This is a genomic window from Amycolatopsis sp. MJM2582, assembly GCF_000754115.1.
Lineage (GTDB): Bacteria > Actinomycetota > Actinomycetes > Mycobacteriales > Pseudonocardiaceae > Amycolatopsis > Amycolatopsis japonica.
On the sequence record NZ_JPLW01000006.1, the window covers coordinates 558,545 to 671,743 of the forward strand.

Consider the following 113,199-nt stretch of genomic DNA (forward strand, 5'->3'; position numbering starts at 1 on the left):
CCGGCGAACACCGCTCGAACGAGCGGAACGCGGAACCGCAGACGGTCTCCCTCGGCTTCGAGAACGTGCGCGGCGAGCGCCTCCTCGACCGCCCCGGTGAGCGACCGCGGTTCGCGGCCGGTGACGCCCGCCAGATCCGCGACGGTGAACGACGAGCCGAGCAGCGCGGCGGAATTCAGCGTTCGCTTGCCCGGCACGGAAAGCGTGGCGAGATGGTCTTCCACCACGGCGGCGAGCATGCCATGCGGCGTGGTGTCCGGCTCGTGGCCGTCGGCGAACTCGGCGAACAGCCCGCGCAGATAGCCGACATTCCCGGCGGTGTACTCGGCGGCGAACCGGAGGAAGTCGTCACCTGGAGCCCTGGCCAGGGTCTCTTCGGCGAGCGCGGCGACGGCCGGGCCGTCGAACGGCGGCAGCGGGACGATCTCGCCGTCGAACTCCGAGCGAAGGACGTCGAGCGTGCGGCGCCGGGGGAGCGGGCGTGCCGAGCCGATCAGCAGCAATGGCAGGTGCGCGGTGAGCCGGTGAAGCCGCTGCCAGGCGAGCAGGCTTTCCTCGTCGGCCCAGTGCAGATCTTCGAAGACGAGCACCTGAGGCCCAGATTCGCAGAGTTCGGTGACCGTTTTGCCGAGATCGTCGAGCGCCGCGGCGCCGAGGCAGTCGGCGATGAGGCTCATCGGGACCGCGCCGCTCAGCTCGTCGGCCACGACCCAGCGTGTCCTGCTCCTGGCCGTCGCCAGCGCCTCAGCCAGGAACGCGCTCTTGCCGCTGCCCGCTTCGCCGTCCAGCCAGACCGTTCCGCCGCGGCCTTCGTCCAGCAGGGCGGTGAGGTGCCGTCGCAGGCGGCCGAGCTCGAACTCCCGGCCGACGAACGCGGACGGCCGGGCGGGGACGGCGTGCGTCCGGTGGGGACGTTCCGGCCGTCCGTGCAGTGCCGGATCGTCGTCCAGGATCCGTCGCCGCAGGTCCAGCAGCTCCGGGCCGGGTTCGAGGCCGGACCGCTCGATGATCGTCTCGCGGGCGCGGTCGAACGCGGCCAGGGCCTCGGCCTGCCTCCCGGACCGGAACAACGCGGTGATCAGCATGCGGTGCAGGCCTTCGCGCAGCGGATGACGCTCGACCAGCACGGCGAGCTCGTCCACGAGTTCGCGATGCTCGCCGAGCCGCAGCGCGACCTCGGCCTGACGTTCGAGCGCGCTCAGGCGCAGTTCGTTCAGCCGGGCACGCTGGGTCTCGGCGAACGGGCCGGGGATCCCGTCGAGCGCGGAGCCCCGCCATTGTCCGAGCGCGGAACGCAGCGACTCCAGCTCCCGCTGGTGCGCGCCGTCGAGCCGGTGCGCGCGGGCACGGTCCAGCTCGGCTTCGAAGACATGGACGTCGACCTGCTGCTTCGGCAGGTCGAGGCGGTAGCCCGCGCGGCTGGCGACGAGCGGTTCGCCGGCAGGCTCCAGCGCGCGGCGCAGCGCCGAGACGTAGGTGTACACGATGCCGGTGGCGCTGTCCGGAGGCCGCTCGCCCCAGACGGCGTCGATGATCTCCCGGCGGGAGACGACCTGGCCTGCGTGCAGCGCGAGCGTGGCGAACACCGCCTGCCGCTGGGCAGGACCCAGCGCGATCTCGCCGTCGCCGTGGCGGGCGGGGGAACCGCCCAGCAGCCGCACCGTCAGCGAGGAAACCTCGTCCATGACCTGCCGCCCGCGCTTCCGACCGCCGAAAAAGAGTGTCCCGCCCGGCGAAAAGCCTAGTGGCGCCGATGTGGGTTTCGCAATCAATCGGACACTCACCGTGTGGGTTTGGCCGGGCATGACCGGATTTCGCCGTCCCTTGGACTATCGGATGTCCGTTCATGTGGTTTTCCGCCGCCCGGACGGGTGACGGGCGAGTGGGCAAAGCCGGGCGTTCGCAGGGGCAAAGTGTCGTCCGGCGCTGGTGGCGGGCATCCGTGGCTGTGCATGCTGTGCCGGTGAGCCAGGATCAGGAGCTGTTCGCCGGTGATGTCCTGCTCAGTCTCGCCCAGAACGGCAGGCTGGTCGTCGACGCCGACGTGGCGGAAGCCCGCGTCGCCGAACTTCGCCGGACGCTGGCCTACGGCTACGCCCTCCTCGCCGACCCGGACTACACCGGCCCCGAGGGCAGGCTCCGCGAGCTCCTGGACGAACTCCCCAAGTACGTCGAGGCGTTTCAGCAGGCCATGAAGTCCTTCACACCTCGTTGAGGTCTCGTGGAGACTTCGTGAAGAGCCCCTTCGCACACTGTGTCCCATCCATCCGACTGGGGCCGCGGACAAGCGGAGGGGACGAAGTGGACACGGAAACCCGACAGATCACCGTGGCGGTGCACGCGCCCGACCCGATCACCACGGCGGGCCTGGCCAGCCAGCTGGGCACGCAACAGGGGATCGACATCCGGGACTGGGAGCGGCGCGCCGAGACCGACGTACTGGTGTTCGCCGCCGAATGCCTGACGCCGGAGATCGTGCTCTGGCTGCGGCGGCTCGCCGCCGAGGACGGCAAACCGGTGGTGCTCGTGGTGAGCCAGATCAGCGAGGCGGAGCTCGTGCCCGCCATCGAATGCCGGGTGGTGGCGGTCCTGCCGCGATCGGCCACGACCGGCGAACGGCTGGCGCACGCGGTCCGCGCGGCGGCCACCGGCGGCGGCGTGCTCCCGCCGAGCCTGCTCGGCGAACTGCTCAAACACGTCGAACGGCTGCAGCGCGAGGTGCTCGACCCGATGGGCGTCAACACCGCCGGACTCACCACGCGGGAGATCGACGTGCTGCGGCTGATGGCCGAGGGCAAGGACACCGTCGAGATCGCCGGTGAGCTCAGCTACTCGGAACGCAGCGTGAAGCACATCATCCAGGGCATCACCGGACGGCTGAAGCTGAAGAACCGTCCGCATGCCGTCGCGTACGCCGTACGGGCCGGGGTGATCTGACCGCACGGTTCGCCAGGCGTTCGGCGACGACGGCCAGTTCGAGCGGCTGGTCTCGTTCGCGGGCCAGCCAGAGGCATTCGTCGGCGGGTTCCTCACCGAGGCAGGCCCGGACCAGATGACGATGCAGCAACACGCGTCCCGTCGGCATCGCGGCGGCGAGTGCGTTCAGCGCGTCGAGCGCCTGCCTCGCCGACGCCCGGTCGTTCCTCCGCAACGCGAGCTCGGCGAGATCGGCCCAGGCGATGTCCGTGCCGACGGCGAGCCCGCGGGTCGCCGCGTGGAGGCGCCGGATGGCCCGGTCGGTTTCACCCACCGCGATGTCGACGCGGGCTTCGGCGATGTCGAGCAGATGCGCCAGCGTCGGGGCCGTGGCGCGGGCGGCGGTCAGCAGTCGCCGTGCCTCGGTGGGCCGTCCCTGTGACAGCAGGACCGACACCGTCGACAGGTACATCGCGGACGCGCCGATGTCATGGCCGGGCCCGGAACGGCCGGCCAGGCTGCGGTGCGCGAAGTCGATCGCCAGAGCGGGCCGTCCGCGCATGGCGGCGAGCAGCGAACGTTCGCTGTCCCGCAGGCCGGATTCGGGGAAGGCCTCGTCGGCGAGCAGCTTTTCTGCCCGTGCTCGTTCGCCCAGCACCAGCAACGCGGCGACGTACGAGGTGATCTGGTCGTTCAGGTGTCGCGGTACCGTCCTCGACGGCCACCGCTCGCGCTCGGTCAGATTCGCGCCGAACCGCGCGGAACGGCCGTCCCAGAGCTCGGCCAGGCCGCCGAAGAGCTCGCCGAGCCAGGAATCGTTCCCCGCCAACAGTTCGGCCGCTTCCGTCCACCGGTCCCGCAGGCACAGCGCGATCGCGCGCGAGACCATCGAGTCGGCTTCCACGCGTGCCATCCTGAGCGGCCGGGACGGTGGCGACGTGCCGGGCGGCCACGGTCGGCCCGTATGGACGCGGGGTCCGCCCGAAAGCCGTCAGACGGCCAGCGGGCCGAAGACGAGGGTGCCCGGTGCCTCCGCGTCGTCACCCGCCCAGAACTCCAGCCACAGCGCGGCGAACTCGTCCCGCGACAGCATCCCGTCGCCGTCGGAGTCCAGCAGCGGGAAGGTGGCGTCGGTGTCGGTGGGGCGGCCGTTCCACACCTCGATCATCTGGTGGTACTCCGCCGCGGAGATCAGGCCGTCGCGGTTCTCGTCGACCGCTTCGAACATCGCGTCGGCCGTGGCGGTCACGGCCTCCGGCGTGTCCGGGAGCTTGTCGACCACCATCAGCACTTCGTCCAGGGTGACCTTGTTGTCGCGGTTCAGATCCGAGGCCGCCAGCAACGTCGTCCACCAGCTCAGCATGATGCCGGTCAGCCGCCGTTCGTCGCCCGGCCCGCGCCGCCGCGCCCAGCGGTCGGCCAGGGCCTGGAAGTCCTGCTCTTCAAGGAAACCGTCGCCGTCGACGTCCATCGCGGCGAAGACCCCCGACACCTTGCGTCGCTGCAAGTCGCTTGCCATGCGTCCGAACGATAGAACCGGACGCAGTAGCGGAACAGCGGCCATTCAGGGGCACGGGGAACCACGATCGGGGGACCATCGGGCACGATGGGTGGATGGTGGAGATCAGCTTCCTGACCGAGTCCGATCGCGCCTCCTGGGAAGCGCTGGCCCGTGACAACGACGCGTACTTCGCCGTGGAACGGGACGACGACGCCTACGACCGGACCTGGCGGCGCCTGGTCGACGACGGGCAGCCGATCGGGATCACCGCACGGCTGGACGGCGAGCCGGTCGGCTTCGCGCACTATCTGTTCCACGCGGGGGTCTGGGGAGCGCAGCGGTGTTATCTGGCGGACCTGTTCGTCGACGCGGGCGCCCGGCGGCGGGGTGTCGCGGCCGCGATGATCGCGTGGGTGGCGCGGGACGCCGAGGAGCGCGGTTTCCCCCGCCTGTACTGGAACACGCTGGAGGATTCCCCGGCCCGCGGGCTGTACGACAAAGTGGCCGAGGTCAACGAAGGACTGGTCGTGTACAGCTACCTCCGACGAGGTGTACGGAACTCTCCGCGCGGCTGAGACAACGGCCGAGCCGCGGCAGTGCGGTGGTCGCCGCGCCGTTTCCGTTGGCTGCGAACAGGACATGCCGATTCCGCCCGGGGAACGCCGGCGATACGCGTACCGTATGTACCCGTCAGGAGGTGGAGCATGACAGCCGGAATCGAGCGGGCGGCGCACGCCTACTGCCGGGTCTGCCACCCGGACCCCGGTCTCGGCGAGCCGGTCACCGCGCTCTGCGGAGCCACTCATCCCTACTGGGGCCGTCGTGAGCGGCCGGTGAACAACTGTCCGGCCTGTACGGCGGTCGTCGCCAGGACGGAGTACCCCTGCGGGCACACGGGCGCCGGAAGGTGACGTGGCGGGCGCCACAGCGAATACGCCGTTTTCGGGGCCGTGAGCCGGGTATCCGTCGCTCAGCGGACAACGAAGGAGGCTCCGATGAACGACAAGGCCGAGAACAAGATCGACGAACTCAAGGGCAAGGCCAAGGAGGCCGCCGGGAACGCCACGGACAACGAGCAGTGGCAGGCGGAAGGCAAGGCCGAGCAGGGCAAGGCCAACGTCAAGCAGGCGGGCGAGAAGATCAAGGACGCGGTCAAGGGCGTCCGGGACTGACCTCGTGACCGCCGGGGCCCGCCTGCCGAGGCGGGCCCCGGTACGGTCCGGGGTATGGAGTTGCGGGATTTCGACGGCGTCAAGGTACGGCGGCCTTCGGTCGAGCGTGAAGACCTCGAAAGCGAACCAGCCGTCTTCAGCGGCTACTTCGATTTCGACACCGTCCATCTCGACGGCGGTGAGCAGGACGGCGTTCGCGGTGGCGGCGAGATCGCGCACTCTCTCGTCTCGGAAGTGAGCTTGGCGAACGCCCGGCTCGACAGGCTGACGCTCTCAAACGTGGTCCTCGAAGGCGTCGACCTGTCCAACGCGGCGATCCGCGACCTGTCGGCTCGCCGGGTCGAAATCCTGCGCTGCCGGGCGATCGGGCTCGGCGTGGCGATCACCGCCGCCACCGATCTGTACGTCGAGAACGCGCGGTTCGACTACGCCTCGGTGACGGTCGAGCGGGTGAAGGGCGCGGTCGTGTTCTCCGGATGTTCGTTCCGGGAGACGGTGTTCTCCGGCGACCTCTCCCGGCTGACCTTCGTCGACTGCGAATTCACTGAAACCGAATTCGCGGCGACCTCCGCGGTGGACTGCGACCTCCGCGGCTCACGCCTGTCCGGCGTCCGCGGTCTGCTGACCCTGCGCGGCGCGAAGATCACCGGTGAGCAGGCCGTCTCGGTCGCCGGGATCCTCGCGGCCGAGAGCGGCCTTTCGGTTCAGCCTTCGGGGTAGAAGATGAAGAGCGTGCATCCGGTCGCCGACGCGGGCACGTGCCAGGAGCCGGCCGGAGCGTGCAGGAACGTTCCCGCCGGATAGTCGCGCGCGCCGTCGTTGAAGGTGCCGGAGACGACGAACACCTCTTCGGGGCCCGGTTCGTGGACGTCACGGTGCGGCCAAGAAGTACCGGGATCCATTTCCAGCAGGTTCGCGTGTGCGCCGTCCGCGCCTGTCCACAGTGGACGAAGGCGGATACCGGGGAAGAGCTCGCGCACGGGGGATTCCTTGACGGAGACGGAAGTGTAGCCCTCTTGGGCGAGGATCTCTGGATGCATGACCCCATGCTGCCGGGGCCGTCGGGCCGCCGGACAGTGTCAGGGAAGACACCATGGGGTACTTTCCTGCCATGCATCGGGTGAGGGCACTGGTGCGGCCGGTGCAGTCGACGTTCGAGCTCGGGATCGCCGCCGAGGTCTTCGGCACGGAGCGGGCCGGGGTGCCGCGGTACTACGAATTCGACGTCTGCACGGAGAAACCCGGCCCGGTGCCGACCACGGCCGGGTACGCGATGTCCGTGACACGGGGCCTTTCCGCGCTGGCGGACGCCGACACCGTGCTCATCCCCGGCTGGTCCCCGGTCGAGGCACCGCTGTCGGCGCCCGTGCGCCGGGCACTCCTGCGCGCGCACGCCAGGGGAGCGCGGCTCGTCACGATCTGCTCCGGTGTCTTCGCGCTGGCCCGTACCGGGCTGCTCGACGGCAGGTCGGCGACCACGCATTGGGCGCGCGCCGCTCAGCTGCGGGACGAGTTCCCGCTGATCAAGGTGGAACCGGACGTGCTCTACGTGGACCACGGCGACGTCGCCACGAGCGCCGGGGCGGGCGCGGGGATCGACCTCTGCCTGCACCTCGTCCGGCGTGACCACGGTGCCGCGCACGCCGCCCTCGTCGCCCGGCACATGGTGATGCCGCCGCATCGCGACGGTGGGCAGGCGCAGTTCGTGCCGGCCCCGCCGCCCGGCGACGAGCTGGACGGTCTCCTCGAGTGGGCGGGCGCCCGCCTCGGGACGCCGTTGTCGGTGGGCGATCTGGCCACATACCTCAACGTCTCGCCGCGCACGCTGGCCCGGCGCTTCGCCGATCAGCTCGGCACGACGCCGGGCGCGTGGCTGCTGACCCGCCGGGTGACCGAGGCGCGCACCCTGCTGGAGGAGACCGGCCTGCCGGTGGACGTGATCGCGGCCCGCGTCGGGCTGGCGTCGGCCGTGAACCTCCGCCGCCGCTTCCGAGATCAGGTCGGTACGACGCCGGGCGCGTACCGGCGCGCGTTCCGGGGCCCGGTTTCGCCTTGAGCGGAACGGCGTACGCGGGCCCCGGCCCGGATGTCACGATGACCGTATGGCGGACATCCTCCCTTTCCAGCAGAAGCGTCCCGAGCCGGAACCGCTGTGGCGTGACGTGCTGGGCCGGAGCCTGCGCGCCGCGCGGGAGGAACAGGGTGGCCGCCTCGTCGACGTCGCCGAACGCGCCGGAATCTCGCCGCAGTACCTCTCCGAGATCGAGCGCGGCCGGAAGGAGCCGTCGAGCGAGATGATCGCCGCGGTCACCGGCGCGCTCGGGCTCGACCTGGCGGACCTGCTCTTCGGGATCGCGGGCACGATCAGCCGGGGCGGCAGCACGGGCCTCGCGGTCGGACGGCGTCCGCGAGGGCCCGTGCTCATGGCCGCCTAAGCGGTCACGTCAGTTCGTCGCGGTCGTGAGTGGCGTGTCGGGTTAGATCCGGTCGGGTCCTGGACACCTACCGCCGGGCAGCACGTGTGATCAGACGGACGACACAGGTGATTGAGTGGACGACACGCGTGTCCAGCCGGACGCCTCGCGGCAGGACCGGTCGAGTCCGAGTGCAGTCCGCCCAATCACGCGTGTCGTCCGTCTGATCACACGCGCCGTCCGCCCGGACACGAGATGAAGGGCGCTTTACCCGCGTCGCATGCGGTGAAAGTCCCCTTCATCCGCCTCCGAGAACAGAAGACTTCGCGCTAAGCCCGTTCGTCGAGGACGCGGTCCGCCAGCCCGTAGGCGACGGCGCCCGCCGCGTCGAACACGCGGTCCCGGTCGGTGTCGTGGCGCAGATCCGAGACGGCGCGGCCGGTGTGGGCGGAAAGGATCTCCTCCAGCTGCGTCCGCACCCGCACGACCTCGTCGGCCTGCAGGATGAGGTCCGGGATCGTGCCGCGCCCCTGCGCCGCGGGCTGGTGCAGCACCACCCGGGTGTGCGGCAGCACGAACCGGTGGCCCGCCTCGCCCGCCGCCAGCAGGATCGCGCCCGCCGCGACGGCTTGGCCGACACAGGTCGTCGCCACCGGCGCCTTGATGAAGCGCATGGTGTCGTACAGCGCGAGCATCGCCGACGGGTCGCCGCCCTCGGTGTTGATGTAGAGGTTGATCTCCTGTTCGGGGTTGTCCGCCTCCAGGTACAGCAGCTGCGTGATCAGGGCGTTCGCGACCCCGGAGTCGATCGCGGTCCCGAGGTAGATGATCCGCTCCGACAACAGATGCGAGTAGACGTCCATGATCCGCTCGCCGGCGGGACTGCGGGAGATGACGTTGGGGATGGTGTAGGTGCTCATGCGCTCGCACCCCTTTCCGTGCCGAGGCCGAGTTTGTGGGTGCGGACGGGGACGACCTGGTCGAGGCTTTCGACGATGTGGTCGATGAAGCCGTATTCGCGGGCCTGCTCGGTGGTGAACCAGCGATCGTGCAGCGAATCGGCGAAGATCCGGTCGATGGGCTGCCCGGTGTCGTCGGCGATGAGCCCGAGCACGGTGTCCCGCGTGTAGCGCAGGTCGTCCGCCTGCACCTCGACCTCGACGGCCGAACCGCCGATACCCGCCGAACCCTGGTGCATCAGGATCCGCGCGTGCGGCAGGGCGAACCGTTTGCCCGGGGTGCCCGCCGAGAGCAGGAACTGCCCGGCACTGCACGCCAGCCCCAGCGCGAGAGTCGCGACGTCGCACGGCACGAGCCGCATCACGTCCCGGATCGCCAGCATCGACGGGACCGATCCGCCCGGCGAGTGGATCCACAACGCGATGTCCTTGCGCGGATCCTCGCTCGCCAGTGACAGCAGCTGGGTGGTGAGGACCGTCCCGTTGTCGTCGTCGAGCGGGCCGTCGAGGACCAGCACACGCTGGCTGAAGAACCGTTCCCGTTGCCGTTGGTCGAAGAGTGGCTGCTTCTCGTTGTCGCTCATGCCCCGACCATGCCGCCGTCGCCCGGCCGGCCGCCGGTTTCTCTGCTGTGAGCGGATCAGCCCACAGCAGGGCGTTTCGCCGGCACGAACCACACGGTGATGGTCAAGAGCATGGCGAAGACGAGGGCGAGGAGGTCGAGGGTGAGCCCCGGTTGCAGGGCAAGGCCCAGGTACTCCGCCTCGCCCAGCGCCTTCAGCAGAAGCAGGCTGAGCAGCGTAAGACCGCCGCCGATGGTGATCATGACCTGCCCACGGCGGACGTTGGCGAGCAGGAGCCCGCCGCCGGCCACCGAAAACACACCGGACAAGACGAGGGTGACCTGACAGAGCTGCAGTGGCTCCCAATGCTCGTGCACCAGGTACGCGTGGTGGATCAGCATCGCGTCCGCCAGCACGAAGAAACCGAAGAGCATGCTCGCCACCCCGGCCAGGACCGCGAAGACCGACGGCGGTGTCAGGCCGGGACGCGTCGGCGGGATCGGCACCGGCGTTTCGATCCCGCTCGCCGCCTGGGCCAGCAACGGGAGCGCGTGGTCCGGCAGCAAACGCGCATGCGGCGCTTTCGCCAGCAGCCCGCGCAGCACGTCCGCGAGCGGGCGGGGCGTCCGGTCGATGGCGGGCTGCTCGTTGACGACGGCGTACAGCGTGGCCGCGACGTTCGCCCGCTGGAAGAAGTTCCCGCCTTCGCTCGCGCTGAGCAGTGTCACGCCGAGCGACCAGAGGTCGGAATGCGGTGTGCCGTCGTGCCCGGCGATCGTTTCGGGGGCGAGGAAGGCCGGTGTGCCCGCCGGGTCGAGGGCCTTGGCGATCCCGAATCCGGTCAGCTTCACGGCACCGTCGGGACCCACCAGGATGTTCGCGGGCCGCACGTCCCCGTGCACGACGCCCGCCGTATGCGCGGCGGCGAGCGCGCCGAGCACCTTGCCGCCGATGTCGGCCACGAACCGCGGCGGCAGCGGGCCCGCGGACGCGAGGTCCTCCAGGGTCCGCCCCTCCACCGGGTCCATCACGATGAACGCGTTTCCGTCCGCGACCACGACATCGCGGACGGGCACCACCGACGGGTGATCCATCGCGACGAGGGCTTCCTCCTTCAGCCGCTCCACACGAGTGGGCTCGTGCGTGGGAAGCGGCAGCTCCTTGATCGTGACCCGCGGCCCGTCCGGCCCGTCCTCGCCGCGCCACAGCACGGCCGTCCCGTCGCCACCCAGCTTCTCGAGCAGGATGTAGCGCTCGGCGATCGTGCTGGAAACTGCCGTCACAGTGGGGCTCCTCGAATCGTGAAGGGTCTCCGAGGCACGCTAACCAGGGCTCATGACAAAACGATGAAATGGCCGTTCATCCATAAAGGACCGGTGCGGCTGGATATATTCACAGTCATGCTGACCTTGGCGGCGCTGGTCGAGGACCCGGCCCTGGAACTGCGGGTGGTCGTCCCCGGCCGCGACGGGGCGCTGGCCGGGCAGGTGCTGTGGGTGCACAACACCGAGCTCCCCGATCCGGGGCCGTACGTGCGCGAGCACGAGGTCGTGCTGACCAACGGCCTGTGGCTGGACCGCGTCGATCCGGCGGATTTCGTCGCGAGAGTGGTCGGCGCCGGAGCGGCGGGGATCATCTTCGGCCTGCGCGTGGAACAATGCGAGACCCCTGCCGCGCTAGCCGACGCCTGCCGGGAAGCCGGGTTGCCGTTGCTGGAGATCTCGGTGGCGGTGCCGTTCACGGCGGTCACCCGCGCGGCTGCGGCGATCCAGGCCACCGACCGGCAAAACGCGCTGATGTCGTTGGTGCGCCGAGGCGACGAGCTGACGTCGGCGCTGTCGAGGGGAGCGGGCGCGTCCGGGGTGCTCGCGGTCCTCCGCCGTGAGCACGAACTCCCGCTGGCGGTCGTGGACCGGATGGGCCGGGAACTGGCGTCCGCCGGCGCCGAACTGGACGCCGGGCAGACGCGCGCCGCGGCCGAGGCGCTGGCCGGGCATCCCCCGCCGCTGGAGGCCGATCTCGGCGCGGGGACGCGGGCGGCGTTGTTCCCCGTCGGCGCGATCGGGGACGCCGACGCCGCGCTGCTGTGCCTGCGTCCCGCGGCGGAGCTGACGCGCGAGGAGCGGGACGCGCTGGAGCAGACCGCCCGCTATCTCAGCCTGGAGGTGGCCAGGCACCAGGCGGTGCAGGCGATCGAGATGCGGTTCGCCGTCGAACTGCTGGACATGGTGCTTTCCGGCGCGCAGCGTGCCGCGGAAGTGCCCGGCAGGCTGCGGGCTTTCGGGGTCGATCCGGACGGGCCGCTGGCGGTGATCGCGCTGGCGTTCGCGGGGGATGGAGCCGCGACCCCGCCGGGGATGGCCGAAGCCGTGACGGACTTCCTCCTGGCGGACGGGCTGCCCGCGGTCGTGGCGGCGGGCAGCCAGGACGTCGTCGCGGTGCTGCCGTTCCGTTCGGGAAGGCAGTCGCCCGCGGCCTTCGCGCCGCGGCTGGCGGCGGCGGTGTCGCACCGGCTTTCCGGTGGGCGCGTGGTCGTCGGGCTCGCCGACCCCGCGCCGGGCGCGGCCGAACTGCGGATGCCGTTGTCACGCAGCCGCGAAGCCTGCCGCGTGCTCCGAGGCAGGCGCGGCGGGCCGATCGCGGCGAGTTTCGCCGAGCTGGGCAGCTACCGGTTGCTGCTGGAGTCGCACGACGAGCAGTGGCGGCACACCTTCGCCGACGCCCTGCTCGGCCCGCTGCGTGAGCACGACCGCGTCCGCGACGGCGAACTGGAGACGACCCTGCGGGCGTTCCTCGACCACGACGGCCAGTGGGCGGCCACCGCCGCGGCGTTGTTCGTGCACGTCAACACCTTGCGCAACCGGCTGGCCAAGGTCACCGAGCTGACCGGCCGCGACGTCGGGCGGACCGCGGACCGGGTCGACCTGTTCCTGGCGCTCGAAGCGGCTCAGTCCGGATAAATGGCTGGGTCGACTTCGAGGCGCCGCAACGGTTCCACGGGCAAGGCGGGGTCCGCCAGCGCCGCGGCCGCCACGTCGCGGCAGCGGGCGAACCGGACGTCACCGAGCCCGAGTCCGAACTCGATGAGCGAGCGCACCGCCTCCAGCCGCCCCGGCCTGCCCGAAAGGAACGGGTGCAGGCACAGGTTGAACAGGCACCGATAGCGGCGCATCGCGTCCAGCTCGGCGCGCCACATCTCCAGCACTCGTATCGGCGACGTGATCACCGAGCCGACGTGCGGCGCGGGAAGGAACGCGTACTGCTCCCAATCGTCGAGCGACCAGTGCACCGGCAGCTCGGCGATCCGGCCCGCCCCGGTCTCGATCAGATACGGCCGGTCGTCGGCCATCAGCGACGAGTCGTAGCTCAGCCCGTGTTCGGCCACCAGGGCCGGAGTGTCCCAAGTGGACTCCCAGCCCGCCGCGCGATGACCGCTGATCTCGATGCCCTGTGCGGCGAACACCGCCATGCCCCGTTCGAAATCGGCGCGCTGCTCGGCCGCGGTCATCGCGGTCGGCGGCCGGTGGCTGTAGGAATGGTGGGCCACCTCGTGCCCCCGTTCCACGATCGCGGCGGCGAGGCCGGGCCGCTGCTCGGCGACCCAGCCCGGCACGAAGAACGTCGCGGGCACGGCCAGTTCGTCGAGCAGATCGAGGACGCGCGGCACCCCGACCCGGGGCCCGTACGCCTGATGGGACATGGTCGACAGGTGGTCCGCGTAACCCCGTCCTCGGGCGAGGATCGGGGATTCCGCGTCGACGTCGAAGGTCAGGGTCGCGACCGCGGCCGCGCCGCCGTGCCAGCTTGCTTCCGTCACGCCTGCCGACTCTCCCGCCAACGGCGCGCGTTCGCCACTGTGACCGTCGGGGAGACCATCGCCCGGTCGAACTCGGCCAGCGGTTCCGCCGCCGCGACGCGGGCGGGCAGATCGGGGTTGGCCAGCGCGCCGTGCCCGATCGACAGCAGGTCCGCGTGCCCGCCGGTGAGGACCTCGTGGGCCTGCGCGAGGTCATGCATCCCGCCGTTGGCGATCACCGGCAGTCCGGTGACTTGCCGGGCGAGCGCGGTGATCGTGCCGCCGTCGGCCAGCTTCGCCGTCTCCAGCCAGTTCCGCCCCTCGCTGGCGATGTGGAGATACTGCGCACCCGCCTCGGCGACCGCGGCGAAGATCACCTCGGCGTCGGCGCGGCCGCCAGGCCAGCGATAGGTGAAGTCGTTGACCTTGGTCTGCGACAACCGCACGCCGGTCACCAGCTCCGGCACGGCCTCGGCGACGGCGGTCACGACCTGCGCGGTCAGCCGGATCCGGTTCGCGACCGGGCCGCCGTAGGAGTCGGTGCGCTGATTGGTGTAGTCGGTGAGGAACTGGTCGAGCAGGTATCCGTTGGCCGCGTGCACCTCGACGCCGTCGAAGCCGGCCTGACGGGCACGCACGGCCGCGGCCGCGAAGCCGTCGACGATGTCGTCGATCTCGGCGGTGGTCAGTTCGCGGGGCACCGGCCACGGCCCGGAACCGCCGTACGCGCGCATCTTCTCCCCGCGCGGCTGGACGGCCGAAGGACCGACGGTGTTCGGGTGGCCCTGCGCGATGGCCCCGGCGTGCATGAGCTGCGCGATCATCCGTCCGCCCGCCGCGCGGACTCCGGAGGTGACCACCCGCCAGCCCGCGACGTGTTCGTCCCGCGCGAGGCCGGGCTGGTTGAGGTATCCCTGGCTGGCCTCGCTGTCGGGGTAGGTGCCCTCGCTGAACACCAGCCCGAAACCGCCGCGGGCGAATTCGGCGTAGTAGTCGGCCATTTCGCCGGTCGGGGTGCCGTCGGGCCGCGCGGAGACGCGGGACATCGGGGCGACGGCGTAGCGGTTGCGCAGCGCGAGACCGCCGAGGGTGGCCGGGGTGAGCGCGGGGTGTTCGACGGTGGTCGTCATGACCGGATTCCTCCATTGTGGACGGTTTCGATGGCGAGCGGGGAAAGTCCGGCTTCACTGATCCGGACGAGGTCTTGCGGGCAGGCGGAGACCACGACGACGCAGTCCATCTCGGCCCGCAGAGTCACCACGTCGCCGGGGCGCGAGTTCGCGGTGAGCCAGTTCAGACGTCCGCCCTCGACTACCGGGACGCGCATGAAGACGTTGATCGGCTGCGGGGTCGGGCCGGTGAAGCTCAGGCCCTCCGCTGCCAGCGCCTCTCGCAGGTTCGCCGCGCAGGACCGGTGACCTGGCGCGCCCAGCGCGGTGTACCGGGCCGGGTCACACGCCGGGATGAGCATGTCGTGTTCGCCGGGGGAGGTGTCTTCGACCAGCGTGAGGATCGGGCGGCGCAGGTCGGTCAGGAAGGCCTCGCCGACGGCGGGGAACAGCCTGTCGACCCCGGCGCGGGTGTGCGCCGCGCTGTGGTGCTCGGTCAGTTCGGTCCCGGCGCCGTCGCGGAAGGCGAACACGTCCCCGACCTGGCCGCCGTCGACGTCGATCACGCGGATCAGGTCTCCAGCCGCTACGCGGACTGCCTTGGCGGTGCCTGGTGGCACTTCCGTTCTGCTCATGCCCCCAGCAAACAGGGACGGCTCGTCCGCTCGCCATGGAGAAACCTCCATGATCAAGCACTCCAGATAGACAAACATCCAAGTGCCTATGGTTACTCGTCGAACCCTTGAGGTAGTGAAGGCCTCCTTTCCTACCCTGAAGGTAGGGAAGGAGGCCTTCACGGACCGGGCGATCGCGGCCGCGGCCAAGGCAGGTCCGGAAGGTCGCTCGTGCGGCAATCGTCAAGTCCGTGAAGGCCTCCTTGAGGGACTCTGGGTCCCTCAAGGAGGCCTACATTTACTTCTACCGGCCCCCAATGAGATCGCAGACGCTGCCAAAAGTAGTTTCGACTTTGACCACTTTCGGGAAGCCGGGTTAGTGTTCGCCGATGGAAGACGTGGACGCGGCCGGACTGGACTTCTGGTCGTTCGTGGCGCTGGCGAACCGGCGGCTCGCGCAGGAGTACGGCTTCCGTCACCAGCTGGCGACCGAGGTGCTGCTGACCCTCAATCGTGCCTCCGACCTGGTGACTTACGATCTCGAAGCCGCGGTGCACCGGCCGCGCGGACGGTCCTGGTCGGCGTTCCGGCTGCTGTTCGTGGTCTGGCTCGCCGGACCGCTCGAACCGACCAGCGCCGCCCGGCTGACCGGGATGAGCCGGGCCGCGGTGTCGAATCTGGTCAAGACGCTGGTCGCCGAGGGGATGCTCGACCGGGCCCCGGACGAACGCGACGGACGTTCGGTGCGGTTGTCGCTCACCGAGGCGGGGCAAGAGGAGATGGTCTCGGTCTTCCGCGAGCACAACGAACGCGAATTCGGCTGGACGAACGCGTTGACCGAGACCGAACAGCGCATCCTCGTGATGCTGCTGGGCAAGCTGATCACCAGCCGCGCCGAGTTCGGCACCCGGAGCCGCACGTAGGCCTTCCCGTCGCCCGGAAGACCGGACTACGCTGCCCGATGGATAGTAAAAGCGTGAACTAAATCGGCGAGGAGGAGACCATGGTGGACGGCGGACGGATTCCCGCGCTCTTCGCCGGGCTGTGCGACGACGCCGCGGTGTTCCCGCCGGGCCTGGCCCCACTACCGGACGCCGTCGCCGCCCACGACGAGCACCTCGATGCCTGGTACGCCGGCCTCGTCGGGCCCTTGGTCATCGCCGCGACCGCGCTCGGCGACCTCGCCGAGGTGCTGGATGGCCGCGAGACCCCGTTGCCGGTCTCGGTCACCCTGCCCGGCGGACCCGCGCAGCTCGACGGGGTGAACGAGGCCGTCGCCAAGCTCCCGGTGAAGCTCGAAGCGCTCGAGATCGCCGTCCCGGACGGAATGGGCCCGGACGAGGTGCTCGCCGCGCTTTCCCGCGCCACCGCGCCGGTCTTCGTCGAGATCCCGCGCGACGAGCGGCGCGTCCCGCTGCTGACCGCCCTTTCCGGCACCGGTCACCAAGCGAAGTTCCGCACCGGTGGCGTCCGCGCCGACCTGTACCCCGACGAAGCCGAACTCGCCGCCGCCGTCCGCGCGGCGGTCGCGGCGGGGGTGCCGTTCAAAGCCACCGCGGGCCTGCACCACGCCCTCCGCAACACCGATCCGGAGACCGGCTTCGAACAGCACGGTTTCCTCAACCTGATGCTCGCCACCGACGCCGTCCTCACCGGCGGAGACGCCGAAGCCGTGCTCGCCGAACGAGACGGTGCCGTCATCGCCGAGCGGCTCCGCGCACTGGACGCGGATCGCGTCGCCGCGGTCCGCGCGGGCTTCACGTCGTTCGGCACCTGCAGCATCACCGACCCCCTGACCGAACTGGCCGGACTCGGCCTGCTCGAGGCGCCCCGAGGAGAGGCATGACCACGATCGACATCCCCGCAGGCTCCCTGTTCGGGATCGACAACCTGCCGTACGGCGTGTTCTCTGTCGACGGTGATTCCCCGCGCGTCGGCGTGCGCGTCGGCGATTCCGTCGTCGACCTGGCCGCGGCGCTCGGCGACGACGTGTTCGCCGCGCCGACGCTGAACCCGTTCATGGCGCAGGGATACGACCGCTGGGTGGCGGTCCGCGAGCGGATCCGCGCCCTGGTCTCCGGCGAACTCCCCGACGGCGCGGTCCACGCGATCGGACGGGTGACGCTGCATCTGCCGATCGAGGTCGCCGATTACGTCGACTTCTACGCCTCCGAACATCACGCCTCGAACGTCGGCAGGCTGTTCCGCCCTGACGCGGAACCGTTGCTGCCCAACTGGAAGCACCTCCCGGTCGGTTACCACGGGCGCTCCGGCACGGTTCTGGTCTCCGGTACGGACATCGTGCGCCCGAACGGTCAGCGCAAGGCCCCGGCCGACACGGCGCCGGTGTTCGGGCCGAGCGCGCGGCTCGACATCGAGGCGGAGATGGGGTTCGTCGTCGGCACCGGGACGCCGCTGAACACCCCGATCACGCCGGACGACTTCCCCCGCCACGTCTTCGGCGCGGTCCTGCTCAACGACTGGTCGGCCCGCGACATCCAGGCGTGGGAGTACGTCCCGCTGGGCCCGCACCTCGGCAAGAGCTTCGCGACCTCGATCTCCCCGTGGGTGGTGCCGATCCTGGCGCTGGAAGCCGCCCGGATCCCGCTGCCGGGGCAGACCGATCCGGAGCCGCTGCCGTACCTGCGGGAGAGTGAGCCGTGGGGGCTCGACATCGACCTCGTCATCGAATGGAACGGCGAGGAGGTCAGCCGCCCGCCGTTCCGCGAGATGTACTGGTCACCCGCGCAGATGCTCGCGCACCTGACGGTCAACGGCGCCTCGTCGCGCACGGGTGACCTGTACGGCTCCGGGACGATCTCCGGACCGGAGAAGCGCCAGCGCGGCGCGTTCCTCGAATTGTCCTGGGGCGGCAAGGAACCGCTTACGGTCAAGGGGGAGGAGCGCACCTTCCTGCAGGACGGCGACGAGGTCGTGATCACCGGCACCGCGCCCGGCGCGAACGGCTCGCGGATCGGGTTCGGCGAGGTGCGGGGACGCGTGCTGCCGGCGAAGTGACTCAGCTACCGGGAATCCCGTTCGGCGGCGGAGCGTCGTTCGCCGCCGAGTCGTTCGCCTCGATGGGGGCGTCGCCGAGGTCGGTCACCAGCACCGGGGTCAGATCCTTGCCGGCGCCTCCCTTGAGTTCGACCACCGACATCCCGGAAATGCCCAGGTGGTTGTCGCCGGTGTAGCGGAACGGCGCGAGCCCCGGTCCCTCGAACGCCTTCCCGGACTGCTGCAGCACTTCGACGATCCGTTCCCGCGTCAGGTCCTTTCCGGCCGCCCGCAACGCTTGGACGAACGTGTACGCCTGTGCCATCCCGTAGATGCGGTAGTTCGTCAGGTCGCCGCCCTTGCCGTGCGCCTTCCAGACGTTCTGCCACAGCTTCGTCCACGCGTTGTCCGGCGCGTCGACCCCGGGCAGGTATTCGGTGGTGAGTACGCCGTCGATGAGCGACGCGCCGTTGGTCACCTTGCCTTCGGAGAACCGCGCGAGCAGGGAGCCGACGAGCGCGGGATCGGAGCCGACGTTGCTGTAGAACCACTTCGGCTTGAACCCGATCTTCAGCGAAGCCAGTTGCGAGAGCGCGGTGTACGACGGAACGGTGAAGCCCAGCACCAGATCCACGCCCGCGGCCTTGAGTTTCGCGATCTGCGGCGCGATGTCGGTGTTGCCCGGCGAGTACTTGGCGACTTCCACGATCTGCTGGCCGAGGTAGCGCCGCGCACCCTTCTCGCCGTCGCGGCCGAAGTCGTCGTCCTGCAGGAACAGACCGACCTTGGCGTTCGGCAGGTTCTTGCGCACCCAGTCGCCGATGATCTTGCCCTCGATCTCGTAATCCGGCTGCCAGCCGAAGGTGAACGGCGCCTTCTTCGGGTCGTCGCCCCAGCGCAGCGAACCCGACGACACGAACAGGTCCGGCACCCTCGAGTTGTTCAGGAAGTCGACGACGGCGCTGTGCGTCGGCGTGCCGAGGCCACCGACCATCGCGAAGATCTCCTCCTTGAGCACCAGTTCGTTGGTGACGGCGCTGGTCGTGGTGGGGTTGTAGCCGTCGTCCTTCACCACGAACTCGATCTTGCGGCCGTGGACGCCGCCGTTCGCGTTCACGTAGTCGTAGTACGCCTGATGTCCACCGGGGATCTCGCTGTAGCCCGGCGCGGCGACGCCCGTCAGCGGGAAATGCGCCCCGATCTTGATGGTCGTGTCGGTGACGCCGACCGTCGAGCCCTTCTGCTCGCCCTCGGGTCTGCCGCCCGCGCCGCAGGCGGCGGTGACGGTCACGGCCAGGAAGACGGCCACGGCCTTGGTCCAGCGTTTCATGAACTTCGCCTCCAGTGGATGAGTTTCCGCAGCCCGTCGGCGAGACCCGCCGGTGCGAGCAGCACGATCAAGACGGTGACCAGGCCGTAGAGCAACGGCGCCAGATGCGCGGCCTGCACGTCCGACAGGCCGAGATCCGTTCCCGCGCCGGTCACCAGCGGCGGCAGGAAGGTCAGCAGCGCGGCACCGGCGAGCGCTCCGGTGAGGCTTCCGAGACCGCCGAGCACCACCGCGGACACCAGCAGCAGCGACAGCGTCAGCGCGAAACCGCTCGGCGCGGCCAACCTTGCGGACAACGCCATCAGCGCCCCGGCCAGGCCCGCGCATCCCGCACTGACCACGAACGCCCGCACCCGGGCGCGGCCGAGGTCGATCCCGGCCAGCTCGGCGGCCACGTCCTCGTCGCGGACCGCCCGCCAGTCGCGTCCGACGCGGCCGCGCGACAGGTTCGCCAGCAGGACGAACACGGCGATCACCGCGAACCACGAAAGGTAAGCGAGGTAACGGATCGACGTGAGGTCCTGGCCGGTGACGAAGTACGCGGTGTCCGCCAGCCAGCCGGGGATTTCCGGCATCCGTACCGGCAACCCCTGCTCGCCGCCGAGCGCTTCGCCGAAGAACAACGGGATCCCGGGGACGGCGACGGCGAGCGCGAGTGTCGCCCCGGCGAGATACGGCCCGTGCAGCCTGGCGGCGGCGACACCCACGAGCGCCCCGACCGCGAGGGTGATCGCCATCGCCAGGAGCAGGATCACCAGAAGTGGCAAGGCATCCGATTGCAGCAGGAGCGCCGTCGAGTAGGCGCCGACGGCCATCAGCGCGCCGTGTCCCAACGAGAGCTGCCCGTTGAGTCCGGTAAGGACGGTCAGACCGCCCGCCGCGATCGCGAGATACGCCATCGTGGTGAACTGCGCGGTGAGGTACGGCCCGGAGTTCTCCAGCACGAGCACGACGACGACCAACGCGGCGAGCGCGCTCAGGAGATGACGTCGCAGCACGTCAGACCCTCCGTTCGCGGACGCTCGTGAACAGGCCGCCGGGTTTCAGGAGCAGCACCACCATGAGCAGCGCCAGCGCGGCCAGCGGCACCAGCTCCGCGCCGACGTAGCCGCTCACCAGGCTCAGCGACAGGCCGAGGACGACACCGCCGGCGACCGCGCCGACCGGGCTGTCCAGCCCGCCGAGCACCGCGGCGACGAAGCCGTACACCACCACACCGTCCATATAGGACGGATGGACGAGGCCGCCGCCGGCGATCAGCAGACCCGACAGCGAACCGGCGAGCGCGGCCAGCGCCCAGCCGAGGGTGAGCATCCGCCCGACCCGCACGCCGAGCAGGCGGGCCACCTCCCGGTCGAAGGCCGCGGCCCGCATCCGCAGGCCCAGATCGGTACCGCGGAAGAGCACCACGAGTCCGATCAGCACCACGCCGACGGCGGCGATGGTGAACACGCCGAATCCGGTCAGCGCGATCGTCGTGCCGCCGACCTGGAAACCGGTGAGCCCGAACGGCGCCGGGAACGACCGGTACCGCGAGCCGAACACCAGCGCCGCCAGCGCGTGCAGCACGATGAACAGCCCCAGGGTCAGGATGACGGCGTTGATCTCGGGTTTCCCCGAGACGAACCGGATCACGAACCGTTCCACGAGCGCGCCGAGCACCAGGCCCGAAAGCAGGGCGACGGCGAAACCCGCCCAGTACGACCAGCCCGCGTCGATCAGGACGAGCGCGACGTACGTGGTGATCATCGCCATCGGCGCCTGCGCGAAGTTCACGATCCGCGTCGCCCGCCAGATCAGCACGAGCGCCAGCGCGAACGCGGCGTAGACCGCGCCCAGCGTCAGGCCGGTGAGCGCGGTGGTGAGCAGTTGCTGCACGAAGCTCCCTTTCAGAATCCGAGGTAGGCGTGCCGGAGCGCGTCGTCCGCGACGAGCGCGGCCGCGTCCCGCCGGACGACGACCCGCCCGAGGTTGAGCACGACACCGTGATCGGCGATGGACAGCGCGCTGCGCGCGTTCTGCTCGACCAGTACGACGGCCAGGCCTTCGTCGTGGACGAGACCGCGCAGCAGCCCGAAGATCCGCGCCACGATCCTGGGCGCGAGACCCAAGGACGGTTCGTCGAGCAGCAGCACCTTCGGCCGGGAGAGCAGCGCGCGGCCGATGACCAGCATTTGCCGCTCTCCGCCGGAAAGGACGTGCGCGAGACCGTTCTTGCGCTCGGCGAGTACGGGGAAGAGGTCGTAGATCCGGCGCAGATCGGCCGTCGTCACCCGGCCGCGCGCCCCGAGCGCGCCGAGCCGCAGGTTCTCCTCGACGGTCAGTTCGGCCAGTACACCGCGGCCCTCGGGAACATGTGCGAGACCCAGCGCGGGAAGGTCCTCTGTGGACACTCTGCTCAAGTCCCTGCCGTCCAGAGAAATGTGGCCGTCCGTGGGGTGGACGAGGCCGGAGATGGTGCGCAACAACGTGGTCTTGCCAGCCCCGTTCGCGCCGAGTACCGCGGTGATCTCTCCTTCGGCGGCCGAAAGGCTCACGGAATCGAGTGCGCGCACCGGGCCGTAGCTCGCCGAGAGTCGCTCAACGGTCAGCACCGGCCACCTCCTCGCCGAGGTAGGCCGCCTGGACCGCCGGATCGGCGCGGATCTCGTCCGGGGTGCCGCGGGCGATGACCCTGCCGAAGTCCAGCACCACGATCTCGTCGCAGACGCCCATCACCAGATCCATATGGTGCTCGACGAGCATCACCGACATGCGCTCGGTCAGGCCGCGGACCAGCGCGCCGATCTCGTCGATCTCCGCCGACGACAGGCCGCCCGCCGGTTCGTCGAGCAACAGCAGGTCGGGTTCGCTCACCAGCGCTCGTGCCAAAGCGACCCTTTTCCTTACCGGGTAAGGAAGACTGGTGGGGTAGCGCTGGGCGACGTCGGCGATGCCGAAGTCCTCCAGCTGCGTCGTCGCCCGCTCGGTCAGGGCCTTCTCGTCCTTCGTCAACCCCAGCAACGACGACCAGAAGCCGGATTTCGCGTGCCTGCCCGCGCCCACGAGGACGTTCTCCAGCACGGTCATCCGGTCGAACAGGCCGAGTTCCTGCAGGCCGCGCGCGATGCCGAGGCCGGCGAGGTGATGCGGGCGCAGCCGCCGCAGTTCCGTGCCACGCCAGGTCAGCTTGCCGGTGTCAGGGCGGACGAAACCGCAGGCGACGTTGAACAGCGTGGTCTTGCCGGCCCCGTTCGGGCCGATCACCCCGAGCACCCGGCCCGGCGCGACGGTCAGGGAGACGTCCGACAACGCGACGAGACCACCGAAGGTCACCGATACGCCGGACATCTCGAAGGTCGACAGGGTCACGCAAGAACTCCCAACGGCGGAAAGGGGCCCCGGCGCGGGCGCGCCGGGGCCGAGGACACTCAGGCGTGCGGACACGTGTCCCGGTAGTCGCTGATCGCGCGGTCGTCCGGGGCGGGGCAGAGGAACTGCTCGTAGCGGGTGTCGTTGTCCACGAACCGCTTCAGCCACGAGATCGTGTACTTGGCCATGGTCGTGTTCGCCGTGTTCGGGAAGAAGTGGCTGGCGTTGTCCAGCTCCATGTACGCCTTCTCCGCCGATGCGGGAATGCTGGTGTAGAACGGGATCGAGTGCGAGGCCACCGGCGCCACCGTGTCGGATTCACCGCCGATGATGAACGTCGGCACCTTCAGCGAGGACCACGACTTCTGCGTGTTCCACGGCGCGAGCGGCACCGCCGCCTGCAGCGACGGCCGGTCCTGCGCCGCTTCGAGTGAACCGCCACCGCCCATCGAATGCCCGGCCACGGCGAGCCGGGAGGTGTCGATGCGGGAGCGGACGGTGCTGCGCTGGGTCAGGTAGTCGAGTGCGGCCAGCAGCTGGTCACCGCGGCTGTCGGGCTGGTCGTAGATGGTGTTGGTGTCGATCGTGAACACCACGAAGCCTTGCGACGCCAGCCGTGGGCCGATCCACGCGATACTCGACTGCGTCGCGGTGAATCCCGGCGAGATGGCGACCGCGCCGAACGTGCCCTGCGCGGTGCTGGTGGGGTAGTAGATGGTTCCGCCGCCGAAGCCGGTGACGGCCAGGCTCGAAACGGAGGTCTGCGACACCGCGAAGGAGCCGCGCGAGGCTTCGATGCTGCTTTCGGTCGGGTCCGGTCCTCGTTCGTAGGGGTTCTCGGCGGCGTAGGCCGTGGGGGCGACAGTGAGTGCCGCGACGGTGGCCAGTCCACAAAGGATCCGGGTCGTACTACGCATGGTGCCGTCTCCGTTCGCCGTTGAACACAGTCCGTGGTGATGGACTCTGACAAACGGACGGAGGCGCCTGCATCGGTGAAATCGCCGGTCTTGGTCCGCGGTCGCCCCCGCCGGGCCGGTCGCCCGTACGATCGGCGATCGTGAATCCCTCAGCCGAGGACATAGTCCGCGCGGCGGCCCGGTGGATCGATCGCGGCGTCCGCGTCGACACCTCCGCCTTCGCCCAGGATCTGGGTATCTCGCGCAGCACCCTGTTCCGTCGCGTCGGAAACCGGGAAGACCTGCTCGGTGATGCCCTCTACTACCTGTCCGAGCGCACCCTGACGGCCGCCGCGCGCACCTGGGAGCGCGAAGAGGGCGACGTGGTGCGCAACGCGGCCGGCGAACTGCGCTGTCTCGCGATCATGCGGGAGTACCGGTCGGTGCTGGCGGCGAGTACCGGGTTCCGCCGCTTCCTCGACGACGAGCCGGTGCTGGCGATCAGGCTGCTCACCGACCCGGACGGCCGTGTCCAGCCGAGGGTGATCGCCGCGCACGTCGAGCTCCTGCGCCGCGACGTCGACGCGGGCGGCTTCGAGCCCAGCGTCGGGCTGGACAGCCTCTGCTACGCCATCGTGCGGCTGGGGGAGGCGTTCCTGTATTCGGACGTTCTCGCCTCCCGGACCCCCGATCTCGACGCGGCGTCGACGCTGCTCGGAGCACTGGTGGAAGGGCGGGTGCCGAGCAAGACCTTGTGAAACACTTGCGCCTGGTGTTTCATCGAGAGGGATCTCGAGGAGGCGCGGATGCCTGTGTACCCGTTGCGGGGCAGGGACGACCTCTTCGGCGGGCTGCGCTCGGCCGCCGGGCGCGCCGTGCTGATCCGCGGCACGGAGGGGCTGGGCAAGTCGGCCCTGCTCGCCGAGCTGCGCGCCACCCTCGGCGTCCGGCTCGTCGGGGTGCGGGGCCTGCGGGCGGAAAGCACGCTGCCGTACGGCGCCCTGCAGCGGATGTTCGGCGCGCCGGTCTCCAGCGGCGCGGAAGCGCGGGACCGGCTCGGCGCCGTGTCGGCTCCGACGATCTGCTGGGTCGACGACGCGCACTGGGTCGACCAGGAATCCTTGGCGGCGCTGGGTTTCGCCGCCCGGCGGTTGGCGGGCGCGCCGGTCGGGATGGTGCTCGCGTCGCGATCCGGGTCGGACGAGTTCGACTCCGTCGAGCTGCCACCGTTGAGCGAATCCGCCGCCGATCAAGTGCTGCGCGACCGTGGCGTGCCGGCCGGGGTACGCCCGCAGCTGGTCGAACTGGGCGACGGGAATCCCGCCGATCTGGTCGCACTGGCGGCGTCGCTGACGTCCGCGCAGGCGGTCGGACGCGAGCCGGTTTCACCGATCCTGCGGGAGCGCCTGCCTCGGTACACGGCCGAGCTCGAGGCGATGCCGCGCGACGAGCGTCTGCGTTTTCTCGGCACCTGTATGGACTTTTCCGCGCGGAAGGCGACTTGGTACGCGTCGGCGTCACCGGCCGACCGGCGGGCGGCGCACGCGCGGCTCGCCTCGGTCGAGGAGGGGCCGGACGCGCTCTGGCATCGCGCGATGGCGACGGCCACGCCGTCCGAGCCGCTCGCGGACGCGCTCGCCGCGGCACCCGCGATGGATCACGCGGCGGCGGCACGGCATCTCGAACGTGCCGCCGCGCTGACCGCCGATCCAGGCGTGCGGGCGGCCCGGCTGCTGGCGGCGGCGGACGCGGCCTGGCAGGCGGGCAGACCGGGGTGGGCGCGCTTGTTGCTGTCCAGGGTCGAGGCCGAACCGGGCGCGGTCGCGTTGCTGCACGGGGAAATAGAGCTGCGCGACGGCGATCCCGCCGTCGCCACCCACGAACTCGGCACGGCGGCGCGGCTGTTACCCGATCCGGCCGCCGCGCTCCTGCTGGCGGGCGAGGCACGGAGACTCGGCGGCGATCTGGGTGGCTACCGGGCTTTGGCACGGACGGTCCCGGCCGGAGAAGGGCTGGCGTTCGCGCATTTCCGGGGTTTGACGTCGGTTTACGCCGGACGGCACGACGCCGCCGTCGTCCCGCTGGAGGAAGCCGTCGCCAAGGGGATGGCCGACACCGACGTCGCCGGAGCCGTCTGGGCCGCCGAAGCGGCCTTCGCCCGCGGGCATGCCGAACAGGCACACGAGTACGCGGCGGCCGCGGTGAGCCGCGCACGACTCGGCAAACGCCACGCGGAACTGCCGTGGGCGCTGGTCTACCTCGCGCTTTCGGCCATCGCGCTCGACCGGATCCCGTGTGCGCGGGCGGCGTCCCGCGACGGCCTGCGCGCGCCCCACAACCTGCGGATGGAGCACCTGACGCTGCTGGGGCTGGCCGCCGCGCTCCTCGGCGACCGCGCGCCGGAACTGGACGAGGCGGCCGAGGGCATCGCCGAACGCGGCCTCGGCAGGCCCGCCGCCGTCGCCGCGTGGGCGTACGCCTGCCTGGACCTGGCCGAGGACCGGCCCGACGACGCGCTGAGCAGGCTCGAAGATCTCGCTTCGGGCGTCTCCGGCGACCAGCCGGTGATCCGCGTGCTGGCCACACCGCAACTCGTCGAGGCGGCCGTCTGCGCCGGACGTCCCGAACGCGCCCGTGCCGCGCTGGAGGTGTTCGACCGCTGGACCCTGGCCGGGGCGGAACCCTGCTGGCTCGCGTTGAGCCACCGCTGTCACGCGCTGATGGCGTCGGATCCCGGTGTGGCGGAACGACATTTCCAGTCGGCCATCGAGGCGCATCGGCGGGCGGGCGGCGCGGTGGAACTCGCCAGGACCAGGTTCGCGTACGCCACCTTGCTGCGACGGCATCGCCGGACCCGTGACGCCCGCGACCAGTTCCGCGATGCCTTGCGCGGCTTCGAAAACGTCGGCGCGACCCGGTTCGCCGAACGGGCCCGAGCCGGGTTGCGGGCGGCGGGCGAGACCGTCGACGCTCCGCACCGATCGCTCGCCGGCCTCACGCCGCAGCAGGACGCCATCACCCGCCTGGTGGCGGCGGGGGAGACGAACAAGGAGATCGCGCGGCGGCTGGTGATCAGCCACCGGACGGTGGACCACCACCTGCGGAACATCTTCACCGCACTGGGAGTGCGGTCCCGCGTGGAACTCGCGCGCCGCGTCGCCGCCGGCGAGTGACGCTGCCCGTGACTCGCGTGCTCAGAGGCGCGACTCGCGTGATTGGAGCCGGAACTCGCGAGTTCCGCCTTCAATCACGCGAAATACGTCCCTGATCACGGGAGTCACGCCTTCGCACACGCCGCGCCATATGTGCCCAGTCCGTGAAGGCCTCCTTGAGAGACCCAGGAGGGTGGCGCGTTGTGCCGGCTGGGGCTTGGTGTCCACAGTGGTCACTTTCCGGGCAGCATGCGCCTGCTTTGTGTCGGTAAGTCCGGTTTCGTGGGGAGTCGTGAGTGGTAAAGAGGGTTAGAACGACCATTGCCACTCACGACCCCCGGACGAAACTGCGCAAAGCGGACACTCTAATCGCAGTGAGCGTCCTTTTTGGACAGGCTGAGGGAGGCGCGCCCCCCTGACGAGCTCACGTCACGGGCAGGCGAGGACCGGTGCCTGCGGACGGCCACCGCCGTGCAGGTCGCTCAGCGGAACCCTGGCCAGACCGAGGATCGCCTGCGCGGTCGCGCGCGGGGCGGTCGCCGGGTTCAGACCGGTGGCGTCGTAGGCGATCGCGCCGCGATCCGCCTCGGCGCCGGCGCAGCCGGTCTGCAGCGAGCGCAGGAATTCCCGCGCCTTGGCCGCGGCGGCGGGACGGTGACTGGCCAGCGCTTCCGCGGCGAGGCCGGTGCTGTTGGCGTTGGGCGCGTTCGTGCCGAAGCCGAAGCCGCCGTTCGCGTGCTGCTTCGTGACCAGCCACGAGATGCCCTCGCGGGCGTTCACCGGGTCACCGGTGGCACGCAAGGCCTGGACGACCGTCGCGGTCGCGTCGACGTCGCTCGTGCACGTCGCTTCGCCGAAGTTCTGCGGGAAACCGCCGTCCGCGCACTGGGTGCCCGCGAGGAACGTCACGGCCGACGCCGGGGCGCCGCCAGGGGTGCGGTCCAGTGCCAGCAGGGCGAGCGACTGCGAAAGGGCATTGGAGTAGTCGCCGTACTCGGATCGGTCGGAGAACCGGCCGGACGGTGTGAGCAGCGAAAGCAGGCCCGCCTTCAGGTCGACGCCGCCGAACGACGCCGGGTCCTTGCCCCGGATCTGCGCGGCCAGCATCAGTTTGGCGTGCGCGCCCGCGTAGGCCTCGGTGCCGCTCCCGACGTAGCCGGTGGTGATCTCCGGCTTCGCGAGCCAGGCGATCGCCTTGCCCGCGTTCGTGTCCGACACGCCGGCCGCGGCGAACGCGAAGATCGCGTCGATCGTCAGGCCCTGATCGGGGAACTTCTGGCCGCCGAAGTCGGCCTCGAACCGTTCGCCGTCGGTCATCTGCCTGGCGAGCCAGCCCGCGGCGGCGTCGGTCTTGTTGTGGGTGGCCGCGGCCGCCGCCGGAGCGGTGACCAGCCCGATGCCGCACAGCAGCGCGACAGCGAAAACCAAACGTCTCATGAGAACCCTTTCCCGCATTTCCACGACAGGAGTCGGTGACATCGCGCGACGTGGGTGACCGGGCTCGCCTGGAAGGCATACCGTTGCGGGACAGCGCCGGACTCTCACCGGACTTCCCCCACGACCGCGCGAGAAGACTCTCACCCCGGTCGGGTGCGGGATACCGCCGGGTGCCGATGTGATCCTGGCAACCGACCTGGTCAGCGGTACCTGCCTGAGGTGAACGGGTGTTAACCTCGGCTGGCTCGACAACAGAACACCGCCGCCCGTGACGGGGAAGCCGGTCGAAATCCGGCGCTGTCGCGCAACCGTGGGCCCTTCGCAGGGCGAGCCGGGATACCGAACGGGCGGACGAACGAACCACTGTCGCGATAAACAGGGGTGACTGCGGCGTCCCGCCTTGTCCTCCGCCATGCCGCAAGGAGGAGTCATGCGCCGCGGGTACCTGGCCGCGTCGGCGTTCGCCGTCATCGTCGCCATGATCGCCGCACCGCTCAGCGGGACGGCGACGGCGGCGAACGATCCCGGTGCCGCGAAGGCGAATGCCCGCTGGCTCGCGACGAAGCTGAAGCCGGACGGCACACTCGACAACCCCAGCGGCGGCTCACTGCCCGACCACGGCCTGATGCTCGACGTGCTCTTCGCGCTGTACGCCGCGGGCGAAGGCGCGCGGGCCGAGCCGATCGTGAAGTTCCTCGACGACCAGGGCCACGCCACCGACTACTTCACCTGGGACGGGCTCGCTCCCGGCGCGGGCTACGACCAGATCATCGTCGGCGGTGCTGTGGCGAAGACGCTGGTCGCCGCCCAGGTGTCCGGCCGGAATCCCCGGGCCTTCGACGGCTACGACCTGGTCGCCGAAACCCATGCGGCCATCATGCGCAAGGGCCCCGACAAGGGCCGGGTCAGCGATTACGCCAAGGATCCCGCTCTCGCCGACGCGGTCAGCAACAACGCGAACATGTTCGGCCAGGCGCTCGGCGTGATCGGGCTCGCCGTGGCGGGAGAGAACGACCGGATCGCCATCGACAGGCTGTTGACCCAGCAGTGTTCCGAGGGCTACTTCCGCGTCCTCTTCTCCTACATCCCGACCAAGGAGACCGGCGACCACGTCACCCCGGACGGCCGCAAGGTCTCGACCTGCGAAGAGGGCAAACCGCTCGGCCTTTCCCCGACCGACGGTGACGCCACCGGGCTCGCCCTTTCGGCGATGCTGGCCGCGAAGAAGGCGGGCGCTGCAGGCCTCGACGCCCCGATCGCCAAGACCGTCTCCTGGCTCAAGGCGAACCAGACACCCGGCGGCGGCTGGGGTGGCGGCGTCGGCACCGAAGCGCCGAACACCAACAGCACCGGCCTGATCGTCCAGGCGCTCGCCGACGCCGGTGGCGCGGACGCGGCGGTGGACAAAGGCGTGCGGTACCTCAAATCCGCGCAGGCGAACGCCGCGTCCGACGCCGGGAACAAGCTCGCGGGCGAACTCGGCGCCATCGCCTACGACCCGGTTTCCTACGAGGCCGCGCGTTCCTCCGGCATCAGCGGCGTCGACACCTGGATCCGCGCGAGTGCCCAGGCTTCGCTCGGGTTGTCACAGATCGGTTTCCACTCGCTCGCGAAGGGCGAAGTCCTGCCGCCGGCCACCGGCGTCCCGGAAACCCCGGCTCCTGTGACGCAGCCGCACAAGCCGGAGAGCACACCGCCGAAACCCAAGAAATTCGTCACGCCCAGGGCGTCCACCGGCGCCCGGGTGTCGACGGTGGCGGCGACCCCCGCCCCGGCCACCGCGCCCCCGGCCGTCCGCCTCGGGGCCTACCTGACGAACCGGCTCGTCGGCGGCGACCACGTCGAGGTCACCGAGGACGGCAAGACCTACGTCGACTACGACGCCACCGCCGACGTGGTGCTGGCCTTGCGGGCGTTGGACCAGCAGCCGGACGCGGTCGCCCGCGCTTCGCAGTTCCTGCTGAAGCCGGAAGCCGTGCAGGCCTACGCCCACGGAGCGCCGTATGAACAGGGCGAGGCGTCGTACGCCGAACCGCTCGCGAAACTCGTGCTGGTCGCCGAATTCGCGAAGTCGGACGTCGCCGGGCCCTTGCGCGCCGATCTGCTGAAACTGCGCGGTGCCGACGGGGAGTTCACCGACACCGGATCGTTCGCCGACGCCGATCGGACGGTCGAGCGGCACGTTTGGGCGGTGCTCGCCACCGCCGCCGATCCCGGCCCCGCGGTCGAACTGCTCCTTTCCCGCCAATGCGCGGACGGGACCTTCCCGAAGCACCTCGACATCGCGGAGTGCGGTTCCGGCGACCTCGCCGCGACGGCCGCCGCGGTCACCGCGCTGGTCGCCCGTCCGCACACGGACGCCGCGCCGCCGACCAAGCGGCCGGACGGCTGGACCGAGCGGCGCGTGTCGGCGTTCGTCTCCGCCGTGGACGCGCTCGGCGTCCGGCCCACCGGCGAGGGCCTGGTGACCGGAGAAGGCGGCGAGGTGGACATCGCGCTCAGCGCGACCGTCGCCGCCGCGCGGCAGACCGCCGGGCTCGACGCGAGCGGAACCGCGCGTTCGCTGGGCAAACTGGTCCAGGCCGACGGCGGATTCGCCAAGGGAGCGGGGGGAGAGACCGACTTCCCGACCAGTTCGGCCGCCGCCCAAGGGGTCGCGGGCCGGTCCTGGCTCACCGCCGCGGATTCGCCGCTGTCACCCGCGATCCGGCTGCCGCTGACCGCCGGCACCGACACACCGGCGCTGGCCGCCGCCCAATCCGACGACCAGCCGGCCTGGGTGATCTGGGGGATCGCGGGGCTGGCCGTGCTGTTCCTCTCCACCGCGATCGCACTCGTCTTCGTACTTCGTCGTTTCACCAAGAAAAAGGGGGTAACACCATGAAGAGACTGCTCGCCGTCACGACCGTCCTCATCGGACTGATCGGGCTGTCCGCCGCACCCGCGAACGCGGTCGACACCACCAAGGGCTACGCCGGGATCTGCACCGGTGCCGACGCGCGCACCGGGGTCACGGTCGTGATCGACTTCCAGGAGCTGGCCGCGCCGACGATCACCCGCTGCTCGCCCAACGCCACGCCGGGCACCGCCCGCACGGGGATCAAGGCCTTGCAGGACGCGGGGATCGCGGTCGCCGGCACCGCGCGCTGGGGGCTCGCTTTCGTCTGCCGTCTGGAAGGACGCCCGTCCGCGACGGAGACGCTCCCGCTGACGGCCAACCCGAACTACAAGGAAGCGTGCGTCACCACCCCGCCCGCGGGCGCGTACTGGGGTTACTGGAACGCCGACGGCTCCGGTTCCACCTGGACCTACAGCAGCTCGGGCGCCCTCAACCGCAACGTCGTCCCGGGTGGTTTCGAGGGCTGGTCCTTCTCGCTGAACAAGTCCGCGACCACCAACCCGCCGCCCGGCGTCACGCCGAGGAACCCGGCCATCCCGTGAAAAGGGTGCTTCCCGTGGTGGCGGCGATCTTCCTGATCGCCGCCACGGCGCCGTCCGCGCAGGCGGTCGACCAGAGCAAGGGATATCCGGGGTTCTGCAAGGACGCCACCGGCGTCACCGTCGTCGTCGACTTCCAGCAGCTCGGCGGCACGACCATCGTGCGGTGCAATCCCCAGACCACCCGCGGCACCGGGCTGGACGCGCTCAAGGGCGCCGGTTTCCAGATCGCCGGGGTCCAGCGCTGGGGCGAGTCGTTCGTCTGCCGGGTCGAGAACCGCCCGTCCGCGGCCGAAACCGTCCCCGTCGCGGGCCGCGGTGACTACCGTGAACCGTGCGTCGACACGCCGCCGGCTCAGGCCTACTGGTCCTACTGGCACGCCTCGAACAACTGCGCCTGGGACTACAGCCAGTGGGGCGTCAAGAACCGCGACTTCATCCCCGGCGGTTTCGAAGGCTGGTCGTTCTCCTTGAACGCCACCACCCAGAGCAACCCGGTCCCGCGGATCTCGGCCGTACGCCCGGGTACCGAGAGCCAGCCCTGTGTGCCACGCGAGGAGACGAAGCCGGTCACCGGTGACCCCGGCGAGCGCCAGCAGCGACCGCCGTCGGGGAACGGACAGCAGGCCGACGGACCTCAGCCGACAACAGGCGCGGGAGAGGCTCCGGCCGCGGGTCCGAGTTCCGGCGCACTGCCGCCGCCCAAACCGCGCCCGAGTGCTTCGGCGCGGCCGAAGGCGCAGGATCCGTCGATGAACGTCGCGTTCACCGGCGGTGAGAACGCCGAGGACGTCAACGCGGTGATCGACCGCGAGTCCGGAGCGGGCGGCTGGGCGCCCTGGGCCGCGGGAGCCGCGGTGCTCGCGTTGTGCGTCGCGGGATTCCTGATGGCACGCAGACGCAAACGCGCACAAGGAGTTTGATGACGTCCTACTTCCTGCCGCGCGATCTGCACCCGGCCGCGTGGTGGGTGTGGGCGCTCGGACTCGCCGTCGCGGCGACCCGCACGACGAACCCGTGGCTGCTGCTGACCATCGTGGCCGTCGCGGGGTACGTCGTCGTGGCCCGCCGCAGTGAGGCGCCGTGGGCGCTGGCGTTCCGGCTCTACCTGTACCTCGGCGCGTTCATCGTCGCGATCCGGGTGTTCTTCCGCGTCGTGTTCGGCGGCGGCGAGGGGTCCACGATCATCGTGCGGCTGCCCGAGATCCCGCTGCCGGAATGGGCGGCGGGTATCCGGCTCTTCGGCGACGTCTCCGCGGAATCGTTGCTGGGCGGGCTCTACGACGGCATGCGGCTGGCGGCGATGGTGATCTGCCTCGGCGCGGCCAACGCGCTCGCGAACCCGAAACGGCTGCTCAAGGCGATGCCGCCGGCGCTGTACGAGGTGGGCACGGCGGTGATCGTCGCGCTGTCGGTGTTCCCGCAGCTCGCCGAGAGCGTGCTGCGGGTCCGGCGGGCACGCAGGCTGCGCGGCGGTTCGGGGAAGAAGAAGGTGAAGGCGCTGCACACCATCCTCATCCCGGTACTGGAGGACGCGCTTTCCCGCTCGCTGCAGCTCGCCGCGTCGATGGACTCACGTGGCTACGGCCGCGCGGGAACGGTCGAAGCGCGGGCCAGGCTGATCACCGGAACGCTGATGATCATCGGCCTGCTCGGCGTCTGCGTCGGTGTCTACGCCACTTTGGACGGTTCGACGCCGCGATACCTGGCCGCACCGGTGCTTTCCGCAGGCGTCGTGGTCGGCCTGATCGGATTTTGGTCGGCGGGCAAACGCGTCCGGCGGACGCGCTACCGGCCGGATCGCTGGCAGCCGCCGGAAATCGTCGTCGCCGTCAGCGGGGTCGCCGTCGCGGCGATCCTGTTCACGACGTCGGAGGTGAACCCGATGAACATGAACCCGTCGCTGATCGGCCTGTCCTGGCCGTCGCTGTCGTGGGTGCCGTTGCTCGGGGTGCTGATCGGCGTGCTGCCCGCGTTCCTCACCCCGGCCCCCGAACCTCCGTACGCCGCACTGGAAGAAGAAGTGCACGCATGATCGAACTGGACCACGTTTCCTTCACCTATCACGACCGCGCCGAACCGGTGCTGTCCGACGTGACGCTGTCCATCGGTGAAGGCGAACTCGTGCTGTTCGCGGGCCGGACCGGGGCGGGCAAGTCGACGCTGCTCGGCACGATCAACGGTCTCGTCCCGCATTTCACCGGCGGTCACCTCGAAGGCACGGTGTCCGTCGACGGCGTGACGACGCGGTCCCGGCCGCCGCGCGAATTCGCGCATCTGGTCGGCGTCGTCGGTCAGGATCCGCTCGCGGGCTTCGTCACCGACACGGTCGAGGACGAACTCGCGTACGGCATGGAGCAACTCGGCCTGAGCCCGCAGGTGATGCGACGCCGGGTGGAGGAGACCCTCGATCTCCTCGGCATCGCGGAACTGCGCAGGCGCGCGTTGCGGACGCTGTCCGGCGGGCAGCAGCAACGGGTGGCGATCGGCGCGGTGCTCACCACGCATCCCAAGGTGCTGGTGCTGGACGAACCGACGTCGGCGCTGGACCCGACGGCGGCCGAGGAGGTGCTCGCGACGCTGGCCAGGCTGGTGGAGGACCTCGGCACGACGGTGCTGATGGCCGAGCACCGGATGGAACGCGTGATCCCGTTCGCGGACCGGATGATCCACGTGCCGGGCACCGGGGAAGTGATCGACGGAACGCCGCCGGAAGTGCTGAAGGACATGCCCATCGCGCCGCCGATCGTCCACTTGGGACGGTTGGCGGGCTGGGATCCGCTGCCGATGTCGGTCCGTGATGCCCGGCGGCGCGCTTCTTCGCTGACGTTGGGTGCTCCGCCCGCGCGAAGCACGACCGTGGGCGAAGAACTGCTGGCCGCGTCCGGTGTCGTCGTGCGTTACGGGCCGAAGGTGGCGGTGCGGGAGGTCGACCTGACCCTGCGCGCCGGCGAGGTGCTGGCGATGATGGGGCGCAACGGTTCCGGCAAGTCGTCGCTGCTGTGGGCGGTGCAGGGTTCCGGCCCGAGGCAAGGTGGCAAGGTCACCGTCGAGGGCAAGGATCCGAAGACGCTGAGCAGTGCCGCGGCACGGGCCCTCGTGGGGATGGTGCCGCAGACCGCGAGCGATCTGCTGTACCTGCAGACCGTCGCCGCCGAATGCGAAGCAGCCGACGCGGAATCGGGTGCGCGGCCGGGGAAGTGCCGGGAACTCCTCGACAGGCTCGCTCCGGGTATCGATCCCGCGTCGCATCCCCGTGATCTCTCGGAGGGGCAGCGTCTCGCGCTCGTACTCGCGGTCCAGTTGTCGGCCGCCCCGCGGATCATGCTGCTGGACGAACCGACTCGCGGCCTCGACTACACCGCGAAGGCGGCGCTGGCGCGGATGATCGCTTCGCTGACGGCCGAGGGCAAGGCGATCGTCGTGGCCACCCACGACGTCGAATTCGTCGCGACGATCGCGGACCGCGTGCTCGTGATGGCGGAAGGGGAGGTCGTCTCGGACGGCCCGACCGGCGAGGTCCTCGGCGGCTCCCCGGCGTTCGCCACGCAGATCGCGAAGATCCTCGGCGAGCCCTGGCTCACCGTCGACGAGGTCCGGTCCGCGCTTCCGCAGGAGGTCTCGTGACCGCGGCGGTCCGGCTCGGCCCCCGCTCGGCGACGGTGCTCGGGCTGGCGTCGCTGGCCGGGTTGATGATGTTCGTGTGGCCGCTGCTGGTCCGTGTCGAGCCGCAGTCGATGCAGCACGGCCCGGACGCGCCGTTCGTGTTCATCGGGATCCTGCCGATCCTGATCGTCATCGTGCTGGCCGAGATGTCCGAAGGGGGCATGGATTCCAAGGCCCTCGCGATGCTCGGCGTGCTGTCCGCGGTGAACGCCGCCCTGCGGCCACTCGGCGCGGGGACCGCGGGTATCGAGACCGTGTTCTTCCTGCTGGTGCTGGCCGGTCGGGTGCTCGGCCCCGGCTTCGGTTTCGTGCTGGGCTGCACGTCGATGTTCGCTTCGGCGCTGCTGACCGCCGGGGTGGGGCCGTGGCTGCCGTTCCAGATGATGTGCTCGGCGTGGATCGGGATGGGCGCCGGGCTGCTGCCCCGCCGCGTCACCGGCAAGGCGGAGATCGCGATGCTGGTGGCGTACGGGATCTTCGTCGCGTACGTCTTCGGATTCCTGATGAACCTGTGGTTCTGGCCGTTCATCACCGACGCCGAAGTGCCGTACCACGACGGGCACATCTCCTACGTGCCCGGCGCCCCGCTGCTGGAGAACCTGCACCGCTTCGCCGTGTTCACCCTGCTGACCTCGACGGCGGGCTGGGACACCGGCCGCGCGATCACCAACACGGTGGCGATCCTGGTGCTGGGGCCCGCCGTGCTGGCGACGTTGCGCCGGGCTTCGCGGAAGGCGTCCTACGGCGTGATCCCCTCGTTCACCGATAGGCCCGCTTGACGGAGAACGTGAGTGTCGATAAAGAAAGTGATACCCTCTAACTAGGCGGAAGGGGGTAGTCGGTGGAGACCTCGCGGGAACGGTACCGGGCCCACGTCCGCGCGGAGATCAAGCGGCACGCGTGGGAACAGCTGGCTACGACGGGGGTGTCAGCGCTGTCCCTCAATGCGATCGCCAAGCATGTCGGCATGAGCGGTCCCGCGCTGTACCGGTACTTCCCCAGTCGCGACGACCTGATCACGGACCTCGTCCGTGACGCGTATCGAAGCCTCGCCGACGCCGTCCAGGCGGTGGTCGAGCCAGGGGTGGCCGAAGTCGCCTACGCGATCAGGGAATGGGCGCTGGCGGACCCGCAGCGGTACCTGTTCGTCTACGGAACGCCCATTCCCGGCTACCACGCGCCCGGCGACACCACGGAGATCTCGGACGAGATCATGGCCGTGTTGCTCCGGGCGTACGCGGCGGAGCCGGATGACGGCCGGGTGCTCCGTCGTGCCGTCACCTTCTGGACCCGCGTCCACGGCGTCCTTTCGCTCGAACTCGCCGGGCATTTCGCCGGCATGGGGTTCGACCCCGCCCTGCTGTTCGCCGCCGAGGTCGTCTCTTTGTCCACAAAGGACGATTCCCGCTGAGCGGGGCATCCTTGGCCGCTTTCGGCGCTGTGCGGTGGTTTCCGCGTTCGCTGTGCTAGCTTCCGGGAATGCGCGGAGGATCCAGGATTCGTACGCTCGCGGTGCTCTCGTCGATGCTCCTGGCTTCGCTGATCGGCCCCGGTGCCGTCGCGAACGCCTCCGGCGGGCACGGTTGCGAATGCGCCACCCCGTCGATCGACCGATTGCAGCAATGGCTCGCTTCCGGCGAGGGCACCACGCTGCCGCCGACCGGCAGCCTGCTCGTCCGCGAACGCGGCGGTTACGCGGCCAAGGTGACCTTCCTGAACGCCGAATGGCACGTTGTCGTGGTCTGGCTGGGGAATCAGTTCGAGGCGCAGGCGGATCTCTCGAAATCCGCCGGTTTCTGGATGACCTACAGCGCGACCGACGACCTCTACGTCCAGCTGCGTCCCGCCTCGCATTGGAGCGGCGGCGACAAGTGGCTCACGAAGGTTCCGTCGACCGGCGGGAAGCTGGTGAAGAAGTTCTTCAGCTTCAAGCCCGCCGCCTGGACGACGTTGCCCGAGCTGGGGACTCCCGGGTACTCCTTCGCTTCGGCGCTCACCGAGGCGCGGGGCCTGGTCTTCGTCGGCAAGACCCCGAACAAGCTCGACTTCCGCGGCCTCTCGATCGACCGCTACCGGCCGCCCTGTCTCTGAACGCTCCTCGGATTTCACCTGTCCGGAGCGACGGCCCTCGCGCACCGTGCCCGATTTGTCCTGTACGGTGAACTTTCAGCCGCCTCCGCACGACCGATCCGAGGAGTACCCCAGATGAGCCTGTTCGACTCGCTGAAGGAAAAGGCCGCCGAACTGCTGGGCGGCGCGGGCGACAAGGTCGGCGAACTGACCGGTGTCGACCTTTCCGGCGCCGCCGACCAGGTCACCCAGGCGACCGGCGGGCTGGCCGAGACCGGTCAGGGGCTCGCCGAGACTGCCACCACGGCGGGCCAGGACGCCGTCGACTCGGCCACCGCGGCCGGTCAGGGCGTCGTCGACTCCACCGGTGCCTTCGGTGACGCCGCCACCGGACTGGCCGGCGACGTGATCGACCCGAACGCCCGGGGCTGATCGCCCCCGGACTCCCCGGTATCCCGCGGATACCGGGGAGTTCGTCATTTCTCCGGTGGGACGACGTCCGTTTTTCGGCAAGACGATCTTCGATTTTCCTTGTCCCGCAAGGGAATTATCGCCGTCCGGGTGAATGAGGAAACGGTTGTGGTAACCCGTCCACGGCCGCGAAGCTCGGTTGGTGATCGTCAACCGACTGAGGCCCCTCGGCCTATGCGCCGGGCTTACCGTGCCCGCCCTTCTCCTGCGGTTCACCGGCACCGATCCGGGTGCGCCGACCGGGCTGCTGCTGTTCGGCCTCGCCGTCGTGGCGGCCTCGTTCCTGCTCGCCTGGGCGGCCGAAGCCGCGCAGGTGGACATCTCCGGCGGCCTCGCGATCGCCGTGCTGGCCGTCATCGCGGTCCTTCCCGAGTACGCGGTGGACCTGTACTTCGCCTACACGGCGGGCTCGAATCCCGAGTACATCGCCTACGCCGCGGCGAACATGACCGGCTCCAACCGGCTGCTGCTCGGCCTCGGGTGGTCCACCGTCGTGCTGGTCGCACTCGCCGTCGCGAAGAAACGCCGTGGCGCCACCGTCCGCGAGCTGATCCTTGACGCGCCGTACCGGATCGAGCTCGGCTTCCTCGCGATCGCCTCGATCGTCGCGTTCGTCATCCCTGGAACCGGGCAGATCTCGCTGCTCCTCGGCTTCGCGTTGCTCGGCTTCTTCGTGTTCTACCTGTGGAAGGTCTCCCGCGCCGAACCGGGTGAACCCGAACTGGTCGGTCCGGCCGCCACCTTGGGCGCGCTGCCCCGGCGGTCCCGCCGGACCCTCGTGGCCGCGCTGTTCGTGTTCGCGGCCGTGGTGATCCTCGCGAGCGCGGAACCGTTCGCGCACAACCTGATCGCCGTCGGGACGGAACTCGGTGTCGACCGGTTCCTGCTCGTGCAGTGGCTCGCGCCGCTGGCGTCGGAGGCGCCGGAGTTCATCGTCGCGATCCTCTTCGCGCTGCGGGGCAAGGGCGACGCGGCGCTCGGCACCCTGCTTTCCAGCAAGGTCAACCAATGGACACTGCTCGTCGGCAGTCTGCCGATCGCCTACGTCCTCGGCGGGGGAGGCCCGGCACTGCGCCTGGACGGCCGTCAGATCGAGGAATTCCTCCTCACCGCGACCCAGACCTTGCTGGGAGTCGCCGCGCTGCTCGCGTTGCGTTTCCCGCGCTGGGCCGCCTGGACGCTGCTCGGCCTGTTCGCGGTGCAGTTCGCGCTGCCCGGCCAGACCGCGCGCTACGTCCTGTGCGGGGTCTACACGCTCATCGCGCTCGCTGCCCTGATCCGCAACCGCCGCCATCTCCTGCCGACCCTGGCCGCCCCGTTCCGCCGGGCACCCTATGTCTCCGGGAGTAGTCGTGAGGAGCGGATTTCGGCCTGAGAGCAGAGGTTTCCGCGAGTTCGCGCGCTTAGCGTCCAGGTATGACCAAACGAAGGAAAGTTCTCGCCGCGGGCCTGGCGATCCTGCTCCTGGCGGACGGCGGGCCACCGGCGTCGGCGACCCCGGCGCCGCGGATCGACTGGCACGACTGCCGGACCGGGCCGGAAGACGAGACGGGACGACGGCTCGCCGCCGCCGGGGCGACCTGCGGTGAGGTCGTCGTGCCGCTGGACCACGCCGACCCGGGTGGCAGAACCCTGTCGGTGGCCGTCGCACGCCGTCCCGCGAGTGATCCCGCGCGCCGCCTCGGCACCCTGGTGGTCAACACCGGCGGACCCGGCCCGTCCCGCGACGGTGTGGCACTGCTGGTCCATGGGCTGCCCCCGGAGGTCCCTTCCGGCGCGGCGGCGCTCGCGGCGCGATACGACCTCGTCGGGATCGACCCGAGGTTCTTCGGGCTCAGCTCGCCACTGGAATGCGGCTGGCCCACCGGGCGATACCTGCAGAGCGCTCAACTGGCGAGCCCGGACCGGGCCTCCTTCGACCGCAGCGTGCTGGTCGCGCGGGAGCTCGCGCGAAGCTGCGCGGACCGGGGCGATCTTCTCGCACACGCCTCCACCCGCGACATGGCGCGGGATCTGGACCTCGTGCGAGCCGCCCTCGGGGAATCGAAGATCTCGTATCTGGGCTGGTCTTTCGGCAGTCATCTCGGCTCGGTCTACCGCGGGCTCTTTCCCCGGCGGACCGAGCGGATGGTGCTCGACAGCGCCGCCGCGCCCGGGGCCGCCGGTCCCGCGCTCACCAGGGAGACCGCGCCGGCGGACGCCGCGGCCTTGCGCGACTGGGCGCGGTGGGCCGCCCACCGGGACGCACAGCATCATCTCGGCACCACCGCGGAAGAGGTACTGGCCACGGTGGACCGGATCGCCCGCGCCGCCGCCCGCGCGCCCTTGCGCGTCGGCGAGCACCGGATCGACGCCGCGATGATCCCCGGCCTGCTGCTCACCGTCGACGACAGCGACGCGTTCTACGCGGAGTTCAGTTCCCAGATCGCCGTGCTGCGTGACGCCGCCCGCGGTCTCACCGTGACACCGACACCCACGCAGGAGTGGAAACTCTCCCTGTACACGGATCCGACCGTCGAGCCGTCCTTCGGGTTCAGCGCCACGGTCGCCAACCAGTGCGCGGACCGCGCCGCCTCGCGGGATCCCGAAAGCTACTACCGGGACATCGTGGCGCACCGGGCCGCCGAGCCTTTGTTCGGTCCGCTGGCCCGGCACATCACGCCGTGCGCGTTCTGGCCCGTCCCGCCCGCGGAGCCACCCGTCCCGGTCGGGGACGACCGGCCCGCCTTGCTCGTGGGCGCCTCGGGGGATCCGGTCACGCCGTATGCCGGGCAACTGGCGCTCCGCCGCGCCCTGACCGGATCGAGGATGGTCACGCTGGACGGCGCCTTCCGGCACGGGGTCTATCTCTTCGACCCGACGTCCTGCGTCACCGACATCGTCGAGTCGTATCTGCTCGGCGGAGCCCTGCCCCGGACCGACGTCACCTGTGCCCGTCACCGCTCGCCGGGCCGGACCACGCCCGCTTCGTAGGCGAGGACCACCGCCTGCACCCGATCCCGCACCCGCAGCTTGGCCAGGATGTTGCCCACGTGGGTCTTCACCGTTCCCGGCGCGACCACCAGCCGTTCGGCGATCTCGGCGTTGGACCAGCCGCGGGCCATCGCGGCCAGCACTTCGCGCTCCCGTCCGGTCAGCGTCGCCACCGACCTGGCCGCGCCGGGATCGAGCGGGGGCGCCAGCCGGTCCAGCAGCCTGCGGGTGGTGGAGGGGGCGATCACCGAGTCCCCGTCGTGCACCGTCCGGATGCCGGCCAGCAGTTCCTCGGGGGTGGCGTCCTTGAGCAGGAAACCACTCGCCCCGGCCCGGATCGCGGCCAGCGCGTGCTCGTCGAGGTCGTACGTCGTGAGCATGAGGACCTTGGGCGCGTCAGGCAGGGCGAGCACCCGTCGGGTGGCCTCGATACCGTCGAGCACCGGCATCCGGACGTCCATCAGGACCAGATCGGGATTCAGGCGCCGGGTGTGGTCGACCGCGGCGAGCCCGTCAGCCGCCTCACCGACGACGGTCAGATCGGCCTGGGACTCGATGACCATCCGGAAGCCTGCCCGGACCAAGGCCTGGTCGTCGACCAGCAGGACACGGACCGGTGTGGCGGTCACGCCGGTCCGTCCCGCAGGACGCCGATCAGCCGCCGGAGATCGCCCAGCGCCTTCCGCGCACAGTCGCCGATCGTGACCAGGGCCGATCTTCCGGCCTCCGGCGTGGCCGCGTACCGGCCGCCGTCGGCCTGCGCGATCACGACGGCGAGCGAATGGGCGACGATGTCGTGCATCTCGTGCGCGATCCGTTCCCGCTCCGCGAGGACCGCGAGCCTCGCCTGCTGACGGCTGTGGGACAGCCGGACCCGGCGCAACGTCCCGGTCGCCCACGCGGCCACCACGGTGCTGGCCAGGAAGGCGCCGACGAGCAGATGCGCGGCCGTGGACGACGGCAGCATCGGCCAGCTCAGCCCGCCCAGCACCGCGCCGAGGAGCCCTGCCGCCAGCGCGGCGCCACCGGCTCGCCGCGGTCCGTAGGCCGCCGCGGCGTGCACCGCCAGCGGTACGGCGAGATCGGCGGGCAAGGCACCGACGCCGTCCCGGATCGTGAGCCACTGGACGCCCGCGACTCCCAGCACCACTGTCGCGCACACCACGGTATTGCGGCGTCGCAAGGCGAGCGGAAGCGCGAGAAGCAGGGAGAACAGGAAATACGCGGCCTCCGCCCGGACGAAGAGTCCGAAAAGGACACAGCATCCCGCGAGGAGCAGCGCGGCCAGGACGTCGACGAGCGACTCGTGTCCGCGCAGCCAGGAGTCGAGCCTTTCACCGAGCACGTCGTCACCTTATGGCCGCGGCGCCGCCGTCACTTCGCCGCGGGGACTGAAACCGCCTACACCCACCGGGCTAGCCCGAACGGAGCAAGGAAAGGCGGCGGAAATCCCGTATGTCGAAACCCTTCGTCCCGCTAATCTGGCGGAAACGACATATCTGCGGGGGAGCGGACCATGGCCGTGATCTGGATAGTGCTCGGGATACTCCTGCTGGTGATCAGCGTCGCCGTGATCACCGATGTACGCGACCGCGGGCGGGGCGGGACACGCAAGATCATGTTGCCCGGCTGGGCCTCACGGCGCGCCGATTACACGGAGAACGACCTCGTCCACGGTCGCTGGTCGGAAAAGTCGCCGCGCGAACAGGACGAAGAACTCCAGCGCCGGTACAAATCGGGCGACGAATAAGGGGATCAAGCGGCGGGCCTGGTCCAGCGCCAGGCGGCGTGCAGGGCGGTGATCAGCGCCTCGTCGTCGGCGAAGGTGGGTTCTTCCCCGACCGGTATCCAAGTGCGGTCGACGATTTCCCCCTCGGTCCGCCGGACGACCGAGATCCCGGGGTAGGACAAGGCCGCGCGGCCGCCGTCGTCGGCCACGTGGCGGTGTTCCCAGCGCAGCTGGACAACGCGATCAGCGCTCATCGACCACAACTTTCCGTACTTGCGTATCCGGTAAGTCGTCTGTCGAGGCCCGCGCGTTTCACGTCCGCCTTGTGATCTGTGTCCTTCGCACTGCGGATTCCCATGCCGGATTCGATTCTTTTCGTGAATTCCGTGGAGAGTGACCCCGATCACAACGGGCTCTCCGATCGTGAGAACATGAGGGCCAGGCTGCCGGATCCCGGAGGGTGAATGCTCCGCAGAATGCGTCGCTGGCTCGAATTGCTCAGTCTCGGCGGGTTGGCGGTGGCCGGCTTCGCCGTCGGAATCGCGGAACAGCTCGGCTTGCTCGACAAAGTCGCGCCGAAAGGCGTCACCACCCTGACCCTGATCATGGTCAGCGGGGTGGTCGTGGTGCTGCTCGTCGAACTGACCCCGTTGCGCGCGCTGGAAGACATCCGGGACCGGCTCGCCGGTCTCGACATCGACACCATCGCCACGAGCCTCCGCCGCTCGCACTACGGCGGCGTGGTCGAAGTGCACAAACGCTTTCCGGACGACGAGTTCGCGGCACACGTCGCGAAGGCCAAACAGGTGACGATCCTGAACACCTGGATCCCAAACCTGCAGCGCCTGGAAAAGGAACTCGAAGCCGCGATCGTCGACCGGCGCGCCGAGGTGCGGATCATGTTGCTGCATCCGAACTCGATGCTGGTGGGGCTGCGGGAGGCAGCGCTGGGCCGCAGCGGCGGCGCGGGCAACCCGTTCGTGAGCACGGGGATCGCGGAGTGCCTGGAGATACTCTCCCGACTGCACCGGCGGCTGGCGAAGCGTCAGGCCAACCTGAAGGTGCGGGTCTTCAACTCGCAGGCCTCGGTTTCGGTGTACCGGGCCGACGGGCGCTACCTGGTCAGCATGTTCCTGCACGGCCAGCTGGCGGTGAACTCGCCGCAGTTCCAGATCGAGGGCACGCACGACACCGTGCTCGGCGAACAGATCCAGCGCGAGCTCGACACGTTGTGGGACATCGGCCGCGACGTCGACCTCGCCGACTGGAACCGAAGCATCGACATGATCCGTTTCTGAGCAAGAGGTGTACTGATGCGCGAGCTCGACGAGTTCGAAGACGGTCTGATCGAGCGGTTCCGGAACCATCCGGCGCTGCGGGGCGTCACCGACCTGTCAGGGGAGGAGCTGCAAGCGGTCCTGCTGCAGCGCCGGTTCCTGTCGCTGGCGTTCACCATGGCCTACGACCTGGCGATCGACCTGCTCACCGACGAGCAGTCCAAACGGATCGCCCGCGTCATCGTCCGCGAGGAGTACCCGGACAACACTTCGCCCGGCAGCACCCCTTCGCACCGCGAGGATCTGATGACGGACATCCTCGCCCTGGGCGTCCCGCGCGAAGTGCTCGTGCGGTCGCGGAAGTCGCTGGCCACGGCGGCCTGCCTCGACACCACCATGGAGCTGATCTCCTCGGCGGGCGATTCGAAGCACGCCGACGTCGAACTGCTGACCATCCTGCGGTTCTGGGGCGAGGTGCTGGTCTCGGTCGAGTACGGCGAACTCTGGCGCCGGATCGGCCCGGTGCTCGGCGACAAATCCGTCTTCTACTACCCGCACCACGTGCATGACGCGAAGTCGCGCCCGCTCGCCGCCGCGTCCCCGCTCTCGCTGACGCATTCCGACCAGCTCGGGCTGCGGCTCGTGCAGCTGATCGACTCCAGCGAGGCGCGTGAGCGGTTCCGGGAGACCGAGGAAGCGGTCGTCGCGGTCAAGACGGCTTTCTACGACCAGTTCGTGCCCACCTCGTGAGTGGCGTTTCGGGTTCTAACCCGAAACGCCACTCACGACCACCGCGCCCCACCACGCCACTGGCGCGCTCGCTCGCTTGAAGTACGTGAAGGCCTCCTTCACTACCTTCAGGGTAGGGAAGGAGGCCTTCACGGACCTACGGCCAACGGCCACTCACGAGGGGGTCACTCGGCAACGAGGCCGGAGAACCGGCCCAGCGTCTCCTCGCGCCCCAGCGCCTGGGTGATCGAGTGCAGGTCCGGGCTCCGGGTCGAGCCCGTGATCGCGATCCGGATGATCTGCGATGCCTCGCGGATGGAACCAGGGAAGCCTTCGGGGTTCTTCTTGAACTCCTTGGCGTTCTTCGCGAAGCCGTGCTTCGCGGCCACGTCGCGGATCTGCTGGAACCACTCCTGGCCGTCGTCGAGCTGCTGGTAGTTCTCGACGAAGTCCCGCGCCACGGCCTGGACGACCGCGCGGTCGACACCGAGCGCGGTGATCCGCTCGTCGTCGGGGTTCGCGACGGCGGCGTGCAGCTGCGGGAAGAAGAAGCCGTAGACGGCGCGGAACTCGCTCCACTTCTTCAGGTCCTTGCGCGGGTTCTCGGCGCCGTCACGTTCGACGGCGAGCGCCCGGAGCGCGAGGTCCGGCTCGGCGTCCAGGACGGTCCGCAGCTCGGGGTCGAACCGCTCCGCCCAGCTCCGGACCTCCTCCAGGATCTCGGCGCCGGTCAGCGTGGCGATGTGGTCGGCCGAGATGTCGTCGAGTTTGACCAGGTCGACCAGCGGGCCGGCGACCCCGCATTCGTCGAGGTTGATCGGCTCGGCCAGCGCCTGGTCGAGCGGCATCTCGGCGAGACGGCCGTTGGCGAGGCCGCGCAGGTAGTACAGGACGGCCTTGGTCGGGTAGCCGGACTCGATGTAGAAGTCGACGCTCGCTTCCGGGTCCTTGCGCTTCGACAGCTTGCGTTTGCTGCCGCCCTCCTGCTTCATCAGCGGCGCGATGTGCGCGTACGTGATCGGCTCGAAGCCGAGCGCGTCGAACAGCTGCTGGTGCACCGGCACCGACGAGATCCACTCGTCGCCGCGGATGACCAGGTTGACCCGCATGAGGTGATCGTCGACGGCGTGCGCGAAGTGGTAGGTCGGCAGCCGCGGGCTCTGGTCGGAGCTCTTGAGGATGACGACGTCGTTGCGATTGGCCTCGGCCTCCAGCGGGCCGCGGATGGCGTCGGTGAACCGGGCGCGGGCGCCGGTGTCGTCCGGCGCGCGGAACCGCACGACGTACGGGTCGCCGGCGTCGAGTTTGGCCTGCACGTCGGCGGGGTCGGCGTCGCGCCAGATGGCCCACGAGCCGTAGTAGCCGGTCGGCAGCTTCGTCGCCTGCTGCCGGGCGGTGATCGCGGCGAGCTCGTCCTTCGTCGCGAAGTCGAGGTACGCGCGGCCGGAGCGGAGCAGGTGACGGACGTAGGTCAGGTAGATCTGCTCGCGCTCGGACTGCTGGTACGGGCCGTAGTCGCCACCGCGGTGGATGTCCTCGTCGGCGGCGAGGTCGAAGTAGGCGAAACCGCGCTCGAACTGCTCGATGGCGCCTTCGACCTCGCGGGAGCGGTCGGTGTCCTCGACCCGGACGAGGTAGCGGCCGCCGCTGCGGCGGGCGACGTCCTGGTCGATGGTGGCGACGTAGACCCCGCCGATGTGGACGAACCCGGTCGGCGAAGGGCCGAACCGGGTGACCAGGGCGCCCTCGGGCAGCTCGCGGGCGGGGTAACGCTGTTCCCAGTGCTCGGGCTCGGGCAGGTCGGCGGGGAAGAGGGCGTCGATGACTGCTCGGTCCAGCATGGCGGTTCAGATCTCCCGGCGTCGTGGTGCATGGCGGTTTTCGCCACCGAAGAGCCTAACCGTCCGGCCTCCGGGCCTGGTGAGGGTGGTCCCGAAGCCGGATCGAGACGTGCTTTTCCGTCGGTGCTCCCCGGTAAAATGGGCTTGCCGGACATTCGGGGAGGAAATCGGTGACCACCGATAGCTCGCTTCGTGAAGAACCCCAGCTCATCATCCGACCGAAACCCTCGGCGTTCTTTCTGCGCCGTCGCTTTCTCCGCACTTTCGGGCCCGCGCTGGCCCTGGCCGTGACCGGCCTGATCGCCCTGCTCATGAGCGGGACGATCGTGGTGCCGTTCCAGCAGACGCTCGTCCTGCGCGGCAAGATGGGCTCCAAATCGGATCTCTTCGAGGACGCGAAGATCCAGGAAATCCTGATGCGCCACCACATCCGCGTCCACGTGACCAGGGCGGGCTCGCGGGACGTCGCCACCCACGACCTCAGCCAGTACGACTTCGTGTTCATGTCGGGCGAGCCCGCCGCGAGTCTCGTCCGGCGGTCGAGGGCCGACCAATGGACGGGCAGCGCGCGGCAGCCGTTCACCAGCCCGATCGTCCTCGCCACGTACCGCCGCTACGCGGAAACGCTGGCCAGCAACAAGATCGCCACAAAACCGGAGGGTGAACAGGAACCGCTGTACTACCGGCTGGACACCGAGAAGTTCATCGAGACCCTGCGAAAAGGGCAGACCTGGGACTCGCTCGGCATCAGGCGCTTCGGCGCGGAGAACGGCAACAGGGTGCTCGCCCAGACCTCGAACATCTGCGACTCCAACTCGGGCGCGACGTACCTGATCCTGCTGGCGTTCCTGGAGAACGGCCGCCAGGTCCCGGTCGTCGACCCGCGTCCGGCCGGGGCTCCCGCGGGGCCGCCGAACCTCACGGCCGCGAAGGAACTGGCCAACCGGGTGAAACCGCTCGTGGCGGCACAAGGCTTCCCTTCGGCGGATCTGTCGGAGTCGTACGCGAATCTGGCCGAGGGGGACAAGCCGATCGTCGTCATCTACGAGCATCAATACCTCGCCATGCAGTTGCGGGCCAAGGCGCAGAGCGGACGGCCGGACCCAGACCGGGTCCTGCTGTACCCGAAGGACGACATCCTGACGAAACCCCAGTTCCTGGCGCTTAAACCGGAAGCGGAACGGCTCGGTGAGCTGATCACCTTCGATCCGGAGCTGCAGCGCCGCGCGATGGAGCTCGGTTTCGGTGTCGCGACCCCGGCGGGCAGCACGAAAAGCACGCGGCTGTACGAGTTCCTCCGCGAACAGGGGCTGCCCGCGCCGGAGATCGCCACCGACGACAGCACCACGCCGTTGCCGGACAACCCGGTGCTGGAAGAGATGATCAAGACGGTCGGGGACTGCCCGTGAAGCGGCTCGTCGTGATCCTGTGCTGCCTGCTCCTGGTGGTCGCCGCCTGTACGAGCGGTGGGCAGAAGGTGAAGTTGCGCGTGCTGGCCAGTTCGGAGCTGGCCGATCTCGGGCCGATTCTCGACGACCTTCGCGCGGAAACGGGAATCGAACTGGAAATGGATTTCCGGGGAACGATCGACGCCGCCGCCTCCCTCACTCCGGGAAAGGCCACGCACGATCTCGCCTGGCTTTCCACCGACCGGTATTTCCAGCTCAAACACCGGCAGTCGGGGGACAAGGGGGAACGGCCGCTCGCGACCAAGACCATGGTGTCGCCGGTCATCGTCGGGATCACCCCGGCGAAGGCGGCGGAACTGCGCCGAGGCAAACCGGACGGCAAGCTCTCGTGGGCGGATCTGGCGGACGCGGCGGCCGGCGGTGGCTTCCGGTTCGCGATGGCGGATCCGGCCAAATCGACCAGCGGGCTGACTTCACTCGTCGGGGTGGCGACGGCGGCCGCGGGCACCGGCGCTGCGCTGCGCCTCCAGGACGTGAAATGCGACAAGCTCCAGGGCTTCCGCACCGGGCACACGCTGACGGCGGACACCTCGGCCGCCGTGGCCGATCGGTTCGCCGAGCGCCAGGACGTGGACGCGATCATCGGGTACGAGTCCACCTTGCTCTCCCTGAACGCGAGCGGCAGGCTCAAGACACCGTTGGAGCTGGTGTATCCGCGCGACGGCATCGTCCAGTCCGACTACCCGGTCTTGCTGCTGGACCCGGCCAAACGGGAGGCGTACGACAAGGTCGTCTCCTGGCTCAGAAGCCCGGCGACGCAGAAGAAGCTGATGGAGCGGACCCTTCGCCGTCCGATCACCGGCGAGGTGGGCCTCGATCCGAGGCTGCCCGCCTCGATCGGGAACTCGCTGTACTTCCCGGACGAACAGGCCGTCGTGGACAAACTCCTCGACGACTACGCGGCGTCCGCTTCCCGCGCGCCGGGACGCGTGATCTTCGTGCTGGACTTCTCCGGTTCGATGAAGGGGCCGCGGATCGCCGCGCTCCGCGCGACCTTCGCCGGGCTGAGCGGCGGTCCGGACGGCGGGTTCGACCGCTTCCACCGCGGCGAGCGGCTGACGGTCCTCCGGTTCGGCGGGAAGATACTGGGGGACAGGGAGTTCACCATCGACGGACCCGGTGATCTCGACGCGCTGCGGGCCTTCATCGCGGCCGACGAGTTCGACGGCAACACCGCGGTCTGGTCCGCGCTCGGCGAGGCGTATGCAAAGGCGAGCGGTTATCGCGGCGCCGAGCCCGGCGGAGACGTCTCGATCGTGCTGATGACCGACGGGGAGAGCAACACCGGCCCCGGTATCGAGGAATTCCTGCGCGCGCCAAGGGATCCGGGCGTGCACACGTACACCATCCGGTTCGGCGAGGCGAATCCCGCCGAGTTGGAGCGCGCGGCCGTGGCCACCGGTGGCCGGATGGTCGACGCGAACACGACATCGCTGCTCGACGCCTTCAAGGAGATCCGTGGCTGCCGATAATCTGTGGTGGGACGTCTGGGGACTGTGGCTCGCGGTCTGGATGCTGACCGTGGTCGCCTTCCTCGTCGCGATCGTCGTTTTCGTGAAGCACTGGCGCCGTGCGCGGTCCGACGGCGATCAGGGCATGATCCGGGGCATCGCCTTCTACCTGCACACGAGATCCGTGATGGGCCTCTACCAGTTGCATCGCTACAACGAGGCGCTGGAACAGGAGGTCGAGAAACGGAAGAGCCGGGGCTGGCGGTTCTGGGGTTCGGGCGGATTCGGCCCGCTGAAAGGGGAATCGGAGCGCACCGACACCGACGAGGAGTTCCGGCGGTACATCCGCAAGGCCGAACCGATCACGGTGATCGGCATCGTGACGAAGGTGCTGGAGAAGCACCACGACATCATCTACGTCGATTTGACGAAACAGGAACTGGCCCACAACCGGGCACTGGTGAAGGAACTCGGCTGGGCAGACGGTCCCGAGAGCACCCGGCAGGTCAAAACCAGGCTGCGCGGCGTCGAGGCGTTCATCTCCGTGAAGGGCCTGTTCCGTAAACGCTCCCAGACCGACACCGAGACGGTTTTCGTGGCACCGTACGGGAATCCGGACGATCCGGAGCGAAGCAGGCGGATCCGGTTCACCTGCGTGACCAGCGATCTGCGGGACTCCGCGCCCACCGGCGCGTTCCGGGCGCGTTGCCTCGGCAAGGTCGAAGACTGGGACCCCGAGACCGGGGAACTCGTCGTCCATCCCATCGCGATCTTCAAATAGCCGGCTGCTCCACTCGCGTCGTCCGGGTGACACGAGTGGAGCAGTCGAAAGCCACACGTCGTCCGTGGCGCTTCGCACTGTCGACACCGGGGCCCGAACCTGCACGATTTCGGTATCCAACACCGCAGGTTCGAGGGAGATCTTCCATGAAGACCACTGTTACCGACGATATCCGCAGCTTCTTCGCCGACTCCGCCATCGATGTCACCGTGGCCGGGCAGGCCGAGGTCGAACTCGTGATCGACCGCTTCGACAACTGGAAGAACGCGTCAAGCGGAGGCGCCTTCGGTTGCTTCACCGGTGCCTGCTGCCTCATGGCCTGAGTGGTCGGCGCAGAAGCAACCGACGCCCTTCGCGATCCAGTCCCGCCCCTCCCACTCGGGGTGGCGTTCGATCATCAGCGCTTCGACCTCCGCGGCGATGGTCTCTTCGGGGAGTGCCGAATCACGTCGCTTCCAGGTCTCGTCGCGCAGTAGTTCGAGGTACTCGCGGACGTCGGTGAGGATCCGGCGTCCGGAGACGTCGCCGTGGCCAGGGACGACGAGGTCCGGTCCGGCGGCGGCCAGCCGTTCCAGCACTTCGATCCAGCGCCGTCCCGAGACATCGGTGTCGTACGGCGGGAACCACGGGAAGATCGAGAACTGACCGGTCTCGACCAGGTCCCCGGTGAACAGCACGCCCGCGTCGGGCACGGTCACCACCTGATCGCCCTTGCTGTGGGCGCGTCCGGTGGCCGCCAGGCGCACGACCCGCCCGCCGAGGTCGAGGTCGTACTCGTCGTCGTAGACCACGTCCGGGGTGACGAGGTCGACGTCGTCCAGCGCCCGCGCGACCGGGGTGCCGAGGCCGCGGAACATCTCGAGGTAGCCAGGTCCTTTGTGGACCAGATCCGCGGCTTGGGCGCTGTTGACGAGGTAGGTCGCCTCGTCCGCGAAGACCTGTGCGCCGAAAGCGTGCTCGGGATGGAAATGCGTCGTGGTCAGGTACAGCCTGCGGCCGCGGGCGTGTTCGGCCGCGAAGGCGAGCACCTTCTCGGCGTTGCGAGGACCGAGTCCCGTGTCGACGACGAGCACCGAATGCGAGCCGCCGATGACGCCGATATTGGGGACGAGGTCGACGCCGAGATTCGGGATCACCACGACGTCGCGGGCGATCTCCCCGGCCTGGGCGGGCTCGACGGCGGGTTCGTGGGTGAGTGGTTCGAAGGGCATGCCCCCACTGTCGTGCCGGCCTTCGGGCGCCGTCCAAGACCGATCTCCACGCGCCGATACCTGATGGGTATCATCGCTGGTGATGGAGCTTCGTCTGTTGCGTTATTTCGTGGCCGTCGCCGAGGAGCGGCACTTCGGCCGGGCCGCCGCGCGGCTGCACATGACCCAGCCGCCGCTGAGCCGGGCCATCCGGCAGCTGGAGAACGACCTGGGGGTCGTCCTGCTGCTCCGGTCGGCCGCGGGCGTCGAGCCCACCGCCGCCGGAACCACCCTGTACGCCGAGGCCCGCACCCTGCTGGACCAGGCCGAACGCGCCCGCGCGCGGGTGATCGAGACGGCGGGCCCCGCGACGCTCACCGTCGGCACCCTGGCCGACGGCGCGGGGGAGGCGGGCATCCGCCTGGCCGCGGCGTTCCGGCGTCGGCATCCCGAAGTCTCGATCCGCTTCCGTGAGGCGGATTTCACCGATCCCACCACCGGCCTCCGCGCCGGGCTGGCCGACGTCGCGCTGACCCGCTCGCCGTTCGACGAAACCGGTCTCACCGTGCGGGTCCTCCGTTCGGATCCGGTCGGGCTGGTGCTGCGCACCGGCGACCCGCTCGCCGATCGCGCGACACTGCGGCTGGCCGAGGTCGCCGATCGGCCGTGGTTCCAGCTGCCGGAGGGCACGGATCCACTGTGGCGCGAGTACTGGAACGGGGCGACGCCCGTGGGCGAGCGGCCGTCCGGACCGGTGGTGCGCACGGTCGGCGAATGCCTGCAAGCCGTTCTGTGGAACGGATCGGCGGGTATCGCGCCGTTCGGGCACGCCCTGCCGGACGGACTCACCTGGGTACCGCTGGCCGACATGCCACCGAGCCCGCTGGTCGTCGCGTGGGTGACCGAACGGGAGAACCCGCTGATCCGCTCGTTCGCGCGGATCGCCGCGGAAGGCCATCGCTAGACCGCACTTGCAAGTGCGTACTTCCCTCCGGAGAGCGGCTCCCTGAAAGTGAGTACAGCTTCGCTCACCATCCACAAGGGAGTCCACGACATGTCCAGACCTGCCGCCAGGTCCCAGATCCGGGCCGGCCGGACCACGGTCACCTACCTGCCCGACGGCCACGCCTGGCTCAACCCCGGCGTTTTCCTGCCGTCGAGTGTCCCGTCCGGCTGGGCGGCCCACGACGCGTTCCTCGACGAACGCGGCTGGTTCCCGGTCAGCATCGGTTCCTTCCTGATCAGGACCGACGACCGGGCCATCCTGGTGGACCTGGGGCTCGGCGCGGCCGACTTCAGCCTTCCCGGTGCCGCCGAGTTCCACGGTGGTGGCCTGCTCGACGCCCTGGCCGCGGAGGGCCTGAGCCCGGAAGACGTCGACACCGTGGTCTACACGCATCTGCACCACGACCACGTCGGCTGGACGACGAACGTCCCGCCCGCGCCGGACGGCCCGGGCGGGACGGTGACCGGGCTGACCTTCCCCGCGGCACGCCATCTCGTCAGCGAGACCGAATGGGCACACTGGTCCGGCACGAACGACCCGGTCGGCCCGGATCCGCTCGCCGTACAGGAGCCGCTGGCCGAGGTGATCGGGTTCTTCGGTGATGGCGACGTCGTCGCGCCGGGTGTGCGGATACTCGCCACGCCGGGGCACACGCCCGGTCACAGCAGCCTGGTGGTCACCGACCCGGACGGGGAGGACCCGCGCCGCGTCGTCGTGCTCGGCGACGTCATGCACTGCCAGGTGCAGATCACCGAAAGCCACTGGACGTTCGCGTTCGACGTCGATCCGGCGGAGGGCGTCGCCACCCGCGAGCAACTGCTGAAGGAGATCGAGGACGACCGTACGATCCTCGCGGGCGGGCATTTCGCCGGCCAGGTGTTCGGCCGGGTCCTGCCGCCCGCGCTGCGCCGGACCTGGGCCGCAGGCCAGGCCACCGGATAACGTCGCGGGTATGCCGGAACCACACCGCCGCCGTCCCCGTCCAGGCACTCCGGGCCAGGTGCTGGCCTGGTTGCCGGACGGGCGGCCGGCCGATGTGTACAGCGCGCCGTGTCCCTCACGACAGGTACTGGATCGCATCGCGGACAAATGGACCGCGCTGATCGTCGGTTGCCTCTCCACGGGGACCAAGCGCTACAGCGAACTGCGCACCGCGATCGACGGGGTCAGCGAGAAGATGCTCACCCAGACCCTGCGCGGGCTCGAACGCGACGGTCTGGTCACGCGCACCGTGCACCCGACGGTGCCGCCGAAGGTCGAGTACACGCTGACCACGCTCGGCCAGACCATCACCGCACCGCTGGCGGTGATCCGGGACTGGGCCGAACTCCATATCAACGAGATCAACGACGCCAGGACGCGGTACGACGCCGGGGTGTAGGAACGCCGCGTCCGGGGCATTTCCCCGGCATGCCGGACTCATCTTCAGAACCCGACGAGGCGACCGTCGACGCCGTCGGAAAGCTGACCTTCGCCCTCGAAACGGTCGAACAGGCGCGTGGTCACCTGTACGCTTTCCACCACCTCACCGGAACCGCCGACTTCGCGCTCGGCGAGGCCGTCGAAGCCCTCCGGAAGGCCGGGCACGCCGAGTGGGCGGAACGGATCCAGACCGAACTGGTCGGGCTCAACGTGCTGCCGGAGCGGTGGACGTTCCAGCTGATCGAGGAGTACGACGAGGGCTACTACGCCGCCTACCGCGACATGGCGCGCGACGTCACCGCTGACCTGACCGGCGGGCGGCGGCACCTGCACGAAGAACGGATCAAGCGCCGGCGGCGGACCGAGGGACGGCCGGGGCACGAGATGGGGCGGCCTTCGGGCGGCTGACTACTTGCAGGGGTCGTGGCCCCAGTTCATCAGCGAATACCGCCAGGTCGTGTCCTCGACGTCGCCGGACGGGCGCTGCGCGAGATGCCGGTGCACGTAACCGACCACCTTGCGCATGTGCCGCTCGTCCTTTTCGGAGAGTTCCGCCTTCTTCGTGCGCAGGATCGTGACGATCCGGCGGCCCGACTCGTGGCCGACCGACTCGCCTCCGTCCTTGTGCTGACCCGCCTCGCGGGACTCGTCGGTCTTCAGCCACTTCTCGAGTTCGCCCGCGGTCATGTTGACCGCTTCGCCGAACTCGGTGTGGACGTCGTCATCGCTCACAGCTTCTCCAGCGCCTCGGGCTTGTGGACCGCTTCGCCACCGCTCTTGTCGCTGCGGACGAGGTACTGCGGTTCTTCCTCGGCCGCGCGAACGGTGCGGCCGCCCGCTTCGGTGTCGGAAGTGATCTCCTTCAGGACTTCGCCTTCGGCCTGCCCGCCGTGGCTGTTCCAGCGGACCTTGTCGCCTTTGCGGAATCGCTTGCTCATCGCACTCCTTCTCGTCGTGGACGGTCCGACGCCGGCCAGACGTAGGGCAGGTCGTCGGGAACGTCCGGGAAACTCGCGCGGTAGTGCCCCGGCTCCTTGCGGACGAGCGCGGACTGATGGCTGCGGTGGAAATCCGCGTCGCCGAGCCAGGGCGGCAGCTCCTTCGCGTCGGCGAGCCGGTCCTGGGTGCGGACCTCGTCGAGTCCGGTGGCGCGGAGCAGGTCGAGCCGCAGTGTTTGGCGGCAAGTGTCCTGGCGGCCGGTCTCGCACCAGACGTCGCAGATGTCGAAGCCGTACCGGACGAGCGCCTCCTCGTAGCCGGCCCACATCGCCGCGGCCGGGTGATGCCGCCAGCCGTATCCCGGCACCGTCAGCGCGCGCAGCACCTGGATGGTCTCGACCCGCTGTTTACCGAGCCTCCGCTGGTCGAGGACGGAAGCGGAGGCCCGGAAATCAGCGCACGGGAGAAACGTCTGCACACCGGCGGCTTCCCCCGTCGGCTCGGATCCAAACCGCTCAGAAGATCGACCAGCCGGTCAGGGTGGTGAACCGGTCGAGCGCCGCGACACCCGCGACGGAGTTGCCGCGCGGGTCCAGGCCGGGGCTCCAGACGCAGATCGCGCACCGGCCGGGGACGATCGCGACGATGCCGCCGCCGACCCCGCTCTTGCCCGGAAGCCCGACACGGTAGGCGAATTCGCCCGCCGCGTCGTAGGTGCCGCAGGTCAGCATCACCGCGTTGACCCGCTTGGCGGCGCTCTGTTCGAGCAGGCGGCTGCCGTCGTTGCGCACGCCGTGGCGGGCGAGGAACACCGCCGCCCGCGCGACGTCGCCACAGCTCATCGCGATCGAGCACTGGCGCATGTACTGGTCGAGGACGGCGGGCACCGGATGACGCATGTTCCGGTACGACGCCATGAAATACGCGAGGGCGCGGTTGCGATCGGCGTGCGCGGCCTCCGACGCGGCGACCTCGGCGTCGATCCCGATGCCGCCGCGCCCGCTTTCCTCCCGGAGGAACCGGAGCAGGGTTTCCGCCGCGTCGCCGTGGTGCGCCAATTCGTCGGTCACCACGAGGGCGCCGGCGTTGATGAACGGATTGCGGGGGATTCCGTCCTCGTTCTCGAGCTGGACCAGCGAGTTGAACGGGTTTCCGGACGGCTCGCGGCCCACCCGTTCCCACACTCCGTCGCCGTGGGAGAGCGCGAGCGCCAAGGTGAAGACCTTCGACATGCTCTGGATGGAGAACGGCACCTCCCAGTCGCCGACCCCGTGCAGCCCACCGTCCACTTCGGCCACCGCCATGCCGAACCGGCCGGGTTCGACCCTGGCCAGGGCGGGGATGTAGTCCGCGACGGAGCCGCGGCCGATCTCCGGCGCGACGTCGTCGGCGATCCGGTCCAGCAGCGCTGCGAGGTCCACGGCCGTAGCGTAGAAGCGCTCCTTCGCGCGCGACGATCGGGGTTCGCGGGTGAATCTGTCAAATCGAAAAAGGAAATTCCCGTTAAACCGCCAGAGTGACGTCCCGCACACCTTAAGTCTTCCTTAGCAATGTTGGTGACGTGCCGCACACGCTCTAGCGTCTGGCAACCATGGATTCCTCGCTGCTCACCGAAAAAGGTGAAAGCTATTCAAAAGCACTGGGCAACCGCCAAGTGCAGATGATCGCCATCGGCGGCGCGATCGGCGTCGGGCTGTTCCTCGGTGCCGGTGGCAAGCTCCACCAGGTGGGGCCGTCGCTGGTCCTGTCGTACGCGCTCTGCGGTATCGCCGCGTACTTCGTGATGCGCGCCCTCGGTGAGCTCGTGCTCCACGAGCCGTCCTCCGGCAGTTTCGTCACCTACGCCCGCAAGTTCATCGGACCGTGGGCGGGTTTCGCCTCCGGCTGGATGTACTGGGTGAACTGGGCGATGACCGGGATCGCGGAGATCACCGCGGTGGCGATCTACGTGCACAAATGGCTGCCCGACGTGCCGCAGTGGATCACCGCGCTGGTCGCGCTCGGCGTCCTGCTGGCGGTGAACCTGCTTTCGGTGAAACTGTTCGGCGAGCTGGAATTCTGGTTCTCGGTGGTCAAGGTGCTGGCCATCGTCGTCTTCCTGGTCACCGCCCTCGGGCTGGTGCTCACCAGCGCCGACATCGGCGGCACCACCGCGGGCGTGCACAACCTGACCGCCCACAGTGGATTCTTCCCGGCAGGTGTCGGCATCGCGCTGATGACGTTGCAGGCGGTCATCTTCGCGTACTCGGCGATCGAGGTCGTCGGCATCGCCGCCGGCGAGACCAAGGACGCCCGCAAGGTGCTGCCGAAGGCGATCAACGGTGTCGTCTGGCGGATCGGCGTGTTCTACGTGGGATCCGTGCTGCTGCTGGCGATGCTCCTGCCGTGGCCGTTCTACAACGGTGGCGAGAGCCCGTTCGTCACCGTGTTCAGCCGCCTCGGGATCCCGGGGATCGGCGACGTGATGAACGCCGTCGTGCTCACCGCCGCGCTGTCGAGCTGCAACTCCGGGCTCTACTCGACCGGCCGCATCCTGCGCGCGCTCGCGGACAAGGGCGAGGCGCCGAAGTTCGTCGGCCGGATGAGCAGCCGTCACGTGCCCTACGGCGGCATCCTGTTCACTTCCGGCGCCTACGTGCTGGGCGTGGTGCTCAACTACCTGGTGCCGAAGGACGCCTTCGACATCGCGATCGCCATCGCGTCGCTCGGCGTGATCACCACCTGGGCGACGCTGATCTTCTGCCAGCTGCGGCTGCGCCAGGCGGCGCTGCGCGGTGAGCTGGAACGGCCGTCCTACCGGATGCCGTGGGCGCCCTACAGCGGCTGGGCGACGCTCGGCTTCCTCGCGCTGGTGGTGGTCCTGATGGGCTTCTCCGACGGCGCCGAGAAGATCGCCTTCTACTCGATCCCGGTGCTGGTCGTGGTGCTGGCGGTCGGCTGGCGGATCGTCGGGAAACGGCAACGGCAAGAGGTGCGCTGACGCCCCGCGTTTCGTCCTCTGAATGCGCGATCGCATTCAGAGGACGAAACGCGGGCGTTCAGCTGGATGTCGGGAAGTGGAAACCGGCGGTGGAGTGCGGCCACCGCGTGGTGACGACCTTCGCCCGCGTGTAGAACCGCACCCCGGCCGGCCCGTGGATCGGGCTGTCGCCGATGAGGGAGTCCTTCCACCCGCCGAAGGAGTAGTACGACATCGGCACCGGGATGGGCACGTTCACCCCGATCATCCCGACCTTCACCTCCCGCTGGAACCGCCGCGCCGCCTCGCCGCTGCCGGTGAAGACCGCGGTCCCGTTGCCGTACGGGTTCGCGTTGATCAGCGCGATCGCTTCGTCCAGTGTGGACACCCGGACGATCCCGAGCACCGGCCCGAAGATCTCGTCGCGGTAGGCGGCCATCTCCGTGGTCACATGGTCCAAAAGGGACGGTCCGACGAAGAACCCGTCCTCGTGCCCGGCGACCCGCAGCTCCCGCCCGTCGACGACCACGGTCGCGCCCTGTTCCGCCCCGCGGGCGACGGAGTCGATCACCCGCCGCCGCGCGGCCTCCGTGACCACCGGGCCCATGTCGTTGCCCGCCTCGTGGCCGGGCCCGACCTTGATCTCGGCGGCCTTGCGCTCGAGGATCTCGATCAGCCCGTCCCCGGCCGACCCCACGGCGACACCGATGGAGATCGCCATGCAACGCTGCCCGGCGGAACCGAACGCCGCCGCCGTGAGGTGGTTCGCGGCGTACTCCAGGTCCGCGTCGGGCAGGACGACGGCGTGGTTCTTGGCCCCGCCCAGCGCCTGCACGCGTTTGCCGGTGGCCGTCGCGCGTTCGTGGACGTACTTGGCGATCGGGGTCGACCCGACGAACGACACGGCGGCGATATCGGGATGCTCCAGGATCGCGTCGACCGCGACCTTGTCTCCGTTGACCACGTTGAACACGCCGTCGGGCAGCCCTGCCTCGGCATACAGTTCGGCGACCAGCCGGGACGCGGACGGGACCCGCTCGCTCGGCTTGAGGACGAACGTGTTGCCCGCCGCGATGGCGATCGGGTGCATCCACAACGGCACCATGATCGGGAAGTTGAACGGCGTGATCCCGGCGACGACGCCGAGCGGCTGCCGGAAGTCGTGCACGTCCACGTCCCGCGAGACCTGGTCGGAGAAGCCGCCTTTGAGCGCGTCGGCGATCCCGCAGGCGTACTCGACGATCTCGCGGCCGCGGACGATCTCGCCGCGCGCGTCGTCGATCACCTTGCCGTGTTCGGCGGAGATGATCCTGGCGAGCTCGTCCTCGTGTTTCACCAGCAGCTCGCGGAAGGCGAACATCACCTTCGTCCGCTGCGACAGCGACGAATCGCCCCACGCCTCGAAGGCCTTGGCCGCGGCGGCCACCGCGGTGTCCACATCGGACGGTTTCGCGAGCAGCACCTCCGCCTGCGCCTGTCCCACGGCCGGGTCGTAAACCGGGGCGGTGCGGGTGGAGCCCGCCGAGGTCGCGGCACCGTTGATCCAGTGGTCGATGGTCTTCACGCGTTGTCCTCCACAGGTGTTCACAGCAGTCCGACGGCCGTGTCGACGGCCTTGGCGACGTCTCCGTCGTGCGGGTACAGCAGGGACCGGCCGACCACGAGGCCCTGCACGGTCGGCAGCGCGAGTGCCCGCTGCCAGGCGGCGAACGCGGCGTCGGGGTCCTTGACCTCGCCGCCCAGCAGGACCGCGGGCAAGGTCGAGGCGGCCAGCACGCGCTCCATGTCCTTCACCACCGGGAGTTTCAGCCAGGTGTAGGCCGACGAGCGGCCGAGGGCGGAGGCGATGGTGATCGAGCGGATCACGGCGTCGGGGGAGAGGTCGTTGCGGAGACGTCCGTCGACCCAGTCCGAGAGGAACGGCTCGACCATCGCGATCAGCTTGCGGTCGGCGAGGTCGTTGACCGCCTTCGCGGTGTTCTCGAGAACGCTCGGCGTCGCCGGATCGGTCAGGCAGATCCGGGTGAGCGTCTTGCCGCCGTCGAAGCGCATCCGTTCGATGGTTTCGGCGTCGTAGCAGGCGAACCGGTCGTCGATCTCGAAACTCGATCCCGCCAGTCCGGTGCGGTTCATCGAGCCGATGACGGTCTTGCCGTCGAGCACGCCGAGTAGCAGCAGATCGTCGATGATGTCCGGCGTCGCCAGCACGCCGGTGACTCCGGGGCGTTCCAGCGCCAGGCCGAGGCGGTCGAGCAGTTCGCCGCGGTCGGCCATCGCGAGCGGGTCGGAGCCGACGCCGTTCGCGCCGCGAGCCGGATGGTCCGCGGCGATGATCATCGTGCGGCCCTTGTCGTTGAACGGTGATTTCGCCCGGACCCGGGTGGCGGCCGCCACCGCGACGGCTCCCGGATCTCGCACTCGCGCAGCGACTATCCGGCGCACTGTGTCCGACACGTTCGTACCTCCCGGCTCGCGTGGTCTTTCGACCATCGCAAGCGCCCGGAGACTTTGTCAAGACATATGGACATAAGGTCATAGTCGTCGAGCGCGGTAGGCTCCGCGCATGAAACCCTGGGTGCCCGGCGAGATCGTCGTGGATCCGAACGGCCCGGAACCGCTGTACTCCCAGGTCGCCCGGCAGATCGGCGCCGCGATCGAGGACGGCAGGCTGCCCAACGGTGCCCGGCTGGACAACGAGCTGGACCTGGCGGCGCGGCTGCACCTGTCGCGGCCGACCATCCGGCAGGCGATCCAATCACTGGTCAATCAGGGCCTGCTGGTCCGCAAGCGCGGTGTCGGCACACAGGTCGTCCGCACCAAGGTGGCCCGGCCGCTGCGGTTGAGCAGCCTCTTCGACGACCTCAGTGAGCTGGGGGACAAGCCGGAATCCGTCGTCCTCGTGAACCAGGTCGAGCCCGCGGGCGAGGAGGCGATGGAACAGCTCGAAACGCCGGGCCTGACCCACGTCCGCCGGCTGAAGCGGGTGCGCTCGACCGGCGGCGAACCGCTGGCGATCATGAACAACTACCTGCCCGACGGTCTCCTCGATCCGTCGGACGACGAACTGAGGGACAAGGGGCTCTACCAGTTACTGCGCTCGGCGGGTGTCCGGCTGCACGCCGCCCAGCAGAACGTCGGTGCCCGGCAGGCGACCGAGGAGGACGCCGAACTGCTGGACGAGCAGCCGGGCGCGGCGCTGCTCACCATGCGCCGCACCACCTACGACGAGTCCGGCAAGGTCGTGGAATACGGATGGCACGTCTACCGCGCCTCGCGCTATTCGTTCAACCTCTCACTGACCAACAACGTTTGACGGTTCCCGTTCCAGGTCGGTCTCCAGTGCGTCGTAAACCGAAGGACGGAACCGGCGCAGCCAGCCGGCGAGCGCGAGCCCGGCCAGCGCGACCACCAGGAGCAACCACGGCAGGAGCGGGACGACGCCGTTGCTCGACCCGGCGAGCGTCGGGAAGTTGACGATCGCCAACGTCACGATGAGCCCGAGGCCCACTGCGCCCAGCCCGGGCGCGATCAGCGTCTTCACGACCCGCCGGTCCCGCGTCCGGCGGAAGTAGACCAGGATCGCCACGGCCGCGAACAACTGCAGGGTGAGGATGCCGAGGGTGCCGAAGCCGGTCATGCTCGCGGTGAGGTCGGCGACCGGGTCGAGCCCGGCGAGGCGGAACGCCAGCGCCACCACCGACCCGAAGAGCAACTGGACGATCGAGGCGTAGCGCGGCGCGCCGTTGCGGGGGCTGGTCTTGCCGAGCACGTGCGGCAGCACGCCGACCCGTCCCAGCGCGTACAGATAGCGGGTGGCCGAATTGTGCAGGGCCAGCAGCGCCGCGAACAGACTGACCACAAGAAGCAGCAACATGACCTTAGTCAGCGGGCCGCCGAGGTACTCCTGGGCGACCGAAAGCACGAGATCCCCGCTCGACAGATGCGCGGCGGCCACGTCCTGCGCCTGCTCGGCGCCGATCGCGCTGACCACGGCCCAGGTCGTGAACGCGGCGAACACCCCGATGAATCCGATGGCGATGTAGGTCGCCCGCGGGATCGTCCGCTTGGGATCCCTGGCCTCCTCGCCGAACAGCGCCGTCGCCTCGAAACCGATGAATGCGTTGGCAGCGAACAACAACGCCAGCCCGCCGGCACCCTGGAACATGACGGAGGGGCTGAACGCGGCGAACGAGAAGCCGTGCCGGAACAGCACGCTGAAGTCCATGATCAGCAGGATCGACACTTCGAGGATCAGCGAGGCGCCCAGCACCTTCGCGCTGACCGCGATCCCGCGACGGCTGAGCAGGAGGACCAGCGCGACCGAAAGCGCGCTCCAGAACAGCCAATCGAGTTTCAGGCCGAAGACGTCGTCGATCGCCGTTGAGGTAAAGAATCCGCTCGTCCCGATCGCTCCGGCGACGAAACAGTTGTAGCCGAGCATCGCGATGAAACCGGCGACGAGACCCGGTGTCCGGCCCAATCCCTTGACCACGAAGGCGTAAAAGCCGCCCGCGCTCGTGAGGACCCGCGACATCTGCGCGTAGCCGACCGCGAACAGCAGCAGGACGACCGTCGCCAGCAGGAACGCCGCGACCATGCCGCCGCCGTTCCCCACCGCGATGCCGATGGCCGCGATCACGATCATCCCGGTCAACGGCGCGACCGCCGCGAGCACGAGGAAGACGATGCCTGGCACGCCCAGGACGTTCTTGGCGAGCGACGTGTCGTCTCGGCTCATGCGCTGCTCCTCATCTCCGCTGGACGGCCAGTATGGGAGCGGAGGTGGGCTGGGGCTTTGCCTTTGCGTGCGCGGCGCTTGTTCGGCAGCGCCTGGTCGTGAGTGGCGTTTCGGGTTAGAACCCGAAACGCCACTCACGACCAGGGTTCGGGAAAGGAAGGCCATCCGTGCGGCTTGTTCAGGATCTCGATCGTCGCCTGGTCGACCAGAAAGTACTGTCCGCCATCTTCACGCGGATTCGTGTAGGCGGCGGTCGCGATCAGGCGGCCGAAGTCGGCCATCACGGCGATCGGATAGCCGCCGTCGAAGATCTCACCGTGCGCCGCCGTCGCGACGGTCCCGGATTCGTACCAGGTGACGAAATACTGCGCCGGGCCGGTCTCGAAGACACGCAGTGTCGCTTCTTTCTGGCGGACACCGGCGAAATCGCCGGAAACTCCGGTCCAGATCATCGTCGTCCTGTCCGCGTAATGCTGCTCCAGCACGTTCCCCGAGCCGTAGTGGAAGTTCGCGCGCAGCCCGACGAGGTCGGTGCTGAGCCGATGGGTTCCGGTCACGGGGAAGAAGCGGACGTCGAGTTGCACGGGCTGAACCTCCGGATCGCTGGTATCCGCAGGTTTAGCAGCCCGTCGCACCTCGATCGTTGTCCGGCGAAGCGATCCTGTTGTCGATGAACGCGAGGATCAGTCGAACATGCCGGGCTGGTAGTCGCCCGCCGGCGTCCGGGCGATGACGTTGAGCCGGTTGTACGCGTTGATCGCGGCGATCAACGCGATCAGGGCGCCGATCTGCTCGTCGTCGTAGTGCTTGCGCACCTGCGCCCAGGTGTCGTCGCTGACGCCGTGGTGCGCGTCGGCGATCCGGGTGCCCTCCTCGGTGAGCGCGAGGGCCGCGCGCTCGGCCTCGGTGAACACGTTCGCCTCCCGCCAGGCGGCGACCAGGTTGAGCCGGACCGGGGTCTCGCCGGCGTGCGCGGCGTCCTTGCTGTGCATGTCGGTGCAGAAACCGCAGCCGTTGATCTGGCTGGCGCGCAGCTTCACCAGTTCCTGGGTCGCGTGCGGCAGCGAGGACTCCTCGATCGGGCGGTTCGCGGCGCCGAGACGCTTGACGTACTTGAGGACGACTTCGTTCTCGAACAGGTTGACGCGCGGTTCCATGATCTTCCCTCTCGGTCGATTGCTGCCTACATGACGAGCCGGACGGAGAGGTTGTGACAGCTTTCGGAGTGACGCCGGTCACGAAGATCGAAGCCTCGTCCAGTGCGCACATCTGAACGCATCAAATGCGTGAAAGTGCGCTAACAGAGCATTGACGTTGCACAAAACTGCACCTAACGTGACAGCTATTGCGCACAACTGGCACGGATGGGGAGTTCATGAGCGGGACCTTCATGGCGGCGGAGATCGCGAGCCAGCCCGGCCGCTGGCGGGACGCGGCGGCGCTGGCCTCGGCGAACAGTGAGCTGCTGCCGCCGCCGGGCGCGCGGGTCGCGATCGTCGGCTGCGGCACGTCGTGGTTCATCGGCCAGGCGTACGCCGTCCTTCGCGAGTCCGCCGGGCTCGGCGAGACCGACGCCTTCGCCGCGTCGGAGTTCCCGGAAGGCCGCGGTTACGACCATGTCGTGGCGCTGACCAGGTCGGGTACGACGACCGAGGTGCACGCCCTGCTGGCGAAGCTGCGAGGCCGCACGCCGACCATCGCGATCACCGGGGTGCCCCGCGAGATCGAGGCCGCCGCGGACACGATCGTCGACCTGTCCGTCGTCGACGAACGCTCGGTCGTGCAGACCCGGTTCGCCACGACGGCGCTGGCGATGCTGCGCGCGCACCTTGGCGAGGACCTGACCGCGGTCGCCGACCAGGCCGAGCGCGTGCTCGCCGAACCGCTGCCCGACGAGCTCATCGGGGCCGAGCAGTTCAGCTTCCTCGGCACCGGCTGGTCCGTGGGCATCGCGAACGAGGCCGCGCTCAAGTTCCGCGAGGCGTGCCTGCTGTGGACGGAGTCGTACCCGGCTTGGGACTACCGGCACGGGCCGATCAGCATCAGCGAACCCGGCCGTGTGACCTGGATGTTCGGGCAGGCGCCGGAGGGGCTGGCCGACGACGTCGCCCGCGCGGGCGGCCTGTTCGTCGAGAGCGGCCTGGACCCGATGGCGGACCTGGTCCGCGCGCAGCGTGTCGCCGGGGCCATCGCCGCCCGCAAGGGGCTCGACCCGGACAACCCCCGCAGTCTCACTCGTTCCGTCGTCCTGACCTGAGGCAGCCGTGATCGTCACCGTCACGCCGAACACCGCGCTGGACGTCACGTACACAGTGGACGGTCTGCGGGCCGGTGACGTGCACCGGGTTCGGGAGGTGCGGCACCGAGCGGGCGGCAAGGGCGTCAACGTCGCCCGGGTGCTGCACACGCTCGGCGCCGACGTCCGCGCGCTCTTCACGGCGGGCGGCGCGACGGGCGCCGCCGTCGTGGGTGATCTCGCGACGGCGGGAATCCCCGCCACGGCGGTTCCGATCGGCGGCGAGACCCGGCGCACCATCACGGTTCTGGCCGACGACGGATCGGTCACGCTGCTGAACGAGCCAGGGCCCCGGCTCACCGGAGACGAGTGGCAAACGTTTGCCGAGGCCGTCCGGGCCCGCAAGCCCGACGTCCTCGTGTGCTCGGGCAGCCTTCCTCCCGGGGCCGGGGGATACGCCGGGCTGTTCGGCGACGCACCGTCCATCTTGGACACTTCCGGTGAAGCGCTGCTCGCCGGGCTGGCGGGGAGACCGTCCGTCGTCAAACCGAACGCCGACGAACTGCGCGAGGTCACCGGCCTGCGGGATCCGGTGGCCGCCGCGGCCGAACTGCGCAAGGCCGGGGCGGGCGCCGTCGTCGTGTCGCTGGGTGCCGAAGGACTGCTGGCGGTGACCGGCTCCGGCACCTGGCACGCGGCACCGTCCACTGTGCTCACCGGCAACACCACCGGTGCCGGCGACGCCGTCGTCGCCGCGCTGGCACTGGGGCTGAGCCGTGCCGAATCCTGGCCGGACATCCTGCGCCGCGCCGTCGCGTTGTCCGGGGCGGCCGTGCTCGGCCCGCTCGCCGGGGACGTCGACCTCGCGCACTACCGAGCCGAACAGGGGCTGGTCGCCGTGCGCGCCCGCCCGGATTAGGAGTTGTCATGCCTCTGGTGGGAACCGGGGAGATCGTCGGCGCCGCCGCGGCGGCCCGGCACGGCTGCGGCGCGTTCAACGCGATCCAGCTCGAACACATCACCGCGATCATCGACGGCGCCGCCGCGGCGGAAGCGCCGGTGATCTTGCAGCTGAGCCAGAACGCTGTGAAGTACCACGGCTCGCTGGCGCCGGTCGGTGCGGCCGCTCTCGCGGCGGCCAGAGGGGCCACCACGCCGGTCGCGGTCCATCTCGACCACGCGGAATCGGCCGATCTGGTCCGCGAGGCGGTCGCGCTCGGCTTCGGCTCCGTCATGTTCGACGCGTCCAAACTGGACTACGCCGACAACGTGCGAGCCACCCGGGAAGTCGCCGCGTACTGCCACGACCACGGAGTGTGGGTGGAGGCCGAACTCGGCGAGGTCGGTGGCAAGGACGGCGTCCACGCGCCCGGCGCGCGCACCGATCCGGACGAGGCGGCGGAGTTCGTCGCGTCCACCGGGATCGACGCGCTGGCGGTGGCGGTGGGCAGTTCGCACGCCATGCTCACCCGTGACGCCGCGCTGGACTTCGAGCTGATCGCGCGGCTGCGGGAAAAGGTGCCGGTGCCGTTGGTACTGCACGGCTCGTCCGGTGTACCCGACGACGGGCTGGCCGAGGCCGTACGAGCCGGGATGACGAAGATCAATATCGCCACCCAGCTCAACAAGGTGTTCACCGCGGCCGCGGCGGAGGACTGGCGCGCGCATCCTGAGCGGGTCGACCCGCGGAAATACCTCGGTGCCGGGCGCGCTGCGGTCGCCGTCGAGGTGCGGCGGTTGCTGTCAGTGCTCAAGCTTGATCATGTTGAACCGGTCAAGGTGACGATTGAGCAGACTTTGCGCGATTGAGTGTTGACATGTGCGTGAAACCTCACAAAACTGCGCAAGAACAAGCAGAACTTGTGTGATCTTCGATCCAGGTGGTGGCGGATGCGGGTAGGCAGGCTCACGGCATTGACGGCAGGGGCGGCGCTCCTGCTCGCGGGATGCGGCGGCGGGGACACGGCGGCCGGTGGCACCGGCGAGAACGCGCTCCCGGGCGTCGATCAGTTCCTCAACGCGCCCTGTCCGGAGGCGGGGGTGAAACCCACGACGGACAAGGAATTCACGTACTGGTCCATGTGGACGGCCGACGAGCCGCAGGGCAAGGTCCTCCAGAAGGCCTTCAAATGCTTCCAGGAGAAGACCGGCGTCAAGGTCGACGTGCAGTGGCTGGGCCGCAAGGCCTACACCCAGAACCTGGTGCCCGCGCTGAACACCGACGCCGTGCCGGACCTGTTCGACCAGGACGTCAGCAAGGTCGGCGCGGCGGTCATGACGCCGGGCGGCACACAGAGCGTCGACGACGTTTTCGCGATGAAGGTCGGCGAGGGCGACAAGACCGTCAAGGACGTGCTTTCGCCCAGCTCGTACGACTTCCCGCAGAACAAGGACCGCGAGGGCCACAACTTCATGGTCCCGTACACGATCCAGTCGAGCGCCTGGTGGTTCAATAAGGACACCGCCGGCGACATCCAGCAGCCGAAGACGATGGACGAGCTGATCGGTCTGTTCGACAAGGCGAAGTCCGACGGCAAGGCGGCGATCAGCCTCGACGGCGACATCCCGTTCTACAACATGTACTTCTACACCCAGCTCGCCGAGCGCTACGTCGGCGCGGGCGGGCTGTACAAGGCCGCGACCGACAAGACCGGTCAGGCGTGGAAGACCGACCCCGGTTTCCTCAAGGCCGCCACCGAAACCGCGAAGCTGCCCAAGTACTTCATCGACGGCTGGGACGCGGCGAAGTTCCCGCAGGTGCAGCAGCGCTGGGCCGACGGTGACTCCCGGTTCCTCTACGTCGGCAGCTGGGCGCCGAGCGAGACCCGCGAATACCTGGACAAGCAGGGCGCCGGAACGAAGATCAACTACGGCTCCTTCCAGTTCCCGATGCCCGAAGGCGCCACGCACGACACCGTCGAGCAGATGTCGATCGGGTTCTCGGTGACCAAGAAGGCCAAGCACGCCGAAGCGGCCAAGGCGTTCATCGCCTACTTCCTCAACAAGGACCTGCTCGCCGGGATCCCCGTGGTGGCCGACAACCTCGTGCCGCGGGCGGACCTCGCCGTGCCGGACGACCTGAAGCAGGTCAAGGCCGCGCTGGACGACCCGAAGAAGGAGCACGTCCTGCAGTACGACGGGATCGACGGTATCGCCGGCGGCAAATGGCAGACCGACGTCTTCGACCCCGCCGACATCGCGCTGCTGAAGGGCCAGATCACCCCGCAGCAGTTCGTCGACCAGCTCGCCACCAAGGGTGCCGAATTCTGGAAGAACCAGGGCTGATGGCGACAGTCACGACTCCGGCGAAACCGCCGGCGCGGGCCGTGAAGGCCGGGGCGCACCTGAGTCGCAAGAAACGGCTGTTCTGGCCGTTCGCCGCGCCGGCGCTGGTGCTGTACCTGGCCTTCCTGGTCCTGCCGACGATCGCGACCGTCGTGCTGAGCTTCACCAGCTGGGCCGGGGCGGGGGACACGCCGGAACCCAACGGCGTCACCAACTACACGCAGATGTGGGCGAGCGACTCGTTCCAGTACGCCTTCCGCAACACGCTGATCTACGTGTTCCTCGGCGGCATCGGCACGTTCGCGCTGGCGTTCCTGTTCACCATGGTGCTGCGGGACATGAAGGGCGGCAAGATCGTCCGGGCCATCCTGTTCTTCCCGAACATCGTGGCGCCGGTGGCGCTCGGCATGTTCCTCGGCTTCGTCTTCAAGTACCAGCCGGGGAAACAGGGACTGGCGAACTACGTGCTGGAAAGCCTCGGCGCGGACGCGGCGAAGTTCCTCGCACCGTCCAATGTGACCGGTGTGGTGACGGCTTCGCTGATCTGGGCCAGCTCGGGTTTCTACATCACCATCCTGATGGCCGCGGTCGACCGCATCCCGCCGTACCTCTACGAGGACGCGGAGCTGGGCGGCGCGTCGCCGTGGCAGAAGTTCAAGAACATCACGCTGCCGATGACCTGGGACGTCGTCGGTGTCGCGGGGGTGCTGTGGACGATCAACGCGCTCAAGATCTTCGAGCTGGTGTTCGTGCTGGCCGGTCCGGGCACCTACGCCCCGCCCAACGAGGCCTGGACGCTCGGGATCTACGTGTTCGACCGGACCTTCGGCTCGAACGGCACCCCGGACTTCGGTGCCGCCTGTGCCTGCGCGGTGGCGATGATCGTGCTGGTGTCCGTGCTCGTCGTCCTGCTCCGCCGGCTGATGCGCCGTGACGCGATCCAGTTCTGAGGGAGATCCCATGTCCGTCACCGACGTCGAGGCGCCCGCGCGGCGAGCGGCGAAACCGGTGCGCAAGCCGCCACGCAAACCACGTCCGGCGCCCGGCTCCAAACGGTTCAGCCCGTTGCGCGTCCTGGGTTCCACGATCGTGTGGCTGTTCACCGCAGGCAACATCCTGGTGCTGTACTGGCTGCTCACGGCGTCGTTCAAGACACCGGTGGAGATCTTCACCAAGCCGTTCGACCTGCCGTACCAGTGGTTCAAGGTCGGCAAGCCGTTCCGGAACTTCATCTACGCCTGGAACAACGCCGGTTTCGGCGAGGCCGTGCTGACCACCGTGATCCTGGTCGGGCTGGCGACGGTCGTCACGGTCGCCGTCTCGGCGCCCTGCGCGTACGCGCTGACCAGGCTCGGCGTCCGCGGCGCCGGGCCGATGACGAACGTCGTCGCGATCGGCATGGGCGTGCCGTTCCAGACCGTGATCATCCCGCTGTTCGTGGTGCTCAGCAAAGTGCACCTGGACAACGAATACGGCTTGTTCGTGCTGTACGTGGCGTTGTCGATCCCGTTCACGGTCTTCCTGATGACCGGGTTCTTCCGGTCGCTGCCGGACGAACTGGAGGAGGCGGCCGCGCTGGACGGCGCGTCGCCGATGCGCACGTTCTTCTCGGTCATGCTGCCGCTCACCCGGGGCGGCATGATCACCGCGCTGACGTTGAACGCCATCGGGCTGTGGAACGAGACGCTGCTGGCGATCGTGTTCCTCAAGGACCAGGCGCATTTCACGTTGTCGCGCGCGCTCTTCACCTTCTACGGGGCGGCGAGCTACCAGTCGGAGTACGGCGGCCTGATCGCCGGTGTGGCGATCGTCGTGCTCCCGATGCTCGTGCTCTACCTCGTGCTCGCCCGCCGGATCATCACCGGCCTGACCCTCGGCGCCGGAAAGTAGGACCTGATGGCCACCGTGACCTTCTCCGACACCACCCGGTTCTACGCCGGGGTGGACCGTCCCGCGGTCGACGGCCTCGACCTCGAGGTCGCCGACGGCGAGTTCCTGGTGCTGGTCGGCCCGTCCGGCTGCGGGAAGTCGACCACGCTGCGGATGCTCGCCGGGCTGGAAGGCGTCGACGACGGCTCCATCCACATCGGCGACCGCGACGTCACCGAACTGCCGCCGAAGGACCGGGACATCGCCATGGTGTTCCAGAACTACGCGCTCTACCCGCATATGACGGTGGGGGAGAACATCGGCTTCCACCTGAAGCTGGCCAAGATGCCCAAGGCCGAACGCGACCGCAAGGTGCGCGAGGCCGCGGCCGTGCTCGACCTGACCGAGTACCTGGACCGCAAACCCGCGAAGCTGTCCGGCGGTCAGCGGCAGCGGGTCGCGATGGGGCGGGCGATCGTGCGCGAGCCCAGTGTGTTCCTGATGGACGAGCCACTGTCCAACTTGGACGCCAAGCTCCGCGTGCAGACACGCACCCAGATCGCGTCACTGCAGCGGCGGCTGGGCATCACCACGCTCTACGTCACGCACGACCAGGTCGAGGCGATGACCATGGGAGACCGGGTCGCCGTACTGAAGGACGGCATCCTCCAGCAATGCGACACACCGGTCGGGCTGTTCGCCAAGCCGGTCAACGTGTTCGTCGCCGGGTTCATCGGCTCGCCCGCGATGAACCTGCTGGAGACCACTGTGGACAGTGATGGAGCCGTCGCCGGTGGAACGCGGCTTCCGCTGACCCCGGCGCAACGTTCGGCGCTGACCGGGCCCGGTATCGTCGTCGGCGTCCGGCCCGAGGGCTGGACGATCGGCGACGGCGGTTTCGAGGCCATCGTCGAGGTCGTCGAGGAGCTGGGCAGCGACCAGTACCTCTACTGCCGTGATGGTGACCGCGTGCTGACCGTCCGCACTCCCGGGATGGCCCCGTGGCAGCGCGGCGAGCCGATCTCCCTGACCCCGCAACCGGGTGCGGTGCACCTGTTCGACGCCGCGACCGGTGACAGGCTCCCGGACGCATGACCAGCCTGTATCGCACCGGGCTGGTGCTCCCGGCCGCCGAGCTGGGCCCGGAGAACCCGTTGCCGCCGCTCCGGAAACCGGAGGCGGTGGCGAAGGTGTCCAATGTGGACGAGCTGCCGCCGGACCTGGCGGAGAACATCGGCTACGGCCGCCTGGACACCACGCTGCCGTGCCTGCTGCAGGACGGTTACTCCCGCGAGCGCACCGACCGTGAACTCCCGGCGGTGGTGCTGGAGAACGACAAACTCCGCGCCACCGTGCTGCCGTCGCTGGGCGGACGGCTGTACTCACTGGTCCACAAGCCGTCCGGACGTGAGCTGCTCTATCGCAACCCGGTGTTCCAGCCCGCGAACCTCGCCCTGCGGGACGCGTGGTTCGCCGGCGGTGTCGAGTGGAACCTCGGCAGCACCGGGCATACGACGCTGACCTGCGAGCCGATGTTCGCCGCGGAGATCGAGGGCCCGGACGGCACGCCGGTGCTGCGTCTGTGGGAGTGGGAACGCACCCGCGACCTGCCGTACCAGGTCGATTTCTGGCTGCCGGAAGGGTCGGAGCAGCTGCTCGTGGCGGTGCGGGTGCGCAACCCGCATCCCTACGACGTCCCCGTGTACTGGTGGTCGAACATCGCGGTGCCGCAGAACGAGGGCACGAGGGTGCTGGCGCCCGCGACGCAGGCCTGGCATTACGGCTATTCGGGACGGCTCGATCTGGTCAACGTGCCCGGCGAGCTGACGTATCCGGCGCGCGCCGAGGCCGCGGCGGACTACTTCTTCGAGGTGACCGGGCGACCGTGGGTCGCGGCCGTCGAAGCCGACGGGACCGGGCTCGCTCAGCTGTCCACCAGCCGGTTGCGAGGCCGGAAGCTGTTCCTGTGGGGCGAATCCACCGGCGGACGTCGCTGGCAGGAGTGGCTGGCGCCGGACGCCGGTGGCTATCTGGAGATCCAGGCCGGGCTGGCCCGCACCCAGCTGGAGCATCTTCGGTTGCCGCCGGGGGAGAGCTGGGACTGGCTGGAGGCCTATGGCCCGGTCGCCGCCGATCCGGCCGCGGTGCACGGTGACGACTGGACGGCGGCTCGTGAAGCCGTCGCCGCCGGTCTGCCGTCTGCGGAGACCATGGACGAGCTCCACGAAGCGTGGCGGAAGATCGCCGACGTCACCCCGGAATCCTTCCTGGCCACCGGTTCCGGCTGGGGCGCGCTGGAGAACCGGCGCGCGCCCATGTGCCTGCCCGGCACACCGTTCCCGGACGAATCGCTGGGGCCGGACCAGGAGCCGTGGCTCGCGTTGCTCGACGGGACGCCGCCGGACGGCGATCCGCTCGCCGTTCCTCCGGCGACACTGGTGAACCGGTACTGGGCGGATCTCATGGAGTACGCCCCGAAGAACTGGCTGACCTGGTATCACCGCGGCGTCGCGCACTGGGCGGCCGGACGGCAGTCGGACGCGGTCCGCGCCTGGCGCGAGTCCGTGTCGGCGGCCGAGAACCCTTGGGCGTTGCGGAATCTCGCGATCGCCACGGCCGGGCACGAGGCCGCCTGGCTGTACCGGCGGGCGGTCGCCCTCGCGCCCTCACTGCGTCCCCTGGTCGTCGAGGCCATCGCGGCGCAACTCGCCGCGGGGCTCCCGGACGAAGCGAGTGTGTTGCTGGACGGACTGCCCGTGGAAGGGCGGATCGCCCTCCTGACCGCTCGGACCCGGCTCGCGCTCGGCGACATCGCCGGGGCCAAGGCCGTGTACGACAGCGGTTTCGAGGTCGCGAACATCAGGGAAGGGGAAACGTCTTTGTCCGACACCTGGGCGGCGGTTTCCGACGAACCGCTGCCGGAACAGCACGACTTCCGGATGAAGTGACCGGCCGGGCCACTCGACCGGCGTGCCGCTCGCGGCGGACAACCGCGATGCAGCATACTGCTCGAAACAGTGGCCAACAGCGCACCGGTATGCGCGATAGGCCGCAGCGAGCTAGGAGTGGCGCCGATGGCCCGGCACGAACGGCTGAGCACCCTGCTGGACCTGTTGGGGCAGCGGGAGAAGATCGACGTCGAGGACGTGGCCGAGGAGCTGAACGTCTCCGCCGCCACGATCCGGCGCGACCTCGATCACCTGGCGGAGCAACAGTTGCTCACCCGCACCCGAGGTGGCGCGGTGGCCAACGACCTCGCCTACGACCTGCCGTTGCGCTACAAAACCGCGCGGCACGTGCCCGAGAAGCAGCGGATCAGTGTCGCCGCGGCGGCGCTCGTCGCGCAGGGCATGGTGGTCGGCCTCAATGGCGGGACGACGACGGCCGGGGTCGCGCGTTCGCTGGCCACCCGGTCCGATCTGGCCGGACGCGGTGATTCGCCGGGGCTGACGGTGGTCACCAACGCGCTGAACATCGCGCACGAACTCGCGGTCCGGCCGCATGTGAAGATCGTGGTCACCGGTGGTGTCGCGCGTCCGCAGTCGTTCGAGCTCAGCGGTCCGCTGGCCACGCGCGTGCTCAGCGAGCTGACTATCGACCTGCTGTTCCTCGGGGTCGACGCGTTCGATGCCGACGCCGGCGCCTTCGCCCACCACGAGGGCGAGGCGAGTATCAACCGGCTGATGGTCGAACGGGCGGAACGCGTCGTCGCGGTCGCCGACGGTTCGAAGCTGGGCCGCCGGGCGTTCGCGCGGATCTGCGCGACGCCGCAGGTGCACGCTCTGGTCACCGACTCCAACGCGGACCCGAAGGTGCTGCGGGCGTTCGAGGCCGCCGGGGTCGAGGTCCAGGCGGTCTGACCTCTCCGGTCCCGGATGTCATGAAAGGGCCGTTCAGGACATCTTTTGTCCTGAACGGCCCTTTCATGACATCCGGGGCACGCACACCCGTTGCCCCATAAGGATCTTGCCCCGACCCGACGAAAGTCGGCAGCACCGCTTCGGCGGATGACTTTGCGCGAACCGTGCGCTATACAGAGACCCTATTGCGTATTCATGCGCGAAAGGTGTCTCGAATGAGCAGAGTTGCGCAATCCCTGAGTTGTTTGGCCGCAGTGGCCCTTCTCGGGCTTTCCCCGGTCGCCGCCCACGCCGACCCGGCCGCGGCGGCGTCCGGGAAGCTGGGCGATTTGACCGGGATCTCGGCCGAAGGCCCCACCGTCACGCTGAAATCGGGAAGCGCCGCGGTGCGCGTCGGCTTCCCGGCCGAAGGCGCAGTCCGGGTCTGGCTGGCGCCGGACGGCACGTTCACCGATCCCGCCGGGAGCAAGATCGTGCTGCCGCGCACCGGTGCCCCGGTGACGCCCAAGACGGCCGACAAGGGGGACTACTGGGCGGTTTCCACGGCCAAGGCGACGTTGCGGGCGTACAAGCATCCGCTGCGCCTCGCGTTGTACGACGGCGCGGACCGCAAGCGGCTCTGGGAGGAGTCGGCGCCGCTGTCCTGGACCGACAAACAGACCACGCAGACCCTGGCGCGGACGGCGACCGAGCAGTTCGTCGGCGGCGGCGAGCAGAACGGCCGTTTCAGCCACCGGGGCCAGACCATCCGGATCTTCGCGGACTACAACTGGAACGACGGCGGGGCCCCGAATTCGCAGCCGTTCTACGCCTCCACGGCGGGATACGGCGTGCTGCGCAACACCTTCGCGCAAGGCACCTACGCCTTCACCGAGCCGGTGCGCACCACGCACGACGAACGCCGCTTCGACGCGACATACGTCGTCGGCGCCGGGCTCAAGGACGTCATCACCGGCTACACCGATCTGGTCGGGAAGCCTTTCCTGCCACCGCTCTACGGGCTCGAACACGGTGACGCCGACTGCTATCTGCACAACGCCAACCGCGGCGAACGCCACACGCTGGACGCGGTGAAGATCGCGGAGGGCTACACCGAGCACGGCATGCCCAACGGCTGGATGCTCGTCAACGACGGCTACGGCTGCGGCTACGAAAACCTTCAGCAGACGGGCGAAGGCCTGCGCAAGAACAACATGCAGCTGGGCCTGTGGACCGAGAACGGCGTGCCGAACCAGGTCGAAGAGGTCAAGGCCGGGGTGCGGGTCCGCAAACTCGACGTCGCGTGGGTCGGCCCGGGTTACCAGTTCGCGCTGGACGCCTGCGACACCGCGCACAAGGGCATCGAGGACAACAGCGACGCGCGCGGCTTCGTCTGGACGCCGGTCAGCTGGGCGGGCGCACAGCGTTGCGGCGTGCTGTGGAGCGGTGACCAGGCCGGTTCCTACGACTACATCAAGTGGCAGATCCCGACCTACGCCGGCGCCACGACGTCGGGGATCGCGTACAACACCGGCGACATCGACGGCATCTTCGGCGGCAGCCCGCAGACCTACGTCCGCGACCTGCAGTGGAAGGCCTTCCTGCCGGTCTCGATGACGATGGACGGCTGGGCCGCGTCGGACAAGCAGCCGTGGCGCTACGGCGAGCCGTACACCTCGATCAACCGCAAGTACCTGCTGCTCAAGGAGCGGCTGCTGCCCTACACCTACAGCCATTCGGTGGCGGCGCACGAATCCGGCGTCGGCCAGGTCCGCCCGCTGGCGCTCGAATACCCTGACGACCCGAACGTGTGGGGCGAGAAGGCGAAGTACGAGTTCCTGTCCGGCAAGGACTTCCTCGTCGCGCCGGTGTACGAGAACTCCACCGTCCGCAACGGCATCTACCTGCCGAAGGGCACCTGGGTCGACTACTGGAGCGGCAAGACCTACACCGGTCCGACCACTGTGGACGGTTACGACGCGCCGCTCGACACGCTGCCGTTGTTCGTCCGCGCCGGTGCCGTGGTGCCGACGTGGGCCGAGGGCACGAAGTCGTGGCAGACGCGGGACAAGGGCGTGCTCGATCTCGACGTCTATCCGCAGGGCAAGGGTTCGTTCACGCTCACCGAGGACGACGGCGTGACCAGGGCTTACAAGAACGGCGACCAGGCGAAGCAGACCTTCACCGTGGACGCGCCGACGTCCGGGCTCGGCACGGTGACGGTCGGGATCGGTGCCAGTTCCGGTTCCTACGCCGGGAAACCCGCGTCGCGGAACTACCAGCTGACCGTCCACACGGGAAGCAAGCCCGCGACCGTACTGGCCGGGAACTCCGTCCTGCGGCAGTACGGCAGCAAGGCCGAACTGGACGCGGCGCCGTCGGGCTGGTGGTTCGATCCGGCCACCGGTGGGGTCGCGCGGGTCAAGACCGGCAAGATCGGCGCCGGTGACCGTCAGGACGTCCGGCTGTTCGGCACGAGCGCGGTCGGCGGGATCTTCCCCGAGGACCGCAACGGCTCCGTCACCCTGTCCGTCCCGGCGGTCGCCGGTCCCGGACAGACCGCGACGGGCACGTTGAGCTTCACCAACGGCACGCCGCTGCCGGTCCGGGACGTCACGTTCTCGTTGCCCGCCAATGGCTTCCGTGCCGAGGTGCCCGCCGGCCCCCGGCTGGTGATGCCCGGCGCGACCGTGCGTGTCCCGGTGAAGGTGACGCCGGACGCGGGGATCAAACCGGACGACTACCAGCTCACCGCGTCGGCGTCGTACAAGGCGCGGCTCGGGGAGAACCGGGTCACCGACTCGGTGACGGTCACCGTCCCGCACGGTTCGCTGGCCGCGGCCTATGGCAACGTCGGCGTGACCGACGCGGCCCACGTCGCGGTGGGGGACATCGACGGCGGCGGCAGCAGTTTCCGGGCGGAGGGCCTCGCCGAGGCAGGGCTCAAACCGGGCGCTGGCTTCTCCGCGCTCGGCGCGCAGCTGACGTGGCCGCAGACCGGTTCGGGACAGAAGGACAACGTCCTCGCGTCCGGCCAGACCATCGCGGTGCGCGGTACCGGGGCGAAACTCGTGCTGACCGGAACCGGTACCGGCACGGCGAAGGGCACTGTCGTCGTCCGCTATGCCGACGGCAGCACCAGCCAGGCCGAACTGGGCTTCCCCAACTGGTGCTGTACCGATCCCGCGCAGTACGGCGCGACGACGGTGGCGACGGTGATGGGCAAGAACACCCGCACCGGGGCCGCGTATCCGACCACGCCGTACCGGGTGTTCGCGAACTCCGTCCCGCTGACCGCGGGCAAGGAGGTCGTCGCGGTGACCTTGCCGTCGAACAGCGCGATGCACGTCTTCGCGGCGGGCATCGGCTGAGTCCTCGTGAGTGGTAAGGACGGTTAGGGCCAGCCGTGTCTCTGTACCTGCCGGCCGGAAGTCCGTGAAGGCCTCCTTGAGGGACTCTGGGTCCCTCAAGGAGGCCTTCACGGACTGGGCCACCAGGGCACGGCGTGCGCGGAGGCGTGACTCGCGTGATCAGGGACGTGACTCGCGTGATTGGAGGCCGCATTCGGGTGTTTCGTCTCTGATCACGCGAGTTCCGCTTTCGATCACGTGAGTGCGGTGCTACGTCCTCACGAGTCAGGCGGCGACGGGAGTCCACAAAGCGTCGATGGCGCGCTCCGCCTCGGCCTGGCTGGCTTCGGCCAGCGGGATGAGGTCCGCCATCGCCGGATTGACCTTCGCGAGCGTCAGCTCGGCGGTGACGAACCGCGGTTCGAGCCCGGTCAGCGAAAGACCGTGGGGGATCCACGACTGCGCGTGGTCCCAGCCCTCGCGGGGCGTGCCTGCGCCGTATCCGCCACCGCGCGCGGCGAGGACGATGAAATCACGTCCGCCCAGGAGGCCCTCCCTGGTCTCCATGTCGATCGACAGGCCGGGCGCGATCAGGTGGTCCACCCAGGCCTTGACCGTGCTCGGCGGGCCGAAGTTGTACAGCGGCAGGCCCAGCACGATCGTGTCGGCCGCCTTGACCTCGTCGACGAGCTCCTTGATGAGCCGCCAGGCCGCGGCCTGCTCCGGGGTGTGCTGCTCCGGCGGCACCGTCCGGGCGACGTTGGTGACCGCGTCCAGATGCGGCAGCGGGTCGGCGCCCAGGTCGCGATAGGTGACGGTGCCCTCCGGATGCGCCGCACGCCAGGCCGCGGCCGCCCGCGCGGTGAGGCGACGGCTGGTCGAGTGCTCGCCCGTGATGCTGGAGTCGATGTGCAGCAGGTTCGTCATACGTACTATCTTGCATAGATAGTTTGTGTAACGCAAACCATTGATGCTGTGGTGGTCATCATGTGGGAACGTACACTTGACGAGTGTCCGAACTCCCGGTCGTGAACCAGCCCCCGCATCGCTGCGGCGCGCTGCTCGACCACGTCACCCGCCGCATCCGGCTGCGCAGCGAGTCCGTCCTGGCCCCGCTCGGCCTGCGCCCCCGGCATCTCGTCGCGCTGACCGTGCTGCGCGACCTCGGCGGCTGTTCGCAGCAGGACCTCGCGAAGACGCTGGAGATGGACAGCACGAACGTCGTCGGGCTGCTGAACGACCTCGAATCCGCGAACCTCGTCGAACGCAGGCGGTCACCGGAGGACCGACGGCGGCATATCGTCGAACTCACCGACGTCGGTGCCAAGCAGCTCGTCAAGGCCGAGTTCGCCCTCGCCGGAGTCGAGGACGACGTGCTCGGCGCGCTCGACAACGGCCAGCGCGAAACGCTGTACAACCTGCTGTACCAGGCGGCGGGTCACGCCGAGGCCGCCGCCTGCGTCGAATCCGTGCACATCGACGACTGCTAGCCGCCGAAATCCGTTGTAGGCGCCGTCATGCCAGCGCCGCGATCCGCTGGTCAGGGATATCGAAGACGTCGTAACTCCACAGCCGCACATTAGCCCCGGACCGGGCAGAATCTACGGGGTGAGTGAATGGCGCAACACCACGCACGACTGGGCCGGTTCCGTGGATCTCGACCATCTGGCGCGCATCCGCCGGAACCCTGGGGAGTTCGCTTCCGGCGGTGTTCCCCACCTCGTCCTCGAAGTGCTCGCCTATGCGGCGGAGGAGGCCGAAAGCACCGGCGGCGGGCATGCCGTCGTCACGGCGCATCCCGACGGCTCGATCTCCGTGGCGGACGACGGGCGGGGCACCGACACCCGCGCCGACGGCCACGGTGGCTTCGTGAAGAAGCCGGTCATGTCGACCAAGGATCTGCGTTTCTTCGATTCCCCTGCGGCGCAACGGCTCCCGGACGGTCACCCGCGCCGCGGCGTGTCGGTCGTGGCCGCGCTGAGCGACTGGCTCGTACACACCAACCGGCGTCGCAACGGTTCCTGGACCCAGCGTTACGAACGCGGCGTCCCGGTCACCGACCTGTCGCCGACCCCCGACGACGGTACGACCGGCACGACGGTGCGTTTCCTGCCAGGGGAGGAGATCGGCCCCCTGCGGCTGCCGGAGGTCGGCGAGTGGCCTTACCTGAGCGTGGAGGTGGTCCGATGAGAAAGCGCCTGACCGTGGCGGCTTCGCTCCTGGTCTTACTCGCCGGGTGCTCCGCCGAGCAGGAGCAGCCGCCCGCCAAACCCGTCTACGACCTCCCCGCGCGGGAGGTCCGGCCGGACGAGACCGCGCTGCACCTGCCGCCCGCGCGCAACGGGGAGACCGAGTTCTCCCTCATCGGGCTGGCCGCCGGGTTGCCCAGTCTCACCGGCAGCCACGCCGAATTCGAAGCGAAGGGCCAGTTCGTCCGGCTCCGGCTGGTGGTCACGGGCAGGGGCCTGTCCGGCATCCTCTTCGACACCCGGCGCCAGCAGCTGATCACCGATTCCGGCGCGGTGATCGCGGTCGACAACCAGGCGATGACGATCAAACGGCAGCCGGACAAGTTCGAGCTGGGACGCGGCGTACGGGTCGAGTTCGACCTCTACTTCGACCTTCCCAAGGAAGCGAAACCCGTGCTGCTGCGGGCTTTCGGCGGTCCGACGCTGACCGACATGAAGAACCTCACGGGCACCGAAATCAAGCTGGCATGAGAAGGGCCCCGCCGCGGAAGCGACGGGGCCCTTCTCGAAAAGGCGTCAGACGCCCAGGTCGCCACCGAGATAGGCGGCCCGCACCTGCGGGTCGTCCAGCAGCTCGGCACCGCGGGCGCTCTTGACCACTTCACCGGTCTCCAGCACATACGCGCGGTCGGAGAGCTTCAGCGCCTGCTGCGCGTTCTGCTCCACCAGCAGGACCGTGGTCCCGCGCTTGTTGATCTCGCGGATGATGTCGAAGATCTGCGCGATCAGCATCGGCGCCAGGCCCATGGACGGCTCGTCGAGCAGCAGCACCTTGGGCTTGGTCATCAGCGCGCGGCCGATGGCGATCATCTGCTGCTCGCCACCGGACATCGTGCCGCCGAACTGGGTCTTGCGCTCGTTCAGCCGCGGGAACAGCTCGTAGACCTCGTCGAGGTCGGCCTTCAGATCGTCCTTGCGGGTGTAGGCACCCATCAGGAGGTTCTCCTGCACCGTCATACCGGGGAACACACCCCGGCCTTCCGGTGACTGGCCGATCCCGAGCTCGACCCGCTTGTGGCCGGGCGTCTTCGAGATGTCCTTGCCGTCGAAGAGGATCCGGCCGCTGGTCAGCGGCCGCAGCCCCGAAATCGTCTTCAGCGTCGTGGTCTTGCCGGCGCCGTTGGCCCCGATGAGCGAAACGATCTCGCCCTCGCCGACCTCGATGCTCATTCCCTTGAGCGCGGCGATCTTCCCGTAGTGGACGTTGATGTCCTGAACCTCAAGAAGCATCTTCCGCCACCCCCAGGTAAGCCTCGATCACCTTCTGGTTGTTCTGCACCTCGTGGGGGAGCCCTTCTGCGATCTTCTGGCCGAAGTCGAGCACGGCCAGCCGGTCGGCGATCTGCATGACCAGGCCCATGTCGTGCTCGATGAGCAGCACGGTGCGGCCGTCGTCGCGGATCTTGCGGATCAGTTGCTGCAGCGAGTTCTTCTCCGCCGGGTTCATGCCGGCGGCGGGCTCGTCGAGCAGCAGCAGCTTCGGGTCGGTCGCGAGCGCACGCGCGATCTCCAGACGGCGCTGGTCGCCGTAGGAGAGGTTCTTCGCGGTGTTGTGCTCGACCCGGCCGATGCCGACGAAGTCCAGCAGCTCCCTGGCCAGCTCGCGGCCCCGCTTCTCCTCCTTGCGGTGGATGGGCAGGCCCAGCGTCGCCGAGATCGCGCCGGTCTTGTGGTGCGAGTCCGCACCGACCATGACGTTCTCGAGCGCCGACATGTTGTGGAACAGCCGGATGTTCTGGAAGGTGCGGGCGATCCCGGCCTGGTTGACCTTGAACCGCTTCATCCCGTCGATCCGGGTGTCGCCGAAACGCACCTGGCCTTCGGTCGGCCGGTAGACGCCGGTGACCACATTGAAGACCGTGGTCTTGCCCGCACCGTTCGGGCCGATCAGGGCGAAGATCTCACCCTGGTTGATGGTGAGGTTGACTTCCTTCAACGCTGTGACACCGCCGAAGCGCATGGTCACGTTGTCGAATTCGAGCAGCGCGCTCATTTCGTCACCTCCGCCGAAGCCTCGGAATCCGGACCCGCGACTTCGGCGCCCATGGCACCCATCCCGCCCGTTCCCTCGTGTAGTTCCGCCTTGCGCTGCCGCGACGGCAGCAGACCCTCCGGCCGCAGCGCCATCATCAGCACCAGCACGCCACCGAAGATCAGGATGCGGTACTCGGACAGGAACCGGAACCGCTCCGGGAGCCAGGCGACCAGGAAGGCACCGAGCATGACGCCGGGCAGGTTGCCCGCGCCGCCGAGCACCACGGCCGCGAGGATGGTCGCGGACAGGATGAACGGGAAGTTGTTCGGCTCGATGAAGACGGCCTTGCTGGCGTAGACCACACCGGCCATACCGCCGAGCATGGCGCCGATCGCGAACGCCAGCAGCTTGAACTTGAACGTCGGGACACCCATCAGCTCGGCGGCGTCCTCGTCCTCGCGGATGGCCGCCCACGCCCGCCCGACCCGGCTCTTGTGCAGCCGCACCGAGAAGATGATCGCGATCACGATCGCCGCGAGGATCAGGTAGTAGTACGGCGCCGGGTCGAGCAGGAACTCGGTCCCGAAGATGGGCTCCGGGTGCGGGATGTTGGTGATACCGCGGGCGCCGCCGATGGCGTCGGTGTTGGTCGCGGTGATCCGGACGATCTCACCGAAGCCGAGGGTCACGATGGCCAGATAGTCACCGCGCAACCGGAGTGTCGGAGCACCGAGGATCACCCCTGACATCGCCGCCAGGAAGATGCCGAGCACGAGCGTGCCCCAGAATCCCCAGCCGTGCAGGGTGCCCATCACGGCGAGCGTGTACGCGCCGATCGCGAAGAACGCGACGAACCCGAGGTCCAGCATGCCCGCGTGGCCGACCACGATGTTCAGGCCGATCGCCAGCAGGATGTACACCCCGACCGGGAAGATCAGGACCGTGGTCCAGTCCGATTCCGGCGACATGAACGACCCGATCGCGGGCGCGGGCAGGATCAGCGCGCCGATGATCAGGCCGATGTACACGCCATAGCGTTGCCAATGCGGAGCGCGTGCCCACCAATCCCGCATACCGTCCACGGGGTGGAAGCCGGCGCGCGTCGGCTTTCCGTTCTCTGGGGACTTTTCAGCCACTTCTTCGTTGCCCTTCATGCGCGTGCCCGCTGCAGCGATTCACCGAGGATGCCGGTGGGACGGAACATCAGGACGAGCACCAGTACCACGAAGGCGGTGACGTCCTTCCAAGCCGAACCGAAGAAGATGGAACTCCAGTTCTCCACCAAACCGAGCACGATGCCACCCAGCAGGGCGCCGCGCAGGTTGCCGATACCTCCCAGCACGGCCGCGGTGAACGCCTTGATGCCGAGGAGGAATCCGATGCGGTAGTCGGTGTTCTCGTACTCCATCACGTACAGCGCGGCGGCGACACCGGCCATCGCGCCACCGAGCAGGAAGGTGAGGCGCACGATCTTGTCGATGCTGACGCCCATCAGCACGGCGGCTTCGGGATCCTGCGCGGTGGCGCGGATACCTCGGCCGATGCGGGTACGGCTGACCAGCTGGTCGAGGACGACCATCATGATCACGGCACCGACGACGACGAACACGTGGTCCGTGCGCACGACGCCGTTGCCGATGTGGAACAGCGGTTCGTGCGGGATGAACCGTGGCGCGTTCTGTTGCACACGACCGGATTTGTCGGTGATCCATTCGATGATCTCCAGACCGAACAGCTCCTGGAGGAACAGCGAGGCACCGATGGCGGAGATCAGGGCGGCGAGCCGGGTCGCGCCTTTCTTGCGGAGCGGCCGGTAGGCCACTTGCTCCAGCAGGACCGCCGCGCCGCCGGACACGGCGGCCGAAGCGATGATGATCAGCAGCAGTACCGCGATCATCCCGAACACGCCGAGCGTGATCGGGGCGGTGCCGCCCGCGATGGTGATCAGGACGAACAGGGACGTGACCGTCCCGATCATGAAGATCTCGGAATGTGCGAAGTTGATGAGCCGGAGCACGCCGTAGACCATTGTGTAGCCGAGGGCGATGAGGGCGTAGATGCTTCCGGCGACCAGTCCGCCGATGGTGCTACCGAGGAACTGGGCTTGCAGATCTTGAAGCATGACGTGGATGCCTTACGGGACGGGGCGAGGATTTCTTTCGCCACATTTGCGGGAAGCGGGGGTGCTGTGCCCGCACAGCGCCCCCGCTTCCGTTAGGTGTTCCTATCTGCTCCGTCAGCCGTTGAGCTTGGCTTCGGTCGAGACGCCGAGGTTCTTCAGGACGCCACCGGTGACCTGGTAGATGTTGATCGCGTCCGTCGACGGTTCGCCGTTCTCCTTGAACTTGATCTGCTTGGAGGCACCCTTGAAGTCGATCGTCTTCAGGGCTTCGTTGATCTTCTCCGAGGTGTTGGCGCCGGACTTGACCGCGTTGATGATGGCGGTCGCGGCGTCGTAACCCTCGCTCGAGTAGATCGCCGGGTCGACGTTGAACGCGGCCTTGTACTTGGTGCTGAACTCGTCGGTGGAGCCGGCGTCCGGGATGTTGCACGGGCAGCCGACGACGGCCTTCTCGGCGGCCGCGGCACCGGCACCGCTGATCAGCTGGGCGTCGAGCGAACCGTCACCGGTCGCGAAGGTGGCGGTCACCTGGCTGTCACGCAGCTGCTTGAGCAGACGGCCACCCTGGGCGTAGTAGCCACCGAAGAGGATGATGTCCGGGTTCGCGGCCTTGACCTTCTGGACGGTCGAGGAGTAGTCCGACGCGTCCTTGGCGAACTTGTCGCGCTCGGTCGGGACGTTCTTCTCCTTCAAGGTCTTCTCGAAGTTGTCGGCCAGGCCGACGCTGTATTCCTGGTCGTCCGAGATGATGTAGGCCTTCTTGGGCGACTTCGCCGTGACGAGGAAGTTGGCGATCGCCGGTCCCTGGCTGGCGTCGCTCGCGACGACGCGGTGCCAGTACTTCCATCCGTTCGAGGAGAGGCCCGCGTTGGTGGCCGAGGGCGAGACACTCGGGATCTTGTTCTGCTCCAGCTGGCCACCGATGGCCTTCGACTCACCGGAGAAGGCCGGGCCGATCAGGGCGGTGATCTTGTCCTGGCCGACGGCCGTCGCGATCAGCGACGTCGCCTGCTCGGGCTTGCCCTGGCTGTCGTATTCCTTGAGCTCCAGCTTGATCGCCGGGTTCGTCTTGTTGTACTCGTCGATAGCGAGCTTGGCGCCGTTGCGGGGCGGGATCACGATCCCGGAGTTCTCACCGGTGAGGTCACCCATGAACCCGATCTTCAGCGTGCTGCTGTCACCGCTGCCGGACGAGCTGCTGCCGCCTGCACAGCCCGCCAGCGCCAGCGACGCAGCCGCCGCGACGGCGAAAACCCGTCCAAAACGCACTCCTGACACCGACTACCTCCCATGACCAACCAGCCGCCGGTAGGCGTTGCCCCCGACACAGGGGCTAGGTTAGGGCAGGAAGATATCCCCCTACGCCATGATCTGCCCAGACGCCCATCACTCTGTGTCCACATCGTGACGGTCGAAACCAGAACGAATTGCACGAAAAGGCGAATGTTGCCGGTTGGCGAGTCTTCGCTGGTCACGCTGGGGATTCACCGCTACCACGTCGATCATGCTCGTGGGTAATGATCCTGTTTCGGCCGCGTATCTTGCGCTTTTTCAGCTCCTTCGAGGGCGGCCGTTCGTCGTAGCAATGCTGCCCCAAAGGGCGTCAACGGTGCCCCCTCTTCCTTCGGTGCCATGACAACCGATGGTTGTCGTCGCGGTCCGAACGGCTGTTGGATCTCGCCCCTGACCTCGGGATTAACTGTTCCCATGACGACGAGTACCGAAGCGATCGAAGGCGTGGCGGCAGGAGTTCCGTTCGTGGCGTTGCCGCCGTCGGACGGTGGCCGTCCGGCGCCACTGGTGCTGACCTGGCATCTGCTGGGCGCGCCGTTCAGCGAGGCGGCCATGGCGGCGGCACTGCCGATGCGGGACCTGCACGCGTGGCGGGTGCACCTGGGGTTGCCGCTGACCGGGAAACGGTTCCCCGAAGGCGGTTTCGAGGGCTTCTTCCGGCTGGCGAGCGAGGACAACGTGCTCAACGTCGTCGAACCGCTCACCAGGCAGGTCGAGGCGGAGTTCCCGGCGGCGGTGGCGGAACTGCGCTCCCGCTTGTCCATTGAGGACGGTCCGGTGGGGCTGGTCGGCGGTTCGCAGGGCGGCGGGGTCGCGCTGCAGATGCTGACCCACCCCGAGATCGCGGTGGCGGCCGCCGCGCTGGTGAACCCGGTGACCCAGCTGGCGCCGGTGATCGCGGCGAACGAGCGAGTCTACGACGTGACTTATCCCTGGTCGGACCGGTCCCGCGCGGTCGCGAACGAGTACGACTACGTGCGGCGGGCGGACGAACTGACCGCGCCGGTCCTGCTCGTCATCGGCGAGGAGGACGACGTGTCGATCACCGAACCGGCCGAAGCCCTGCACAAGGCGCTGGGGGAGCGGCGATCCGAGCTCGTCACGATCCCGGGGATGGCGCACGAATTCGCCGAGGCCCCTGGCCTCGAACCCGCTCCGCAGACCGAACACGCGAAGCTGGTCGACGCCGAGCTCACGCGCTGGTTCGCCCGGCACCTAGCTGTTTGAGGTCGTCGTCCGGCAGCCACGATCGGTCGGGATCGTAGGCGCACCAACCTTCTTCGTGGCTGGTCCGGCCCGCGAGCGCCAGCAGGCGCCGCAGGGCCGAGCCTTCGCCGCGGCGCCACACCACCGACCACGGGAACAGCGGCGACGGCTCGAACGGCAGGACCCGCAGATTCAGGTCGGACGCGAGGTCCATGTCCGCGCCGGCGAGAGTGACCCGCTGCTTTCCGTAGCGCGTCTGTTCCAGTGTGTGCCGGAGGTCGTAGCTGACCCCGGAGTCGTCGATCGGGACGTCGAATTCTTTGCATAGGCGTTGCAAATAAGAAAGCCATTCGACCGGGCCGCCCAATTGCGGAATCCAGATGCCCTCGTGCCGGAGATCGGACAATTTCAGGACATCGTTGTCCGCGAGCGGGTGTTCCGGCGCGAGAAGGGCGACCAGCGGTTCGAGCCGGACGAGCCGGTGTTCGAGTTCGGCGGGCACTTCGCGGCCGAGGTCCGCGACGCGGCCGAACGCGAGGTCGATCTCGCCGCGGACCAGCGGGTCCAGGGCGTTGGCCAGCCCGCGCCCGGCGACGCGCTCGACCGCCAGCGCCGGATCCCGCTGCGCGATGCGGCGCAACATGTACATGGGGGAGAGGCGCGGATCGATGACGTCGAGGCGGGGTGGGCGGTCCTGCAGGCCCATCGCGGCGACGGCGGCGTCGGCCGCGCGGATCAGCTCGCGCGCGTGCGGGAGGAACCGGTCGCCGTCGGCGGTCAGCTCGACGGACCTGTTGGTGCGCCGGAAGAGCTGGACCGACAGGGCGTCCTCGAGCTTCCGGACCCGCTTCGACAGCGCTTGCTGGGTGAGGAACAGGGATTCTGCCGCGCGACCGAAATGGCCGTGGTCGGCGGTCGCGACGAACGCGCGCACCTGGGCAGTGTCGAGATCCACGTCCCTGAAGGTACGTGAAGGCCCCCTTACCTACCCTCAAGGTAGTGAAGGGGGCCTTCACGGACTTCCGGTGTCCACCCGCGGCGGTCGCCTATGTCATGAAAGGGCCGTTCAGGACGAAAAACGTCCTGAACGGCCCTTTCATGACACTGCAGAAGGTCGGGACGGGTCAGGCGCCCGGCGGCCGCTCCCGCACCACACAGGTCAGCCGCGCCGTGCACGACCGGCGCCCCTGGTCGTCGGTCAGCACGATCTCGGCGGTCACCGTCCCGCGTCCGACGTGCACCGGCGTCGCGACACCGGTCACCCGCCCGGACCGGACCGCCCGGTGGTGCGTGCACGAAAGCTCCAGCCCCATCGTCGCCTTGTCGGTGCCGGCGTTGAGCGCGCAGACCATCGAACCGAGCGCTTCCGCGACGACGGCGTTCGCGCCGCCGTGGAGGAGGCCGTAGGGCTGGAGGTTGCCCTCTACCGGGATGCTGCCCACGACGCGTTCGGGACCGAATTCGCTGATCTCGAGCCCGAGCTTGTCGTTGAGCTGCTGTCCGGCGAAGGCCGGGTCGATCCCGGCGAAGGTTTCGAGGGCTTGTTCGGTCACGCAAAGCTCCTTAACAGACACGACAGGTAGGACTGTCAGACCCTCACCCTAGACTCGCTCCCGTGAGCCCGAGTGAGAACACGACCGTTGCCAACGCCACACCCGCCACCGCACAGGCCGAGCGGCCCAAACTGCTGCTGATCGACGGCCATTCGATGGCGTATCGCGCCTTCTTCGCGCTGCCCGCGGAGAACTTCAAGACGAAGACCGGGCAGACGACGAACGCGGTCTTCGGGTTCACCTCGATGCTCATCAACCTGCTGCGCGACGAGGCGCCGACCCATCTGGCGGTGGCGTTCGACCTCTCCCGCAAGACGTTCCGGTCGGAGACGTTCGCGGAGTACAAGGCCAACCGCAGCAGCACCCCGGACGAGTTCAAGGGCCAGGTCGGGCTGGTCGAGGACGTGCTCAAGGTCCTCGGCATCCCGGCGCTGACCAAGGAGAACTACGAAGCCGACGACATCATCGCCACGCTCACGACACAGGCGACCGCCGAAGGTTTCGACGTCCTCATCTGTACGGGCGACCGTGACGCGCTCCAGCTGGTGACCGACCAGGTCACCGTGCTGTACCCGAAGCGTGGCGTGTCGGAGATGACCCGGTTCACCCCGGAGGCGGTCGAGGAGAAGTACGGCCTCACGCCGGCGCAGTACCCGGACTTCGCCGCGCTGCGTGGCGACCCCTCGGACAACCTGCCCAGCATCCCCGGGGTGGGGGAGAAGACGGCCGCGAAGTGGATCCGGCAGTTCGGCTCCTTCAACGAGCTGATCGACCGGGTCGACGAGGTCAAGGGCAAGGTCGGCGACGCGCTGCGCGAGCACCTCGGCGCGGTCATGCTGAACCGCCAGCTCACCGAGCTGATCCGCGACGTCGAGCTGGAGCTCGGCCCGACGATGCTCGAACTGCGCCCGTGGGACCGCGAGGCCGTGCACGCGCTGTTCGACGAGCTCGAGTTCCGCGTCCTGCGAGACCGGCTCTTCGCCACCCTGCAGAGCGCCGAACCCGAGGCCGAGGAAGGTTTCGAGGTCAGCGGCTCCAAGCTCGCGCCGGGCGCCCTCACGGAATGGCTGTCCGCGCACACCGGCACGGACAAGCCGGTCGGCCTGGCGTTCCGCACCACCGGTGCCTCGGTCCGCTCGGACCTGAAGGCCATCACCTTCGCGGCCGCGGACGGCGAAGGCGCGTACGTCGACGTCACCGCGATGGACGCCGAGGACGACAAGGCGCTCACGGCCTGGCTCGCCGACGAGAAGATCCAGAAGATCGGCCACGAGCTCAAGGTCCCCCTGCACGCCGTCAAGGCACGCGGCTGGACGTTCGCCGGGCTTGTCATGGACACCGCGCTCGCGGCGTACCTCGTCCGCCCCGGCCAGCGCACCTTCGAACTCGACGACCTCGCCCTGCGGTACCTGCACCGTGAGCTGCGGTCCGAGGCCGACACCGGGGACGGGCAGCTTTCGCTGCTCGACGGTGGCGCCGAGGACATGGAGCAGAAGGAGATCCAGGCCGAGCTGGTCAAGGCCCGCGCGGTCGCCGAGCTCGCCGGCGCGCTGACCAAGGAGCTCGAAGAACTGGGCGGCGCGCAGCTGCTCGCCGAGCTCGAACTGCCGTTGCTGCAGGTGATCACCGGGCTCGAGGCGGCGGGTATCGCGGTCGACATCGAGCACCTGACCGACCTGGAAGCGCATTACCTCAGCCGGGTGACGCAGGCCGCGGAGGAGGCGTACGCGGTCATCGGCAAGCAGGTCAACCTCGGTTCGCCGAAGCAGCTGCAGGTCATCCTGTTCGACGAGCTCGGCATGCCGAAGACCAAGCGCACCAAGACCGGCTACACCACCGACGCCGAGGCGCTGCAGAGCCTCTTCGAGAAGACCGAGCACCCGTTCCTGCAGCATCTGCTGGAGCACCGGGACGCGACCCGCCTGCGCACCACGGTCGAGGGCCTGATCAAGTCGGTCGCCGACGACGGCCGCATCCACACCACGCTGCTGCAGACGATCGCCGCCACCGGACGGCTCTCGTCGGTCGACCCGAACCTCCAGAACATCCCGATCCGCACCGAAGAAGGACGCCGCATCCGCGACGCGTTCGTCGTCGGCGACGGGTACGCCGAGCTGATGACGGCGGACTACAGCCAGATCGAAATGCGGATCATGGCGCACCTTTCGCAGGACGAGGGCCTGATCCAGGCCTTCAACAGCGGCGAGGATCTGCACACTTTCGTGGCGTCGCGCGCGTTCTCGCTGCCGCCGGAGGAGATCACGCCGGAGCTGCGGTTCCGGGTCAAGGCCATGTCGTACGGCCTGGCGTACGGGCTTTCGGCGTACGGCCTTTCGCAGCAGCTGCGGATCTCCACCGAGGAAGCCAAAGAGCAGATGGAGGCGTACTTCTCCCGTTTCGGCGGCGTGCGCGATTACCTCCATTCGGTCGTGGGCGACGCGGCGAAGGTCGGCTACACCGAGACGATCTTCGGCCGCCGCCGTTATCTGCCGGACCTCAACAGCGACAACCGGCAGCGCCGGGAAATGGCCGAACGGATGGCGCTCAACGCGCCCATCCAGGGCAGCGCGGCCGACATCATCAAGGTCGCCATGCTCAACGTGCACAAGGCGCTGACCGAGGCGAAATTGAAGAGCCGCGTGCTGCTGCAGGTCCACGACGAGCTCGTCCTCGAGGTCGCCGACGGCGAACGCGAGCAGCTGGAAGCGTTGGTGCGCCAGGGAATGGGTTCGGCGTACGAGCTGGCCGTCCCGCTCGAGGTCTCCGTCGGGTACGGGCGGTCCTGGAACGACGCCGCGCATTAGCATTACGCCTCGTGAGTGGTAATGACGGTTCCGACCGTCATTACCACTCACGATCGGTAGGGTCTTTCGCGTGACTTCCGAGCGCAGACGCTGGCGGGTGCGGCTGCGCGATCGTCGTGGGCGGATCCTGGGCGCCGGGACCATGCTCGACGGTGAACACCTCCTCACCTGCGCTCACGTGATCGAAGGCCTCGACGGTGTCACGGTGGATTTCGTGGCGCTTCCCGGTGTGGAGTCCGGAATCGCCACGATCGTCGCGCAGGCGGCGCCCATCGGCGACGACGGTGGGGACATCGCGCTGCTCCGGTTGCGTGAACCCGAGGAACAGATCTCCGGCGCCCCGCTTCACCGGACAGCCCTCGAAGACGACCAGCGCGTCCGGGCGTACGGCTTCCCCTGCGGTTCGGACGGGATGTGGTCGCTAGCCACCGTCGTCGGCGACGGCGGGCACGGCCTCGAACGCGTCCAGTTGCACCGCGATCCCGATGCCGAGCCGATCACCCACGGCTTCAGCGGTTCGGCGGTGATCGCCGACAAGACCGGCCACGTCGTCGGCATGGTCGCGACCCGGTACGCGACCGAGGCCGCCCGTGTCTCCTGGATGATCCCGGTCGAGACCATGCTCGGTTACCTGCCGGAACTGCGCCGCTGGGCCGAAGGCAGCCCCGCGATCGACCCGGGTTTCGTGCAGTACCCGGAGCCGCCCGCGCTCGATCCTCGGTTCGCGCGCGAATTCGCCCGCTGGCTCGGCGGGCACGGCCGGGCCGACGTCCGGGTGATCATCATGGGACAGGACGATTCCGCGGTCGCGGCCTCCTTGCGGCGCGCCGTCGTGCTCGCCGACCGGGAACGCGGCGCCGGCCGGACCGCGACGGGACCGACGGTGCCGCCGGTGGGCAGTGTCGCGCTCGCCGTGGACGCGATCGGCAAGACCGCCGACGAAGTGCGCCGCCGCATCTCCGACCGGCTCGACGTCGCCGCGGATTCGCCGGCCGGTCGTCACGGTTCCGGCCGCACCGTGGTCGTCTACGGGGTCGACGAAGCCGCCGAACCCGACGAACTCGTCGGCGAGGTGCTCGTGCCGCTGGCCCAGCGCGCGCACGAACTCGGGCTGCGCCTCGCGTTGGCGTTCCGCGAGGCGACCTCACCGGGGGTGAGCGTGGTCCGGTCGAGCACGGACGTACTGCCCGCGGACGAGGACGACATCGAGGGCCGGCTGGCCCTCCTGGAAACCCGGTTGGGTGAACTCGCCAAGCTGGAGAAGGACAATGCGAGCGACGCGCCCCGCTTCTCCGCCGCCCCGCACGTTCATCCGAAGGAGCGGCGGCTGCGCGGCGCGTTGACGCAACTGCGTTCGGCGGAGCGCGACGGTGACACGGAGTGGGTGAAACGGCAGCTTCCGGTCTGTGAGCGTGCCGTGGCCAAGACCGTCGATCGTGCTCGCGACCTGCGCCGCCTCCTCGACGAAAACCTCGCCCGGCGCGCGGAACTGCGTGCCCGGCTCGACGCGTACGGGGAGATGGCCCGTAACGGCGGGCTCGTCGAGGACGTCGAACTGGAAGCCGCCTACGCCCCCGCCTGGCGGATGCTCTTCGAAGGACCGTGCGACCTGACGGCCGCGGCGGCCGCCGTCGAGCGGTACGCGGACACCGTACGGAAACGGATCGACGGATGACGGCCTGCGGACAGGACGGCTGCCCCGGTGTGCTCGGCAAGACCGGCTTCTGCAAGATCTGCGGATTGCCGCCCGGCACTCCGGAAGAGCCACAGGAGAAACCCACCCTGGTGATCCCCGGCCCCGGTGAGCTGCCGACCAGGATCACCAGCACGGTGGTCACGCGCGCCCAGCGGATCGCGGGTCACGCCGCCGCGGACGACCGGGTGCCGCTGCCGGTCGTCGAACTCCCGGAGATCTCGGGCCGCCTGCTCACCGAGCCGCATGTCCCGGAGGAGGAACGGTTCTGCGGCAAGCACGGGTGCACGTCCACCCCGGTCGGCCGTTCGGTCGGTGGCGGGCCCGCGCCCGCCGAGGGGTTCTGCCCGGTCTGCCGGACGCCGTTCTCCTTCTCGCCCAAGCTCGCGGCGGGCGACGTGGTCGACGGCCGCTATCACGTGCTCGGCTGTGTCGCCCGCGGCGGGCTCGGGTTCGTCTATCTGGCAACGGATTCCGGGCTCGGCGACCGGTACGTCGCGCTCAAGGGCCTGATCAACACGAACAACACCGCCGCCGTCCGGATCGCGGAGACCGAGAGCCAGGTGCTCACCGCGCTGGACCATCCGAACATCGTCCGGATCCTCGACGTCGTGGAGCACGACGACTTCCGCTACATCGTGATGGAGTTCGTCGACGGCCTTTCCCTGCGGGAGGTCAAGAACCGCGGCCGGGCCGGGCTGGACTCCAGCGAGGGACGGCTGCTGGTCGAGCACGTCGTGGCGTACGGGCGCGAGATCCTGACCGCGCTCGACTACCTGCACGGCGAAGGCCTGCTGTACTGCGACATGAAGCCGGACAACGTGATCCACGGCGAGAAGCGGATCAAGCTCATCGATTTCGGCGCCATCCGCAAGATCGACGACGACGAAAGCCCGATCGTCGGCACCGAGCACTATCAGGTGACCCCGCGGGAACGGGCGACCCACGGTCTCACCGTCCGGTCCGACATCCACACCGTCGGCGTGACCTTGCGGGAACTCTTCCAGGCCAGCGACGGCTGGTCGGTCACCACCGACGCGCGCGGCGTCCGGTTCGGTATCGAGTCGTTCCTCCGCGTCCTCGACCGGGCGACCGCGCCGTTCGAACAGCGGTTCGCGACCGCGCGCGAAATGCTGGTCCAGCTCGACGGCGTACTCGGTGAGATCCTTTCCTTGCGAGACAAGCAGTCCCGGCCCGGCGCGTCGACGTTGTTCGCCGAAGGGGCGGTGCTGCTCGACGCTGGACTCGGTCAGGCGCCGCCGCTGGAGCACTGGACGCGGGGCACCCCCGTCTCGCTCGGCGCGCGGCCGTCCGCCGAGGAGATCGCCCTCGGGCTGCCGGTGCCGCGTGAGGATCCGGACGACCCGCAGGCGAACTTCCTCCGTGCCGTCCGCGCGCCCGACGCGGCGCGGCTGCTGAAGAAACTCGACAAGGTGCCCGGTTCGCCGGAGGTCGGCTTCCGCCGGTGCCGGGCGCAGCTGGAACTCGGCGCCGTCATCGAGGGCACGCTGGCGGTGGCGGAGGCCGAACGGCTGCTGGGGGAGCGCGCCGCCCACGACTGGCGGGTGGCGTGGCATCGAGGTCTGCTCGCGCTCGGCGAGGGCGATTTCGCCGCGGCCAAGGAGAAGTTCACCGCCGTGTACCGCGACATCCCCGGCGAGGAGCCGCCGAAACTCGCACTGGGGCTCTGCGAGGAGCACCTCAACGGCGCGGCCGCCGCCGAGCGGTACTACGACGCTCTGTGGGTGCGGGACCGGGCGCAGGTCAGCGCGGCGTTCGGGCTCGCGCGGGTCCGCCTGTCACGAGGCAACCGTGCGGCCGCCGTCGGGATTCTCGACCAGGTCCCGGAATTCTCGCGCTACGACGAGGCGGCGCGGATCGCCGGCGTACGGGTGCTGTCCGCGCCGATGCCGGAGACGGGTGACCTCCCGTCATCCGCGGAACTCGACGACGCGGTCGTCCGGCTGACCGCGTTGGACCTCGACGGCGACGCACTCGACCGGCTCGTGACGGCGGTGCGGGAAACAGGGCTGGCGGGGGTGCTGCTCGGGCAGGACGGGATCACCGACGGCGAGATCCTGCGCGCGGACGAGACGGGCGCCCGCACCGTGCTGGACAGGTCGTACCGGCGGCTCGCCCATCACGCGCCTTCGCCGGAAGCGCACGACGTGCTGATCGATCTCGCGAACTCGGTGAGACCGGTGACGCTGGTGTGAAAGGGGAGAAATGAGCGGGGAGCCGGGTCTGGGCCTCGAAGTGCACCAGAACAAGTTCCTGGCCGAGGGGGACCGGGCGATGACCGCGATCGTCCGGGTCGTCTCCCGCGGCGGTGAAGCGTCCGCGGCCAGGACGGCCGCCGAGGTCCTGATGATCGACTGCTCCAGTTCGATGCGCTTCCCCAGCACCAAGATCGGCGAGGCCCGGCGCGCGGCCGCGGCGGCTATCGACGTCCTCCCCGACGGCGTGCGGTTCGCCGTCATCCAAGGAACCGATCGCGCGAAGATGATCTACCCGGCCGAGGACGGCCTGGTGACCGCTTCCGACCGGACCAGGGCGGAGGCGCGTGCCGCCGTCGAGCATCTCGCGGCCGTCGGCGGTACCGCGATGGGTGCCTGGCTGGCCAAGGCACGCGACCTCTTCGACGGCGTGCCCGACGCCGTCCGCCACGCCATCCTCCTCACCGACGGCCGCAACGATTCCCAGACCAGGGCCGATCTGATGACCGTGCTGAACAGCTGCGAAGGCCGCTTCGTCTGCGACGCCAGGGGGATCGGCGACGGCTGGGAGCCCGCTGAACTCACCCAGATCGGCAGGGTTCTGCGCGGGAACGTCGATTCCGTCGTCGAGGACGACAAACTGGCCGACGACTTCCGGCAGCTGGTCGAGAGCGCGATGACGAAGGTGCTGCCCGAGGTCCGGCTGCGGATCGGCACCATGCCGTTCAGCAGGCTGCGGTCGATCAAGCAGGTGTTCCCCGACGAGTACGACCTCACCGACCGGTGCCGGGAGGTCGGCGTCCGCGAGCAGGAGCTGTCGCTCGGTTCGTTCGCGAGCGACGAGACACGGGACTACCAGCTGATCCTGGATCTCGACCCGGACCTCGAACCCAGCCACGGTCAGGACCGCCAGCTGGCGTGGACGGAACTCGTCCCGGTGCCGGGAGCCGCGGTCGAGGAGGACGCGCTGGCCATCGCGGGGCGGTGGACACGCGATCCGATCCCGCCGACGCTGATTCACCCGATGGTCTCGAAATACGCCGCACAGGCCGATCTCGGCGAGGCGCTGACCGCGGGCGGTGACGCCTACGCGGCGGGCGACCGGGCCGGAGCCGAACGGGACTGGGGTCGCGCGGTCGCCCTCGCCACCGCCGCGGGTGACGAAGAAACCCTCAGCCGTCTCTCCGGGGTCGTGGAGATCGTCGACGCGGAGAAAGGCGTGGTGCGGTTGCGCCCCGACGCGACCCGCAGCCACGCGTTGCACGTCGTCATCCCGTCGAGGGTTTCGGAAATCGCCGTTCCGCAGGAAGATCAGCCGATGCCCGACGGAACACCGGTCGCCTGCCCGGCCTGCCCCGCGCTCTCACCCGCCGGGGCGAACTTCTGCGTCGGCTGTGGAAGACCGTTCGGCGAGGTCGTTTCGTGACGGCCACCCGGGTGCGGCTGGTCCGGCTCCGCACCGCGTTGCTGGCGCTCACCCTCGCGGTGCTGGTGGTCTCGCTGTGGGCGTTCCAGAACGTCCAGAACACGGCGGAGACCGTCCGCGACCGCACCGCGCAGGCGGTGCTCGAAGTGACCGCCGCACGGGCCGCGCTGGTGGCCGCCGACGCCGCCGCGATCGCGAGTTTCGCCTCCGGTGAGGCGAAACTCGCCGGGCCGGGGCAGGAGTACGCGAACCAGTTGGCGCTGGCGAGCCAGAGCCTCGCGCGGGTCGCGGAGTTCAACCAGGCGGGTGAGGCGGGCGGCAACGCGCTGCAGGTGATCGAAAGCCAGGTCGCGGCCTACTCAGGCTCCATCGGACAGGCCGACGTGCACTTCCGCCAGCCGGACGCCGCCGTGCTGGGCGCGGTCGATCTCTGGCACGCCTCGCGGCTGCTGCACGCTTCGGGCGGGGTCTTGGAAGAGCTGGAAGTGTTGCAGGGCAGGCAACGTGAGGCGCTGGACCGGCAGCTGTCGGACACCGGGATGAGCCTCGCGATGCTCCCGCTGTGGCTGCTGCCGGTGCTGGCCCTCCTGGTGCTGCTGGTCTTCACCCAGCTGTACCTGCGGAAGCGTTTCCGGCGCGTGGCGAACCTCCCGCTGCTCGCGGCGACCGTGCTGATCGCCGCCATCGGCGTCGCCCTGGTGCTCACCCTGATCAGCCGCGACCGGCTGGATTCGGTCGGGGAGCGGCTCGACGGTGTCGCCGCCGCGCGGTCTCAGCAGATCAAGGCGGCCGACGACGCCGGTCAGCGGCAGCTCGCCGACCTGCTGACCGGGTACTGCGACGAGGGGCAGGGATGCGGGGTGACCGTCGACGAGTTCCGGGTGCGGGCACGGCAGTCCACGACGGTGGCGACGGACAACACCCGGGTGGCCACGGCGGGCGCGAAGGCGGTGGCGGCCGACGCCTCCGCCGCGGCCGAATCCGGCGGACGGGAGTTCCTGATCCCGGCCGGCACCCTGCTCGCGGGCGGGCTCGTCCTACTCGGGCTGCACGCCCGGATCGACGAATACCGGTACCGCCCGTGAAGCGCCTGATCGCCGTGCTGACGGCGCTGTCACTGGTCGCAGGCGGCTGTTCGGCGTCGGCGGAAGACGAACCGGTCGTCGTCCTCGCGTCCTGGACCGGCGGCGAGGAAACGGCCTTCCGCCAGGTGCTGGACGCGTTCAAGGCCGACACCGGGATCGGTTACCTCTACGAAGGCACCCGGGCCGTCGATCAGGTGCTCGCTTCGGACGTCCAGCGCGGTACGCCGCCGGACGTGGCCGTCCTGCCGAACGCCGGGGTGCTGGCGAAATACCGGAAGTCGGGCGACCTGCTGCCGCTCGACGACGACCTTTCCGCCGCCGTGACGCGGTCTTTCAGCTCGCAGTGGGTCACCCTGCAGAAAATCGGCACCGAGAAGCTGTACGCGGTCGCGGTGAAGGCCGATCTCAAGAGCCTGATCTGGTACGACCCGGCGCGGATGACCGGGATCCGCCCGACGACGTTCGCCGCGCTCCGCGAATACTCCGCCGGGGTGACGGCGGCCGGCGGCACGCCGTGGTGTGTCGGGATGGGTGCGCCGCCCACCTCGGGCTGGCCGGGAACCGACTGGATCGAAGACATCCTGCTGCATTCGGCGGGGCCGGAGAAGTACCGGCAGTGGGCGTCCGGCGGGCTGCCGTGGACCTCACCCGAGGTCAAACAGGCTTGGCTGGACTGGGGTTCCGTGCTCGAACCCACCGCGATCCGCGGCGGTACCGCGGCCGCGCTGCTGACCGATTTCGGCGACGCGGGCAAGGCCATGTTCACCGATCCGCCGGGCTGCGCGCTCGAACACCAGGCGTCGTTCATCATGAGCCGCTACCAGAACTTCAAACGCCCCGACGGGACCTTTCCCAAGCCGGGCACCGATTTCGACTTCCTCTCCTTCCCCGGCCGCGACGTTTCCGAGGTCGCGGCCGACCTCGCCGGGATGTTCCAGGACACCCCGCAGGCGCGCAAGCTGATGGAGTTCCTCGCTTCGGAGAAGGCACAGCGGATCTGGCCGTCGATCCCGCGCGCGAACGCCTTTTCCGCCAACCGGAAGCTCGGTCTCGACGTCTATCCGGATCAGGTGAGCCGGAGGGTCGCGGACACGATCACTTCGGCGTCCGCGCTGTGCTTCGACGCCTCGGACCTGATGCCCGCGACGATGACCGGCGCGTTCCACCGTGCCGTCCTGGAATACCTGAGCAACCGGGACCGGCTGGAAATCCTGCTGAAACAACTCGACGACGTCCGAAAAAACATCCAGCAGGGCGAATGGTTCGAAATCCCCTGTGGACAGTGAGGAGTATCGGTGAACGACCTGGCACGATTCCCGCTCGAAGGCGGTGGTTCGGTGATCGTCGAGATCGACCCGGTCCCCGGCACCGCCCGGGTCTCCCGGCGTGACGACCTGATCGAGGACACCAAGGGGTCCTTCGAAGCGGCACTCGCGAACGTCAAGGACGCGGCCGCGGCGGCGCTGGACGCCTTCCGGTCGATGACCAGGGGACCGGACGAGGTCGAACTCAAGTTCGGCGTCAAGCTGACCGCGCAAGCGGGCGCCGTCATCGCGAAAACGGGACTGGAGGGGAACTTCGAGGTCAAGCTGAAGTGGGTCCGGGAGACGGAAGACACGTGATCGGAGCCGAAACACGCTCAATCACGCGAGATCCGCCTTCAATCACGCGAAATCCGTCCCCAATCACGCGAAATCCGGGTTCAAGCACGCGAGACCCGGACTAGCGCCCGAGGCCCCGGATCAGCACCATCACCGATTCCCGCACATCGGCCCTGGTCCGTTTCGGCTGGAAGACCTGCCAGTCGAGCGCGACCACCAGCATCGTGCCGAACAGCCCCGCCGCGGCGGTCTGGATCTGGACGCCGTCGGGCAGCCGCCCGGCGGCGTCCAGCCGGTGGAGTTGTTCGCGCACGATCGAAATGATCTCCTCGCGCAGCAGCGTCAGCGTTTCGTGCCAGGTGCCGGGCGTACGCCACATCTCGCTCACCAGGATCTGCGAGAAACCGGGGTATTCGGCGATGAACTCCAGCGCACCGTCCACTTGCGACTCGATGACGTCCATCGGGTCGCCGTCGCCGGTCGCCGCGCGCAGCCGGTCCGCGAGCACGCCGACGCCGTAGCGCAGCAGTGCGTCGACAAGACCGTCCTTGCTGCCGAAGTTGTAGTAGACGGTGCCCTTCGCGACCTTCGCCTCGGCCGCGATGTCGTCCACCGTCAGCCCCACGAGGCCACGGCTGGCGGACAACCGCAGCGTCGCTTCGAACAGCTTCTGCTTCGTCGCCTCACCCCGGGGACTCACAACGCCAGCTCGGGTTTCAGCGCCGAAACCGTCCAGGTGCGCCGTTTCCGCGCCGCCAGTGTCGAGACCAGGATCCCGCCGACGAGATACGCGACAAGGACACCGATGTCACCGAGAATCTCCATCGAGGCGCCACTGTAGAGCAGGTGCCGGAATCCGTCGATCGCGTAACCCATCGGCAGCACGATGTGCAACGGGTACAACGCGTCCGGGATCGTCTGCCACGGGAACGTGCCGCCCGCGCTCACCAGCTGGAGCACCAGCAACACCAGGCCGAGGAACTTCCCGACGGCGCCGAAGAACGCGTTGAGCGCGTGCACCACCGACGTGAAGGTCAGCGACACCAGCACCGCGAACCCGATCGCGCCGAGCGGATGCGCGACGTCGATGCCGACCAGCCAGGTCACCGCGCCGAACAGCACGATCACCTGCGCGATCCCGAGCAGCGCCGAGGACAGCCAGCCGCCGAGCGCGACCTTGAACGGTGACGCGCCGGCGGTCAGCGCGCGGGTCGAGAGCGGGCGCAGCAACAGGAACAGCACGAACGCGCCGATCCAGGTCGCGAGCGAGATGAAGAACGGGGCGAGACCCGCGCCGTAGGTCCCGGCCGAGGCGACGCCGGAGGAGTTGACCGCCACCGGGTCCGCGATGGTGTTGGCGGTCGCCGCCCGGGTGGGGTCGTCCGGGTTCGGGATCTCCTTCAGCCCGGCCGCGAGCCCGTCGCGCAGCTGCACCGCGCCGTCGGCGAGCTGGTTCGTGCCGTTGACCGCGGTCTTCTCGCCGTCGTTCAGCTTCGCGGCGCCGTCGCGGATCTGCGCCGACGCGTCGGCCGCCTGCGCGATGCCGCTGGTGAGCTGCGGGGTGGCCGAGGCCAGCTGGTGCGCGCCGTCGGACACCTGCCGGGCGCCGGACGCGAGCTGGATCAGCTGGCTGTTCGCGCCCTGGATCTTCGTGTTCGCCTGGTCGACCGGCGACCGGAGGGTGTCGAGGCGGCTCAGGATCTCCTGCACCTTCGCCTCGGGGACTTCGGCGGCACGCAGATCCTGCGCGAGCTGGGTGCGGTAACCGTCGAGTTTGGTCTGGATGTCGCCGGAAGCCGTCGCCGCGAGCGAGGCGGCGTCGGCGACCTTCTGGTTCCCGTCGGCGACCTGACCGGCGCCGTCGGCGAGCTTCTGGGTCTGCGCGGGGAGCTGTGCGGTACTGGATTTCAGGGTGCCGAGGCCGGTCGCCAGCTGGGAGCTGCCCGACGCGAGCTGGTTGGCGCCGTCGGCCAGCTGCTGCTGTCCGGTCTTGAGTTTGCCGGCGCCGTCGGCGAGCTGCGAAGCACCCGTCGAGGCTTCCTGGATCTTGCCGTAGATCGTGGAGAAGCCGACCAGGAACTTGTCCGCAGCCTCGCTGCCGACCTTCTCCGCGATCGTCTTGCGGACCTGCTCGGCGACCTGTTTCGCGATGGTCCCGGACAGATAGTTGTTCGCGTCGTTGGTGGTCAGCGTGATCGTCGCCTGCTGGGGCTGGAAGTTGCCCGAGGACAGCAGCGCGGTGGAGAAGTCGCGCGGGATGCCGATCGCGAACGAGTACTTGTCGTCGCGGACGCCCTTCGCGGCCTCGTCCTGGGACACCTCGTGCCACTGGAACGTGCCGGATTTGACCAGTTCGTCGGTGACCTCACGGCCGACGTTGCGTTCCACGCCGGCCGAGTCCTTCGCGCCGGTGTCGGAAGTGAAGACGGCGGCGGGCAGCTTGTCCAGGCGCGAGTACGGGTCGTAGTTCGCGTAGAGGTAGAAGGACGCGTAGAGCAGCGGCACCAGGACGAGCGCGGCCATGGCGAGCTTCGGCAGGGTGCCACTGCTCAGCCGGCGCAGCTCGTTGGCGGCGATCCGGACGGGATTCATTCCTGGTCTCCTGAAGTCTCTTCGATCTCAGCGGTTTCGACCGGCGCGCAGCGCACGGGGTCGGGCTGCTCGAGGGCACCGCAGCGCGCGGGCTTCTCCGGCAGGGCCGAAACCGGGGTGGTGGCGGTCAGCACGATGACGGCGAGGCCGCGCTCGGCGTGCTCGCGGGCGAGCCGCGCCCAGCTGTCGACGTCGCTGGTGTGCCGGTCCGGGGTGTCGAGCACGAGGACGCCGACGCCCTCACGGCTCGCGGCGAGCGCGGTGAGCAGCCGGGTGCGCGTCACCGGTTCGATGTTCTCGAAGCGGGTGGTGGCGAAGGCGGCGGCGTCGTGCTCGGCCAGCCAGCTCGCGACGGCGGCCTTGTTCGCCGGGCGCTTCGCGAGTTCGAGTTCCTCCCCGACGACGACCTGCAGCGACAACGCGCCGTCCGGCTCGCTCACCCCGGGGGAGTCGACGATCGCCACGACCTTGTGCGGATCCCCGCCCTCGACGGTCACCGTCCCGGTGGCGGGCTTCAGCCTGCCTGCCAGCGCCAGCCCGAAGGCGGTGACGCCGACCCCTGGCTCGCCGTGCACTATCGCCAGCTCACCACCCGAAACGGTGAGCGAAGTGGGCGACAGCAACGTGCCGTGGGGTCCGGTCACGGACACCCTGTCGGCTTGAACCCGCACGAAGAACTCCCAGGTCGGTGACTCGCGGAACTTTTAAACTGACTGGTCAGTTCAAAAGTTAGCCCTGACCTGGGAGGTGCACAACCTTGGGGGGCTCACGTCACACACAAGAGTGACGAAACCTCCGCAAACCGGACGTCTATCGCAGGGCCGACGCCGGATGGACCTCCCAGGACGTCCACAGTGGACGATAACCCTGCCGGTGCCAGAACACCGAGGAGAGCGGGTTGGTCGGGTTGTAGTAGAGGTAGGTGCCGTCCGCGCCGTCGGCGGCGAACTCCTTGTGCACCACCGACATCAGTGTGCGGCCGAGCCCGCTTCCGCGCAGGCCGGGCAGGGTGACGACGTTGTTGACGTAGCCCCAGCGGCCGTGGGGGAGCAGTTCGGCCTCGGCCGAGCCGGGTGAGGAGGTGATCCACGCGCCGTGCGCGAACGCCGCGATGCGGGCGTCGCGTTCGGCCAGCCACAGCAGCGGGAGATCCTTGTCGAGCGCGCGTTCCAGCGCCGGGGCGAGCAGTTCCGCGGCGTTCGGGCGGTGCCGGGTGGCGACCTGGCCGATGTAGTCGTGGGTCGACACGGCCATCGCGAGCACGGTGTCGAAGTCGTCGCGGCGGGCCCGGCGGACGGCGACACCCTCGGCGTCCGGGGTGTCCCGGTGGCGTCCCGTGCGCACCGCGAGCGCGGACATCGGCACCAGTCCGTGGTCGAGGAAGGCGCGGATCGCCTCGGCGTCGCGGCTCGGCCAGTTGACCACGCAGGACGAGTCCTCGCCGGGGGATTCGGCGTCCATCCACGTCCGCCACGCGCGCAGGAGCACGTCCATGCCCTCGGTGCCGGTGTCCCCGATGAACGGGAACAGCTGGCGCACGTCGGCGGCCGACCACAGCAGGGGGACGTCGTCCGGACCGTGCAGCTGACGTTGCACCACTCCGGTGACCTGGACGCCGGCCGCGGTGGCCGCGTCCACGCGTTCGCCGACGACCGGGGCCGGTGCCGCCTCGGGCAGGAACCCGTCGATCGACACGAACCGGGCGCGGTGCGCGTCGAACAAGGTCTTCTCGATTTCCATCCCGTCCCCAGGGTCGGCCGCGCCGGGATCCGCTACCGAAGGGCCGCGGCCGGGGCGGCCGCCCACGTCGTCCACAGAGGACGATAACCCTGCCGGTGCCAGAACACCGGGGACAGCGGATTCGCCGGATTGTACGAGACGAAGGTACCGCGCAGCGACGGCGAGAACAGCTCGTCGTGCACGACGGCGGTCAGCGCGCGCCCGATCCCGCGCCCCCGCGCGGCCGCGGTGACCGCGAGCGTTCCGACGTAGCCCCATTCGCCCGGCGGCAGGCGTCCGGCGAGCGCGTCTCCGGGGATCGGGGAGCGCTTTCCGCCGGTCACCATCCCGACCGTGAGACCTTCCTCCTCGGCGATCCAGACCCGGCCGCCGAACTGCAGGCCGCGCCGGACCTCTTCGGCGAGCAGGGCTTGGGCGCCGGGCCGGACGGCACCGTGGCCGACGAGCGAGGTGTAGCGAAGTTCTTCGAACCGGAGGCCGACGATCTCCTCCAGATCGCCCCGCGTCGACGCGCGGATGGTCACGCCGGGTACGGAATGGGCTTCCCCCGCCGCGGGTGCGCGGACGGCCAGCGCCAGTTGCGGCGCGAGCCCGTGGTCGAGCAGGGCCCGTGAGACCGCGACGTCACGGCTGGGCCAGGTGACCGTGCACGACGAATCCGGTTCGGCGTCGGCGAGCGCGATTCGTTCGCGCCAGGCGGAAAGCAACGCGCTCATGCCCGCGACGGCGTCGAGGGGAAGGACGGCGGAGAGGATCTGCAGATGCGCGGGGCTCCAGAGCCGTTGCCAGGAACCCGCCGCGAACCGCACGTGCGTGATCGTCCCGCTGGCGCCGCCTGCTTCGAGGGGGTCGCCCGGTGGGAGCGGGGGAGGCGGCGGGAGCAACGGGTCGAGCGCGGCGAACCGCGCCCGCTGTCGTTCCGCCGCCGGGGTCATCCCCGTTGGGTGCAGAAGATCGCGGTGCCGGGGAAGAGCTTGCCGCGCAACGGGCTCCACTGTCCCCAGGTGCGGGTGTGCCCTTCCGGCCAAGCGGGCTCGATGAGATCAGTGAGCGCGAAGCCGGCGTCGGAGAGCGCGCGGACGTAGTCGCCGAGTGTGCGGTGGTACTCGACGTACGTCGCGACGCCCTCTTCGTCGACCTCGACGTAAGGCGTGCGGTCGAAATACGGCTGCGTGACCGTGAGGCCCTGCGGACCGGGGTCGTCGGGGAAGATCCAGCGCATCGGATGGGTCACCGAGAACACCCAGCGGGCACCCGGCCGGAGCACCCGGTGGACTTCGGCGAAGACGACGTCCACCGACGCCACGAACGGCACCGCGCCGAAGGCCGAACAGGCCGCGTCGAAACTCGCGTCGGCGAACGGGAGCGACTCGGCCGTCGCCTGCACGAGCGGGACGGGCGTGCCGGTCCGCTCGTTGCCTTCCCGCGCGTGCCGCAGCATGCCCGCCGACAGATCGGTCGCCACCGCCTCGGCGCCCTGCGCGGCGAGCCAACGCGAGCAGGCCGCCTGCCCGCAGCCGACTTCGAGGATCCGCTTGCCGTCGACTTCACCCAGAAGCGCGACGTCTGCCTCGCGGACGCCTTCCGGGCACCAGACGAAGTCAGCGTCGCCGAGGAACCCGCCGTGGGTCGCCTGATAGTCGTCGGCGTCGGCGTCCCACCACGCCAGGTTCGCGGCGGTCGCTTCCGGCGCCGAGACCGCCCGGTAGGCGACCCCCGCGGTGCCGAGCCGCTCCTCGGCCTGTGCGTGCCGATCGGGCTCGGTGACGGACTGCTGGCTCAAACCGATATCCTTTCCCCAGGTCAGGGCTTCGCGGCACAGCTTATCCGCCCGCCGTGATCGTGGGGGCGACCCTGATTGTGCCGTGTACAGGGGGCCGCGTAGGATATCTGTTAGCGCAGTGGGTTCGCGCTACTCTTTCCCCCGGTTCGCTCAGCGTCCGGGTCAGGGGGTCGCGTACCGGATGCGGTGATGCTCGCGGTCGTTCCCTGTGGACGTTTGCTTATGCGGTCGCCTCATGTCGGAAGCCCATGGTGCCCTAACTGCAAACCCACTACTTCCCATCCACCGGAGCAACCCGCCTAATGACGACCGACACCGCCACCGCCCCGACCGCCCCCACCGGGCCCCAGCAAGTCGCTATCAACGACATCGGGTCGGAGGAAGACTTCCTCGCTGCGATCGACAAGACGATCAAGTACTTCAACGATGGCGACATCGTCGAAGGAACCATCGTCAAGGTCGACCGTGACGAGGTCCTGCTCGACATCGGCTACAAGACCGAGGGTGTCATCCCCTCGCGCGAGCTCTCCATCAAGCACGATGTCGACCCGGCTGAGGTTGTCACCGTCGGCGATGAGGTCGAAGCCCTGGTTCTCCAGAAGGAGGACAAGGAAGGCCGTCTGATCCTGTCCAAGAAGCGTGCGCAGTACGAGCGCGCCTGGGGCACGATCGAGGAGCTCAAGGAGAAGGACGAGCCCGTCAAGGGCACCGTCATCGAGGTCGTCAAGGGCGGCCTCATCCTGGACATCGGCCTCCGCGGCTTCCTGCCCGCGTCGCTGGTCGAGATGCGCCGCGTGCGCGACCTGCAGCCGTACGTCGGCCGCGAGCTCGAGGCGAAGATCATCGAGCTGGACAAGAACCGCAACAACGTGGTCCTGTCCCGCCGCGCCTACCTGGAGCAGACCCAGTCCGAGGTGCGCAGCGAGTTCCTCAACGCGCTCGCCAAGGGCCAGGTCCGCAAGGGCGTCGTGTCGTCCATCGTCAACTTCGGTGCCTTCGTGGACCTGGGTGGCGTCGACGGCCTGGTGCACGTCTCCGAGCTGTCCTGGAAGCACATCGACCACCCGTCCGAGGTCGTCGAGGTCGGCCAGGAGGTCACGGTCGAGGTTCTGGACGTCGACATGGACCGCGAGCGCGTCTCGCTGTCGCTGAAGGCGACCCAGGAAGACCCGTGGCGTCAGTTCGCCCGCACCCACGCGATCGGCCAGATCGTGCCGGGCAAGGTCACCAAGCTCGTCCCGTTCGGTGCGTTCGTGCGCGTCGAGGAGGGCATCGAGGGCCTGGTGCACATCTCCGAGCTGGCCGAGCGCCACGTGGAGATCCCGGAGCAGGTCGTCCAGGTCAACGGCGACGTGATGGTCAAGGTCATCGACATCGACCTCGAGCGTCGTCGCATCTCGCTGTCGCTGAAGCAGGCGAACGAGGGCGTCACGCCGGAGACCGAGTTCGACCCGACTCAGTACGGCATGGCCGCCGAGTACGACGCCGAGGGCAACTACATCTACCCCGAAGGCTTCGACCCGGACACCCAGGAGTGGCAGGAAGGCTTCGACAAGCAGCGTGAGGAGTGGGAGCGTCAGTACGCCGAGGCTCACACCCGCTACGAGGCTCACATGAAGCAGGTCGTCAAGGCCGCCGAGGCCGACGCGGAAGCCGCGGCCGACGCCGCGACCGGTGTCACCTCCGGCGACTCGGGCGAGCAGAGCTACACCTCCGCTCCGGCCGAGGCCAAGAGCGGTGGCACGCTCGCCAGCGACGAGCAGCTCGCGGCTCTCCGCGAGAAGCTGTCGGGCGGCGCGTGATCCAGGCGCTCAGCCAGTAGCTGACAGACAGCGGCCCCGGTCCACACGGACCGGGGCCGCTTTCTTTTGCCCGCGTTTCGTCCTCTGAATGCGATCCTTGCGCGCGCAACTACCGCATCCAGAGGACTGAATGCGGTAGGGGGAGAAGAAGCGTCAGGAAGTGGCGGGCCGGACGGCCGGCACCCAGATGCGTTCGAGCGCCGCGGCGCGGGCCTTGCGGCGGAGGCCGGCGAAGCTGTGCTTGGCCGGGACCAGGAGCGCGCTCAGCCACGTGCGCCGATATTCGGCGAGGGCCTCGGCTACGGGACGATGGAGGACACAGTGCACCAGGCCCGGCGTACCGAGCCGGTGCCTCCCGACGTGCTTGCCGTCTGCCATCTTTCCTCCGTGTGGGCGACCTTCGCCGCGCACGGTACGCAATCAGGCGCCTGATGCGGCGTAACCGCGCGGCGTGTCACCCATAAAGGTTGAGTCTCGCGTCACTATCAACTTGCCTTTTGCACCCTTCTGTGCCGGATGCGCACATCTCGTGACCCTGCGCGGTCACCCCAGGTCGCGCCACTAGGCTGATCGACATGCTGCGTGTGGGCCTGACCGGCGGGATCGGCGCCGGAAAATCGACGGTGGCGAACCGGCTTTCCGAGCACGGCGCCGTCCTCATCGACTCCGACAAGATCGCCAGGGAGGTCGTCGAACCGGGGACGCCGGGGCTCGCCGAACTCGTGGAGGCGTTCGGGGAAGACATCCTGGCCTCCGACGGTGCGCTCGATCGGCCCGCGCTCGCCGCGAAGGCGTTCGCCGACGAGGACTCGCGCAAGCGGCTGAACTCGATCGTCCATCCGAGGGTCGGCGCCAGGACGGCCGAGCTGATGGCGGCCGCCGCGCCGGACGCGATCATCGTCCACGACATCCCGCTGCTGGTCGAAGGCGGGCTGGCGCCGATGTACCACCTCGTCGTCATGGTCGACGCGCCGGAGGAGGTCCGGGTCCGCCGCCTGGTCGAGGCACGGGGCATGGCCGAACCGGACGCGCGCGCCAGGATCAAGGCGCAGGCCACGACCGATCAGCGCCGGGCGGTGGCCGACGTGTGGTTCGACAACAGCGGAGCGCCCGACATCGTGCTCGCCGAAGTCGACGCACTGTGGGCGGATCGGCTGACCCCGTTCGAGGCGAACGTGCGGCTCCGCAAGCCGCGGGCGCCGATGTCGCCGAAGATCTCGCCGTACGACGAGACGTGGCCCGTGCAGGCCGAGCGGGCGCTCGCGCGGATCCGCGTGGTGGCGGGCGACAACGCCGTGCGGATCGATCACATCGGCTCGACGTCCGTGCCGGGGCTGCCCGCCAAGGACATCCTCGATCTGCAGCTGACCGTGTCCACTTTGGACAAGGCCGACGAGCTGGCCCAGGCACTTTCCGACGCGGGGTTCCCGCGCGCGGAAGGGGAGTGGTACGACGACGCGCACGGTGAAGAGGGCACCTGGCCCAAGCGGTTCCACTTCGGCGGCGATCCCCGGCGCCCGGTCAACCTGCACGTCCGCTCGCAGGAGACCCCGGCCTGGCGGCTCGCGCTGCTGTTCCCGGAATGGCTCCGGCAGAACCCTGACGAACGCGACGCCTATGCGGCCGTCAAGAACGCCATGGCCGCGAAGCACGCCGGCGACGGGACCGTCGAGCAGTACACCGACGAGAAGCAGGTCTGGGTCGACGCCGCCTTCACTCGCGCCGACGCCTGGGCGAAGTCGACCGGCTGGACCCCGTAGGCGCCGGCTCGGTCAGACCCGGAATTCCCGTAGCGCGGGCCAGGCCTCGGCCCAGGTTGCGGTGTGACCGGTGACCAGCCAGATCGGCATCCCGCGGCTCACGTTGCGCACACCGGTCGCGTTGTCCACGCGCGAGACGATCCTGGCGTCGGTGAACGACCGGAGCAGCCGCGCCGGATCCGGCCCGACGAACAGGACGCTGTCCGCGGTCTCGGGTGGATGCCCGAAGTACCAGAACCCGCGGCTCGGGCTGTACACGGCGGGCAGCCCGTAGTCGGCGCCGTACCGGTCCAGCGCTCCGGCCTGCCAATAGCCGGCCGTGACGAGGGTGGTGCGCTCCCGCTGTTCCGGCGGGAGCCGGTGATAGGCGTCGGCGACCGAACGGGCGAGATCCGGCCAGCCGATCTCCTCCAGCGCGTACGCCGGGCGCGGTACGTCACGCCCTTCCGCGAGCCAGGCGGACGGCCACACCGGCAGCGCGTACGGGAGGGTGTACAACGCGGAAAGCAGGAACACCGGCCAGGTCGGGATCCAGCGGAACCACAGCGACGGTTTCAACTGTCCGAAGTGGACGGCCGCACCAGCCCACAGGACGCCGAACATACCCGCCGCGTAGTAGTACCGGCCGTTGGACAGGATGAACAGCGCGATCACGCCGACGGTCGTCCAGCCGAGGAACCGGTAGGGGCGCAGCCTGGACGAGAACAGCAGGACCCAGAGTCCGTAAAGGACGCCGACGACACCGATGCCGAGCCCGGCCCCCGTGAGCAGGGCGGGCAGGAACCCGGCCCGCCCGCTCCAGCCGCCGGTGGTCTCGTGCGCGATGACGTCGCCCATCTCCAGCTGCGGCCAGCCGTTCGCGGCCTGCCACCAGAGCGTCGGCACCATCGACAGCGCGGCGATCCCCGCGCCTGCCCAGAGTTTGGGCCTGCGCAAGAGATCTCGCGGCCCGAAGAGCAGGATCGCGATTCCGGCGGCGACCCAGAACGTCGCGATGAGGAGCTTGACGTTCAGCGCGACGGCGGTCGCCACGCCCAGCCACAGCAGCAGGTTGTCGTCACGCGTCCGCATCCACCGGACGAGCAGCCACGCGATGAGCGTCCACAGCGCCGGGTCGATCGTCGACGTGGCCAGGTAGTGCCCGCTGCCGAGGAACTGCCCGCAGATCGCGTACGCGGCGGCGGCGCGGGTCTGCGCCCGGCGGTCCCCGCCCATCTCGTAGGCGATGAGCCCGGTGAACACGACACCGGCGGCCGTCGCGAGGACGGCCGGCAGGCGGAACACGAAGACGTTGCCCGGCGCGAGTGTGTCCATCGCCAGCGCCAGGAAGGGCAGCACCGGCGGCTGATCCGCGTAACCCCAGGCCAGCCGCTTGCCCGCGGAGAGGAAGTACAGTTCGTCGCCGAAGTAGCCGTAGCGCCACGCCGTCGCCAGCAGGACCGCCGCGGCCGCGGCGGCGAGCAGCCCCACCGGGAGCCGGGCGAACGCCGCACTGGACACGGTCGGTGTTTCGGCCGCGTGGGCGGCTTCCATCCATTCCTCGCAGATCTTTCGGGTGCCGGTCCTTTGGCACCTTACGTGCCGACGGCGTGGCGCGTCGGTCGTGAGAGGACCGATGGAGCATCAGAACCCCCAGTCCGTGAGTTTCGGCCAAACCGTGTCCCAGCTCCCGTTCCGGCCGGTGGCCAGCCAGATCTTCATGCCCTGACTCGTGTTCGTGATCCCGGCCCGGTTGTCGAGCACACCGACCTCACGGATCCGCGTGAAGTACGGCACAAGCCCCGAAGGGTCGTTCCCGACGAACAGGACGTCCCGTGCCGATTCCGGTGGTCTCGGCAGCGTGGCGTAGCCGCGGTTGGGACTCGACGGCGACGGGAGCCCGAGCTCCGGTCCGTAATGGTCGATCGCGCTCGCCTGCCAGTACTTCGCCGCCACGATCCCGGTCCGGGCCGGATCGGGCACGGTCCGGTACGCCCTCGCCACCGACTCCGTGATCTCCCGCCAGCCGATCTCCTCGACGGCGAACACCGGACGGGCCCACTCCGGAGCACTCGCCAGCTCCGCCCTCGGGAGGATCGGGAGCGATTGCGGAATGGCGATCAGCGCGGCGACGACGTACACCGGCCACGTGGCCAGCCAACGCCAGTACTTCGACGCCTGCCCCGCCTCGATCTCCACCGCCGCGGCCGCGAACAGCGGGGCGAACATCCCCGCCGCGTAGTAGTAGCGCCCGTTCGCCAGCAGGAACAGGGCGAGCACGCCGAGCGCGGTCCAGCCGAGGAAACGGTACGGCCGCAGCCGTTCGGACCGCAGCAACCGCCACAGGCCGTAGCCGAGCAGGATCATTCCCACCGGAACCCCGGCGCTGAGCACCAGTGTCGGGATGAACGTGGCCCGCCCACCCCAGCCCGCCGAGACCTCTTGGGAGATCGCCGCGCCCATGGTCAGTTGCGGCCATCCGTTCGCCGCCTGCCAGACGAGCGTCGGCGCGATCATCGCGGCGGCGATCAACGCGCCGAACCACAGCGCCGGACGGCGGACGAGGTCACGGGGGCCGAATATCGTCGCGGCGACCAGCGCGACGGCCCAGAAGCCCCCGATGAGGAACTTCGTGTTCAGCGCGAATCCGGTGACCATCCCGCTCCAAAGCAGAAGCCCGTCCTCGCGGGTCCGCATCCACCGGACGAGCAGCCACACCAGGAGTGTCCACAGGAACGGGTCGATCGTGCTGGTCGCCAGGTAATGCCCGCTGCCCAGCATCTGGAGGGATACCGCGAAGGTCGCCGCCGCGATCGTCTGCGCTTTGCGGCCACCGCCCAGTTCCCTGGCGATGAGTGCGGTCAGCACGACACCGGCGACCATCGCCAGCATCGCCGGGATCCGCAGGACGAACGGCGAATCGGCGCCGAACCCGTCCATCAGCCGGGCCAGCAGCGGCAACAACGGCGGCTGGTCGGCATACCCCCAGTCCAGATGCCGACCGGCCGCCAGGAAGTACAACTCGTCGCCGAAATACCCGTAGCGACCGGCCGTCGCCGCGAGAACCGCCCCCATCGCCCCGGCGACCGCCAGTACCGGTGCCCTCGCGAACGGCGCGACTTCCGCGTGTTGTAGGAGCCCCTCGGTCTTGATGACCACGGGTATCCGCCCCCTCTCGATCGGTTACTCCGTGATCGAGAGTTCCGCAAAGGCGTCCTTCCGGGTATCCATCAGCCGGTCGTGATCCGCTCGCCCAAGGGATGAGTGAAGATCAATCGAACGATGGATGCCGGCCGCTCAGTGCCGTCGCCAGCCGAGTGTGATGTCCTTTGTGGACAGCCATCCGCGCAGGTCGTGGCCGTGGGTGGCCAGCCCGTCGACGGTCGCGTGACTGACGTCGAGCGCGCGTTCGCCGTCGGCGGGGGAGAGCAGCCCGGCGGTGACCGCGGCGAGGAGTTCGTCGGTGTCGATCACCTGGACGGACTTCTTGTCCCGCAGCACGAGATCGAGATAGAGGTCGGTGGCCACCCAGACGCCGCCCTCGCGGCGGATGTCGACGACGTCGAGGTAGAAGTCCTGATCGCGTTCGTGACCGGGGTTGAACCAGAAATCGGTGATCCGCAGGCCGAGATCCGGCAACAGCCAGGACTCGAGGTAGTGGAACTGCGCCCGCCCCGGCGTCGGCCGCGCCATGTAGAGGCCGAAGGGCTCTTCGCGGTATTCGTCGACGTCCCTCACGACGCCCTTGGGGTCGGTGTTGGTCTTCGCAGCGGGGTCGAAGTACTCGACCTTCGGCGGATGCAGCGCGGTCATGCGCCCATCTTGGAAGGAGCCGACGCCCGCGAACACCGCCCAACCGGGTGGACGATCACCGGTTTCGCGGTTCCGGGGGAGTGGAGCCGCCTGGCCGGATAAGGTGCGCTGGTTCCGCCATAAGGGTGAGTGGGAGTCGACGTATGTTCGGGATCATCAGGCCGTGCCGCCACCGGCTTTCCGCGGGTCTGCACGCGGATTGGCTCGCCCATCTCTGCGGTCTTTGCCTGGCGCTGCGCGACGAACACGGACATCTCGCCCGAATGGTGACGAACTACGACGGATTGATCATCTCGGCGCTCGTCGAAGCGCAGTCACCCCGTGCGGAGGGGCGGCGCGACGCCGGCCCTTGCCCGCTTCGGGCGATGAAGGGGACGTCGGTCGCGAAGGGCGGCGGTGCTCAGCTCGCGGCCGCTGTCTCCTTGGTGCTGGCGTCGGCCAAGATCAGCGACCACGTCGAGGACCGCGACGGCGCCTTCGCGCGGCGTTCCGTGGCTCTCGCCGCGAGGCGCGTCGCGACGCGCTGGGCGGACCAGGGGAGCCGCACGGGCAGCCGGATCGGCTTCGACACGGCGGTCTTGACCGAGGCCGTCGATCGGCAGGGCGAGATCGAACGTGCCCTCCACCTGGGTGATTCGGCCGTCCTCGCGACCGAACCGGCCGAATTGGCGACGGCGGCCGCGTTCGCGCACACCGCGGTCATCGCGGGCCGTCCGGAGAACGCCGCGCCGCTGGCCGAGGCCGGGCGCCTGTTCGGCAGGGCCGCTCACCTGCTCGACGCCGTCGAAGACCTCGCCGAGGACGAGGCCGCCGGCGCGTGGAACCCGCTGACCGCCACCGGCACCGACCTCGCCGAAGCACGACGGTTGTGCGACGACGCCGTGCTCGGCGTCGAACTCGCCCTTCGCGAAGTGCGGTTCGACCAGCCGAAGCTGGTTCACGCCCTGCTGGTGCACGAACTGCGGCAGGCGGTGCGACGGTCCTTCGGGCACAACCTCACCGGTCACGGGCACGGCCCCCAGCAGCCGCCGCCGGGCTGGATCGGCCCCGGGCCCCGGCCGCAACAGCATCCCCACCAGCCGTATCAGCAGCAGCCCTATCCCCAGCCGCCTTATCCCCAGCAGCCCTACCCGCAGGGTGGGCACCAGGCGCCGCCACCGAGGCCGGTCCCGCCGCAGGGCGCGCCCGGTGGCGGAGGGCCGCCGCAGGAGCCGCCGAAGAAGAAGCGGAAGCACGGCGACGGGCCTGTCGATGGCCAGGGTGGTTGCTGCTGGACGCCGAAGTTCCGGGTGCCCGCCCAGCCGAGGGGGTTCTTCCTCGGTTGCACGGTGGCCACCTACATGTGCTGTTCGTGCCAGTTCTGCTGCCGGGACCCGTTCCCCGGGGCGTGGAGCGGGAAGCCGCACGAGGCAGTGTGCAACAACTGTGACGGTTGTGACTGCTGTAACTGTTGTGACTGTTCCTGCTGATCCCGACCAGGCGAAACGGAAACTGTCGGACCCTGCGCCTACTCTGGTTCCCGTGGCTTTCGCATCCGAACACCCCGTGCTCGCCCAGTCGGACTTCCGCCCC

General features: G+C 69.2%; 112 protein-coding genes and 2 riboswitches (2 of these 114 only partly in view). Of the genes, 63 read left to right on the plus strand and 49 right to left on the minus strand.

What is annotated here, in order from left to right; all coding sequences use genetic code 11:
• Positions 1 to 1,685: the 5' portion of a BTAD domain-containing putative transcriptional regulator gene (locus ED92_RS33605; RefSeq protein ID WP_037345323.1), read on the minus strand. Its footprint begins 373 nt before the window's first position; the window shows 1,685 of its 2,058 coding nt (coding positions 1-1,685); its start codon is at positions 1,683 to 1,685; its stop codon lies beyond the left edge, outside the window.
• Positions 1,686 to 1,963: 278 nt separating this feature from the next.
• Between ED92_RS33605 and ED92_RS33610 the strand changes: the two genes are divergently transcribed.
• Positions 1,964 to 2,215: a hypothetical protein gene (locus ED92_RS33610; RefSeq protein WP_037345827.1), complete on the plus strand. Its 252-nt coding sequence runs from the start codon at positions 1,964 to 1,966 to the stop codon at positions 2,213 to 2,215.
• Between the two features lie 86 nt (positions 2,216 to 2,301).
• Positions 2,302 to 2,937: a response regulator transcription factor gene (locus ED92_RS33615; protein ID WP_037345324.1), complete on the plus strand. Its 636-nt coding sequence runs from the start codon at positions 2,302 to 2,304 to the stop codon at positions 2,935 to 2,937.
• Here ED92_RS33615 and ED92_RS33620 read toward each other — a convergent pair.
• Both ED92_RS33620 and ED92_RS33625 read right to left on the minus strand, forming a co-directional pair.
• Positions 2,867 to 3,820, minus strand: coding sequence for a hypothetical protein (locus tag ED92_RS33620; RefSeq protein WP_235213430.1), 954 nt, complete (start codon positions 3,818 to 3,820; stop codon positions 2,867 to 2,869). The two genes, ED92_RS33615 and ED92_RS33620, sit on opposite strands and share 71 nt — an antisense overlap.
• Before the next feature lie 87 nt (positions 3,821 to 3,907).
• Positions 3,908 to 4,435, minus strand: coding sequence for an EF-hand domain-containing protein (locus ED92_RS33625; protein ID WP_199755051.1), 528 nt, complete (start codon positions 4,433 to 4,435; stop codon positions 3,908 to 3,910).
• A 95-nt stretch (positions 4,436 to 4,530) separates the two neighbouring features.
• Here ED92_RS33625 and ED92_RS33630 point away from each other — a divergent pair, with 95 nt between their 5' ends.
• From ED92_RS33630 to ED92_RS33640, 4 genes are all read left to right on the plus strand, one after another.
• Positions 4,531 to 4,992, plus strand: a complete 462-nt coding sequence (locus ED92_RS33630; RefSeq protein ID WP_037345326.1) for a GNAT family N-acetyltransferase — start codon at positions 4,531 to 4,533, stop codon at positions 4,990 to 4,992.
• A 129-nt stretch (positions 4,993 to 5,121) separates the two neighbouring features.
• Complete coding sequence (locus tag ED92_RS42160; protein WP_081975984.1) at positions 5,122 to 5,328, plus strand: hypothetical protein; 207 nt, start codon at positions 5,122 to 5,124, stop codon at positions 5,326 to 5,328.
• Between the two features lie 84 nt (positions 5,329 to 5,412).
• Positions 5,413 to 5,589 carry a CsbD family protein gene (locus tag ED92_RS33635; RefSeq protein WP_034316186.1) on the plus strand — a complete coding sequence of 59 codons (177 nt, stop codon included), beginning with the start codon at positions 5,413 to 5,415 and terminating at the stop codon, positions 5,587 to 5,589.
• Positions 5,590 to 5,643: 54 nt separating this feature from the next.
• Positions 5,644 to 6,309 (plus strand): pentapeptide repeat-containing protein, encoded by a 666-nt coding sequence (locus ED92_RS33640; RefSeq protein WP_037345328.1) that lies wholly within the window; start codon positions 5,644 to 5,646, stop codon positions 6,307 to 6,309.
• Here ED92_RS33640 and ED92_RS33645 read toward each other — a convergent pair.
• Positions 6,294 to 6,629, minus strand: a complete 336-nt coding sequence (locus ED92_RS33645) for a cupin domain-containing protein (RefSeq protein WP_037345329.1) — start codon at positions 6,627 to 6,629, stop codon at positions 6,294 to 6,296. The genes ED92_RS33640 and ED92_RS33645 overlap by 16 nt on opposite strands.
• 71 nt (positions 6,630 to 6,700) lie before the next feature.
• Here ED92_RS33645 and ED92_RS33650 point away from each other — a divergent pair, with 71 nt between their 5' ends.
• Positions 6,701 to 7,645, plus strand: a complete 945-nt coding sequence (locus ED92_RS33650) for a GlxA family transcriptional regulator (RefSeq protein ID WP_037345331.1) — start codon at positions 6,701 to 6,703, stop codon at positions 7,643 to 7,645.
• Positions 7,646 to 7,691: 46 nt separating this feature from the next.
• Complete coding sequence (locus tag ED92_RS33655) at positions 7,692 to 8,024, plus strand: helix-turn-helix domain-containing protein (protein ID WP_037345333.1); 333 nt, start codon at positions 7,692 to 7,694, stop codon at positions 8,022 to 8,024.
• A 308-nt stretch (positions 8,025 to 8,332) separates the two neighbouring features.
• Here ED92_RS33655 and ED92_RS33660 read toward each other — a convergent pair whose 3' ends face one another.
• The 3 genes from ED92_RS33660 to ED92_RS33670 are packed head-to-tail and all read right to left on the minus strand — an operon-like array spanning position 8,333 to position 10,808.
• A complete protein-coding gene (locus ED92_RS33660) occupies positions 8,333 to 8,923 on the minus strand; it encodes a ClpP family protease (RefSeq protein WP_016335566.1) in 591 nt (196 codons plus the stop codon).
• A complete protein-coding gene (locus tag ED92_RS33665) occupies positions 8,920 to 9,546 on the minus strand; it encodes a ClpP family protease (protein ID WP_037345334.1) in 627 nt (208 codons plus the stop codon). The genes ED92_RS33660 and ED92_RS33665 overlap by 4 nt, the downstream gene beginning before the upstream one ends.
• Positions 9,547 to 9,602: 56 nt before the next feature.
• A complete protein-coding gene (locus ED92_RS33670) occupies positions 9,603 to 10,808 on the minus strand; it encodes a serine/threonine-protein kinase (RefSeq protein WP_037345335.1) in 1,206 nt (401 codons plus the stop codon).
• Positions 10,809 to 10,925: 117 nt separating this feature from the next.
• Here ED92_RS33670 and ED92_RS33675 point away from each other — a divergent pair, with 117 nt between their 5' ends.
• A complete protein-coding gene (locus ED92_RS33675; protein ID WP_037345337.1) occupies positions 10,926 to 12,485 on the plus strand; it encodes a PucR family transcriptional regulator in 1,560 nt (519 codons plus the stop codon).
• On the opposite strand, the gene ED92_RS33680 is transcribed toward ED92_RS33675, so the two are convergent.
• The 3 genes from ED92_RS33680 to ED92_RS33690 are packed head-to-tail and all read right to left on the minus strand — an operon-like array spanning position 12,473 to position 15,065.
• Positions 12,473 to 13,342, minus strand: a complete 870-nt coding sequence (locus ED92_RS33680; RefSeq protein WP_037345339.1) for a polysaccharide deacetylase — start codon at positions 13,340 to 13,342, stop codon at positions 12,473 to 12,475. The two genes, ED92_RS33675 and ED92_RS33680, sit on opposite strands and share 13 nt — an antisense overlap.
• Positions 13,339 to 14,451, minus strand: a complete 1,113-nt coding sequence (locus ED92_RS33685; RefSeq protein ID WP_037345340.1) for a tRNA-dihydrouridine synthase — start codon at positions 14,449 to 14,451, stop codon at positions 13,339 to 13,341. The genes ED92_RS33680 and ED92_RS33685 overlap by 4 nt, the downstream gene beginning before the upstream one ends.
• A complete protein-coding gene (locus ED92_RS33690; protein WP_037345341.1) occupies positions 14,448 to 15,065 on the minus strand; it encodes a DUF1989 domain-containing protein in 618 nt (205 codons plus the stop codon). The genes ED92_RS33685 and ED92_RS33690 overlap by 4 nt, the downstream gene beginning before the upstream one ends.
• A gap of 368 nt (positions 15,066 to 15,433) precedes the next feature.
• Between ED92_RS33690 and ED92_RS33695 the strand changes: the two genes are divergently transcribed.
• The 3 genes from ED92_RS33695 (at position 15,434) to fahA (ending at position 18,062) form a co-directional block, all read left to right on the plus strand.
• Positions 15,434 to 15,967 carry a MarR family winged helix-turn-helix transcriptional regulator gene (locus ED92_RS33695; protein WP_037345343.1) on the plus strand — a complete coding sequence of 178 codons (534 nt, stop codon included), beginning with the start codon at positions 15,434 to 15,436 and terminating at the stop codon, positions 15,965 to 15,967.
• An 80-nt stretch (positions 15,968 to 16,047) separates the two neighbouring features.
• On the plus strand, positions 16,048 to 16,890 hold the full coding sequence (locus ED92_RS33700) for a hypothetical protein (RefSeq protein ID WP_037345345.1): 843 nt from the start codon (positions 16,048 to 16,050) through the stop codon (positions 16,888 to 16,890).
• Positions 16,887 to 18,062 (plus strand): fumarylacetoacetase, encoded by a 1,176-nt coding sequence (gene fahA / locus ED92_RS33705; RefSeq protein WP_037345346.1) that lies wholly within the window; start codon positions 16,887 to 16,889, stop codon positions 18,060 to 18,062. Before ED92_RS33700 ends, fahA begins: the two co-directional genes overlap by 4 nt.
• A 1-nt stretch (position 18,063) precedes the next feature.
• Here the strand turns inward: fahA and ED92_RS33710 are convergent, their stop codons facing one another.
• From ED92_RS33710 to ED92_RS33735, 6 genes are all read right to left on the minus strand, one after another.
• On the minus strand, positions 18,064 to 19,371 hold the full coding sequence (locus ED92_RS33710) for an ABC transporter substrate-binding protein (protein ID WP_037345348.1): 1,308 nt from the start codon (positions 19,369 to 19,371) through the stop codon (positions 18,064 to 18,066).
• Positions 19,368 to 20,369: a branched-chain amino acid ABC transporter permease gene (locus ED92_RS33715; protein ID WP_037345349.1), complete on the minus strand. Its 1,002-nt coding sequence runs from the start codon at positions 20,367 to 20,369 to the stop codon at positions 19,368 to 19,370. Before ED92_RS33715 ends, ED92_RS33710 begins: the two co-directional genes overlap by 4 nt.
• A gap of 1 nt (position 20,370) precedes the next feature.
• Positions 20,371 to 21,249, minus strand: a complete 879-nt coding sequence (locus ED92_RS33720) for a branched-chain amino acid ABC transporter permease (protein WP_037345350.1) — start codon at positions 21,247 to 21,249, stop codon at positions 20,371 to 20,373.
• 11 nt (positions 21,250 to 21,260) lie between these two features.
• A complete protein-coding gene (locus ED92_RS33725) occupies positions 21,261 to 21,965 on the minus strand; it encodes an ABC transporter ATP-binding protein (protein ID WP_037345353.1) in 705 nt (234 codons plus the stop codon).
• Entirely contained in the window at positions 21,952 to 22,701 is a 750-nt protein-coding gene (locus ED92_RS33730) for an ABC transporter ATP-binding protein (protein ID WP_052121061.1), read from the minus strand. Before ED92_RS33730 ends, ED92_RS33725 begins: the two co-directional genes overlap by 14 nt.
• Positions 22,702 to 22,781: 80 nt before the next feature.
• Positions 22,782 to 23,639 (minus strand): serine aminopeptidase domain-containing protein, encoded by an 858-nt coding sequence (locus tag ED92_RS33735; RefSeq protein WP_037345357.1) that lies wholly within the window; start codon positions 23,637 to 23,639, stop codon positions 22,782 to 22,784.
• A 140-nt stretch (positions 23,640 to 23,779) separates the two neighbouring features.
• On the opposite strand from ED92_RS33735, the gene ED92_RS33740 reads away from it, so the two are divergent.
• Together ED92_RS33740 and ED92_RS33745 are read left to right on the plus strand one after the other, a co-directional pair.
• Positions 23,780 to 24,376, plus strand: a complete 597-nt coding sequence (locus tag ED92_RS33740) for a QsdR family transcriptional regulator (protein ID WP_037345358.1) — start codon at positions 23,780 to 23,782, stop codon at positions 24,374 to 24,376.
• A gap of 48 nt (positions 24,377 to 24,424) precedes the next feature.
• Entirely contained in the window at positions 24,425 to 26,791 is a 2,367-nt protein-coding gene (locus ED92_RS33745; RefSeq protein ID WP_037345360.1) for a LuxR family transcriptional regulator, read from the plus strand.
• A gap of 408 nt (positions 26,792 to 27,199) precedes the next feature.
• Here ED92_RS33745 and ED92_RS33750 read toward each other — a convergent pair whose 3' ends face one another.
• Positions 27,200 to 28,207, minus strand: coding sequence for a prenyltransferase/squalene oxidase repeat-containing protein (locus ED92_RS33750; RefSeq protein ID WP_037345362.1), 1,008 nt, complete (start codon positions 28,205 to 28,207; stop codon positions 27,200 to 27,202).
• A gap of 31 nt (positions 28,208 to 28,238) precedes the next feature.
• A riboswitch (cobalamin riboswitch) is annotated at positions 28,239 to 28,370 on the minus strand.
• Positions 28,371 to 28,481: 111 nt separating this feature from the next.
• Positions 28,482 to 28,548, plus strand: a riboswitch (cobalamin riboswitch).
• 89 nt (positions 28,549 to 28,637) lie between these two features.
• On the opposite strand from ED92_RS33750, the gene ED92_RS33755 reads away from it, so the two are divergent.
• From ED92_RS33755 to ED92_RS33805, 11 genes are all read left to right on the plus strand, one after another.
• Entirely contained in the window at positions 28,638 to 31,091 is a 2,454-nt protein-coding gene (locus ED92_RS33755) for a hypothetical protein (protein WP_037345364.1), read from the plus strand.
• Positions 31,088 to 31,648 (plus strand): hypothetical protein, encoded by a 561-nt coding sequence (locus ED92_RS33760; protein WP_037345367.1) that lies wholly within the window; start codon positions 31,088 to 31,090, stop codon positions 31,646 to 31,648. The genes ED92_RS33755 and ED92_RS33760 overlap by 4 nt, the downstream gene beginning before the upstream one ends.
• Before the next feature lie 14 nt (positions 31,649 to 31,662).
• On the plus strand, positions 31,663 to 32,568 hold the full coding sequence (locus ED92_RS33765; RefSeq protein ID WP_235213431.1) for an ABC transporter substrate-binding protein: 906 nt from the start codon (positions 31,663 to 31,665) through the stop codon (positions 32,566 to 32,568).
• Complete coding sequence (locus tag ED92_RS33770) at positions 32,568 to 33,680, plus strand: energy-coupling factor transporter transmembrane component T (RefSeq protein ID WP_037345371.1); 1,113 nt, start codon at positions 32,568 to 32,570, stop codon at positions 33,678 to 33,680. Before ED92_RS33765 ends, ED92_RS33770 begins: the two co-directional genes overlap by 1 nt.
• Positions 33,677 to 35,272 (plus strand): ABC transporter ATP-binding protein, encoded by a 1,596-nt coding sequence (locus ED92_RS33775; protein ID WP_037345373.1) that lies wholly within the window; start codon positions 33,677 to 33,679, stop codon positions 35,270 to 35,272. The genes ED92_RS33770 and ED92_RS33775 overlap by 4 nt, the downstream gene beginning before the upstream one ends.
• Positions 35,269 to 36,090 (plus strand): ECF transporter S component, encoded by an 822-nt coding sequence (locus ED92_RS33780; protein WP_037345375.1) that lies wholly within the window; start codon positions 35,269 to 35,271, stop codon positions 36,088 to 36,090. The genes ED92_RS33775 and ED92_RS33780 overlap by 4 nt, the downstream gene beginning before the upstream one ends.
• A gap of 62 nt (positions 36,091 to 36,152) precedes the next feature.
• A complete protein-coding gene (locus ED92_RS33785; RefSeq protein ID WP_037345377.1) occupies positions 36,153 to 36,722 on the plus strand; it encodes a TetR/AcrR family transcriptional regulator in 570 nt (189 codons plus the stop codon).
• 101 nt (positions 36,723 to 36,823) lie between these two features.
• Positions 36,824 to 37,402, plus strand: coding sequence for a hypothetical protein (locus ED92_RS33790; RefSeq protein WP_037345379.1), 579 nt, complete (start codon positions 36,824 to 36,826; stop codon positions 37,400 to 37,402).
• A gap of 114 nt (positions 37,403 to 37,516) precedes the next feature.
• Positions 37,517 to 37,813, plus strand: coding sequence for a hypothetical protein (locus ED92_RS33795; RefSeq protein ID WP_037345381.1), 297 nt, complete (start codon positions 37,517 to 37,519; stop codon positions 37,811 to 37,813).
• A 181-nt stretch (positions 37,814 to 37,994) separates the two neighbouring features.
• Positions 37,995 to 39,227, plus strand: coding sequence for a sodium:proton exchanger (locus tag ED92_RS33800; protein ID WP_052121063.1), 1,233 nt, complete (start codon positions 37,995 to 37,997; stop codon positions 39,225 to 39,227).
• Between the two features lie 41 nt (positions 39,228 to 39,268).
• The gene (locus ED92_RS33805) at positions 39,269 to 40,825 is read left to right on the plus strand and encodes an alpha/beta fold hydrolase (protein WP_037345383.1); all 1,557 of its coding nucleotides are present in this window, start codon (positions 39,269 to 39,271) and stop codon (positions 40,823 to 40,825) included.
• Here the strand turns inward: ED92_RS33805 and ED92_RS33810 are convergent.
• Both ED92_RS33810 and ED92_RS33815 read right to left on the minus strand, forming a co-directional pair.
• Entirely contained in the window at positions 40,789 to 41,454 is a 666-nt protein-coding gene (locus tag ED92_RS33810) for a response regulator transcription factor (RefSeq protein WP_037345385.1), read from the minus strand. The two genes, ED92_RS33805 and ED92_RS33810, sit on opposite strands and share 37 nt — an antisense overlap.
• The gene (locus ED92_RS33815; protein WP_037345387.1) at positions 41,451 to 42,170 is read right to left on the minus strand and encodes a sensor histidine kinase; all 720 of its coding nucleotides are present in this window, start codon (positions 42,168 to 42,170) and stop codon (positions 41,451 to 41,453) included. Before ED92_RS33815 ends, ED92_RS33810 begins: the two co-directional genes overlap by 4 nt.
• 171 nt (positions 42,171 to 42,341) lie before the next feature.
• On the opposite strand from ED92_RS33815, the gene ED92_RS33820 reads away from it, so the two are divergent.
• Positions 42,342 to 42,575: a hypothetical protein gene (locus ED92_RS33820; protein ID WP_037345389.1), complete on the plus strand. Its 234-nt coding sequence runs from the start codon at positions 42,342 to 42,344 to the stop codon at positions 42,573 to 42,575.
• Between the two features lie 5 nt (positions 42,576 to 42,580).
• Here the strand turns inward: ED92_RS33820 and ED92_RS33825 are convergent, their stop codons facing one another.
• Positions 42,581 to 42,808 carry a hypothetical protein gene (locus tag ED92_RS33825; protein ID WP_052121038.1) on the minus strand — a complete coding sequence of 76 codons (228 nt, stop codon included), beginning with the start codon at positions 42,806 to 42,808 and terminating at the stop codon, positions 42,581 to 42,583.
• A gap of 222 nt (positions 42,809 to 43,030) precedes the next feature.
• On the opposite strand from ED92_RS33825, the gene ED92_RS33830 reads away from it, so the two are divergent.
• Positions 43,031 to 43,852, plus strand: a complete 822-nt coding sequence (locus tag ED92_RS33830; RefSeq protein WP_037345391.1) for a hypothetical protein — start codon at positions 43,031 to 43,033, stop codon at positions 43,850 to 43,852.
• Positions 43,853 to 43,867: 15 nt separating this feature from the next.
• The gene (locus tag ED92_RS33835; RefSeq protein WP_037345393.1) at positions 43,868 to 44,581 is read left to right on the plus strand and encodes a hypothetical protein; all 714 of its coding nucleotides are present in this window, start codon (positions 43,868 to 43,870) and stop codon (positions 44,579 to 44,581) included.
• A 164-nt stretch (positions 44,582 to 44,745) separates the two neighbouring features.
• Here the strand turns inward: ED92_RS33835 and ED92_RS33840 are convergent, their stop codons facing one another.
• Positions 44,746 to 46,401: a glutamate--tRNA ligase gene (locus tag ED92_RS33840; protein ID WP_037345394.1), complete on the minus strand. Its 1,656-nt coding sequence runs from the start codon at positions 46,399 to 46,401 to the stop codon at positions 44,746 to 44,748.
• Positions 46,402 to 46,571: 170 nt separating this feature from the next.
• Between ED92_RS33840 and ED92_RS33845 the strand changes: the two genes are divergently transcribed.
• From ED92_RS33845 to ED92_RS43080, 4 genes are all read left to right on the plus strand, one after another.
• Positions 46,572 to 47,810: a hypothetical protein gene (locus ED92_RS33845; protein WP_037345396.1), complete on the plus strand. Its 1,239-nt coding sequence runs from the start codon at positions 46,572 to 46,574 to the stop codon at positions 47,808 to 47,810.
• Positions 47,807 to 49,342, plus strand: a complete 1,536-nt coding sequence (locus tag ED92_RS33850; RefSeq protein WP_037345398.1) for a substrate-binding domain-containing protein — start codon at positions 47,807 to 47,809, stop codon at positions 49,340 to 49,342. The genes ED92_RS33845 and ED92_RS33850 overlap by 4 nt, the downstream gene beginning before the upstream one ends.
• Entirely contained in the window at positions 49,329 to 50,102 is a 774-nt protein-coding gene (locus ED92_RS33855; protein ID WP_037345400.1) for a hypothetical protein, read from the plus strand. The genes ED92_RS33850 and ED92_RS33855 overlap by 14 nt, the downstream gene beginning before the upstream one ends.
• Before the next feature lie 146 nt (positions 50,103 to 50,248).
• Positions 50,249 to 50,425, plus strand: a complete 177-nt coding sequence (locus ED92_RS43080; RefSeq protein WP_162836909.1) for a hypothetical protein — start codon at positions 50,249 to 50,251, stop codon at positions 50,423 to 50,425.
• Here the strand turns inward: ED92_RS43080 and ED92_RS33860 are convergent.
• Positions 50,372 to 51,313 carry an MBL fold metallo-hydrolase gene (locus tag ED92_RS33860; protein WP_037345403.1) on the minus strand — a complete coding sequence of 314 codons (942 nt, stop codon included), beginning with the start codon at positions 51,311 to 51,313 and terminating at the stop codon, positions 50,372 to 50,374. The two genes, ED92_RS43080 and ED92_RS33860, sit on opposite strands and share 54 nt — an antisense overlap.
• 82 nt (positions 51,314 to 51,395) lie before the next feature.
• On the opposite strand from ED92_RS33860, the gene ED92_RS33865 reads away from it, so the two are divergent.
• The 4 genes from ED92_RS33865 (at position 51,396) to ED92_RS33880 (ending at position 54,128) form a co-directional block, all read left to right on the plus strand.
• Entirely contained in the window at positions 51,396 to 52,256 is an 861-nt protein-coding gene (locus tag ED92_RS33865) for a LysR substrate-binding domain-containing protein (RefSeq protein ID WP_037345405.1), read from the plus strand.
• A 90-nt stretch (positions 52,257 to 52,346) separates the two neighbouring features.
• Positions 52,347 to 53,240, plus strand: coding sequence for an MBL fold metallo-hydrolase (locus ED92_RS33870; RefSeq protein ID WP_037345406.1), 894 nt, complete (start codon positions 52,347 to 52,349; stop codon positions 53,238 to 53,240).
• Positions 53,241 to 53,250: 10 nt separating this feature from the next.
• Positions 53,251 to 53,679, plus strand: coding sequence for a helix-turn-helix domain-containing protein (locus tag ED92_RS33875; protein ID WP_235213433.1), 429 nt, complete (start codon positions 53,251 to 53,253; stop codon positions 53,677 to 53,679).
• Positions 53,680 to 53,708: 29 nt separating this feature from the next.
• Positions 53,709 to 54,128 (plus strand): hypothetical protein, encoded by a 420-nt coding sequence (locus ED92_RS33880; RefSeq protein WP_037345410.1) that lies wholly within the window; start codon positions 53,709 to 53,711, stop codon positions 54,126 to 54,128.
• Here ED92_RS33880 and ED92_RS33885 read toward each other — a convergent pair whose 3' ends face one another.
• The 4 genes from ED92_RS33885 to ED92_RS33900 are packed head-to-tail and all read right to left on the minus strand — an operon-like array spanning position 54,129 to position 56,080.
• The gene (locus ED92_RS33885; RefSeq protein ID WP_037345411.1) at positions 54,129 to 54,452 is read right to left on the minus strand and encodes a DUF3140 domain-containing protein; all 324 of its coding nucleotides are present in this window, start codon (positions 54,450 to 54,452) and stop codon (positions 54,129 to 54,131) included. It abuts the gene before it with no gap.
• Positions 54,449 to 54,658, minus strand: coding sequence for a DUF2945 domain-containing protein (locus ED92_RS43185; RefSeq protein WP_037345413.1), 210 nt, complete (start codon positions 54,656 to 54,658; stop codon positions 54,449 to 54,451). Before ED92_RS43185 ends, ED92_RS33885 begins: the two co-directional genes overlap by 4 nt.
• A complete protein-coding gene (locus tag ED92_RS43190; protein WP_037345414.1) occupies positions 54,655 to 55,137 on the minus strand; it encodes an MSMEG_6728 family protein in 483 nt (160 codons plus the stop codon). Before ED92_RS43190 ends, ED92_RS43185 begins: the two co-directional genes overlap by 4 nt.
• Positions 55,138 to 55,174: 37 nt before the next feature.
• On the minus strand, positions 55,175 to 56,080 hold the full coding sequence (locus tag ED92_RS33900; protein WP_037345416.1) for a glutaminase: 906 nt from the start codon (positions 56,078 to 56,080) through the stop codon (positions 55,175 to 55,177).
• A gap of 170 nt (positions 56,081 to 56,250) precedes the next feature.
• Here ED92_RS33900 and ED92_RS33905 point away from each other — a divergent pair, with 170 nt between their 5' ends.
• Positions 56,251 to 57,639 (plus strand): amino acid permease, encoded by a 1,389-nt coding sequence (locus ED92_RS33905; RefSeq protein ID WP_037345418.1) that lies wholly within the window; start codon positions 56,251 to 56,253, stop codon positions 57,637 to 57,639.
• 58 nt (positions 57,640 to 57,697) lie between these two features.
• Here ED92_RS33905 and ED92_RS33910 read toward each other — a convergent pair whose 3' ends face one another.
• On the minus strand, positions 57,698 to 59,182 hold the full coding sequence (locus ED92_RS33910) for a CoA-acylating methylmalonate-semialdehyde dehydrogenase (RefSeq protein WP_037345419.1): 1,485 nt from the start codon (positions 59,180 to 59,182) through the stop codon (positions 57,698 to 57,700).
• A 20-nt stretch (positions 59,183 to 59,202) separates the two neighbouring features.
• Entirely contained in the window at positions 59,203 to 60,072 is an 870-nt protein-coding gene (locus tag ED92_RS33915) for a hypothetical protein (protein WP_037345420.1), read from the minus strand.
• A gap of 109 nt (positions 60,073 to 60,181) precedes the next feature.
• Between ED92_RS33915 and ED92_RS33920 the strand changes: the two genes are divergently transcribed.
• Positions 60,182 to 60,931 carry a GntR family transcriptional regulator gene (locus ED92_RS33920; RefSeq protein ID WP_037345421.1) on the plus strand — a complete coding sequence of 250 codons (750 nt, stop codon included), beginning with the start codon at positions 60,182 to 60,184 and terminating at the stop codon, positions 60,929 to 60,931.
• On the opposite strand, the gene ED92_RS33925 is transcribed toward ED92_RS33920, so the two are convergent.
• From ED92_RS33925 to ED92_RS33935, 3 genes are all read right to left on the minus strand, one after another.
• Positions 60,911 to 62,356, minus strand: coding sequence for an APC family permease (locus ED92_RS33925; RefSeq protein ID WP_037345422.1), 1,446 nt, complete (start codon positions 62,354 to 62,356; stop codon positions 60,911 to 60,913). The two genes, ED92_RS33920 and ED92_RS33925, sit on opposite strands and share 21 nt — an antisense overlap.
• A 134-nt stretch (positions 62,357 to 62,490) precedes the next feature.
• Positions 62,491 to 62,940, minus strand: coding sequence for a MoaF C-terminal domain-containing protein (locus tag ED92_RS33930; RefSeq protein WP_037345424.1), 450 nt, complete (start codon positions 62,938 to 62,940; stop codon positions 62,491 to 62,493).
• Between the two features lie 99 nt (positions 62,941 to 63,039).
• Positions 63,040 to 63,513, minus strand: coding sequence for a carboxymuconolactone decarboxylase family protein (locus ED92_RS33935; RefSeq protein ID WP_037345426.1), 474 nt, complete (start codon positions 63,511 to 63,513; stop codon positions 63,040 to 63,042).
• Positions 63,514 to 63,731: 218 nt separating this feature from the next.
• Here ED92_RS33935 and ED92_RS33940 point away from each other — a divergent pair, with 218 nt between their 5' ends.
• From ED92_RS33940 to ED92_RS33985, 10 genes are all read left to right on the plus strand, one after another.
• Positions 63,732 to 64,613: an SIS domain-containing protein gene (locus ED92_RS33940; protein ID WP_037345428.1), complete on the plus strand. Its 882-nt coding sequence runs from the start codon at positions 63,732 to 63,734 to the stop codon at positions 64,611 to 64,613.
• Positions 64,614 to 64,620: 7 nt separating this feature from the next.
• Entirely contained in the window at positions 64,621 to 65,511 is an 891-nt protein-coding gene (locus ED92_RS33945) for a 1-phosphofructokinase family hexose kinase (RefSeq protein ID WP_037345430.1), read from the plus strand.
• 8 nt (positions 65,512 to 65,519) lie between these two features.
• Positions 65,520 to 66,401, plus strand: a complete 882-nt coding sequence (locus ED92_RS33950; RefSeq protein ID WP_037345431.1) for a class II fructose-bisphosphate aldolase — start codon at positions 65,520 to 65,522, stop codon at positions 66,399 to 66,401.
• Between the two features lie 81 nt (positions 66,402 to 66,482).
• A complete protein-coding gene (locus ED92_RS33955; RefSeq protein WP_037345434.1) occupies positions 66,483 to 67,877 on the plus strand; it encodes an ABC transporter substrate-binding protein in 1,395 nt (464 codons plus the stop codon).
• The gene (locus ED92_RS33960) at positions 67,877 to 68,827 is read left to right on the plus strand and encodes a carbohydrate ABC transporter permease (RefSeq protein ID WP_037345437.1); all 951 of its coding nucleotides are present in this window, start codon (positions 67,877 to 67,879) and stop codon (positions 68,825 to 68,827) included. Before ED92_RS33955 ends, ED92_RS33960 begins: the two co-directional genes overlap by 1 nt.
• 10 nt (positions 68,828 to 68,837) lie before the next feature.
• Positions 68,838 to 69,767 carry a carbohydrate ABC transporter permease gene (locus ED92_RS33965; RefSeq protein ID WP_037345439.1) on the plus strand — a complete coding sequence of 310 codons (930 nt, stop codon included), beginning with the start codon at positions 68,838 to 68,840 and terminating at the stop codon, positions 69,765 to 69,767.
• A gap of 6 nt (positions 69,768 to 69,773) precedes the next feature.
• Entirely contained in the window at positions 69,774 to 70,841 is a 1,068-nt protein-coding gene (locus ED92_RS33970) for an ABC transporter ATP-binding protein (RefSeq protein WP_016335507.1), read from the plus strand.
• Positions 70,838 to 72,694, plus strand: coding sequence for a DUF5107 domain-containing protein (locus ED92_RS33975; protein WP_037345442.1), 1,857 nt, complete (start codon positions 70,838 to 70,840; stop codon positions 72,692 to 72,694). The genes ED92_RS33970 and ED92_RS33975 overlap by 4 nt, the downstream gene beginning before the upstream one ends.
• 126 nt (positions 72,695 to 72,820) lie before the next feature.
• Entirely contained in the window at positions 72,821 to 73,606 is a 786-nt protein-coding gene (locus ED92_RS33980) for a DeoR/GlpR family DNA-binding transcription regulator (protein WP_016335505.1), read from the plus strand.
• A gap of 215 nt (positions 73,607 to 73,821) precedes the next feature.
• Entirely contained in the window at positions 73,822 to 76,956 is a 3,135-nt protein-coding gene (locus ED92_RS33985; RefSeq protein WP_235213434.1) for a TIM-barrel domain-containing protein, read from the plus strand.
• Positions 76,957 to 77,220: 264 nt separating this feature from the next.
• Here the strand turns inward: ED92_RS33985 and ED92_RS33990 are convergent, their stop codons facing one another.
• Positions 77,221 to 77,862: an FMN-dependent NADH-azoreductase gene (locus ED92_RS33990; RefSeq protein ID WP_037345447.1), complete on the minus strand. Its 642-nt coding sequence runs from the start codon at positions 77,860 to 77,862 to the stop codon at positions 77,221 to 77,223.
• 83 nt (positions 77,863 to 77,945) lie between these two features.
• Here ED92_RS33990 and ED92_RS33995 point away from each other — a divergent pair, with 83 nt between their 5' ends.
• The 3 genes from ED92_RS33995 to ED92_RS34005 all read left to right on the plus strand — a co-directional run bounded on the left by ED92_RS33995 (position 77,946) and on the right by ED92_RS34005 (position 79,655).
• Positions 77,946 to 78,425: a MarR family winged helix-turn-helix transcriptional regulator gene (locus tag ED92_RS33995; protein WP_037345450.1), complete on the plus strand. Its 480-nt coding sequence runs from the start codon at positions 77,946 to 77,948 to the stop codon at positions 78,423 to 78,425.
• 118 nt (positions 78,426 to 78,543) lie between these two features.
• The gene (locus ED92_RS34000) at positions 78,544 to 79,125 is read left to right on the plus strand and encodes a DNA gyrase (RefSeq protein WP_052121041.1); all 582 of its coding nucleotides are present in this window, start codon (positions 78,544 to 78,546) and stop codon (positions 79,123 to 79,125) included.
• A complete protein-coding gene (locus ED92_RS34005) occupies positions 79,122 to 79,655 on the plus strand; it encodes a hypothetical protein (RefSeq protein ID WP_037345454.1) in 534 nt (177 codons plus the stop codon). Before ED92_RS34000 ends, ED92_RS34005 begins: the two co-directional genes overlap by 4 nt.
• Positions 79,656 to 79,700: 45 nt before the next feature.
• Here the strand turns inward: ED92_RS34005 and ED92_RS34010 are convergent, their stop codons facing one another.
• From ED92_RS34010 to ED92_RS34030, 5 genes are all read right to left on the minus strand, one after another.
• Positions 79,701 to 80,414, minus strand: coding sequence for an ABC transporter ATP-binding protein (locus tag ED92_RS34010; protein WP_016335497.1), 714 nt, complete (start codon positions 80,412 to 80,414; stop codon positions 79,701 to 79,703).
• On the minus strand, positions 80,404 to 81,177 hold the full coding sequence (locus ED92_RS34015) for an ABC transporter ATP-binding protein (RefSeq protein ID WP_037345457.1): 774 nt from the start codon (positions 81,175 to 81,177) through the stop codon (positions 80,404 to 80,406). Before ED92_RS34015 ends, ED92_RS34010 begins: the two co-directional genes overlap by 11 nt.
• Positions 81,174 to 82,313: a branched-chain amino acid ABC transporter permease gene (locus tag ED92_RS34020; protein ID WP_037345460.1), complete on the minus strand. Its 1,140-nt coding sequence runs from the start codon at positions 82,311 to 82,313 to the stop codon at positions 81,174 to 81,176. Before ED92_RS34020 ends, ED92_RS34015 begins: the two co-directional genes overlap by 4 nt.
• Positions 82,310 to 83,281, minus strand: coding sequence for a branched-chain amino acid ABC transporter permease (locus tag ED92_RS34025; protein ID WP_037345462.1), 972 nt, complete (start codon positions 83,279 to 83,281; stop codon positions 82,310 to 82,312). Before ED92_RS34025 ends, ED92_RS34020 begins: the two co-directional genes overlap by 4 nt.
• A gap of 114 nt (positions 83,282 to 83,395) precedes the next feature.
• Entirely contained in the window at positions 83,396 to 84,550 is a 1,155-nt protein-coding gene (locus tag ED92_RS34030; RefSeq protein ID WP_037345464.1) for a branched-chain amino acid ABC transporter substrate-binding protein, read from the minus strand.
• A 438-nt stretch (positions 84,551 to 84,988) separates the two neighbouring features.
• Between ED92_RS34030 and ED92_RS34035 the strand changes: the two genes are divergently transcribed.
• Positions 84,989 to 85,801 (plus strand): alpha/beta fold hydrolase, encoded by an 813-nt coding sequence (locus ED92_RS34035; protein ID WP_037345466.1) that lies wholly within the window; start codon positions 84,989 to 84,991, stop codon positions 85,799 to 85,801.
• Here ED92_RS34035 and ED92_RS34040 read toward each other — a convergent pair.
• Both ED92_RS34040 and ED92_RS34045 read right to left on the minus strand, forming a co-directional pair.
• The gene (locus tag ED92_RS34040; RefSeq protein ID WP_037345468.1) at positions 85,767 to 86,735 is read right to left on the minus strand and encodes a LysR family transcriptional regulator; all 969 of its coding nucleotides are present in this window, start codon (positions 86,733 to 86,735) and stop codon (positions 85,767 to 85,769) included. The two genes, ED92_RS34035 and ED92_RS34040, sit on opposite strands and share 35 nt — an antisense overlap.
• 169 nt (positions 86,736 to 86,904) lie before the next feature.
• The gene (locus tag ED92_RS34045) at positions 86,905 to 87,333 is read right to left on the minus strand and encodes a PaaI family thioesterase (protein ID WP_037345470.1); all 429 of its coding nucleotides are present in this window, start codon (positions 87,331 to 87,333) and stop codon (positions 86,905 to 86,907) included.
• Between the two features lie 62 nt (positions 87,334 to 87,395).
• On the opposite strand from ED92_RS34045, the gene polA reads away from it, so the two are divergent.
• From polA to ED92_RS34080, 7 genes are all read left to right on the plus strand, one after another.
• Positions 87,396 to 90,137, plus strand: coding sequence for a DNA polymerase I (gene polA, locus ED92_RS34050; protein ID WP_037345472.1), 2,742 nt, complete (start codon positions 87,396 to 87,398; stop codon positions 90,135 to 90,137).
• A gap of 70 nt (positions 90,138 to 90,207) precedes the next feature.
• The gene (locus tag ED92_RS34055) at positions 90,208 to 91,812 is read left to right on the plus strand and encodes a serine protease (protein ID WP_037345475.1); all 1,605 of its coding nucleotides are present in this window, start codon (positions 90,208 to 90,210) and stop codon (positions 91,810 to 91,812) included.
• On the plus strand, positions 91,809 to 94,046 hold the full coding sequence (locus ED92_RS34060) for a serine/threonine-protein kinase (RefSeq protein WP_037345478.1): 2,238 nt from the start codon (positions 91,809 to 91,811) through the stop codon (positions 94,044 to 94,046). Before ED92_RS34055 ends, ED92_RS34060 begins: the two co-directional genes overlap by 4 nt.
• 10 nt (positions 94,047 to 94,056) lie before the next feature.
• Entirely contained in the window at positions 94,057 to 95,472 is a 1,416-nt protein-coding gene (locus ED92_RS34065) for a VWA domain-containing protein (protein ID WP_037345481.1), read from the plus strand.
• Positions 95,469 to 96,557 carry a hypothetical protein gene (locus tag ED92_RS34070; protein WP_037345483.1) on the plus strand — a complete coding sequence of 363 codons (1,089 nt, stop codon included), beginning with the start codon at positions 95,469 to 95,471 and terminating at the stop codon, positions 96,555 to 96,557. The genes ED92_RS34065 and ED92_RS34070 overlap by 4 nt, the downstream gene beginning before the upstream one ends.
• Positions 96,554 to 97,843, plus strand: coding sequence for an ABC transporter substrate-binding protein (locus ED92_RS34075; protein WP_037345484.1), 1,290 nt, complete (start codon positions 96,554 to 96,556; stop codon positions 97,841 to 97,843). Before ED92_RS34070 ends, ED92_RS34075 begins: the two co-directional genes overlap by 4 nt.
• A 9-nt stretch (positions 97,844 to 97,852) precedes the next feature.
• Positions 97,853 to 98,179: a CU044_2847 family protein gene (locus ED92_RS34080; RefSeq protein WP_037345485.1), complete on the plus strand. Its 327-nt coding sequence runs from the start codon at positions 97,853 to 97,855 to the stop codon at positions 98,177 to 98,179.
• 100 nt (positions 98,180 to 98,279) lie between these two features.
• On the opposite strand, the gene ED92_RS34085 is transcribed toward ED92_RS34080, so the two are convergent.
• From ED92_RS34085 to ED92_RS34110, 6 genes are all read right to left on the minus strand, one after another.
• Complete coding sequence (locus tag ED92_RS34085; RefSeq protein WP_037345486.1) at positions 98,280 to 98,858, minus strand: TetR/AcrR family transcriptional regulator; 579 nt, start codon at positions 98,856 to 98,858, stop codon at positions 98,280 to 98,282.
• Positions 98,855 to 100,750: a YhgE/Pip domain-containing protein gene (locus tag ED92_RS34090; protein WP_037345487.1), complete on the minus strand. Its 1,896-nt coding sequence runs from the start codon at positions 100,748 to 100,750 to the stop codon at positions 98,855 to 98,857. The genes ED92_RS34085 and ED92_RS34090 overlap by 4 nt, the downstream gene beginning before the upstream one ends.
• Positions 100,747 to 101,421: an ABC transporter ATP-binding protein gene (locus ED92_RS34095; RefSeq protein WP_037345489.1), complete on the minus strand. Its 675-nt coding sequence runs from the start codon at positions 101,419 to 101,421 to the stop codon at positions 100,747 to 100,749. Before ED92_RS34095 ends, ED92_RS34090 begins: the two co-directional genes overlap by 4 nt.
• Before the next feature lie 139 nt (positions 101,422 to 101,560).
• Positions 101,561 to 102,490, minus strand: a complete 930-nt coding sequence (locus tag ED92_RS34100) for a GNAT family N-acetyltransferase (protein ID WP_037345839.1) — start codon at positions 102,488 to 102,490, stop codon at positions 101,561 to 101,563.
• Between the two features lie 32 nt (positions 102,491 to 102,522).
• Positions 102,523 to 103,425 carry a GNAT family N-acetyltransferase gene (locus tag ED92_RS34105; protein ID WP_037345490.1) on the minus strand — a complete coding sequence of 301 codons (903 nt, stop codon included), beginning with the start codon at positions 103,423 to 103,425 and terminating at the stop codon, positions 102,523 to 102,525.
• Positions 103,422 to 104,273: a class I SAM-dependent methyltransferase gene (locus ED92_RS34110; protein ID WP_037345491.1), complete on the minus strand. Its 852-nt coding sequence runs from the start codon at positions 104,271 to 104,273 to the stop codon at positions 103,422 to 103,424. Before ED92_RS34110 ends, ED92_RS34105 begins: the two co-directional genes overlap by 4 nt.
• Before the next feature lie 302 nt (positions 104,274 to 104,575).
• Here ED92_RS34110 and rpsA point away from each other — a divergent pair, with 302 nt between their 5' ends.
• On the plus strand, positions 104,576 to 106,075 hold the full coding sequence (gene rpsA, locus ED92_RS34115; protein WP_037345493.1) for a 30S ribosomal protein S1: 1,500 nt from the start codon (positions 104,576 to 104,578) through the stop codon (positions 106,073 to 106,075).
• Between the two features lie 153 nt (positions 106,076 to 106,228).
• Here the strand turns inward: rpsA and ED92_RS34120 are convergent, their stop codons facing one another.
• Positions 106,229 to 106,453, minus strand: a complete 225-nt coding sequence (locus tag ED92_RS34120) for a hypothetical protein (protein ID WP_037345494.1) — start codon at positions 106,451 to 106,453, stop codon at positions 106,229 to 106,231.
• A 197-nt stretch (positions 106,454 to 106,650) separates the two neighbouring features.
• On the opposite strand from ED92_RS34120, the gene coaE reads away from it, so the two are divergent.
• On the plus strand, positions 106,651 to 107,835 hold the full coding sequence (gene coaE / locus ED92_RS34125; RefSeq protein ID WP_037345496.1) for a dephospho-CoA kinase: 1,185 nt from the start codon (positions 106,651 to 106,653) through the stop codon (positions 107,833 to 107,835).
• Positions 107,836 to 107,847: 12 nt separating this feature from the next.
• On the opposite strand, the gene ED92_RS34130 is transcribed toward coaE, so the two are convergent.
• The 3 genes from ED92_RS34130 to ED92_RS34140 all read right to left on the minus strand — a co-directional run bounded on the left by ED92_RS34130 (position 107,848) and on the right by ED92_RS34140 (position 111,627).
• Positions 107,848 to 109,368 carry a glycosyltransferase family 39 protein gene (locus ED92_RS34130; protein WP_037345498.1) on the minus strand — a complete coding sequence of 507 codons (1,521 nt, stop codon included), beginning with the start codon at positions 109,366 to 109,368 and terminating at the stop codon, positions 107,848 to 107,850.
• 90 nt (positions 109,369 to 109,458) lie between these two features.
• Entirely contained in the window at positions 109,459 to 110,973 is a 1,515-nt protein-coding gene (locus tag ED92_RS34135; protein ID WP_037345500.1) for a glycosyltransferase family 39 protein, read from the minus strand.
• A gap of 138 nt (positions 110,974 to 111,111) precedes the next feature.
• Complete coding sequence (locus ED92_RS34140; protein WP_037345843.1) at positions 111,112 to 111,627, minus strand: DUF402 domain-containing protein; 516 nt, start codon at positions 111,625 to 111,627, stop codon at positions 111,112 to 111,114.
• Positions 111,628 to 111,770: 143 nt separating this feature from the next.
• Between ED92_RS34140 and ED92_RS34145 the strand changes: the two genes are divergently transcribed.
• Both ED92_RS34145 and uvrB read left to right on the plus strand, forming a co-directional pair.
• Complete coding sequence (locus tag ED92_RS34145; protein WP_037345501.1) at positions 111,771 to 113,096, plus strand: DUF5685 family protein; 1,326 nt, start codon at positions 111,771 to 111,773, stop codon at positions 113,094 to 113,096.
• A 52-nt stretch (positions 113,097 to 113,148) separates the two neighbouring features.
• Positions 113,149 to 113,199: the 5' end (the start) of an excinuclease ABC subunit UvrB gene (gene uvrB / locus ED92_RS34150; protein ID WP_037345502.1), read on the plus strand. It continues 2,106 nt past the right edge of the window; only the first 51 of its 2,157 coding nucleotides appear in the window; the start codon lies at positions 113,149 to 113,151; its stop codon lies beyond the right edge, outside the window.

Bases quoted from the DNA above. Each gene is read 5' to 3' on its own strand.
- ED92_RS33625 (WP_199755051.1), bottom strand. From the start codon at position 4,435: ATGGCAAGCGACTTGCAGCGACGCAAGGTGTCGGGGGTCTTCGCCGCG.
- ED92_RS33630 (WP_037345326.1), top strand. From the start codon at position 4,531: ATGGTGGAGATCAGCTTCCTGACCGAGTCCGATCGCGCCTCCTGGGAA.
- ED92_RS42160 (WP_081975984.1), top strand. From the start codon at position 5,122: ATGACAGCCGGAATCGAGCGGGCGGCGCACGCCTACTGCCGGGTCTGC.
- ED92_RS33635 (WP_034316186.1), top strand. From the start codon at position 5,413: ATGAACGACAAGGCCGAGAACAAGATCGACGAACTCAAGGGCAAGGCC.
- ED92_RS33640 (WP_037345328.1), top strand. From the start codon at position 5,644: ATGGAGTTGCGGGATTTCGACGGCGTCAAGGTACGGCGGCCTTCGGTC.
- ED92_RS33645 (WP_037345329.1), bottom strand. From the start codon at position 6,629: ATGCATCCAGAGATCCTCGCCCAAGAGGGCTACACTTCCGTCTCCGTC.
- ED92_RS33650 (WP_037345331.1), top strand. From the start codon at position 6,701: ATGCATCGGGTGAGGGCACTGGTGCGGCCGGTGCAGTCGACGTTCGAG.
- ED92_RS33655 (WP_037345333.1), top strand. From the start codon at position 7,692: ATGGCGGACATCCTCCCTTTCCAGCAGAAGCGTCCCGAGCCGGAACCG.
- ED92_RS33660 (WP_016335566.1), bottom strand. From the start codon at position 8,923: ATGAGCACCTACACCATCCCCAACGTCATCTCCCGCAGTCCCGCCGGC.
- ED92_RS33665 (WP_037345334.1), bottom strand. From the start codon at position 9,546: ATGAGCGACAACGAGAAGCAGCCACTCTTCGACCAACGGCAACGGGAA.
- ED92_RS33675 (WP_037345337.1), top strand. From the start codon at position 10,926: ATGCTGACCTTGGCGGCGCTGGTCGAGGACCCGGCCCTGGAACTGCGG.
- ED92_RS33685 (WP_037345340.1), bottom strand. From the start codon at position 14,451: ATGACGACCACCGTCGAACACCCCGCGCTCACCCCGGCCACCCTCGGC.
- ED92_RS33690 (WP_037345341.1), bottom strand. From the start codon at position 15,065: ATGAGCAGAACGGAAGTGCCACCAGGCACCGCCAAGGCAGTCCGCGTA.
- ED92_RS33695 (WP_037345343.1), top strand. From the start codon at position 15,434: ATGGAAGACGTGGACGCGGCCGGACTGGACTTCTGGTCGTTCGTGGCG.
- ED92_RS33700 (WP_037345345.1), top strand. From the start codon at position 16,048: ATGGTGGACGGCGGACGGATTCCCGCGCTCTTCGCCGGGCTGTGCGAC.
- fahA (WP_037345346.1), top strand. From the start codon at position 16,887: ATGACCACGATCGACATCCCCGCAGGCTCCCTGTTCGGGATCGACAAC.
- ED92_RS33710 (WP_037345348.1), bottom strand. From the start codon at position 19,371: ATGAAACGCTGGACCAAGGCCGTGGCCGTCTTCCTGGCCGTGACCGTC.
- ED92_RS33730 (WP_052121061.1), bottom strand. From the start codon at position 22,701: ATGTCCGGCGTATCGGTGACCTTCGGTGGTCTCGTCGCGTTGTCGGAC.
- ED92_RS33735 (WP_037345357.1), bottom strand. From the start codon at position 23,639: ATGCGTAGTACGACCCGGATCCTTTGTGGACTGGCCACCGTCGCGGCA.
- ED92_RS33745 (WP_037345360.1), top strand. From the start codon at position 24,425: ATGCCTGTGTACCCGTTGCGGGGCAGGGACGACCTCTTCGGCGGGCTG.
- ED92_RS33750 (WP_037345362.1), bottom strand. From the start codon at position 28,207: ATGAGACGTTTGGTTTTCGCTGTCGCGCTGCTGTGCGGCATCGGGCTG.
- ED92_RS33755 (WP_037345364.1), top strand. From the start codon at position 28,638: ATGCGCCGCGGGTACCTGGCCGCGTCGGCGTTCGCCGTCATCGTCGCC.
- ED92_RS33760 (WP_037345367.1), top strand. From the start codon at position 31,088: ATGAAGAGACTGCTCGCCGTCACGACCGTCCTCATCGGACTGATCGGG.
- ED92_RS33770 (WP_037345371.1), top strand. From the start codon at position 32,568: ATGACGTCCTACTTCCTGCCGCGCGATCTGCACCCGGCCGCGTGGTGG.
- ED92_RS33775 (WP_037345373.1), top strand. From the start codon at position 33,677: ATGATCGAACTGGACCACGTTTCCTTCACCTATCACGACCGCGCCGAA.
- ED92_RS33795 (WP_037345381.1), top strand. From the start codon at position 37,517: ATGAGCCTGTTCGACTCGCTGAAGGAAAAGGCCGCCGAACTGCTGGGC.
- ED92_RS33805 (WP_037345383.1), top strand. From the start codon at position 39,269: ATGACCAAACGAAGGAAAGTTCTCGCCGCGGGCCTGGCGATCCTGCTC.
- ED92_RS33820 (WP_037345389.1), top strand. From the start codon at position 42,342: ATGGCCGTGATCTGGATAGTGCTCGGGATACTCCTGCTGGTGATCAGC.
- ED92_RS33825 (WP_052121038.1), bottom strand. From the start codon at position 42,808: ATGAGCGCTGATCGCGTTGTCCAGCTGCGCTGGGAACACCGCCACGTG.
- ED92_RS33830 (WP_037345391.1), top strand. From the start codon at position 43,031: ATGCGTCGCTGGCTCGAATTGCTCAGTCTCGGCGGGTTGGCGGTGGCC.
- ED92_RS33835 (WP_037345393.1), top strand. From the start codon at position 43,868: ATGCGCGAGCTCGACGAGTTCGAAGACGGTCTGATCGAGCGGTTCCGG.
- ED92_RS33840 (WP_037345394.1), bottom strand. From the start codon at position 46,401: ATGCTGGACCGAGCAGTCATCGACGCCCTCTTCCCCGCCGACCTGCCC.
- ED92_RS43080 (WP_162836909.1), top strand. From the start codon at position 50,249: ATGAAGACCACTGTTACCGACGATATCCGCAGCTTCTTCGCCGACTCC.
- ED92_RS33860 (WP_037345403.1), bottom strand. From the start codon at position 51,313: ATGCCCTTCGAACCACTCACCCACGAACCCGCCGTCGAGCCCGCCCAG.
- ED92_RS33865 (WP_037345405.1), top strand. From the start codon at position 51,396: ATGGAGCTTCGTCTGTTGCGTTATTTCGTGGCCGTCGCCGAGGAGCGG.
- ED92_RS33870 (WP_037345406.1), top strand. From the start codon at position 52,347: ATGTCCAGACCTGCCGCCAGGTCCCAGATCCGGGCCGGCCGGACCACG.
- ED92_RS33875 (WP_235213433.1), top strand. From the start codon at position 53,251: ATGCCGGAACCACACCGCCGCCGTCCCCGTCCAGGCACTCCGGGCCAG.
- ED92_RS33880 (WP_037345410.1), top strand. From the start codon at position 53,709: ATGCCGGACTCATCTTCAGAACCCGACGAGGCGACCGTCGACGCCGTC.
- ED92_RS43185 (WP_037345413.1), bottom strand. From the start codon at position 54,658: ATGAGCAAGCGATTCCGCAAAGGCGACAAGGTCCGCTGGAACAGCCAC.
- ED92_RS33905 (WP_037345418.1), top strand. From the start codon at position 56,251: ATGGATTCCTCGCTGCTCACCGAAAAAGGTGAAAGCTATTCAAAAGCA.
- ED92_RS33920 (WP_037345421.1), top strand. From the start codon at position 60,182: ATGAAACCCTGGGTGCCCGGCGAGATCGTCGTGGATCCGAACGGCCCG.
- ED92_RS33925 (WP_037345422.1), bottom strand. From the start codon at position 62,356: ATGAGCCGAGACGACACGTCGCTCGCCAAGAACGTCCTGGGCGTGCCA.
- ED92_RS33935 (WP_037345426.1), bottom strand. From the start codon at position 63,513: ATGGAACCGCGCGTCAACCTGTTCGAGAACGAAGTCGTCCTCAAGTAC.
- ED92_RS33940 (WP_037345428.1), top strand. From the start codon at position 63,732: ATGAGCGGGACCTTCATGGCGGCGGAGATCGCGAGCCAGCCCGGCCGC.
- ED92_RS33950 (WP_037345431.1), top strand. From the start codon at position 65,520: ATGCCTCTGGTGGGAACCGGGGAGATCGTCGGCGCCGCCGCGGCGGCC.
- ED92_RS33955 (WP_037345434.1), top strand. From the start codon at position 66,483: ATGCGGGTAGGCAGGCTCACGGCATTGACGGCAGGGGCGGCGCTCCTG.
- ED92_RS33960 (WP_037345437.1), top strand. From the start codon at position 67,877: ATGGCGACAGTCACGACTCCGGCGAAACCGCCGGCGCGGGCCGTGAAG.
- ED92_RS33965 (WP_037345439.1), top strand. From the start codon at position 68,838: ATGTCCGTCACCGACGTCGAGGCGCCCGCGCGGCGAGCGGCGAAACCG.
- ED92_RS33970 (WP_016335507.1), top strand. From the start codon at position 69,774: ATGGCCACCGTGACCTTCTCCGACACCACCCGGTTCTACGCCGGGGTG.
- ED92_RS33975 (WP_037345442.1), top strand. From the start codon at position 70,838: ATGACCAGCCTGTATCGCACCGGGCTGGTGCTCCCGGCCGCCGAGCTG.
- ED92_RS33980 (WP_016335505.1), top strand. From the start codon at position 72,821: ATGGCCCGGCACGAACGGCTGAGCACCCTGCTGGACCTGTTGGGGCAG.
- ED92_RS33985 (WP_235213434.1), top strand. From the start codon at position 73,822: ATGAGCAGAGTTGCGCAATCCCTGAGTTGTTTGGCCGCAGTGGCCCTT.
- ED92_RS33990 (WP_037345447.1), bottom strand. From the start codon at position 77,862: ATGACGAACCTGCTGCACATCGACTCCAGCATCACGGGCGAGCACTCG.
- ED92_RS34005 (WP_037345454.1), top strand. From the start codon at position 79,122: ATGAGAAAGCGCCTGACCGTGGCGGCTTCGCTCCTGGTCTTACTCGCC.
- ED92_RS34010 (WP_016335497.1), bottom strand. From the start codon at position 80,414: ATGCTTCTTGAGGTTCAGGACATCAACGTCCACTACGGGAAGATCGCC.
- ED92_RS34015 (WP_037345457.1), bottom strand. From the start codon at position 81,177: ATGAGCGCGCTGCTCGAATTCGACAACGTGACCATGCGCTTCGGCGGT.
- ED92_RS34020 (WP_037345460.1), bottom strand. From the start codon at position 82,313: ATGAAGGGCAACGAAGAAGTGGCTGAAAAGTCCCCAGAGAACGGAAAG.
- ED92_RS34025 (WP_037345462.1), bottom strand. From the start codon at position 83,281: ATGCTTCAAGATCTGCAAGCCCAGTTCCTCGGTAGCACCATCGGCGGA.
- ED92_RS34035 (WP_037345466.1), top strand. From the start codon at position 84,989: ATGACGACGAGTACCGAAGCGATCGAAGGCGTGGCGGCAGGAGTTCCG.
- ED92_RS34060 (WP_037345478.1), top strand. From the start codon at position 91,809: ATGACGGCCTGCGGACAGGACGGCTGCCCCGGTGTGCTCGGCAAGACC.
- ED92_RS34065 (WP_037345481.1), top strand. From the start codon at position 94,057: ATGAGCGGGGAGCCGGGTCTGGGCCTCGAAGTGCACCAGAACAAGTTC.
- ED92_RS34090 (WP_037345487.1), bottom strand. From the start codon at position 100,750: ATGAATCCCGTCCGGATCGCCGCCAACGAGCTGCGCCGGCTGAGCAGT.
- ED92_RS34100 (WP_037345839.1), bottom strand. From the start codon at position 102,490: ATGGAAATCGAGAAGACCTTGTTCGACGCGCACCGCGCCCGGTTCGTG.
- ED92_RS34105 (WP_037345490.1), bottom strand. From the start codon at position 103,425: ATGACCCCGGCGGCGGAACGACAGCGGGCGCGGTTCGCCGCGCTCGAC.
- rpsA (WP_037345493.1), top strand. From the start codon at position 104,576: ATGACGACCGACACCGCCACCGCCCCGACCGCCCCCACCGGGCCCCAG.
- ED92_RS34120 (WP_037345494.1), bottom strand. From the start codon at position 106,453: ATGGCAGACGGCAAGCACGTCGGGAGGCACCGGCTCGGTACGCCGGGC.
- coaE (WP_037345496.1), top strand. From the start codon at position 106,651: ATGCTGCGTGTGGGCCTGACCGGCGGGATCGGCGCCGGAAAATCGACG.
- ED92_RS34130 (WP_037345498.1), bottom strand. From the start codon at position 109,368: ATGGAAGCCGCCCACGCGGCCGAAACACCGACCGTGTCCAGTGCGGCG.
- ED92_RS34140 (WP_037345843.1), bottom strand. From the start codon at position 111,627: ATGACCGCGCTGCATCCGCCGAAGGTCGAGTACTTCGACCCCGCTGCG.
- ED92_RS34145 (WP_037345501.1), top strand. From the start codon at position 111,771: ATGTTCGGGATCATCAGGCCGTGCCGCCACCGGCTTTCCGCGGGTCTG.